This is a genomic window from Nonomuraea sp. NPDC047529 (genome assembly GCF_040642995.1).
Classification (GTDB): domain Bacteria; phylum Actinomycetota; class Actinomycetes; order Streptosporangiales; family Streptosporangiaceae; genus Nonomuraea.
In genome coordinates, this window is sequence record NZ_JBEYTJ010000022.1 from 57,672 (window position 1) to 169,274 (window position 111,603).

107 protein-coding genes, 1 tRNA gene and 1 pseudogene are annotated in these 111,603 nt (G+C 71.1%); 44 read left to right on the forward strand and 65 right to left on the reverse strand.

What is annotated here, in order from left to right:
- The first annotated feature begins 16 nt into the window (after nt 1–16).
- The 3 genes from ABZ815_RS30185 (at nt 17) to ABZ815_RS30195 (ending at nt 4,042) form a co-directional block, all read left to right on the forward strand.
- A complete protein-coding gene (locus tag ABZ815_RS30185) occupies nt 17–3,292 on the forward strand; it encodes an AAA family ATPase (protein WP_357703813.1) in 3,276 nt (1,091 codons plus the stop codon).
- Between the two features lie 271 nt (nt 3,293–3,563).
- Nucleotides 3,564–3,767 carry a hypothetical protein gene (locus ABZ815_RS30190; RefSeq protein WP_357703814.1) on the forward strand — a complete coding sequence of 68 codons (204 nt, stop codon included), beginning with the start codon at nt 3,564–3,566 and terminating at the stop codon, nt 3,765–3,767.
- Nucleotides 3,767–4,042, forward strand: coding sequence for a group II intron maturase-specific domain-containing protein (locus tag ABZ815_RS30195; RefSeq protein WP_357703816.1), 276 nt, complete (start codon nt 3,767–3,769; stop codon nt 4,040–4,042). The genes ABZ815_RS30190 and ABZ815_RS30195 overlap by 1 nt, the downstream gene beginning before the upstream one ends.
- A 203-nt stretch (nt 4,043–4,245) precedes the next feature.
- On the opposite strand, the gene ABZ815_RS30200 is transcribed toward ABZ815_RS30195, so the two are convergent.
- Entirely contained in the window at nt 4,246–5,022 is a 777-nt protein-coding gene (locus tag ABZ815_RS30200; protein WP_357703818.1) for a hypothetical protein, read from the reverse strand.
- A 464-nt stretch (nt 5,023–5,486) separates the two neighbouring features.
- On the opposite strand from ABZ815_RS30200, the gene ABZ815_RS30205 reads away from it, so the two are divergent.
- On the forward strand, nt 5,487–5,726 hold the full coding sequence (locus tag ABZ815_RS30205) for a hypothetical protein (RefSeq protein WP_357703820.1): 240 nt from the start codon (nt 5,487–5,489) through the stop codon (nt 5,724–5,726).
- Between the two features lie 626 nt (nt 5,727–6,352).
- On the opposite strand, the gene ABZ815_RS30210 is transcribed toward ABZ815_RS30205, so the two are convergent.
- The 4 genes from ABZ815_RS30210 to ABZ815_RS30225 all read right to left on the reverse strand — a co-directional run bounded on the left by ABZ815_RS30210 (nt 6,353) and on the right by ABZ815_RS30225 (nt 9,281).
- The gene (locus ABZ815_RS30210) at nt 6,353–7,198 is read right to left on the reverse strand and encodes a hypothetical protein (protein WP_357703822.1); all 846 of its coding nucleotides are present in this window, start codon (nt 7,196–7,198) and stop codon (nt 6,353–6,355) included.
- Nucleotides 7,199–7,265: 67 nt separating this feature from the next.
- Nucleotides 7,266–8,333 (reverse strand): CU044_5270 family protein, encoded by a 1,068-nt coding sequence (locus ABZ815_RS30215; RefSeq protein ID WP_357703824.1) that lies wholly within the window; start codon nt 8,331–8,333, stop codon nt 7,266–7,268.
- Nucleotides 8,326–8,892, reverse strand: a complete 567-nt coding sequence (locus ABZ815_RS30220; RefSeq protein WP_357703826.1) for an RNA polymerase sigma factor — start codon at nt 8,890–8,892, stop codon at nt 8,326–8,328. Before ABZ815_RS30220 ends, ABZ815_RS30215 begins: the two co-directional genes overlap by 8 nt.
- A complete protein-coding gene (locus ABZ815_RS30225; protein WP_357703828.1) occupies nt 8,850–9,281 on the reverse strand; it encodes an AAA family ATPase in 432 nt (143 codons plus the stop codon). The genes ABZ815_RS30220 and ABZ815_RS30225 overlap by 43 nt, the downstream gene beginning before the upstream one ends.
- A gap of 154 nt (nt 9,282–9,435) precedes the next feature.
- On the opposite strand from ABZ815_RS30225, the gene vanY-N (ABZ815_RS30230) reads away from it, so the two are divergent.
- A complete protein-coding gene (vanY-N, locus tag ABZ815_RS30230; protein WP_357703830.1) occupies nt 9,436–9,999 on the forward strand; it encodes a D,D-peptidase/D,D-carboxypeptidase VanY-N in 564 nt (187 codons plus the stop codon).
- A gap of 6 nt (nt 10,000–10,005) precedes the next feature.
- Nucleotides 10,006–11,862, forward strand: a complete 1,857-nt coding sequence (locus ABZ815_RS30235; RefSeq protein ID WP_357703832.1) for an ATP-binding protein — start codon at nt 10,006–10,008, stop codon at nt 11,860–11,862.
- A 1-nt stretch (nt 11,863) separates the two neighbouring features.
- Here ABZ815_RS30235 and ABZ815_RS30240 read toward each other — a convergent pair whose 3' ends face one another.
- The 6 genes from ABZ815_RS30240 to ABZ815_RS30265 form a co-directional block, all read right to left on the reverse strand.
- Complete coding sequence (locus ABZ815_RS30240; protein ID WP_357703834.1) at nt 11,864–12,556, reverse strand: aspartate/glutamate racemase family protein; 693 nt, start codon at nt 12,554–12,556, stop codon at nt 11,864–11,866.
- A gap of 73 nt (nt 12,557–12,629) precedes the next feature.
- Nucleotides 12,630–14,009 (reverse strand): UDP-N-acetylmuramoyl-tripeptide--D-alanyl-D-alanine ligase, encoded by a 1,380-nt coding sequence (murF, locus tag ABZ815_RS30245; protein WP_357703836.1) that lies wholly within the window; start codon nt 14,007–14,009, stop codon nt 12,630–12,632.
- Nucleotides 14,006–14,962, reverse strand: coding sequence for a D-alanine--D-alanine ligase family protein (locus ABZ815_RS30250; protein WP_357703837.1), 957 nt, complete (start codon nt 14,960–14,962; stop codon nt 14,006–14,008). Before ABZ815_RS30250 ends, murF begins: the two co-directional genes overlap by 4 nt.
- Nucleotides 14,963–14,977: 15 nt before the next feature.
- On the reverse strand, nt 14,978–15,814 hold the full coding sequence (locus tag ABZ815_RS30255) for an AAA family ATPase (protein WP_357703839.1): 837 nt from the start codon (nt 15,812–15,814) through the stop codon (nt 14,978–14,980).
- Between the two features lie 13 nt (nt 15,815–15,827).
- Nucleotides 15,828–17,312: a Mu transposase C-terminal domain-containing protein gene (locus ABZ815_RS30260; RefSeq protein WP_357703841.1), complete on the reverse strand. Its 1,485-nt coding sequence runs from the start codon at nt 17,310–17,312 to the stop codon at nt 15,828–15,830.
- A gap of 39 nt (nt 17,313–17,351) precedes the next feature.
- Nucleotides 17,352–17,996, reverse strand: a complete 645-nt coding sequence (locus ABZ815_RS30265) for a recombinase family protein (RefSeq protein ID WP_357703843.1) — start codon at nt 17,994–17,996, stop codon at nt 17,352–17,354.
- Nucleotides 17,997–18,357: 361 nt separating this feature from the next.
- Between ABZ815_RS30265 and ABZ815_RS30270 the strand changes: the two genes are divergently transcribed.
- On the forward strand, nt 18,358–18,921 hold the full coding sequence (locus tag ABZ815_RS30270; RefSeq protein ID WP_357703845.1) for an RNA polymerase sigma factor: 564 nt from the start codon (nt 18,358–18,360) through the stop codon (nt 18,919–18,921).
- On the forward strand, nt 18,914–20,083 hold the full coding sequence (locus ABZ815_RS30275; RefSeq protein ID WP_357703847.1) for a hypothetical protein: 1,170 nt from the start codon (nt 18,914–18,916) through the stop codon (nt 20,081–20,083). The genes ABZ815_RS30270 and ABZ815_RS30275 overlap by 8 nt, the downstream gene beginning before the upstream one ends.
- Nucleotides 20,084–20,718: 635 nt before the next feature.
- Here the strand turns inward: ABZ815_RS30275 and ABZ815_RS30280 are convergent.
- Nucleotides 20,719–21,474, reverse strand: coding sequence for a class I SAM-dependent methyltransferase (locus ABZ815_RS30280; protein ID WP_357703849.1), 756 nt, complete (start codon nt 21,472–21,474; stop codon nt 20,719–20,721).
- Nucleotides 21,475–21,585: 111 nt separating this feature from the next.
- Here ABZ815_RS30280 and ABZ815_RS30285 point away from each other — a divergent pair, with 111 nt between their 5' ends.
- A complete protein-coding gene (locus ABZ815_RS30285) occupies nt 21,586–21,963 on the forward strand; it encodes a hypothetical protein (RefSeq protein ID WP_357703851.1) in 378 nt (125 codons plus the stop codon).
- Here ABZ815_RS30285 and ABZ815_RS30290 read toward each other — a convergent pair.
- From ABZ815_RS30290 to ABZ815_RS30300, 3 genes are read right to left on the reverse strand one after another with little or no spacing between them, the layout of a single operon-like run.
- Nucleotides 21,926–25,996: a S8 family serine peptidase gene (locus ABZ815_RS30290; protein WP_357703853.1), complete on the reverse strand. Its 4,071-nt coding sequence runs from the start codon at nt 25,994–25,996 to the stop codon at nt 21,926–21,928. The two genes, ABZ815_RS30285 and ABZ815_RS30290, sit on opposite strands and share 38 nt — an antisense overlap.
- A gap of 33 nt (nt 25,997–26,029) precedes the next feature.
- Complete coding sequence (locus tag ABZ815_RS30295; protein WP_357703855.1) at nt 26,030–26,161, reverse strand: hypothetical protein; 132 nt, start codon at nt 26,159–26,161, stop codon at nt 26,030–26,032.
- Between the two features lie 33 nt (nt 26,162–26,194).
- Nucleotides 26,195–29,119 (reverse strand): AAA family ATPase, encoded by a 2,925-nt coding sequence (locus ABZ815_RS30300; RefSeq protein ID WP_357703857.1) that lies wholly within the window; start codon nt 29,117–29,119, stop codon nt 26,195–26,197.
- A 177-nt stretch (nt 29,120–29,296) separates the two neighbouring features.
- On the opposite strand from ABZ815_RS30300, the gene ABZ815_RS30305 reads away from it, so the two are divergent.
- Entirely contained in the window at nt 29,297–32,524 is a 3,228-nt protein-coding gene (locus tag ABZ815_RS30305; protein WP_357703858.1) for a S8 family serine peptidase, read from the forward strand.
- A gap of 78 nt (nt 32,525–32,602) precedes the next feature.
- Here ABZ815_RS30305 and ABZ815_RS30310 read toward each other — a convergent pair whose 3' ends face one another.
- Nucleotides 32,603–33,241 (reverse strand): CGNR zinc finger domain-containing protein, encoded by a 639-nt coding sequence (locus ABZ815_RS30310; RefSeq protein WP_357703860.1) that lies wholly within the window; start codon nt 33,239–33,241, stop codon nt 32,603–32,605.
- 72 nt (nt 33,242–33,313) lie between these two features.
- Between ABZ815_RS30310 and ABZ815_RS30315 the strand changes: the two genes are divergently transcribed.
- The 3 genes from ABZ815_RS30315 to ABZ815_RS30325 all read left to right on the forward strand — a co-directional run bounded on the left by ABZ815_RS30315 (nt 33,314) and on the right by ABZ815_RS30325 (nt 35,761).
- Entirely contained in the window at nt 33,314–34,063 is a 750-nt protein-coding gene (locus ABZ815_RS30315) for a metallophosphoesterase (protein WP_357703862.1), read from the forward strand.
- The gene (locus tag ABZ815_RS30320; RefSeq protein WP_357703864.1) at nt 34,060–34,677 is read left to right on the forward strand and encodes a LysE family translocator; all 618 of its coding nucleotides are present in this window, start codon (nt 34,060–34,062) and stop codon (nt 34,675–34,677) included. The genes ABZ815_RS30315 and ABZ815_RS30320 overlap by 4 nt, the downstream gene beginning before the upstream one ends.
- A gap of 100 nt (nt 34,678–34,777) precedes the next feature.
- Nucleotides 34,778–35,761: a sugar-binding domain-containing protein gene (locus tag ABZ815_RS30325; RefSeq protein WP_357703866.1), complete on the forward strand. Its 984-nt coding sequence runs from the start codon at nt 34,778–34,780 to the stop codon at nt 35,759–35,761.
- Here the strand turns inward: ABZ815_RS30325 and ABZ815_RS30330 are convergent.
- From ABZ815_RS30330 to ABZ815_RS30350, 5 genes and pseudogenes are all read right to left on the reverse strand, one after another.
- Nucleotides 35,698–37,056 (reverse strand): MFS transporter, encoded by a 1,359-nt coding sequence (locus ABZ815_RS30330; RefSeq protein WP_357703868.1) that lies wholly within the window; start codon nt 37,054–37,056, stop codon nt 35,698–35,700. The genes ABZ815_RS30325 and ABZ815_RS30330 overlap by 64 nt on opposite strands.
- Nucleotides 37,053–38,865: pseudogene (locus ABZ815_RS30335) on the reverse strand (FAD-dependent oxidoreductase). Before ABZ815_RS30335 ends, ABZ815_RS30330 begins: the two are co-directional and overlap by 4 nt.
- 275 nt (nt 38,866–39,140) lie before the next feature.
- A complete protein-coding gene (locus ABZ815_RS30340) occupies nt 39,141–39,503 on the reverse strand; it encodes a nuclear transport factor 2 family protein (protein WP_357703870.1) in 363 nt (120 codons plus the stop codon).
- Between the two features lie 105 nt (nt 39,504–39,608).
- Nucleotides 39,609–40,193, reverse strand: a complete 585-nt coding sequence (locus ABZ815_RS30345; protein ID WP_357703872.1) for an ATP-binding protein — start codon at nt 40,191–40,193, stop codon at nt 39,609–39,611.
- Nucleotides 40,190–40,387: a hypothetical protein gene (locus ABZ815_RS30350; protein ID WP_357703874.1), complete on the reverse strand. Its 198-nt coding sequence runs from the start codon at nt 40,385–40,387 to the stop codon at nt 40,190–40,192. The genes ABZ815_RS30345 and ABZ815_RS30350 overlap by 4 nt, the downstream gene beginning before the upstream one ends.
- A gap of 245 nt (nt 40,388–40,632) precedes the next feature.
- Between ABZ815_RS30350 and ABZ815_RS30355 the strand changes: the two genes are divergently transcribed.
- A complete protein-coding gene (locus ABZ815_RS30355) occupies nt 40,633–42,705 on the forward strand; it encodes an endo-1,3-alpha-glucanase family glycosylhydrolase (RefSeq protein WP_357703876.1) in 2,073 nt (690 codons plus the stop codon).
- A 658-nt stretch (nt 42,706–43,363) separates the two neighbouring features.
- On the opposite strand, the gene ABZ815_RS30360 is transcribed toward ABZ815_RS30355, so the two are convergent.
- Nucleotides 43,364–43,696 carry a hypothetical protein gene (locus ABZ815_RS30360; protein WP_357703878.1) on the reverse strand — a complete coding sequence of 111 codons (333 nt, stop codon included), beginning with the start codon at nt 43,694–43,696 and terminating at the stop codon, nt 43,364–43,366.
- 50 nt (nt 43,697–43,746) lie between these two features.
- On the opposite strand from ABZ815_RS30360, the gene ABZ815_RS30365 reads away from it, so the two are divergent.
- Nucleotides 43,747–44,034 carry a hypothetical protein gene (locus tag ABZ815_RS30365; protein ID WP_357704021.1) on the forward strand — a complete coding sequence of 96 codons (288 nt, stop codon included), beginning with the start codon at nt 43,747–43,749 and terminating at the stop codon, nt 44,032–44,034.
- A 272-nt stretch (nt 44,035–44,306) separates the two neighbouring features.
- Here ABZ815_RS30365 and ABZ815_RS30370 read toward each other — a convergent pair whose 3' ends face one another.
- Nucleotides 44,307–45,146: a LysR family transcriptional regulator gene (locus ABZ815_RS30370; protein ID WP_357703880.1), complete on the reverse strand. Its 840-nt coding sequence runs from the start codon at nt 45,144–45,146 to the stop codon at nt 44,307–44,309.
- Between the two features lie 92 nt (nt 45,147–45,238).
- On the opposite strand from ABZ815_RS30370, the gene ABZ815_RS30375 reads away from it, so the two are divergent.
- Entirely contained in the window at nt 45,239–45,976 is a 738-nt protein-coding gene (locus tag ABZ815_RS30375; protein ID WP_357703882.1) for an SDR family oxidoreductase, read from the forward strand.
- 651 nt (nt 45,977–46,627) lie between these two features.
- Here ABZ815_RS30375 and ABZ815_RS30380 read toward each other — a convergent pair.
- Both ABZ815_RS30380 and ABZ815_RS30385 read right to left on the reverse strand, forming a co-directional pair.
- Nucleotides 46,628–47,170, reverse strand: a complete 543-nt coding sequence (locus tag ABZ815_RS30380; RefSeq protein ID WP_357703884.1) for a hypothetical protein — start codon at nt 47,168–47,170, stop codon at nt 46,628–46,630.
- A gap of 106 nt (nt 47,171–47,276) precedes the next feature.
- On the reverse strand, nt 47,277–47,876 hold the full coding sequence (locus ABZ815_RS30385; RefSeq protein WP_357704023.1) for a helix-turn-helix domain-containing protein: 600 nt from the start codon (nt 47,874–47,876) through the stop codon (nt 47,277–47,279).
- Between the two features lie 84 nt (nt 47,877–47,960).
- Here ABZ815_RS30385 and ABZ815_RS30390 point away from each other — a divergent pair, with 84 nt between their 5' ends.
- Nucleotides 47,961–48,959: an SDR family NAD(P)-dependent oxidoreductase gene (locus ABZ815_RS30390; protein WP_357703886.1), complete on the forward strand. Its 999-nt coding sequence runs from the start codon at nt 47,961–47,963 to the stop codon at nt 48,957–48,959.
- 153 nt (nt 48,960–49,112) lie between these two features.
- Here the strand turns inward: ABZ815_RS30390 and ABZ815_RS30395 are convergent, their stop codons facing one another.
- From ABZ815_RS30395 to ABZ815_RS30410, 4 genes are all read right to left on the reverse strand, one after another.
- Nucleotides 49,113–50,051, reverse strand: a complete 939-nt coding sequence (locus ABZ815_RS30395; protein ID WP_357703888.1) for a hypothetical protein — start codon at nt 50,049–50,051, stop codon at nt 49,113–49,115.
- A 363-nt stretch (nt 50,052–50,414) separates the two neighbouring features.
- The gene (locus ABZ815_RS30400) at nt 50,415–52,145 is read right to left on the reverse strand and encodes an ABC transporter ATP-binding protein (protein ID WP_357703890.1); all 1,731 of its coding nucleotides are present in this window, start codon (nt 52,143–52,145) and stop codon (nt 50,415–50,417) included.
- A complete protein-coding gene (locus tag ABZ815_RS30405; protein ID WP_357703892.1) occupies nt 52,142–53,668 on the reverse strand; it encodes an ABC transporter ATP-binding protein in 1,527 nt (508 codons plus the stop codon). Before ABZ815_RS30405 ends, ABZ815_RS30400 begins: the two co-directional genes overlap by 4 nt.
- A gap of 76 nt (nt 53,669–53,744) precedes the next feature.
- Nucleotides 53,745–54,209, reverse strand: a complete 465-nt coding sequence (locus ABZ815_RS30410; protein WP_357703894.1) for a MarR family transcriptional regulator — start codon at nt 54,207–54,209, stop codon at nt 53,745–53,747.
- A gap of 131 nt (nt 54,210–54,340) precedes the next feature.
- Between ABZ815_RS30410 and ABZ815_RS30415 the strand changes: the two genes are divergently transcribed.
- Nucleotides 54,341–55,162: an NAD(P)H-binding protein gene (locus ABZ815_RS30415; protein WP_357703896.1), complete on the forward strand. Its 822-nt coding sequence runs from the start codon at nt 54,341–54,343 to the stop codon at nt 55,160–55,162.
- A gap of 311 nt (nt 55,163–55,473) precedes the next feature.
- Here ABZ815_RS30415 and ABZ815_RS30420 read toward each other — a convergent pair whose 3' ends face one another.
- Entirely contained in the window at nt 55,474–55,722 is a 249-nt protein-coding gene (locus ABZ815_RS30420) for a hypothetical protein (RefSeq protein WP_357703898.1), read from the reverse strand.
- Between the two features lie 36 nt (nt 55,723–55,758).
- On the opposite strand from ABZ815_RS30420, the gene ABZ815_RS30425 reads away from it, so the two are divergent.
- Nucleotides 55,759–56,607, forward strand: coding sequence for an SDR family oxidoreductase (locus ABZ815_RS30425; RefSeq protein ID WP_357703900.1), 849 nt, complete (start codon nt 55,759–55,761; stop codon nt 56,605–56,607).
- 164 nt (nt 56,608–56,771) lie between these two features.
- Nucleotides 56,772–58,205: a hypothetical protein gene (locus ABZ815_RS30430; RefSeq protein WP_357703902.1), complete on the forward strand. Its 1,434-nt coding sequence runs from the start codon at nt 56,772–56,774 to the stop codon at nt 58,203–58,205.
- Nucleotides 58,206–58,259: 54 nt separating this feature from the next.
- Here ABZ815_RS30430 and ABZ815_RS30435 read toward each other — a convergent pair whose 3' ends face one another.
- Nucleotides 58,260–59,342 (reverse strand): hypothetical protein, encoded by a 1,083-nt coding sequence (locus tag ABZ815_RS30435; protein ID WP_357704025.1) that lies wholly within the window; start codon nt 59,340–59,342, stop codon nt 58,260–58,262.
- Nucleotides 59,343–59,486: 144 nt separating this feature from the next.
- Between ABZ815_RS30435 and ABZ815_RS30440 the strand changes: the two genes are divergently transcribed.
- The gene (locus ABZ815_RS30440) at nt 59,487–60,671 is read left to right on the forward strand and encodes an alpha/beta hydrolase (protein WP_357703904.1); all 1,185 of its coding nucleotides are present in this window, start codon (nt 59,487–59,489) and stop codon (nt 60,669–60,671) included.
- A 23-nt stretch (nt 60,672–60,694) separates the two neighbouring features.
- Here the strand turns inward: ABZ815_RS30440 and ABZ815_RS30445 are convergent, their stop codons facing one another.
- The 3 genes from ABZ815_RS30445 to ABZ815_RS30455 all read right to left on the reverse strand — a co-directional run bounded on the left by ABZ815_RS30445 (nt 60,695) and on the right by ABZ815_RS30455 (nt 64,018).
- Nucleotides 60,695–62,152: an FAD-binding protein gene (locus tag ABZ815_RS30445; protein ID WP_357703906.1), complete on the reverse strand. Its 1,458-nt coding sequence runs from the start codon at nt 62,150–62,152 to the stop codon at nt 60,695–60,697.
- Between the two features lie 199 nt (nt 62,153–62,351).
- Nucleotides 62,352–63,371 carry a zinc-binding dehydrogenase gene (locus tag ABZ815_RS30450; RefSeq protein ID WP_357703908.1) on the reverse strand — a complete coding sequence of 340 codons (1,020 nt, stop codon included), beginning with the start codon at nt 63,369–63,371 and terminating at the stop codon, nt 62,352–62,354.
- Between the two features lie 23 nt (nt 63,372–63,394).
- Entirely contained in the window at nt 63,395–64,018 is a 624-nt protein-coding gene (locus ABZ815_RS30455) for a polysaccharide deacetylase family protein (RefSeq protein ID WP_357703910.1), read from the reverse strand.
- A 126-nt stretch (nt 64,019–64,144) separates the two neighbouring features.
- Here ABZ815_RS30455 and ABZ815_RS30460 point away from each other — a divergent pair, with 126 nt between their 5' ends.
- From ABZ815_RS30460 to ABZ815_RS30475, 4 genes are read left to right on the forward strand one after another with little or no spacing between them, the layout of a single operon-like run.
- Nucleotides 64,145–64,915 carry a GntR family transcriptional regulator gene (locus tag ABZ815_RS30460; protein WP_357703912.1) on the forward strand — a complete coding sequence of 257 codons (771 nt, stop codon included), beginning with the start codon at nt 64,145–64,147 and terminating at the stop codon, nt 64,913–64,915.
- The gene (locus tag ABZ815_RS30465; RefSeq protein ID WP_357703914.1) at nt 64,912–66,285 is read left to right on the forward strand and encodes an extracellular solute-binding protein; all 1,374 of its coding nucleotides are present in this window, start codon (nt 64,912–64,914) and stop codon (nt 66,283–66,285) included. The genes ABZ815_RS30460 and ABZ815_RS30465 overlap by 4 nt, the downstream gene beginning before the upstream one ends.
- A complete protein-coding gene (locus tag ABZ815_RS30470) occupies nt 66,270–67,196 on the forward strand; it encodes a sugar ABC transporter permease (protein ID WP_357703916.1) in 927 nt (308 codons plus the stop codon). Before ABZ815_RS30465 ends, ABZ815_RS30470 begins: the two co-directional genes overlap by 16 nt.
- Nucleotides 67,197–67,200: 4 nt before the next feature.
- A complete protein-coding gene (locus tag ABZ815_RS30475; RefSeq protein WP_357703917.1) occupies nt 67,201–68,232 on the forward strand; it encodes a carbohydrate ABC transporter permease in 1,032 nt (343 codons plus the stop codon).
- Nucleotides 68,233–68,251: 19 nt separating this feature from the next.
- Here the strand turns inward: ABZ815_RS30475 and ABZ815_RS30480 are convergent, their stop codons facing one another.
- The 7 genes from ABZ815_RS30480 to ABZ815_RS30510 form a co-directional block, all read right to left on the reverse strand.
- Nucleotides 68,252–69,136 (reverse strand): hypothetical protein, encoded by an 885-nt coding sequence (locus tag ABZ815_RS30480; RefSeq protein ID WP_357703919.1) that lies wholly within the window; start codon nt 69,134–69,136, stop codon nt 68,252–68,254.
- Nucleotides 69,137–69,263: 127 nt separating this feature from the next.
- Nucleotides 69,264–70,229: an ABC transporter permease subunit gene (locus ABZ815_RS30485; protein WP_357703921.1), complete on the reverse strand. Its 966-nt coding sequence runs from the start codon at nt 70,227–70,229 to the stop codon at nt 69,264–69,266.
- Between the two features lie 17 nt (nt 70,230–70,246).
- The gene (locus tag ABZ815_RS30490; RefSeq protein ID WP_357703923.1) at nt 70,247–71,209 is read right to left on the reverse strand and encodes an ABC transporter ATP-binding protein; all 963 of its coding nucleotides are present in this window, start codon (nt 71,207–71,209) and stop codon (nt 70,247–70,249) included.
- Complete coding sequence (locus ABZ815_RS30495; RefSeq protein WP_357703925.1) at nt 71,206–71,598, reverse strand: GntR family transcriptional regulator; 393 nt, start codon at nt 71,596–71,598, stop codon at nt 71,206–71,208. The genes ABZ815_RS30490 and ABZ815_RS30495 overlap by 4 nt, the downstream gene beginning before the upstream one ends.
- Nucleotides 71,599–71,697: 99 nt before the next feature.
- A complete protein-coding gene (locus ABZ815_RS30500; RefSeq protein ID WP_357703927.1) occupies nt 71,698–72,054 on the reverse strand; it encodes a metalloregulator ArsR/SmtB family transcription factor in 357 nt (118 codons plus the stop codon).
- Nucleotides 72,051–72,965 carry a 2-dehydropantoate 2-reductase N-terminal domain-containing protein gene (locus ABZ815_RS30505; RefSeq protein ID WP_357703929.1) on the reverse strand — a complete coding sequence of 305 codons (915 nt, stop codon included), beginning with the start codon at nt 72,963–72,965 and terminating at the stop codon, nt 72,051–72,053. The genes ABZ815_RS30500 and ABZ815_RS30505 overlap by 4 nt, the downstream gene beginning before the upstream one ends.
- Before the next feature lie 83 nt (nt 72,966–73,048).
- Nucleotides 73,049–75,907, reverse strand: coding sequence for an NACHT domain-containing protein (locus ABZ815_RS30510; protein WP_357703931.1), 2,859 nt, complete (start codon nt 75,905–75,907; stop codon nt 73,049–73,051).
- Nucleotides 75,908–76,194: 287 nt separating this feature from the next.
- Between ABZ815_RS30510 and ABZ815_RS30515 the strand changes: the two genes are divergently transcribed.
- Nucleotides 76,195–76,434 (forward strand): DUF6289 family protein, encoded by a 240-nt coding sequence (locus ABZ815_RS30515; protein ID WP_357703933.1) that lies wholly within the window; start codon nt 76,195–76,197, stop codon nt 76,432–76,434.
- Between the two features lie 22 nt (nt 76,435–76,456).
- Here ABZ815_RS30515 and ABZ815_RS30520 read toward each other — a convergent pair whose 3' ends face one another.
- The 5 genes from ABZ815_RS30520 to ABZ815_RS30540 form a co-directional block, all read right to left on the reverse strand.
- Entirely contained in the window at nt 76,457–78,820 is a 2,364-nt protein-coding gene (locus ABZ815_RS30520) for a glycoside hydrolase family 65 protein (RefSeq protein ID WP_357703935.1), read from the reverse strand.
- The gene (locus ABZ815_RS30525) at nt 78,817–79,581 is read right to left on the reverse strand and encodes a beta-phosphoglucomutase family hydrolase (RefSeq protein WP_357703937.1); all 765 of its coding nucleotides are present in this window, start codon (nt 79,579–79,581) and stop codon (nt 78,817–78,819) included. The genes ABZ815_RS30520 and ABZ815_RS30525 overlap by 4 nt, the downstream gene beginning before the upstream one ends.
- Nucleotides 79,582–79,714: 133 nt before the next feature.
- Nucleotides 79,715–80,197 carry a hypothetical protein gene (locus tag ABZ815_RS30530; protein ID WP_357703939.1) on the reverse strand — a complete coding sequence of 161 codons (483 nt, stop codon included), beginning with the start codon at nt 80,195–80,197 and terminating at the stop codon, nt 79,715–79,717.
- Nucleotides 80,194–81,684, reverse strand: a complete 1,491-nt coding sequence (locus tag ABZ815_RS30535; RefSeq protein ID WP_357703941.1) for a HAMP domain-containing sensor histidine kinase — start codon at nt 81,682–81,684, stop codon at nt 80,194–80,196. The genes ABZ815_RS30530 and ABZ815_RS30535 overlap by 4 nt, the downstream gene beginning before the upstream one ends.
- An 8-nt stretch (nt 81,685–81,692) precedes the next feature.
- On the reverse strand, nt 81,693–82,367 hold the full coding sequence (locus ABZ815_RS30540) for a response regulator transcription factor (RefSeq protein ID WP_357703943.1): 675 nt from the start codon (nt 82,365–82,367) through the stop codon (nt 81,693–81,695).
- 190 nt (nt 82,368–82,557) lie between these two features.
- Between ABZ815_RS30540 and vanY-N (ABZ815_RS30545) the strand changes: the two genes are divergently transcribed.
- On the forward strand, nt 82,558–83,115 hold the full coding sequence (vanY-N, locus tag ABZ815_RS30545; protein ID WP_357703945.1) for a D,D-peptidase/D,D-carboxypeptidase VanY-N: 558 nt from the start codon (nt 82,558–82,560) through the stop codon (nt 83,113–83,115).
- Between the two features lie 5 nt (nt 83,116–83,120).
- Here the strand turns inward: vanY-N (ABZ815_RS30545) and selB are convergent, their stop codons facing one another.
- From selB to selA, 4 genes are all read right to left on the reverse strand, one after another.
- Nucleotides 83,121–84,860 (reverse strand): selenocysteine-specific translation elongation factor, encoded by a 1,740-nt coding sequence (selB, locus tag ABZ815_RS30550; protein WP_357703947.1) that lies wholly within the window; start codon nt 84,858–84,860, stop codon nt 83,121–83,123.
- Nucleotides 84,851–85,309 (reverse strand): rhodanese-like domain-containing protein, encoded by a 459-nt coding sequence (locus ABZ815_RS30555; RefSeq protein ID WP_357703949.1) that lies wholly within the window; start codon nt 85,307–85,309, stop codon nt 84,851–84,853. The genes selB and ABZ815_RS30555 overlap by 10 nt, the downstream gene beginning before the upstream one ends.
- A gap of 20 nt (nt 85,310–85,329) precedes the next feature.
- A tRNA-Sec gene (locus ABZ815_RS30560) sits at nt 85,330–85,425 on the reverse strand.
- 59 nt (nt 85,426–85,484) lie between these two features.
- A complete protein-coding gene (gene selA / locus ABZ815_RS30565) occupies nt 85,485–86,783 on the reverse strand; it encodes an L-seryl-tRNA(Sec) selenium transferase (protein WP_357703951.1) in 1,299 nt (432 codons plus the stop codon).
- Between the two features lie 46 nt (nt 86,784–86,829).
- Here selA and selD point away from each other — a divergent pair, with 46 nt between their 5' ends.
- Both selD and ABZ815_RS30575 read left to right on the forward strand, forming a co-directional pair.
- Nucleotides 86,830–87,819 (forward strand): selenide, water dikinase SelD, encoded by a 990-nt coding sequence (gene selD / locus ABZ815_RS30570; RefSeq protein WP_357703953.1) that lies wholly within the window; start codon nt 86,830–86,832, stop codon nt 87,817–87,819.
- A gap of 39 nt (nt 87,820–87,858) precedes the next feature.
- On the forward strand, nt 87,859–88,443 hold the full coding sequence (locus ABZ815_RS30575; RefSeq protein WP_357703955.1) for a hypothetical protein: 585 nt from the start codon (nt 87,859–87,861) through the stop codon (nt 88,441–88,443).
- Between the two features lie 38 nt (nt 88,444–88,481).
- Here the strand turns inward: ABZ815_RS30575 and ABZ815_RS30580 are convergent, their stop codons facing one another.
- From ABZ815_RS30580 to ABZ815_RS30595, 4 genes are all read right to left on the reverse strand, one after another.
- Entirely contained in the window at nt 88,482–89,042 is a 561-nt protein-coding gene (locus ABZ815_RS30580; protein WP_357703957.1) for a hypothetical protein, read from the reverse strand.
- 206 nt (nt 89,043–89,248) lie between these two features.
- A complete protein-coding gene (locus ABZ815_RS30585) occupies nt 89,249–89,551 on the reverse strand; it encodes a hypothetical protein (protein ID WP_357703959.1) in 303 nt (100 codons plus the stop codon).
- 95 nt (nt 89,552–89,646) lie between these two features.
- The gene (locus tag ABZ815_RS30590; RefSeq protein ID WP_357703961.1) at nt 89,647–90,201 is read right to left on the reverse strand and encodes a hypothetical protein; all 555 of its coding nucleotides are present in this window, start codon (nt 90,199–90,201) and stop codon (nt 89,647–89,649) included.
- Nucleotides 90,198–90,764, reverse strand: a complete 567-nt coding sequence (locus ABZ815_RS30595) for a MauE/DoxX family redox-associated membrane protein (RefSeq protein ID WP_357703963.1) — start codon at nt 90,762–90,764, stop codon at nt 90,198–90,200. The genes ABZ815_RS30590 and ABZ815_RS30595 overlap by 4 nt, the downstream gene beginning before the upstream one ends.
- 272 nt (nt 90,765–91,036) lie before the next feature.
- Between ABZ815_RS30595 and ABZ815_RS30600 the strand changes: the two genes are divergently transcribed.
- On the forward strand, nt 91,037–91,678 hold the full coding sequence (locus tag ABZ815_RS30600; protein WP_357703965.1) for a DsbA family protein: 642 nt from the start codon (nt 91,037–91,039) through the stop codon (nt 91,676–91,678).
- Between the two features lie 176 nt (nt 91,679–91,854).
- Entirely contained in the window at nt 91,855–92,025 is a 171-nt protein-coding gene (locus tag ABZ815_RS30605) for a hypothetical protein (RefSeq protein WP_357703967.1), read from the forward strand.
- Nucleotides 92,026–92,040: 15 nt separating this feature from the next.
- Here the strand turns inward: ABZ815_RS30605 and ABZ815_RS30610 are convergent, their stop codons facing one another.
- Nucleotides 92,041–93,033: an FAD-dependent oxidoreductase gene (locus ABZ815_RS30610; RefSeq protein ID WP_357703969.1), complete on the reverse strand. Its 993-nt coding sequence runs from the start codon at nt 93,031–93,033 to the stop codon at nt 92,041–92,043.
- A 76-nt stretch (nt 93,034–93,109) separates the two neighbouring features.
- Here ABZ815_RS30610 and ABZ815_RS30615 point away from each other — a divergent pair, with 76 nt between their 5' ends.
- Nucleotides 93,110–93,694, forward strand: a complete 585-nt coding sequence (locus ABZ815_RS30615; protein ID WP_357703971.1) for a TetR family transcriptional regulator — start codon at nt 93,110–93,112, stop codon at nt 93,692–93,694.
- A gap of 62 nt (nt 93,695–93,756) precedes the next feature.
- On the opposite strand, the gene ABZ815_RS30620 is transcribed toward ABZ815_RS30615, so the two are convergent.
- Nucleotides 93,757–94,212 (reverse strand): hypothetical protein, encoded by a 456-nt coding sequence (locus ABZ815_RS30620; protein WP_357703973.1) that lies wholly within the window; start codon nt 94,210–94,212, stop codon nt 93,757–93,759.
- 128 nt (nt 94,213–94,340) lie between these two features.
- Nucleotides 94,341–95,345 (reverse strand): helix-turn-helix domain-containing protein, encoded by a 1,005-nt coding sequence (locus ABZ815_RS30625; protein ID WP_357703975.1) that lies wholly within the window; start codon nt 95,343–95,345, stop codon nt 94,341–94,343.
- A 239-nt stretch (nt 95,346–95,584) separates the two neighbouring features.
- On the opposite strand from ABZ815_RS30625, the gene ABZ815_RS30630 reads away from it, so the two are divergent.
- Together ABZ815_RS30630 and ABZ815_RS30635 are read left to right on the forward strand one after the other, a co-directional pair.
- Nucleotides 95,585–96,538 carry a hypothetical protein gene (locus ABZ815_RS30630; RefSeq protein ID WP_357703977.1) on the forward strand — a complete coding sequence of 318 codons (954 nt, stop codon included), beginning with the start codon at nt 95,585–95,587 and terminating at the stop codon, nt 96,536–96,538.
- A 44-nt stretch (nt 96,539–96,582) separates the two neighbouring features.
- Nucleotides 96,583–97,512, forward strand: coding sequence for a hypothetical protein (locus tag ABZ815_RS30635; RefSeq protein ID WP_357703979.1), 930 nt, complete (start codon nt 96,583–96,585; stop codon nt 97,510–97,512).
- A gap of 53 nt (nt 97,513–97,565) precedes the next feature.
- Here ABZ815_RS30635 and ABZ815_RS30640 read toward each other — a convergent pair whose 3' ends face one another.
- Nucleotides 97,566–98,339: an FAD-dependent monooxygenase gene (locus ABZ815_RS30640; protein ID WP_357703981.1), complete on the reverse strand. Its 774-nt coding sequence runs from the start codon at nt 98,337–98,339 to the stop codon at nt 97,566–97,568.
- 4 nt (nt 98,340–98,343) lie between these two features.
- Here ABZ815_RS30640 and ABZ815_RS30645 point away from each other — a divergent pair, with 4 nt between their 5' ends.
- Nucleotides 98,344–98,484: a hypothetical protein gene (locus ABZ815_RS30645; RefSeq protein WP_357703983.1), complete on the forward strand. Its 141-nt coding sequence runs from the start codon at nt 98,344–98,346 to the stop codon at nt 98,482–98,484.
- A gap of 71 nt (nt 98,485–98,555) precedes the next feature.
- On the opposite strand, the gene ABZ815_RS30650 is transcribed toward ABZ815_RS30645, so the two are convergent.
- Nucleotides 98,556–99,284: a TetR/AcrR family transcriptional regulator gene (locus ABZ815_RS30650; protein ID WP_357703985.1), complete on the reverse strand. Its 729-nt coding sequence runs from the start codon at nt 99,282–99,284 to the stop codon at nt 98,556–98,558.
- Between the two features lie 85 nt (nt 99,285–99,369).
- On the opposite strand from ABZ815_RS30650, the gene ABZ815_RS30655 reads away from it, so the two are divergent.
- The 5 genes from ABZ815_RS30655 (at nt 99,370) to ABZ815_RS30675 (ending at nt 102,194) form a co-directional block, all read left to right on the forward strand.
- Nucleotides 99,370–100,203: an alpha/beta hydrolase gene (locus ABZ815_RS30655; protein ID WP_357703987.1), complete on the forward strand. Its 834-nt coding sequence runs from the start codon at nt 99,370–99,372 to the stop codon at nt 100,201–100,203.
- A gap of 275 nt (nt 100,204–100,478) precedes the next feature.
- Nucleotides 100,479–100,955, forward strand: coding sequence for a hypothetical protein (locus ABZ815_RS30660; RefSeq protein ID WP_357703989.1), 477 nt, complete (start codon nt 100,479–100,481; stop codon nt 100,953–100,955).
- Nucleotides 100,956–101,085: 130 nt separating this feature from the next.
- Nucleotides 101,086–101,406, forward strand: a complete 321-nt coding sequence (locus ABZ815_RS30665; RefSeq protein WP_357703991.1) for a hypothetical protein — start codon at nt 101,086–101,088, stop codon at nt 101,404–101,406.
- 15 nt (nt 101,407–101,421) lie between these two features.
- A complete protein-coding gene (locus ABZ815_RS30670; protein ID WP_357703993.1) occupies nt 101,422–101,856 on the forward strand; it encodes a MarR family winged helix-turn-helix transcriptional regulator in 435 nt (144 codons plus the stop codon).
- Nucleotides 101,853–102,194, forward strand: coding sequence for a nuclear transport factor 2 family protein (locus ABZ815_RS30675; RefSeq protein ID WP_357703995.1), 342 nt, complete (start codon nt 101,853–101,855; stop codon nt 102,192–102,194). Before ABZ815_RS30670 ends, ABZ815_RS30675 begins: the two co-directional genes overlap by 4 nt.
- Before the next feature lie 124 nt (nt 102,195–102,318).
- Here the strand turns inward: ABZ815_RS30675 and ABZ815_RS30680 are convergent, their stop codons facing one another.
- Nucleotides 102,319–103,527, reverse strand: coding sequence for a DUF6596 domain-containing protein (locus ABZ815_RS30680; protein ID WP_357703997.1), 1,209 nt, complete (start codon nt 103,525–103,527; stop codon nt 102,319–102,321).
- Nucleotides 103,528–103,577: 50 nt separating this feature from the next.
- Nucleotides 103,578–103,949 carry a YciI family protein gene (locus tag ABZ815_RS30685; RefSeq protein WP_357703999.1) on the reverse strand — a complete coding sequence of 124 codons (372 nt, stop codon included), beginning with the start codon at nt 103,947–103,949 and terminating at the stop codon, nt 103,578–103,580.
- Between the two features lie 210 nt (nt 103,950–104,159).
- On the opposite strand from ABZ815_RS30685, the gene ABZ815_RS30690 reads away from it, so the two are divergent.
- The 3 genes from ABZ815_RS30690 to ABZ815_RS30700 all read left to right on the forward strand — a co-directional run bounded on the left by ABZ815_RS30690 (nt 104,160) and on the right by ABZ815_RS30700 (nt 105,997).
- Nucleotides 104,160–104,726: an RNA polymerase sigma factor gene (locus ABZ815_RS30690; protein ID WP_357704001.1), complete on the forward strand. Its 567-nt coding sequence runs from the start codon at nt 104,160–104,162 to the stop codon at nt 104,724–104,726.
- Nucleotides 104,723–105,667 carry a CU044_5270 family protein gene (locus ABZ815_RS30695; RefSeq protein ID WP_357704003.1) on the forward strand — a complete coding sequence of 315 codons (945 nt, stop codon included), beginning with the start codon at nt 104,723–104,725 and terminating at the stop codon, nt 105,665–105,667. Before ABZ815_RS30690 ends, ABZ815_RS30695 begins: the two co-directional genes overlap by 4 nt.
- 201 nt (nt 105,668–105,868) lie before the next feature.
- Entirely contained in the window at nt 105,869–105,997 is a 129-nt protein-coding gene (locus tag ABZ815_RS30700; protein ID WP_357704005.1) for a hypothetical protein, read from the forward strand.
- 152 nt (nt 105,998–106,149) lie between these two features.
- On the opposite strand, the gene ABZ815_RS30705 is transcribed toward ABZ815_RS30700, so the two are convergent.
- Entirely contained in the window at nt 106,150–107,067 is a 918-nt protein-coding gene (locus tag ABZ815_RS30705; RefSeq protein WP_357704007.1) for an NmrA/HSCARG family protein, read from the reverse strand.
- A gap of 84 nt (nt 107,068–107,151) precedes the next feature.
- Here ABZ815_RS30705 and ABZ815_RS30710 point away from each other — a divergent pair, with 84 nt between their 5' ends.
- Nucleotides 107,152–107,742 carry a helix-turn-helix domain-containing protein gene (locus ABZ815_RS30710; protein ID WP_357704009.1) on the forward strand — a complete coding sequence of 197 codons (591 nt, stop codon included), beginning with the start codon at nt 107,152–107,154 and terminating at the stop codon, nt 107,740–107,742.
- 88 nt (nt 107,743–107,830) lie between these two features.
- On the opposite strand, the gene ABZ815_RS30715 is transcribed toward ABZ815_RS30710, so the two are convergent.
- Genes ABZ815_RS30715 through ABZ815_RS30725 form a run of 3 tightly spaced genes read right to left on the reverse strand, consistent with a single transcriptional unit; the run spans nt 107,831 to nt 111,462 of the window.
- Complete coding sequence (locus ABZ815_RS30715; protein WP_357704011.1) at nt 107,831–108,508, reverse strand: DUF6461 domain-containing protein; 678 nt, start codon at nt 108,506–108,508, stop codon at nt 107,831–107,833.
- Nucleotides 108,509–108,549: 41 nt separating this feature from the next.
- Nucleotides 108,550–109,101 carry an EF-hand domain-containing protein gene (locus ABZ815_RS30720; RefSeq protein ID WP_357704013.1) on the reverse strand — a complete coding sequence of 184 codons (552 nt, stop codon included), beginning with the start codon at nt 109,099–109,101 and terminating at the stop codon, nt 108,550–108,552.
- Between the two features lie 48 nt (nt 109,102–109,149).
- Complete coding sequence (locus ABZ815_RS30725; protein WP_357704015.1) at nt 109,150–111,462, reverse strand: molybdopterin-dependent oxidoreductase; 2,313 nt, start codon at nt 111,460–111,462, stop codon at nt 109,150–109,152.
- Nucleotides 111,463–111,603 lie beyond the last annotated feature (141 nt).

Consider the following 111,603-nt stretch of genomic DNA (forward strand, 5'->3'; position numbering starts at 1 on the left):
GACCTAGGGGGAGCGCATGGGACGTCGTGAACAGGTCGTGGATCCGATGGACGGCCCGGTCGCCGCTTTCGCGGTCGAGCTGCGCAAGTTACGGGAGCAGGCGGGGTCCCCGTCCTACCGGGTGATGGCCGCGCGGGCCCGCTTCGCCGCCTCCACGCTGGCGCAGGCCGCCGCCGGGGAGAGGCTGCCGACTCTGCCGGTCACGTTGGCCTACGTCCGCGCCTGTGGCGGCGACGAGCGGGAATGGCGGGTCCGCTGGGAGGAGACCCTGGCCGCCGATCGGGAGTGGGCATCCGTGGCCGCCGCGTGCGAGCGGGCGCCGTACCGGGGGCTGGCCGGCTTCGAGGAGGCCGACCGGGCCTACTTCTTCGGCCGGTCCTCGCTGGTGGAGCGGCTGGCCGGCATGGTGAAGGCGCACCGGATGGTGATGGTGGTCGGCCCGTCGGGCTCCGGCAAATCCTCGCTGCTGCGCGCCGGGCTGGTGCCGGCGCTGCGGCCGCGCGCGGCGCGCGTCGTCACGCCGGGCGTCCATCCGGCCCTGCCCGCCGCCGCCGCGGGGGAGCTGGTCGTGGTCGACCAGTTCGAGGAGGTGTTCACGCTGTGCGAGGACCCCGGCGAGCGTGGGGCGTTCATCGACGCGCTGGTGGCCGCCGAGGGCGGGGTCGTGCTCTCCGTACGCGCGGACTTCTTCGGACGGTGCGCCGACCATCCCCGGCTGATCGAGGCCGTCGGGGACGCCACCGTCCTGGTGGGCCCGATGAGCCCGGCCGAGCTGCGCCAGTCGATCGTCAAGCCCGCGGCCACCGCCGGCCTGATCGTGCAGCGCGAACTGACGGCCCGGATCCTGGAGGAGGTCACCGGGCAGCCCGGCGGCCTGCCGCTGATGTCGCACGCCCTGCTGGAGACCTGGAAACGCCACCACGGCAAGGCACTGACGCTGGCGGCGTACGAAGCCGCGGGCGGCATCGCGGGCGCGGTCGCCCGCACCTCCGAGGAGCTTTACGCCGGCCTGACCCCGGCCCAGCAGGACAGGCTGCGCCACCTGCTGCTGCGGCTGGTCATGCCCGGCGAGGCGGGCGCGCAACCCACCCGCCGCCCGGTACGGCGCTCGGAGCTGCTGACCGGCGACCCCCGCGACCCGGGCCCCCTCCTGCTCGAGCGCCTGACCGCCGCCCGCCTCGTCACCCAGGACGGCGACACGGTCAACCTGGCCCACGAGGCCCTGCTGACCGCCTGGCCCCGGCTGCGCGCCTGGGCCGAGGAGGACCGCGAACGCCTGAGAGTGCACCGGCGGCTCACCGAGGCGGCCGACATGTGGGAGGAGCACGGCCGCGACCCCGGCGCCCTCTACCGGGGGCTGCGCCTTGAGCTGGCCCGCGAACACCTCACGGCCCGGACCCTCACCCCGGCCGAACGCGCCTTCCTGTCCGCCAGCGACGGCGAGCGCAGGAAGGGCAGGCGGCGCACCGCGGTCCTGGCCGTCCTGGCGGTGTTCCTGCTGGTCACGACGTCCCTCATCTGGCAGCGGAGCCTGGTGAACGGCCAGCAGAAGCGGGAGCTGCACGCCCGCGGCATCGCCGGGACGGCCGAGACCCTGCCCCTGTCGGAACCGTCCCTGGCCATGCGGCTCAGCCTGGCCGCCTGGAAGCTGGCCGACCTCCCCGAGACCCGCGCGGCCCTCCGCGCGGCGAGCCTCCAGCCGCAGCAGGACGTCTTCGCCGACCAGGACACCTCCCCGGACACCCGGCGGAGCCTGAGCGCCGACGGCCGCTGGCTGATCAGCGCCACCGCCACCCGGGTCACCCGCTGGGACCTGCGCACCCACCAGCCCCAGGTCACCGTCGCGCCGGTCCACTCCGACGCGGCGGCGCCGCCGCTCGTGTGCAGACCCGGCGAACCGCTGCGCCTGCCCGACCCCGCGACCGGCCGCCTCGCCGCCCCCGCCTGGGCTCCCACCCCGACCGCCGAGCAGTGCCGCGAGGGACGCCTGCGCCTCTCCCCGGACGGACGGACGCTGCTCATGGCCACCCCCGCCCTGGTCAGGGTGTGGGACGTGGCCTCGGGAACGGAGGCCGCCGCACTCAGCGCGCCGGGCGTGCGCGAGATCGGCTTCAGCGCCGACGGCGCCTTCGTCGCGACCGCCGGCGAGGACGAGCTCCAGGTGCGCGCCACGAACCACCTCCAAGGAGTGCTCCTGCGGCACCCGCTCCACGGCGACGTGGTCGACGACCTCTGGATCGGCCCCGACGCCGGGGAGATCCGCTACCTGACCGGCCCGACCGTGCAGACCCTGCGCGTCGGCTCGGCCTTCACCCGCGACTGGCGCGAGGAGAGGGCGACCTCCGCCGCCTTCAGCCCGGACGGCAGGAGCCTGCTCCTCACGTACCGGGACCGTGTCGAGCTGCGCGACGCGAGGACCGGACAAGAGCTGCCCGGTCCGCCCCGGCCCTCCTGCCCGACGCCGTGCTGGATGCAGGCCGCCTTCAGCCCCGACGGCCGGATCCTCGCCTACGGCGACGCCTACGCCGCCTCCTTCACCGCGACGCTGTGGGACCTGGCCGGCCGGCGGATCACCGGCCAGTCGCCGCCCTTCCGCCACGGCGGGCCGCTCGCCTTCGCCCAGAACGGCGAGCTGCTGCTCATCAGCGGCGCCTCGGTCGGGCAGGAGGCGCTCACGAGCTGGAACACGCGCACCGGGGCCGTCACCACGACCCCTGGCGTCACCGGCAGCCGGATCGCCGTCGCCCCGCGGGGCGAACGCCTGCTGACCGACCAGGGCGACGTCGCCTCGCTCCCGCCGCTGCGGCGGGCCGGCGGCGGCCCCGGCCCTGGCCCCGCGGAGGCGCTGGCCTTCAGCCCCGACGGCCGGATCCTCGCCACCGGCGACACCAGAGGACGAACCGCCCTCTGGGACGGCGACCTCCGCCGCAACCTGGGCACGCTGCCCCCCACCGCCCCCGGAGCCGTGACCGCGCTGGCCTTCTCTTCGGACGCCGGCTTGCTCGCCGTCGGCACGGAGGGAGGCGTCGTCCAACTGTGGGACACCGCTGGCCGCCGGCCTGTCGGCCCGCCCCTCGCCACGCCGGGCGGCGCGGTCCTCGCGCTGTCCCTCAGCGGCGACGCGCTGTCGGTGGCCGGCAAACACCTGCCCTTCCAGCGCTACGACCTCAGCGCCGCCGGGGCTGCGAGCACCGTATGCCGGCGGGTCGGCCGCGGGCTCGATCGGGAGGAATGGGCGAGGTACTTCCCGGACTTCCCCTACCAGCCGACCTGCGGGCCGCAGGATCGCTGACAGGCTTGGGAACGGCCCAGCCTCGGGTGCCGTTGAGGCCTGGTGCTAGCGCCAGGATCTCCGCGGCTCTGGCCGCCGTCTCGTAGAGCATCCGCCACAGCGCAGCTCCGTCGGGAGTGGGAGCCGGAGGAGCTGATCGCGGCGTGGACGCTGCTCGACGGCGACTGGGAGCTGGTGGGGAACAAGACGGGCGCGACGCGGGGCAGGTGAAGGTCGACCTGGTCTTGTTCGCGGAGTACCGGGAGTCGGCGGATGAGGATGTGCTGGCCGAGTGGCTGGCGGATTCGGCGCGGTTGCTCTGTGGGAGCTGGCCACGGGTGAGGACGGGTTCCTGCTCGAGCTGAAGTCCGACCCCGGACGGCTGGGGCTGGAGACGCTGCTGGAGGAGATCGTCAAGCTGCGGCGGGCCAAGGCGCTGGGGCTGAGTACAAGCGGGAAATGCGAGGGACGAACAAGCACTACGTCTACACCTTGATGTCCAAGAAGGCGATCCAATCGATCAAGGACAAGGTGAAGGCGAAGACCTACAGGTCAACCCGCCATATGAACCTGGCCGAGCTGATCATCAGCCTCAACCGGCTCTTGCGCGGGTGGGCGAACTACTTCCGCCATACGGTGGCGAAGAACATGTTCAATACGATCGACTCCTTTGCCTGGCGTCGTGTCGCGAACTGGATCTTCCGCAAACACTCGCTGCTCAGCCGTCAGGCGACGCGCCGCCGATTCTGCCGGCCGGGGCACCCACCGTGAGCAATCACGACAGGGCGCCCCGGTCCGACCCGGCAACGGCGTTGATCGTGCTGTGACTTGCCTGGTCGATGCTGGGCGGACATGACACACTCCCCGATGCACATCGACGAACTGGTCGACGGGTACAGCTCCTCGTCATACAGCGGGTTGCCGTACCTGGACAGGACCACGGTGGCGCGGCAGGCGTGCAGGCCATTACCGGCTCACGTGTGACAGACGACCTTGGTGAGCAGCGTGCCAGGAGGCAGGCCGCCGATCAGGTCGTCGACGAAGCGCCGCCACTCCAGCGCCCGTGCTTCCTCCACGTCGGCCCGCAGTCCGCGATCGCCGCGTTCGTGCCAGCGCCCGCCCTCGACGAGACAGGCCGGATGCCAGCCCGTCCGCAGCAGGTACTCCTCGCGGGTGAATCCGCCGATCTGGATCTCGTCGAGCGAGTCGCGGTGCTCGGCGGCCTGGTAGGCGTCCCAGGCGCGCCCCGCTGCTTCGGCCGACTCCCGCTCCATGGCGGCGAAGTCGATCTCCTCGACCACCGACTGCGCGCCGTATAGCACCTCACCGGGCCTGCCTCGACGCCAGAGCCGCGCGTGGTCGCGGATGTCGGGCCAGCCGGCGTAGGCGGCCTCGTCGAGGACGACCGCGCCACCCGGCCTGGTCCGTAGCGGCCACCACTCGCTGTTGACAAACCAGTAGTCCCAGCGCGCCAACGGGTTCTCGTGGGAGTAGAAGTACCAGCCGCGCTCGTCCTTGTCGATCTCGTCGCGCTCGCCGAGGAACTCGTCGAAGGTGCTGCGCACGTACGCGGCGATCGCGGCCTCGTCCGCGTCGGGCCCCAGGCGCCCGGCCCATATGCCCTGCACGAATCCGTCCTGGAGCTCGTCCTCGGTGATGTAGCGGCGGAAGGCGCCCACCCGGGTGCGTTTCGCATACGGCGCGAGCTGCCGCCCGACCTCGGGCCCGATGACGAGCACTTCGAACTTCACGTGATCATTATGGCGTCGAGAATTCGGGGCCGGAATTGCGATTCGGGCCCTTTGATGCAGGCCGTCCTGCGCGATCGCCTTCGACGAAGCTCTGCCGCGACCCAGCGGCCCCCAAAGCGGATCCATAGCGAGGCCGCGCATACTCGTGGTCGCGCACAGCCGAACAGGGGGCCGTCGACGCTCACCCCGACCCAGCCAAGGTGCCGGCGGGCGGGCTGCCGATTGTCCGAACGGCGAAAGGGGCTACCAGACAATCGGCGGGATGCTGAGACTGAGGGCCTGCCGGCGACCTGACGACGTGGGGGATGTCGATATGGGCGCCGACAGGCGAAGGCTGTGAACTGCCTGTTCCTGCTCAGGCTGGAACAGCAGGACAGGCGGCGGCCCAGCGTCATGCACTGGATCGCGTGCCCATCCCGGGCACGGGCGGAGATCACACATCGAGAGTGACGAAAGGTGACGGCATGACCAAGACGACGCTCAAACTGGCCGCGATCGGGCTGCTGACCGCGGCGGGGCTCGGCCTGGCCGCCGGCCCGGCAGCCGCCAAGGAGGAACCCTGGCCCAGCAGCGGCGGGATCGCCCCCATGGGCGAGGGAGCCTGGCCCGGCAAGGGCGGGATCGCCCCGAAGGAGGACTACTACCCCGGCGGCGGCACGGTCGCCCCGATGAAGGAGGACTTCTACCCCGGCACCGGCGGCTGAGGCCCGTGCTGGATTTCCGGCCCGGAGCGTGAGCAAGGCCAGGCTTCCACCTCTGCCAAGGTGTGAGCCTGGCCTGCATGGGCCTGAGCGGCCCCCTGTCTGAGACTTGTCCCGGGCAAGGTACATCCGCGGCGACCGGATGTACCTTGACATCGGCGTGGCGGGCGCCTGCCACGCTCGCGAGTTCGGCGGCTGGGTGATGTGTTCGTGGGGAACCACCAGGATGGCGGGCGCGGGCCCGCCTGGACGTACCGTCAGTTTGCAGGCCAATGCGGCCGCAGAGCTGCCGGGCCTTGTCGCTGGCGTTCATCAACAGCCTGGTCGCGGCGTAGCGTCAGCAGCCTTGGTCATGTGGTGATTCGTCCCAAGGTGTTCGTTCCTCGCTGGCACCGCCAACGACTCCTGCGAGTCCCTACGCGTCCGCGCGCGGACGCGTAGGCGCCAGATCGACGTCATGAGGGATCCCGGCCCGGCACATCGGGCACCAGGGCCGCCCCGATCGGGGGTTCAGGTCGGCGCCGCCGGCTCCGATGAAGGGGGCCGTTCGCCGAGCTGTGAACGGCCCCCTCCATCACCTCGAACGTCGCTCGCTTACCCCGAGTGACCAGGCCTCAGGCCCACCCCGGTCAGAGCGCGAAGTCCACGGCGAACCTCTGGTACACCTGCTCCTTGGCCGTCTTCGCCTTGGACGAGTAGGCGGCGTAGAAGGACTTGCCGCATTCCAGGTCCTTCAGCGCCGTCTTGATCTCCTTCTCCAGGTACGGCTTGGCCTGCTCCGGCTTCAGCGGCGGAATCAGGGCCAGGGTGCGGCCCTCGGGCGCCTTCGGCAGCGAGCCCTTGTACAGTTTCCTGGCGACCTGCGTGGCCTGCTTCACGAACGCCGACCGACCGCGTTCGGCCAGGACCGAAGGCCTGGTGTCGCTGATGCCCAGGCACGCGCCGAACCGCTTGCCGAGCCGCGCGAGCCGCTCGTCCTTGTCGAGAGCGGCCACGGACTTGTCCAGTGCCGCGTTGAGCTGGGTGAGGTAGTCGCCCCGCTGCGAGGTGACGGTGAGGCTCAGGTGCTTCTCGGCCGCCTCGGCGAAGCAGGCGTCGTCGGCCGCGCGCCACTTCTTGAGCTCGTCCGCCGGCATCGCCATCAGGTTCTTGTTGTTCACGCTTTCCCCGGACACCGGGTTGACCGCCGGGTCACCCGGATAGACCAGCCTGGACCAGACGCCGAACCCGTACTTGGCCCGGTACGCGCGCAGCGCCTCATGGTCGCCGGCCAGCCGCTCTAGCTCTCCCGGCTGCCACTTGCGCTTGACGATCGGCTCGGCCAGGTAGGTGAGCCCCTTCTCCTGCATGCAGGCCACCCTGGTCTGCTCCATGGCGGCCTTCTTCTCGTAGGCGGCCTGCGTCTCCGGTGAGGGGAGAGCGCTGAACGTACCGATGAGCAGGGTGGCTGCGACAGCCTTCGCTGCGATCAACATGGTTTGCTCCTTTATTGGGGCATGCGAAACAGAACTTCCGGCCGAAAGGCCGGATCGGGGGAAAATCTCAGCAGGGGATCTGCACGCGGGACGCGTTCGGCGACACCTCGGGCAGACCGGGGACGACATCGACGGCGAGCACCGCGGTGCCGTTCACCTTGCCTCTCCGCTCGATGACCTCGCCGAAGGGCATTTTCGCCTTTCTGTCCGCGGTGTTCACTGTGCGCTCGCCCAGGTAGCGATAGGTGCGCTTGTCGAAGATCAGGTCCGAGCGCCTGCCGTCGCCCTGGTCCATCCCGACGGCCAGGCCGGGCCGACCGGCGACGTCCACGGCGTCGGGGATGAGCACGATGCCGTCCAGCCCCGCGGCCACCTGGTAGAGCGCGGCGCTCAGACTGGGGCGAACCACTGACTCGGTGACCAGGCCCTGGAGGGAGGACCACATGCGCAGCGGATCCGGGCCCATGTCGGCCACGATCTTCGCGCGCACCTGCGCGGGGTCCGTGGGCCAGCTGCGCAGCCGGGCGTAGGCCGGTTGGCCGGGGCAGGCCGCGGGTTCGTACACGGTGTCCTCGACGCCGTGGTCCCAGCGGTTGCGGGGCGCCGGTCCCGTGGCCGACACGGACTGCTCGCGGCTCAGCCAGGGCTTGCCGACGTCAGCGGCCTCCCAGCGTTCCTCGTTGACCATCACCTTCGTGTACTGCCGCGTGCCGGCCTCGTCCGGCGCGAACAGGCTGCGCTGGGCCAGCATTCTGGTGTGCACGTACTGGCCGGAGGCCGGCACCGTGTCCGGCTGCTCGGCGGCGGCCCGCGCGGCCAGCTTGAGCAGCGTCTGAGCGTCGGCGGGCGGCGCGGCGAGCGGGTTGCCCGGGTCGGTGCCGCCCAGGCCCACCTGGGCGGCGAGGATGCCAACGGTGAGCGCCGCTGCCATGGCGCCGGCCAGGGCGACTCGCCTGGTACGCAGGAAGGCGCCGGGACGGGCGAGCACCCCACGGCCACGCGGTCGGGCGAGCACTCCCCGTCCGCCGGGACGGGCGATCGTGGACATCAGGGCAGCCCGGGCCGCCGCCAGGTCGTGCGCGCTCGGCTCGGGCTCATCGGCCCACAGGCGGCCGAGGTCCTCCATCTCATTCATGGTCCGTCCCTTCCAGAGCCTGCCGGATCTTCCTGCGCGCCCGGTTGAGCCGGGAGCGGACAGTCCCGACCGGGACGTCCAGCGCCTCGGCCACCGCCTCGTACGTCAGCCCCGCCCACGCCACCAGCAGCAGCGTGTCCCGGTCGCCGGCGCCTAACCCGGCCAGGGCGGCCACCAGCGGCTTGTTCACCGCGAGCGTGTTCACGCTGTCCTCCACCAGCCCGCCGCCGATCTCCGCCGGATGTACGCCACCACGCACGTACGCCCGGTAACGGGCCTCCTCACGCCTGCGCCTCTTGCCGATCACGTTCGAGGCGATGCCGTACAACCAGGGCCGGGCGTCGTCCTGGCAGGACCGGTAGCGGTGCCGGTGCTCGAACGCCGCCAGGAACGTCTCGGACACCACGTCCTCGGCCGCTCCCGGACCGAGCCTGCGCGCCGCGTAACGGTGCAGGGCGGGAGCATGCCGGTCGAACAGCGCGGCGAATGCCTGCGGCTCCCGCAGGGAGCGGTGGATCAGGTCGCTGTCGGCGGCCTCGGCTGTCGCCGGTTCGGCCATGAACGGGTCAGCTCCTTATCGCGGGTCCGGGCAGATTCACCTGTTCTTACCGCTGCTCCGCCGAAAGGTTCACACCGGCGCCCTGCGATTTCTGCCGAGGCAGCGGCTCTGCGTCTGTCCTCTACAACAAATTCCTCGCGGTAGTCGGGGGCCTGTGGGAAGGTCCTGACAGGCAGGCAGGCCTCGCGCTCATGCGGCGCCTGAAGTCCCCTTGTGTCTTGTGATTGGACTCGTGTCGCTCTCTGTTGAGGAGCACGAACCAAGCACCGCAGCTGGACCGGGTCGCCGATCAGCACCACCTTGGTGACGGTGCGTCTGGCCTCGCTCAGCAGGGCGGCCAGTTGCCGGTCATCGACGATCGCGCCTTCGTCGACCACTCGGACGTTCACGCCGTCCCCGGGGCCGCCGGTGATGCGCCGCAGCCAGGCCGCGGCTCTCCCACGCCGAACGCTCGACGGTGAGAGGCGCCCAGACTGGGGCCGTCGACAAACGGTGACATTCGGCGGACGACGCGCTCATATTTGGCGCCAATGGTGGTTCGTCATGGACGAACCACGCACCATCCCTCCCCGGCCCCGAGACAGGCTGTACGCCGCGGCCACGCTGGTGCTCGCCGTGCTGCTGCTGCCGCCAGCCTTCGTTCGCCATCCAGGCCGCGCCCGCGAACTGGCCTGCCGCTGGGCGTTGCGGATGCGATTCCCCGCCGAGAACCTCGCCGGGCTCACCGACGGCGCGATGGCCGCGTTCACCGCGGCACGCACCGAGGCGCTGTGGCGTCACGGCCAGCTCATCGGCGTCACCTCCGGATACCGCGACCCCGTCGTCCAGCAGCGGATGTTCGACGACGAGGTGCGCCGCTCCGGCTCTCCGTTCCTGGCCCGCATGCTCGTGCTGCCACCGGCCGAGTCCAGCCACGTCAAGGGCATCGCCCTGGACGTGCGCCCGCACGAAGGCGCTCGCTGGCTGGAGGAACACGGCGCCCGTTACGACCTCTACCGCCTGTACGACAACGAGTGGTGGCATTTCGAGCACCGCCCGGACAGGCGGGGCATACCGCCGCGACGGCTCCCCCACCCCGGCGTGCACCACCTCTTCGAGAAGGGGTAGCGATCCATGTCCGGTTCTCTGGGGCGGCGGCTGCGCGCGGCGCGCGAGATGGCGTTCGTGGGGCGGGAGGAGGAGCTCGCGGTTTTCACCACGGCGCTGTACAGCGGCGCCCGCAGCGTCCTGTACGTGCACGGTCCGGGCGGCATCGGGAAGTCGGCCCTGCTGCGGCGCTTCGCCGACGAGGCCGAGACGGCGGGGCGGCCCGTGTCCATGTTGGACGAGCGCCTGATGGACCCGGCGGCCTGCCAGGACGACGCAGTGCTGCTGTTCGACGGTTTCGACCGCGTGCAGAGCCTGGAGGGGTGGCTGCGCGAGCGGTTCCTGCCGCGGGTGCCCGCGGGGGCGCTGGTGGTGATCGCGGGACGGAACCCGCCGGATGTGCGCTGGCAGGCGGACCCGGCATGGGCGGGGTCGCTGGAGGTGCTGCCGCTGCGCGATCTGCGGGCCACGGACGCGCACACCCTGCTGGACGCCGCCGGCGTGCCGGCCGAGGTGCGCGAGCCGCTGCTCGCCTTCGCCGGCGGTCACCCGCTGGCGCTGCTCCTGGGGGCGGCCGTGGCGGCGAAGGACGGCGGGCGATGGAGGCCTGATCAGGACCTGGTGGCCGAGTTGCTGGATCAGCTGGTGGGCGAGCTGCCCTCGGCCGCGCACCGGCGTGCCCTGGAGCTCTGCGCGCACGCGTACACGACGACGGAGGACCTGCTGCGGGCGGCCTTCCCCGAGGACGCGGGGACGCTGTTCCGCTGGCTGCGGCGGTTGCCGTTCGTCGAATCGAGCGGTCTCGGGCTGTTCCCGCACGGCGTGGTCCGGCGGCTGCTGGAGGCGGACCTGCGCTGGCGGGACCCCGAGGCGTACACGGTGATGCACGAGCGCGTGCACGTGCGCGTGGCGGACAGGGTGCGTACGGCGAGCGACGCGGACGTGCCCGGCGCGGTGGCGGCACTGCTCCATCTCCACCACGGGCCGCCTACCGGCGACGGCGAGTTCCAGGAAGAGGCCTTGCCACAGGCGGAGGCCAGCATCCTGGTACAGGCAGCGGCATTCTGGGTGGAGCGTCAGCCGGAAGCGTTCCGCCTCTATCGAAGCGCCGAGACGGGCGAGCCGGTGGCTCTCTCCGCGTGGCTGCGGTTGACGGAGCTCGATGAGGAGGAGCTGGCGGCCGATCCCGTCGTGGCCGCGGCGTGGGCGCACGCGCGCGCCACCACCCCGCTGCGCGCCGGTGAGCACCTGGCGGTCAGCAGGCAGTGGGTGCTTCCGCCGTACCGCGGTAACTCGGTGTTGCTGGAACTGATCCAGTGGCGAGCGCTCGGCAACTGTCTGCGGGCCGAACGGCTGGCCTGGTCGTACATCGAAGCACGGACGGAGCGGTATCACGGGATGCGTGACATCTCCGGCGGCCTGTTCGTTCACGACTGGCGGGCGATGCCCGCGCAGGCGTGGCTGGAGCAGATGGTCAGGAGGCCCGCGAGCGGCCCTGGCGCGGCGACGGCGAGACTGGCGGTGCTGTCCAGGGAGGAGTTCGCCGACGCGGTCCGCGGAGCGTTGCGCAGGTTGCCGCGGCCGGACGAGCTGGCCACCTCCCCCCTGACACGCACCAGGCTGGTCGCCGATGAGCAGAATCCCGCCACGGCACTGGGTGACCTGCTGCGCCAGGCGATCGGCGACCTGAGCGAGGACCCGCGCTCGGTCAAGTTCCACCGGGCGCTGTCCGTCACGTTCCTCTGCGGTACGCCCACGCAGGAGCTGGCCGCGGAACGGCTCGGCATCCCCTTCACCACCTACCGCCGCCACCTGGCGGCCGGCATCGAACGGGTCTGCGCCGACCTGTGGCACCGCGAGCTGTACGGCACCAGCCGTACGTGAATCACTCGGCGAGGGCGAAACCGACCGCCGCCTCGGCGTGCAGCCGGGCGCTCGGCAGCACAGGGATCGGGCTGTGCTTCTCACTGATCAGCAGCTCGATCTCCGTGCAGCCCAGGACGACGCCCTCCGCGCCGTCGTCGGCGAGGTCCTGGATGATCCGCGCGTAGGCGTCCCTGGACGTTTCCCTGATCACCCCGCGCACCAGCTCGTCGAAGATCACGTCGTGGACCAGCTTCCGCTGTTCGCGACGCGGGACGACCACCTCGACGCCGTGGGCGGCCAGCCGATCCAGGTAGAAGGGCTCCTCCATGGTGAACCTGGTGCCGAGCAGGCCGACCTTGCGCATGCCCCTGGCGCGGATCTCGGCGCCCACGGTGTCGGCGATATGCAGCACCGGCACGCCCACGGCCCGCTCCACGTCGTCGCTCACCCGGCTGAAGGTGTTGCTGCAGACGAGCAGGACGTCGGCGCCGGAATCCTCCAGTCGCCTGCCCGCACCGGTCAGCAACGTGCTCACCTCGTCCCAGCGGTCGGCGAAGATGAGGTCCTCGACCGTCGTGTAGTCGACCGACCAGATGAGGCTGTTGGCGGAATGGCTGCCGCCGAGGTGCTCGCGGGTGCGCTGGTTGATGATCTGGTAGTAGATCACCGTCGATTCCCAGCTCAACCCGCCGATAAGACCGATGGTGCGCATGGAACTCCGTTTCGCCGGCTCGTCGCCGGAAGGCTTGACAGGGGGGCTGGTCATTCGGCAGATCAGAAGCTGTTCAGGCGTCGGCCAGCGCGCGGGCGCAGGCGCCGAGCCCGATCTCGCTTGAGGCCTTGACGAACACCACGTCGCCCGGTTCGAGCAGCGAGCCGGCCAGCTCGGTGGCGCCGGACACGTCCTCGACCGTGTGGACGGCCACGCCCCGGTTCGCGGACTCCGCCGCCCACGCCATCGCGAGCGGATCCCCCTCCCCTACCGCGATCAGCACGTCGAAGCGGAGGTCGGCGACGAGCCGGCCGATCTCGGCGTGCCGGGCGCGCGAGGTGTCCGCCTGCTGCCCCATCGCGCCGAGCACGGCGACGGTACGGCGGGCGCCCGCCACCGCCCGCACCGCCCGCAGCCCGGCCTTCATGGACTCGGGGCTGGCGTTGTAGGCGTCGTTGACGATGGTGATGCCGTCTCGTCGTTCGACGATCTCCAACCGGCCCGCGGAGCGCCGCCGGGCGGCGTTCAGTCCCTCGGCGATCTCGGCGGCGCCCAGGCCGAGCGCGGTGGCCACGGCGGCGGCGGCCAGCGCGTTGCCCACCTGATGCTCGCCTATGAGGTCGAGCGTGACCGGGGCGCTGCCGTCCGGCGTCACCAGCTCGAACGCGGGCCGCGCGCGGTCGTCCATCCGCACGCCTTCCGCCCGCACCTGTGCCCCCGCCGCCGCGCCGTACAGCAGGACCTTGGCCCTGGTACGGCCGGCCATCCCGACGACGTACGGGTCGTCGGCGTTGAGCAGCGCGAACCCGTCCGCCGGGAGCGCCTCGACCAGCTCGCCTTTGGCCTCGGCTATGTCGGCCGGCCCGGATCCCATGCGCTCCATGTGCGCGCTGCCGACATTGAGCACCAGCCCAAGCTGCGGTGGCGCGAGTCCGGTCAGGTACGTCAGGTCGCCCTTCCTGCTCGCCCCCATCTCCAGCACCAGGTACCGGGTGGCGGCATCGGCGCGCAGCACGGTGAGCGGCAGGCCGAGCTCGTTGTTGAACGACCTGTCCGTGGCGACCGTCTCGGCGTGCCGTTCGAGCACCTGCGCCAGCAGGTCCTTGGTGGTGGTCTTGCCCACAGAGCCGGTCAGACCGATCACGGTCGGGCTGATGCGTCCGAGCAGGTGCTTGGCCAGCACGCCGAGCGCGAGCTGTACGTCGTCGACCACGAGGGCGGGCACGCCGACGGGCCGCGAGGCCAGCACGGCGACGGCGCCGCCCGCGACGGCACGGGCCGCGTAGTCGTGGCCGTCGACGCGGGCGCCGACCGTCGCGGCGAACAGGCCGCCGGGCACCACCTCGCGCGAATCGACTGCCGCGGGCGCCGTCACCAGCGCCCGCGGATCGTGCACGTCGTGCAGGCTCGCGCCGACGACCTGCGCGATCCTCTCCAGCGTCGTGGCGATCACTTGCCGCTCCGGGCGAACGCGAGGTCGATGAGGCGGCGCAGCAGATCCGGGTACGGGACACCGCTCTCGGCCCAGGCCCTGGCGTAGACGGAACGGGCCGTGAAGCCGGGCATGGTGTTGATCTCCAGCACGTACAGGCGTCCCGACTCCTCCTCGTAGAGGAAGTCGACCCTGGCCAGGCCGTAACCGCCGATCGCCTGGAAGGCGCGCAGCGACATCTCGCGCACGTCCTCGGCCACGTGTTCAGGCAGGACGGCGGGGATCGTGGCGATCTCGGCATTGCTGAGGTACTTGGCCTCGTAGTCGAGCCAGTCGCCTGGCACGAGGAGCTCGCCGGGCAGCGACGCCTCCGGGAAGTCATGACCGCCGAGCACGCTGCAGATGAGCTCGCGCGCGGCTACCTCCTGCTCGACGATGACCAACCGGTCGTGGGTCAGCGCCAGCTCCACACCCGCGCGCAGCTCCTCCATCGTGGTGACACGCGAGATGCCGATGGAGGAGCCCAGACCGGATGGTTTCACGTACATCGGCCAGTCGAGCGACTTCACCAGCCCCCAGGAGTCGATGGTGGCGCGCCATTCGTGCTCGGTGAACCACACACCCGGGGTGACAGGGATGCCCTCCGCCAGGAACGCGCGCCGCATCGCGACCTTGTCCATCGCCACGGCGGAGGCCAGGACGCCGCAACCCACGTACGGGATGCCCAGCGTCTCCAGGTGCCCCTGGACGACGCCGTCCTCGCCGAACGGTCCGTGCAGCACCGGGAAGACCACGTCCACCTGATCGCGTCGCAGCTCCACCGGCCACCTGCCCTGGCGGTCGATGATGACGGGCACGGGCTCGTACAGCTCCTTCGGCAGGGCGTCGAGCACGGCGTGTGCCGACAGCAGCGACACCTCGTGCTCGGCGGACGGCCCGCCGGCCAGCACCGCCACGCGTACGCGTTCTGTCACTATCGATCAGCCTTCCTAGGTGGGACGGTCGCAGGACCTGCCCGCCGAGTGTCGGCATTTCACCTGACCAGTTTCCAGGCCATTCACTGTCCAATTTCCGGCTATGGGCGCATGAGTGGGCCGAAGATGTCCACGCCCATCTCCCAGGCTTGGCGCTGGGAGAGCAGCCGTCCTGCCGCCTGCGGGTGCGCCTGGCTCCACGGTCAGGACGGTGGCTAGTTCGTCGGCGGCCAGGGTGCGGTAGTGGTGGACGAAGCCGATGCGGCTGTAGAGCTGTGGATAGCGGGCCAGGCGCTTTTCGATGCCGGGCATGCCGATGAGGATCAGCCCGAGGCTGCTGCGGTCGTAGAAGTCGCGGACCTGCTCAAGGGCGCGGGTGGTGAGCCGTTCGGATTCATCGATGATGACGAGTTCGGTGTAGAGGCTGGCGCCGTGGAGGTTGGTCTCGCGCTTGGGGTCGTCGATGTTGCGGGCGCGGACCATGGCGTGGCGGTTGGTCAGGTCGGTCAGGTCCGTGAGGGCCCGCCGGGGCGGGGTGTTGATCAGCGGAGTGTAGAGCACGGTGTGCCAGTCGGGCCGGTTGGCTCCGGCGTGGAACCAGTCGGCCAGGGCGTGCGGCATCTCCAGCAGCGGGCGTTGTTCCGGCCAGCGCGCGTAGGAGTGGGCCGACAGGGTCTTGCCGACGCCGGCGGGGCCGTAGCACAGGCCGATGTAGCGGGAGACGCGTACGGTGTCGGCGAACTCGCAGAACCTGCGGTGCTCCTTGGTGGAGATCAGGTTCGGCATCGGCGGGGTGTGGCGTGGCCCACGCCGCACGGCTTTCCGGTTGGGGTTGGAGCGCGCGGTGGTCACGGGCCATGCTCCTCTACTCCTCGGTGTAGATCTTCAACCGGCGCTGCGCGGGGGCCGGTGGGTCGAGCTCGCGGGCGGTCGAGGGAAGGCCGGCGCGGTGGGCGAGCAGCTGGTCGACCAGGGTGCTGCGTTCGGCCAGGTCGCGGGTGAGCTGACGGCGACGGGCGCGCCGGGCCGCGATGATCTCCCGCATGCTGATGGTGGTGCCGGCCAGCTCGGCGCAGATCGCCCGGCAGATGAAGGCGCCACGGTGGAAGATCCGTAGTTCGGCCAGATCGCGGGGGTCGTATCGGATGACGACGCTTTCTCCGACGAACGCGGCCAGCGTGGGATCCAGGTAACGCAGGCCGAACGCGTGGATGCCGTCGGGATGGACCTTGCGGGGCTTGGCCACGGTGAGCAGCAGCAGGTCCAGCTGTTCCAGGGAGTCGGGCATCTGTGGCAGGAACCCGCCCTGCGCCCAGCGAGCGGCCGGTGGCTGGCGGGTCTCGGGGTGGATGCGCCGGTGGTACTCGCCGACGATCCAGGCGTTCAGGGCCTCATCGAGCTGGGTCAGGCTCAGCTGGGCTCGACCCGCGCGGTCGGGCAGGCCGGCGGGCGCGTAGCCGGGCAGCGCCGACAGGCACATCTGATGCACGGTGGCGAACAGCCGCTCGATCTTTCCACGGCCGCGCGGCTGGCCAGGCAGGGAGAACACCAGGCGGATCTTCAAGTCGGCGGCGACCTGTTCCAGGTGCTCTGAGGTGAAGTCGGAACCGTGGTCGGTGTAGAAGACCGCGGGGATCCCGCAAATCTGCCAGTGCGGGTCGCCCTTGCGCCAGATCGCCCGCCGCAGCGCCAGCGCGGTGCCGATGGCGCTGGGGGCCTCCAGGCTCAGCCGGTGGGCGGCGATCGCCCGGGAGTATTCGTCGATGATCAGCGTCAGCCATGGCCTGGCCGGGGTGCCGTCCTCGGTCAAGATGTAGAAGTCCAACTCGGTGTGGTCGGCCTGCCAGCTGGCGTTCGGCGCCTCCACCTCTTGACGGCCGATCAGCTCGAAGGCGTCGGCATAGCGCTTGCGGCCCTCGTGGGCCAAGCACTTGAGCGCCGGATCGAGGGCCTCGATCACGTTGACCACCGTGCGATAGCTGGGTACCGGCCAGCCGTGCTCGGGAGCCAGCTCCTGGATGCGGCGGTGCACCGCGGCCGCGCTGAGCCGCGGCGTGCGCAGGGCCAGGGCCTCAATCACCAGTTGCAGTTGCTCGGGCATGCGCCGCCGGCCGATGTCCTCGCGGGGACGGGGAGCCAGAGCGGCCAGGCCACCCCGGCGGTAGCGCGCCGCCCACCGCCGGGCCGTCCGTACCGAGATCTTGCCCGTGTGGGCGACCTCGGACAACGCGACGGCGGCTTCCAGGTGGGGCTGCAAGATCACAAACCGCCGCACGGCTTCCTCCCGCGCGGCCACAGTCAACTGCGCCAGCGGCGGCGATGGCTCCACCCCCGCGCCGGGCCCGGTCATGGCTTCACGGTAACCGGGACCGGGCCAGCCGGGGAGTGGTCATCCGGCCTCTGGTTGCGCTGCCTCATCGTCGGGCAGATCGCCGGCGAGCAGCGCCGCCTGGGCCTCCTCACGCTGCAGACTCAGCGCCCGGTACAGGGTGGATTTCGCGATGCCGAACCCGGCGGCGACGTCCTCCACCTTGATACCAGAGGCGATCATCGCAGCGGCTGCCGCGCGCTGCTGGGCGGTCGTCTTGGGAGGCCGCCCGTTGGGCAGGCCGCGGGCTTCCTTGGCCGCCCGGGCGCTGGCCGCCCGCTCCAGCATGTAGATCCGCTCCATCTGCGCGAACATCGCCAGCAGCGCGATCGCCATGTCCGCGGCCGGGCCGGGCACGCTGGTGTCCACCGGGATCTGGTCCCTGAGAGTGCGCAGGCCGATGCCGCGCTCGGTCAGCTCGTGGGCCAGGTTGAGGCACTCACGCATGTTGCGCCCGAGCCGATCCAAGGTCACGACGGTGATCCGGTGACCAGCGTGCGGCGGCACGCGGCGCAGCAGGTCCTCCAGGCCGTCACGAGCCATCGTGGCCCCGGTACGCCGATCGGACCAGATGAGTTCCTCGGGGATGCCGGTGGCCTTGAGGGTGTCGATCTGCCGGGTGAGATCTTGAGCGGTGGTGCTGACCCGGGCATAGCCGTAGTCCACGGACCTCACGGTATCGAAAGCTGACGCCGTGACAAGGGTTACGGGAACCGCTTTCGAGACCAACTTATGGGACTGGCCGACCTGCGGGGATGTCTCCGCGGCGACGTTGCCCGGGTCGCATCTCGAAAGCATGGATTCGAGACCGGCAGAGCCCTGTCATCCAGGGTGACGCACGGCCGGCGACCGGTGGACAGTTGATTCCGATACGAGAGCATCGCGGGCGATCAGGCGGTGACTGAACGGATCTGGATAGCCTCGGGCGGACATGGGCGACAGGCTCAGCGACGGTCCGTGAAAGCAGCAAGGCACTTCGGGCAAGAAAGGGCGACCATCGTTCACTTGACCCAGCGGAGACGCCTGCATGGCCCTTCCACCTGACCTGGCCGATCCACCCGATCTACGGGTGGACTTCGAGCAGATCTTCAACGCGCACTTCACCGAGATCCACCGCTACATCGTCAGGCGGTTGTCCGACGACGTCGCTGACGACCTGGCCGCCGAGGTGTTCCTGACGGCCTATCGGGGTGGCTACGACGCCTCGCGCGGCGGGGTGCGTCCGTGGCTGTACGGCATCGCCACCCACCTCATCGCACGGCACCGCCGTACCGAGATCCGAAGATGGAAGGCGCTCAGCCGGACGGCTGGGCGCGCCGGGCACAGTCCCGAGCACAGTCCCGAGGACGCAGCCCTGGCCCGCGTGGCCGCAGGCCGGCTGACCGGCAAGCTGGCGGGGGCGCTGGCCGGACTCAACCGCGGGGACCGCGACGTCGTGCTGCTGAGCGTGCTGGGCGACCTTAGCCACGCCGAGGTCGCCGCCGCCCTGCGGATCCCGGCGGGGACGGTCGCCTCCCGGCTCAACCGCGCCCGCAAGCAGCTCCGCAAGGCACTCGGCGACGTCAACCCTTTGGAGGAGACCCATGGATGAGCTGAGCCTCCTGGCGAGAGCGCTGCCTGACGCTTCGCCGCCCTCGGCGGAGGTGGTCGATAAGGCCCGCCTACGGCTTGCCGCCGCCCAGCGCAAGCCGGTACGGCCGGGCAGAGCGCATCGGCGTGGCGTCGCCTGGGGATGGACCCTGGGAGCGGCCGCAACAACGATCGCCGTCGTCATGGCCGTCGTCACGCTGGTGTCGAACATGACCGTTGTTCCCGCACCGGTGCTCGCGCCCGCAGGCGGCAACGATGCCCTGCTCCGGCTGGCGGACCAGATCGCGAAACTGCCGGACGAGCGCGGCGACTATTGGCGGAGGCCGCTGCTCACCAATGAGCTGATCAGGGTCCGGGCGGGCGGCGAAACGTTCAACGTCCTGTCCTCGTCACGAATCGACCTCTGGCAACCGCGCGACCCCGGCGACCCCGTTCATGCGGAGCAGTGGCAGCTATTCGTCCGTCCCGCCACCGAGGCCGACGAGCGTGCATGGCGGGCGGCGGGTTCTCCGGTCACGGTCCAGCGCCCGGTGTGCACCGGCGTGGGCGACTGCGCGAAGGTCCGGCTGCGGTCCAAGCCCTCTCAATGCGTGTACACGCGCGCGGCCGAGCCGGGCGGCGTGCTCGGTGATGCACGGCTGGGTGAACTCACGCTGGCCGACCTCTCGGCACTGCCCGGCGACGCCAAACAACTCCGGGAGAAGCTACGAACCTACTGGAAGATCCGAAACGACAGTCGCCAGCCCAAGGTCAGCTTCGAAGAATTCCTCGCCACCTCCGCCGCCCTTCTGGAGCTCCCGGTCAAGCCCTCGGTCAGGGCAGCCGCCCTCCGTCTCCTCGCCGGCCTGTCGACGACCAAGGTGCGCGGCTCGATCACCGACCCTCTGGGACGTGCGGGCATCGAGGTCACCTTCATCAAGAGCGAGGGCTTCACCGCCGAGTTCGGTACCGATGACGAGGTGGCGCAGCGGTACACCACCATCCTCGACCCACACACCGGCACCGTCTTGGCGACAAACGTCGCGATCGCGGCCGAGAGCACGGAGGGGCTCGCCAAGGGGACGTTCATGCAGTATCAGGCATGGGCACCTGAGGCCGGCTGGACCAGCGAACGCCCCGAGCGGCCACGCGGCTGCCGCCTCAGCGACCGTCCGCTCCCGTGACGAGCCTCCCCGGGCACGCACGCTCACCACCTTCTCTTCTGTCAGCGCCTGCGGGCGGGCGGAATCGCGTCCGGCTTGTCAGCGCGCAAGCGCTTCTCCGGAGGCACGCGCGGACAAGAGGCTCAGCGCACGACCCGGTTCCGATGTATCAGGTCCCAGCCCCGTCACTACGGGTGACATGCGGCCAAATAATGTTGCAGATTCCCGGTCAAGCTGCGTTGCAGATCACATCAAGACGTCCTGCTCCCGAAGGCGTCCCCAGCGCTGGTGATGATCAGGTCTGTGGTGGCGTCGTTGGCGGCCGAGAGGGTGGGGGTGTCGCCGGGGTGCGCCTTGGCGGCGATCTTGCCAACGCGTGGCGGTCCAGGGCGGGGATCTTGGAGGTGGTGGCGGGACTCCTCGGAAAGGGGCGTGGCGCCCCGTTCTGTCTGTCGGGAAAGCCTGTCGTCAGTCTTCGCTGGAAATCAGCCGCCCAGAGCGATATTTCATCCCGTGGTGTCCGGTTTTATGAGGCGTCGGGAGCCGGTCGGGAAACCACCTGATCCCGACACGCTTCGAGTGCGACTTAGCGCTTCAGTCGGCAGGAATCGCCCACTGAAGCGCGAAGCCATGAACAAATGATCGTTACGGAGCTTCTAGCTGGCTTCGAGAACGAAGAACAGGAAGCACAGAAACCTCGTGCCGGTGATCTCGCGGAGCTCCTCGGGGAACAGTTCGCGGGCTTCCGGCACAAACGGTGGTTCGCTGATGACACTGATGCGAAAGCCCGCCGCGGTGAAGGCTTCGGTCATCGCGTGCAACGGCCGGTCCCAGAACTTCATTTGGACGGTCTGCCCACCTCTGGTCCATTCGTCGGTCCGGCTGCAGGTCTCGAAGTACTTGAACTTTTCTCCAGCCATGTGCTGCATGAGCGTAATGCCGAAGGGGTGATGGACCGAGACGAGGAGTCGGCCACCTGGCTTCAGCACGCGCCGCAGCTCGGCCAGCGTCGGTCCCCAGTCTTCCAGGTAGTGCAGCACCAGGGACGCGATGACGTCGTCGAACGCCTCGTCAGGGAAGGGCAATGGGTCGGCCAGGTCAGCGACCTGCAGATCCGCGTCGGCGCCCAGCCGCTGCCGGGCCTGCTCCAGCATCCCGGCGCTCGCGTCGACGCCGGTGACGGTGGCGCCTCGATCGCGCAGCGCGGAGAACAGGGGGCCTGAGCCGCAGCCGGCGTCGAGGATGCGCCTTCCGGTTACGTTCCCGGCAAGCTCCAGCATCGCGGGACGCTCGTAGTACGCATTTGTGAGGCTGGTCTCGTTCTCGGTCGTGTACCCCTCGGCCATCCTGTCGTAGTCGTTGAATCGGGGCGAAGATGCGGTCTCAACGTACTTCTCGGGCGTGGCAGACATCAGGCCATTGTGGCCCATCAGTCACGGACGACACTCCGTCGTCGTACGCAGGTGTGATGGGCAGGGGTCTCGGAGGGGAACCCCTGGTGGGAGGAGTGGCTGGGGATCCGGGTGGACGCGTACCTGCGCGCGAGCACGTGGCTGGGCGGCGTGGAGACCCGCTTCGACCGGCTCATCGACCAGTCCTGGAAAACCCGCGACGCAGGCGGCGGGTTCGCCGGGATCGCCGTGGACCCGCCCCGCGCGGACGTCGAGGTCGGCAAGCCGGTCTCCTTCAAGGTGACGTTCTTCGGCCTGCCCACCGCGCCGGTCACCTGGAAGGTCACCGTCGGGCCCGGCGCCGTCGACGCGGCCGGCAGGTACGTCGTCGTCCGGCGGCTCCGTCACGCCGACGAACTGACCGTGAGGCGCGCGGCCGGCCCGGAGCCGGCCGTGCGCCCCCGGGAGATCGTCAACGCAGGTCGAAAGCCCGGACGGTGGTCTGCTTGACGGTGTTGCCCGCCTCGTCCCACGCCTCGACCTTGAGGGTCACGGCGCCCTTGGTGGCGCCGAGTTCCGGATAGCGGGTCCGCGCGGTGTAAGTGCCGTCCTTGCCGCGCTGCACGGCGACCGGCGTGTACGTGGCGCCGTCGTCGGTGCTGGCCCACAACTTCAGGCCGGCGATGCCGGCCATCTTCGACGCGGACGGCGAGTGGTAGGCGGACACCGTGAAGGAGTGCGTACGCCCGGCGCGCACGCTGTTGGCGGCGTCCAGCGTGTCGCCCAGGTCGTAGCCGACGAACACGACCGGAGCCGGCCGGCAGGGCTGGGCCGTCCCGTACAGCGCTTCCAGCAAGCAGAACGAGCCGGGCAGGCGCTCGGTCCCGACCGGGACGGTGAAGGTCCACTCGGTGTCGTGCCGATCGTTCCTGGCGGTCACCCGGTAGCTGCCCGACTGCTTCGGCAGGGTGAAGACCGGCAGGATGGTCGAGCCGCCGGCCTCGGCGCGCGGGATCTCCCGGCCGTCCCTGTAGAGACGGACGTCGAAGCCCGGTTTGGTCAGGTCGTTGACCGGCCAGTAGCCGCCGCTGTACTGCCTGGTGCCCGGGGAGCCGTAGCTGGGCTCGAACTCCGCCCACAGCTTGTCGCCCTGGACGCACATCATGCACCGGAAGAACGCACCCAGATTGGCGCCCGGCCGGGCCAGCCCGTAAACCTTGGCCGAGCCGGTCGCGGCGCCGGGAGTGAGCGGCGTGGCCATCCAGGACCGCCGGACGCGTACCGGCTGGTCGAACACCTCCAGCGCCCACTGCGGGACGCGGAAGTCCGCCGGTGCGCCGCGCATCTCCTCCATGCCGTGCGACCAGAGGAGTCCGCCGTCAAGTGGCCCGACCCAGTCGCGGCGTTCCTGCCGGGTGAGCCTGGGGCCACCCCACCCGGCGAGGCTCGCCGACAGCGGCAGGACGTCGTCGGGCCTGGCCGCGTACCGCCAGTCGTCGTAGCGGTGCGGGGACACGACGTGGGCGTCCAGATCGACCCTGGCCAGGTCGCGCTCCTTGAACGTGTAGTGCAGTGAGCGCGAAACCCGGCCCTCCTCGTAGGGGGCGAAGGTGTAGGTGTAGGGCGACTCCTCGGTGCCGGTCACCCGTACGCTCACCTGCCTGCCGCGGGTGAGCCGGTCACGCAGGGCGAGCCCTTCCCGGGAGGGCAGGGACACCGTCGGCACGCCGATGGGTCTGGCCTCCCCGGTGAACGGGATCTGCGTGAAGCCCAGCGGGATCGCGCAGCCGGTCCCGGCCTTCGGGAAGTGCGCGACCGCCGCCGCGCCGGCGTCACGGATCGGGCCGATGCGCTCGATCTGGACGCCGCAGGCGTCGCCGAACACGCCGCTCGACATCGGCGCCTCCAGCAGGACGAGCTTGCCGCGCAGGTCACGGCCCGCGAGGTCCTCGGGCCTGCCCTCGCCGACGTCGGCGACCTCCAGGTCCCGCGTCCCGGTGAACGGCCGGAAGTCGGGGAATCCGTCACTCTGCTCGTGCACCCCGGACGTGTTGAAACCGTGCAGCGCGGGGACCGGATGCAGAGTGAGCTTGTCGCGCCCGCGCACGCTCATGGCGACCTCGGCCTGTCCGAGGGTGAAGCGGGTGTGGAAGCGGAAGGCGCCCTTGGTGACCTTCTCGGTGGGCAGCGCCCACAGCCGGGCGAACCCTCCATAGGGCGCGCGCGGCCAGGTGAACCCCATGTAGGAGCCTCCGTTGACCACGGTCCGCTGATACGCCAGGTTGGGGAAGTTGCTCAGCGGCTCGGCGGGCTCCGGGGTGTCGAACCGCACCTCGCTCAGCTTCCGGCCGTCGAGCGTGATCTCGGTGTCCCCCGTGACGTTGAGCTCCGGCACGGAGAGCATCGCCAGGTTGAACCGGTCGTCGTCGCCGACCCACTCGACGAACTGCGCCACGCTGATGACGCCCTGCGGGACACGGACGACCGTGGTGCCCTCGGCGGTCACGGAGACGCCGCCGATGACGCCCTTGTCGCCGGAGACGTCGATGGTGTCCTGGGCCCAGGGCGTCAGCGGCTTGCCGTCGCGGCCCAGGGTGTGGATGGTGAGCGTGGCCTTGGGCGCCTCGCGGACGACGCCCACGGGGGTGCGCAGCCGGACGCCGTCGGCGGTCGCGGTGACGGCGCCGGTGTAGTTGTCCAGGCCGGTCAGGGTCTTGGGGTCGACGGTGACGGCGGCGGTGGCGGTGCCTCCGGCGGGCACGGTGAGCGTCGTCCCGCCGAGGCGCAGCCCGCCCTCGACCGCGCCGCCCGCCGACCCGCGCAGGTCCGCGGTGAGCGTCAGCGTGACGGGCGCGCCGCCCAGGTTGGTGTAGGTCACCTCCCGGGTGGTGGGCTCGGCGCCGCTCTCGACGGCGCCGAAGTCGATCCCGCCGGTGGTGGCGAAGACCTGCTGCGTGTACGCCCTGGCCAGGTCGACCCGGCCGGCGCCCTGCTTGTACACGCTGAGCGCGTCGTCCTTGGCGGTCGACATGAGCGCGGCCTTGAGCTGCGGTCCCGTCCACCCGGGGTGGCGCTGCGCCATGATCGCGGCGGCTCCGGCGACGTGCGGGGTGGCCATCGAGGTGCCGTTCGCGGTGGTGTAGTGCTCGTCGAGCGGGCTGCCCAGGCTCGTGCCGACGGCGCGCGCCGCGGTGATGGCCACGCCGGGAGCGGCGATGTCCGGCTTCAGTCCGCCGCCGACACGCGGTCCCTGGCTGGAGAAGGGGGCCCACGCGTCGTTCTTGTCCACGGCGGCCACGGTGAGCGCGGCGCCGGCGGTGCCGGGGGTGGCGACGGTCCCGGCCCCTCCCCCGCCCTCGTTGCCCGCGGCGATCACGAACAGTGCCCCGGCCGACGCGCTGAGGGCGTCGACCGCCTGGCTCATCGGGTCGCTCCCGTCACTGGGACCTCCGCCCAGGCTCATGCTGATCACCTTGGCTCCGGAGGCGGCGGCCCACTCCATGCCCTCGATGATCTGGGAGTCCTGGCCCTGTCCCTCGTCGGACAGCACCTTGCCGACGACCAGCCGGGCGCCGGGCGCGACGCCCTTGTGCCTGCCGCCTCCGCCCGCGCCGGAACCGGCGATGGTGGAGGCGACGTGGGTGCCGTGGCCGTGGCCGTCCCGCACCTCCTCGCCGGGGATGAAGGACTTGCTGTCGGCGATCCGGTCGGCCAGGTCGGGGTGCGTGGCGTCGATCCCGGTGTCGAGGACCGCGACCTTCACGCCGGTGCCGTCATGGCCGCCGGCCCACGCCTGCGGCGCGCCGATCATCGGGACGCTCTCGGCGAGGTCGGCCTCGACCTTGCCGTCCAGCCACACCTTGGCGATCCCGCCGCGCAGCGCCGACCGCCCGGCGAGCCCGTTCCCGTCGGGTACGGCCCGCACCGCGGTCCAGAAGGCGCCCGCCTCGGCCTTGGTGACCTGGAGCGCCGAGGCGTTGAGGCTTTCCAGCGTGAGCACGGGCTCGCTGGCGGGGATGGCCTCGGCCGCCGAGGCGACGGCCCTGTCGGTGTACTGCCCGGGATACTGCACGATGACGGGCAACTGCTTGGTCTGGTCGTCGGTGTAGCCGTTCTCGGCCAGGTAGGTGACGTTGAACAGCTCCGGGTCCAGGCGGCCCGCGTTGATGGCGGGCACGGCGTCGCTCGGGGTGACGTACACCCCCTTCGGGGTGGCGAGCGTGGAGAGCTGGGCGGTGGTGCCATCGGGGCGCCCGCTCGACTCGGGCCGGACGGAGTACGTGCCGCCACCCGCGTCGCTGAGGCGCACCCGGTCGCCGGTGATCAGGGTGACCATGCGGTCGCCCCTGCCGAGCCCGGTCAGCGCGATCGGGCCGGTGACCTGGCCGGTCGCCGGGGCGGCGGGCCCGGGTTCCTGGGCGGCCAGGGCGGGGACGCCGGGGACGGCGAGCGTGCCGAGGACGAGGGCCGAGGCCGCGAGGAGCGCGCCGGCGCGGCGGGGCCTGAGGGAGGGGGGATCATGCGGTGATCTGCGTGGTGACATGCGGAACTGCCCTTTCGGCTGCTGGGGGGTGATTCAGACGGGCTCGAACCCTTCGGGGGCGTCCTCAAGGGGTTCGACGGCCGGCTTCTCCGGCGGGGCCGCCGGTCCTTCCGGCGCTGGGTCGGCGCCGGCCGGTTCGCCATCGGGGGAATCGGTTTCGGACATGCCACAAGCCTCGTTCGCGCCCCCCGGCGGGGACTATGGGTAGGCCACCCCATTCGCGGTGCCCGTACCGGGTGGGTCACTACGGGGGTCCCCGAGACGCGCGCCGAGCGCGGTACGGGAGCGCAGGCCGAGCTTGCGCAGCGCGGCGCCGAGGTGCTTCTCCACCGTCCTGGGCGAGACGAACAGCCGTCGGCCGATCTCCCGGTTGGTCAGCCCGGCGGCGGCCATTTCGGCTATCTCCCGCTCCCGAGGCGACAGGTCGTCGCCGTAGCCCTGCGGACCGCCGGGGTAGCGGCCCTTGACCGTCACGCCGTGCCTGCGGGCGAGCTGCGCGGCGCGGTCGAGGTCCCATCGGGCGGCCAGGTCGCGGAACGCCGCCATCGCCTCCACCAGCAGCTCCTCCGCCTCGGCGGCCCCGGCCGCGAACAGCCGTCCGGCCGCCAGCTCGCGGGCCTGGGCCGCCTCGTACGGCGCCCCCAGCAGGTCGTAGCCGGTCGCCGCCGCGCGGAACTCCGCCGCCGCCTCCGTGTCGTCCCCGATGAGATGGCCGCGCGCGTGCCCCAGCGCCGCCGGAGCCATCGGCGCGTCGAGGCCGCCGAGCTTCACCGACAGGCGTTCCACCAGCGCGACCGCTTCGTCCCGCCGTCCTGCCGCCGCCATCGCCTCGGCCAGTGCGGGCAGCGCGCGCACCGCCAGCGGCCAGAGGCCCTTGGTCTCCCACACCTCGACGGCCGCCTCGGTCGCCGCGAGTGCGGTCCCGGCCTCGCCGCTTGCCGTGGACAGCCGCAGGAACGCCGCCGCCGACAGCGTGAGCAGCTCGTAGGCGCCATGGGCCAGAGCGTTCCCGGTGACCTCGGGCAGCTCGCGCCTGGCGGTGTCGACCTCGCCGCGCGCCAGCGCCAGGCAGGCCGCGACGATCTCGGCGCCCAGGCGGTCGTACGGCCGCCCGCCGTACTCGTCGAGCAGCAGCGCGGTCTCCTCCTCCAGGCCGTCCCAGCGGCCACGGCAGCAGGCCAGCAGCAGGGCGATCAGCCGGCAGCGTGACAGCGGCTCGCGCGACGACTCCTCGCCCGCGGCGCCCCGCATCGCCGCGTCCAGCAGCTCGGCGGCGACCTCGTAGCCGCCCGCGAGGCAGGCGTTCTCCGCGATGGACCGGTAGGCGCCCACCTCCTGCCGATGCCGTGGGCGGCCGCCGGTCCTGCGGCGCACCTCCTCGGTCAGCGCCAGCCAGCGCGGGTCGCCGTACCCGCTGAAGGAGGTCGCGACCTTGCCGAGGACGAACACCTCCTCGACCGGGTCGCCGATGCGCGGCGCGGTCTCCAGGGCCCGTTCCAGCCACACGACGTGCTCGGCCAGCGGCACGCCCGGGTCCATCGGCCTGCCGAGCGTCGCCATCGCCCACGCTGCGAGGTCGGGCCGGTCGGCGAGGTCGCCGACGGCGGCGGCGATCGTGCGGCGCTGCACGTCCGGGTCCACCCCGAGCCTCTCCTGAAGGGTGCCGACGAGGAAGTTCAGCTCTCCGCGCAGCGGGCCCGGCTGCTCCGTCTCCAGCGCCTGCGACAGCAGGTCGATGATCTGCGGAGGGCGCAGCACCTGGGCGGCGGCCCAGCCCAGGCGGGCGGCCAGGCGGCCCCGGCGGTCCGGGGCGTGCGGCGCGTGGCGCAGCACGTCCTCCAGTATCCGCACCGCCTCGGCGTCGTCGCCGAGCCGGGAGGCCAGCTCGGCCGCCCGCTCGGCGGCCCCGACCCAGTCGGCCAGCCGCCCGGCCTGGCGCAGATGGTGGGCCTCCTGGCCGAGCGGCACCGGGCTCAGCATCCGTACGGCCGCCGCCGCCCGCGCGTGCAGCTCCTGCCGCCGTCCGAGCGGGATCGCGCCGTAGATCGCCTGCGCGGCCAGGACGTGCCGGAACGCCACCGCGCCCGCCTGCTCGGCCAGCAGCCCGGACACCAGCAGCTCGTCCACCCCGGCCACGGTCTCGGCCCTGGGCAGCCCGGACACCCGGGCCAGGTCCGCCGGACGCGCCGGCGCCTGTAACACCGCCGCCGCCTCCGCCACGGCACGCGCCGCCTCCGGCAGCCGCGCGACCCGCTCGCGCACCGAGTCCCGCACGCCCGGCGGCACGTCCAGCTCCGCCACCGCCTTGCGCGCCCACCGTCCGCTGCGCAGCCTGATCAGTGCGCCCCGCGCGCGCAGCAGCGCCATCAGCTCCTGCACGGCCAGCGGCAACCCCGACGACAGCTCGTGCAGATGCGCGCCGAAGTCGTCGGTGACGCCCGGCTCCCCGAGGATCGCCGCCGCCAGGTCGCCGGTCTGCGCGACGTCCAGCGCCTTCAGCAGGATGTGATCGTGGAACACCGCGTCGGCGGGCCGCCCGGTCACCTCCCTGACCTCCGTGCCGGCCTCCTCACCCCGGTAGGTGAGCACGACCGACAACCCCGGAGGCGGCGCCGCCAGCGCGTAGGCGAGGAACTCGACGGTCTGCTCGTCGGCCCAGTGCAGGTCCTCCACGACCAGCACCACCGGGCCGAGCGCCCGCAGCACGTCGGCGAGCCCGCGGAACAGCCGGTGCCGTTCGGCGGCGCGATCGTCCAGCGGCTCCAGCGCGGGCGGTAGCACCGGCGCCAGCTCGGGCAGCAGGCCGCGCAGCGCGCCCGCCACCGGCGACAGCTCGGCCCGCGCCAGTGGCTCCTCGGCCCCGCGCAGCGCCTCCACCAGCGGGCCCAGGGGGAACGGCTCCCGGATACGCCGGGCGCCCCCGCACAGCAGCAGCCGATCGGCCGTCCCGGGCCGCGCCGCCAGCTCCGCCAGCAGCCTGCTCTTGCCGATCCCGGCCTCGCCTTCGAGGACCACCACGGCGGGCGGCCGGCTCACCGCCGCGGCCAGGCGGCGAAGCTCCTCCTCGCGGCCGACCAGGACCGGGGAGATCACCCGTCCCTCGACCGTGTCGCCGTTGGCCATCGAGATCGCCTCCGCTCACCTGCCCCTTGCTGCGATCATTCATACAGCAACCGGCCCGGCGGACATCCTGGCGGGCCGCGCCTTCCGCACGAGGCCGCGGGGCAAGGCGTGAAAGGAATCTCCCGATCGGCTGAGAAGTACTGATCCACTTCTCGTCGATCAGGAGCATCCATGCGCATGAGAAAGAGAGCCGGTGCGGCTGGGGCGTTACTGCTCACCGCCGCTCTGCTCGCCCCCGGCCCGGCCGTCGCCGTGTCCCCACCTGCCGGAACGCAGCCACCCGCCCCGGCCCCACGGACCGTCACGCTGATCAGCGGTGACCGTGTCACAGTCACCGGGCAGCGCGGCGCGGTGATCGAGGCCGGTGAGGGGAGGAAGGGGGTCACCTTCATCACCGACGAGAGCGGCGGGCGGTTGCGTGTCGTGCCGAGTGACGCGATGCCGCTGCTGAACGCCGGGCGGCTGGACGCGCGGCTGTTCGATGTGACCACCCTGCTGGAGTACGGCTACGACGATCGGCGAAGGGATCTCCCACTCGTCGTCACCGGGGCCGCTCAGCCCCGGACGCCGGCCGGAGCCTCGAACGGAACGGCGCTGGCCGCGGTCGGCGGGTTCGCGGTGCGGGAGGAGCGGGCGCACGCCTCCCGTTTCTGGAAGGACCTCACCGGAGGGCAGGAGAAGGCCGGGGCAGCGGGGCTCCTGTGGGACGCCGGCGGGAAGGCCAAGGTATGGCTCGACGGGCTACGAGAGGTGTCGCTGGACACCAGCGTCCCGCAGATCGGGGCCCCCGCGGCCTGGGCGAAGGGCTTCACCGGGGAAGGGGTCAAGGTCGCGGTACTGGACACCGGGATCGACGCCACCCATCCTGACCTGGCGGGCAAGGTCAGCGGCCGGCAGGACTTCACGGATGAGCCCGACGAGCGTGACCTTGTCGGGCACGGCACTCACGTGGCCTCCACCATCGCCGGGAGCGGTGCGGCGTCCGGTGGGCGCTACCGTGGCGTCGCCGCGGGCGTCACGCTGCTGGACGGCAGGGTGTGCGCGTCGCGCTTCTGCACCGACTCGGCGATCCTGGCCGGCATGCAGTGGGCGGCGGAGCAGGGCGCCCGGGTGGTGAACATGAGCCTCGGCATGCCGGGCACACCCGAGCAGGACCCCCTGGAGCAGGCGGTCGAAGCCCTCAGCGACCAGTACGGCACCCTCTTCGTGATCGCCGCGGGCAACGATGGGCTGGAGCGCGGGGTCAGCACCCCGGCCACGGCGGACGCCGCACTGGCCGTCGGCGCGGTCGACAAGTCCGACAGGCTTGCCGCTTTCTCCAACACGGGGCCCAGGCCGGGCGACGGCGGGCTCAAACCGGATGTCACCGCTCCCGGGGTGGACATCACGGCCGCGCGCGGGAAGGACAGCCCCGGGACCGGCTCCTACGTCGCCAAATCCGGTACCTCGATGGCGACGCCGCACGTGACGGGAGCGGCCGCTCTGCTGGCGGGGCAGCACCCCGATTGGAGGGGCGACCGGCTGAAGGCCGCGCTGATGGCCTCGGCCGAGCCGCGACCGGAGATCGGCGTCTTCGCACAGGGAGCGGGCCGGGTGAACGCGGACCGTGCCACGGCGCAGACGGTGACGGTGCAGCCGCCCGGGCTGGGGTTCGGCGTGCAGGCGTGGCCGCACGACGACGACCGGCCGGTCGTCAAGAAACTGGCCTACCACAACGATTCCACGACACCGGTCACGCTCACCTTGCGGGCTAGGGGCAGTGCGGTCTTCACCGTGAGCCCGAGCACGCTCACCGTGCCTGCCGGCGGCCAGGCCGAGGCGACGGTCACCGCCGACACCCGCGCCGACGTGGCCGACGGGCTGGTGAGTGGTTACGTCCTGGCCACAGGGCCTGGCGGTGTGAGCGTGAGCACGCCGGTCGGCGTGGAGAAGGAGGTCGAAAGTTACGACCTGACGGTGCGCCACACCAGCCGGGCCGGAGCCGCCACCGGTGACTTCGAGATGTCGATCAGGCGGCTGGACGTCTTGCAGCCGCCGATCGTGGTGTTCGGCGGGCAGAGCAGCTTCACCACGCGCCTGCCGAAGGGCACATGGCAAGTGGACACCGTCGTCCTGGACGAGGCGGGCCTCACCCTGCTCGTCCAGCCCGAGCTGGTCCTGGACCGGGCGCGGACGGTCGAGGCCGACGCCCGGCTCGGCAGACCGCTCGCCGTGAAGCCGCCGAGCACCGACGCGATGCCGGCGTCGGCCCAGGTCGTCTATCAATGGCAGGCAGCCGGTGGCCCGTCGGCCAGGGGGTGGGTCGGCTACGGGTTCGACCGGCGTTTCACCGCCCAGCTCGGGCCCGCGCGCGACTACGACGGCCTGCTGACCGAGGTGGCCGGAGAATGGACGGCCGGCACGGACACCTACCGGGCGGCCTGGTTTCAGCCAGGGCGGATGGTGACCGGCTTCGAACGGTCGGTGGACCTGAAGAGCTTGGCGACCGTACGCATGGATTACGCCAGTCACCTGCCCGACGCGGAGGCCAGGGCGGCCGGCCGGGCCTGGCCGCGCAACGCCGCCATCCCCTCCTACGTGGTCCCGACCTCGTTCACCACTCCCTCGGTGCGGACGGTACACCTCAACACTGACGGAGGCGTCCGCTGGCAGAACCTGCTGTGGGAACACGGCCCCGACGGGCGGGTCAATCAGTTCGAGTCCGGGTTCACGCGCTACCAGGCGGGCCAGGTCACCACCGAGCGGTGGAACCGGGGTGTGTTCGGCCCTTCCCTGCCGTCCGGGGACCAGGTCGGTGACAGTGTCAGCCGCACCGGCGACGTCGTCTCGGCTGATCTGTGGATGTTCGGCGACGGGCGCGGTTCGCTCGGCTACTCCTCCAGGGCCGGCGAACACATCGCTCTCTACCGCGACGGCGTGCTCGTCGGCGAGGCGCCGTCCCTGATCGCGGGCTTCTCCGTGCCCGCCGGGCGGGCGGCGTACCGGCTGGTCGCCGAGGCGGAGCGGGGAGCTCCGGCGACGCTGTCCACGCGCGTTTCCGCGTCTTGGACGTTCCGGTCCGACACCACAGACGCCCTCACCCGGTTGCCCGTGTCCGTGGTGCGCTTCGCTCCCGAGCTCGACGCGCGGAACACCGCACCGGCCGGTCGTGCCTTCACCGTCCCGGTCAGCGTGCATGCGTTGCCCGGCAGCGCGGCGGGCCACGCACGGGACCTGTCCGTGGAGGTCTCCTACGATGACGGGACCACCTGGGCGAAGGCGCAGGTCCGGCACTCGGAGGTGGTGCTGCGCCACCCGGATGGTGACGGGTTCGTGTCGTTGCGAGCCAAGTCGATCGACGTGTCCGGCAACGTCGTCGAGCAGACCGTGATCCGCGCGTACCGGATCGCCTCGGCGACCAGCTGACGGCTCGCCTGGCCGGCTCCCTCATGTTCTGGACGGCGGCGTCCGAGCTCAGCCGGCCGCCGCCGTCCACGGTGCCGGTCAGGACCCGGGCAGCTCTGGGGCGGTCGTGGTGTTGTGGCGCTGGTAGTGGCGTGCGGCTCGGGCGCGGTTGCCGCATGACGGCTTGCACCACTCCTGCCGCCCGTGGCTCTTGACGAAGTAGCGTACGCAGCGCGGCGCGTTGCAGGCCCGCAACTGCTCACGCTGCGGACCGCTCAGGAAATCGATGGCGGCCCGCGCCAGGGCCGCGATCAGCTGGACGCTCGCATCGCGCTCGGTCGACAACACCGCCGTACGGGGTGTTCCGCTCGCGGGCCAGTCGAGTTGCGGGACGATCGCCTCACGGGCGGCAGCCGCGTTGAGGTGCGCCAGCGCCTGCTCGACCGGCATCAGCCGGTGGGCGTCGGCCCGGCTCGGGGGCGCCGGGCTGACCGCTTGCGCGAACAGCGCCCGCACGGCCCGGCGGAGCCCGACGATCTCGCCCCTGAGCTCCTCCCCCGCCGTGAGCTCCGCGACGTCGACGCGGCCGGCCAGCAACTCGGCCTGCTGATGGATCCAGCGGGTCGTGCTCTGCGCCGTCGCCAGGTCGTCGGCGACACCGCCGTTGCCGTCGTGGCGGATCGTGCTCGCCAGTTCCAGTGCCGGCCAGCGCTCCACTCGAACCTCCCGGTTGCTCACGGCCTCTTCCGTACTCTATGGTCCCTAACGCTAAATCCCATTTAACCATTAGACAGCTTGGGGGATCGCACGATGACGTTGCTCTTGGCTCAGATCAGCGACCTGCACCTTGACGGCACCGACAGGGCGACCCGGCGCGCCACCCAGGTCATGGACCACCTGAGGGCGCTGCCCCGCCCGGTCGACGCCCTGCTGGTCACCGGTGACATCGCCGACCACGGCGAGGAGGCCGAGTACGAGCAGGCCGCCCAGATCCTGGCCGCCCCCTTCCCGGTGCTCACCTGCCCCGGCAACCACGACGTCCGCCCGGCCTATCGCAAGGCGCTGCTGCGACAGCCGTCCGCGCCCGGCCCCGTCAACCGGGTGCACCACGTCGCCGGCACCGCCATCCTGATGTGCGACTCCACCATTCCCGGGCGCGACGAGGGCCGGCTCGACCCCGAAACCCTCGCCTGGATGCACGCCACCCTCGACGGACTCGCCCCGGGCACGCCCGCGCTGATCGCCTTCCATCAGCCGCCCGTCGTACTCCACCACCCGCTGCCCGACTCAGGGCGGCTGGAGGCGCCCGGCGGCCTGGCCGCGCTGCTCGACGCCCATCCGCAGGTCGTCGCCGTGCTCACCGGCCACGCTCACACCGCGGCCGCCTCCATCTTCGCCGGCCGTCCTTTGATCGTCGCGCCGGCCGTCACCTGGACCCTGCGCCTGCCGTGGGAGGGCGACCAGCCCGCCGACCGCGACCAGCCGCCCGGCCTCGCCTTCCACATCCTGGACGACGACCACCGCCTCACCACCCACTTCCGCGTCGTGCTCCAGGCATGACCCACACGTACGCGGTCACTGCGTTCCTCCTGGCGATCCTGCCCGTCATCGCCACTCCGGGCGCCAGCCTGACCCTGCTCATCCAGCACGTCACGGCCGGTGGTCACCGGCAGGCCCTCCCGATCATCCTCGGTACGGTCAGCGGCCTGTACACCCACGCGACCCTGGCCATCGCCGGACTGTCGGCCCTGGTCATGCACTCCAGCCAGGCCTTCGCCATCGTCAAACTCCTCGGGGCCGCCTACCTCGTCGGCCTCGGCCTGTGGACCTGGCGCTCCACCACCCTGCCCCCGCCTCCCCTGCTGACGGAACGGCCGAGGCGTACCGGCTCCGTCTACACCCAGGCCCTGCTCGCGAACGTGCTCAACCCCAAGGCGGCCTCCATCTACCTGACCCTGGTCCCGCAGTTCATCGTGCCCGGCCGTCCCCTCAACGGGCAGATCCTCACCCTGGCCACCGCCCATGCCCTGCTGATGGCGGTGTGGCTGCTGACCTGGACGGCCCTGGTTCGCCAAGGGGCGTCCATGCTGCACAAGGCCCGCTTCAGGCGTGCGGTCGGCAAGGTGACGGCGGTGGTGCTGGTCGTCCTCGGTGTCCGGGCCGCCACGACGTAGGCGATGTCGCGGTTGGCGGCGCCTTCCGGCTGCGCCGCCGGGGCTCTCTCACCTGGGAGGACGCTTGCTGATCCGCGGCGCTCGGCTGTAGGAAGGCGATATGTCCGTCGAAGGCGAGCGCCCGGCCGCCGGCCACAGGGTGGAGGACGCCCTGTGGGCGGCCCGCAAGTACTACCTGCACGGTGTCACCATGGACACGATCGCCCGGGAGCTCGGCGCCTCCCGGTCGACGGTGTCCCGGCTGCTCGCGTACGCGCGGGACGTGGGCCTGGTCGAGATCCGCGTGATGCCGCCGCGCTCGCGCTCCACGCGCAGCGAGGCGGATCTCGCCGGCCGCTACGGCGTGCACGCGCACGTGGTGCCGGTGCCCGCCACGGCCTCGACGGTCGAGCGGCTGGAACGTTGTGCCGTCTACACGGCACGGCTGCTCACGTCGGTGTTCGACTCCGACATGATCATCGGCCTGTCGTGGGGCACGATGGTCAACGCGATCAGCCGCTGCCTGGTCCCCAAGCAGACCGCCAACTGCCAGATCGTGCAGCTCAACGGCCTCGGCAACGCCCGCACGACGGGCATGCACTACGCGGGCGCCGTGCTGACCGCGTTCGGGGCGGCGTTCGGCGCGTACGTCCAGCAGTTCCCGTTGCCGCTGTTCTTCGACTCGGCGCGTACCAAGGAACTGCTGCTGGCGGAGCGGAGCGTGCGGCGGGTCGTCGAGCTGCAGCAGAGCGCCGACGCCGTGCTGTTCAGCGTCGGCACCGTGACGGACGGCGTGCCCAGCAGCCCCTACCTGAGCGGCTACTTCCTCGACGAGGCCGACTTCGCCTCACTCAGGCGGGACGGCGCCGTGGGCGACATCGCCACCTCGTTCTACCGCCTGGACGGATCGCACGAGGGCGTCGGCTTCAACGCCCGGACGAGTGGACCCGACCTCGACCAGCTCCGGCAGGTGAAGCACCGGATCTGCGCGATGTCGGGCGACCACAAGGTCGACGCCCTGCACGCGGCCCTCACCGGCGGTTACGTCACCGACCTCGTCATCGACGAGATCACCGCGCACGTTCTGCTGGAGCGCCATCCGTGAGCGCGGACGACGCCTCGCCGCCCTCGGCGTCCCCGCCGCCGAGGGGTGACGTCGCGGCCGTCCTTGACGCCCAGCGCGCCGACGATCGCGATGGCGCACATCACCACCATCAGCGACGAGATCGCCCAGGTGCCCTGAGTGCGCGCGGTCAGGAAGGCCGCGATGAACGGCAGCGTGCCGCCCGCCGCCGCCGCGGCCAGTTCCCGGCTGGCCGCCACGCCCGTGAAGCGCATCCTGGTCGGGAACTGCTCCGGCAACATGGACGCCTGCGCCCCCAGCATCAGGTCGTTCGCGAACGTCAGCACGAGGACCATGGCCAGCCACACCAGCATCGGGTTCCCGGTGTCGAGCAGCCAGAAAAACGGGAACGCCGCGGCGGCGCACAGCGTGGCCCCGGCGACGAACACCGGTCTGCGGCCGAACCGGTCGGACAACGCGCTGGACAGGGGCAGCGTGACGAGCTTGACGGTGTTGGCCACGAGCAGGCCGCCGGTGGCGACCGCCGCCGCCAGCCCGACGTTCCCGGTCACGTAGGAGAGGGCGTAGACGCTCGGGATGTACGTCGCGACGTTCGGCCCGACGCTGACCAGGAAACCCTTCAGCAGCGACCCCGGAGCCTCCCGCAGGACCGCGACGACGGGCGCCGCGCTGCGCTCACCCGCCTCGACCGACTCGGTGAACGCCGGCGTCTCGTCGACCCGCGACCTGATGTAGAGGCCGATCGGCAGGATCAGGATGCTGAGCAGGAACGGCACCCGCCACCCCCAGCTCAGGAACGCGTCCTGCGCCAGCCAGGTGAACGGGGTGAACACCAGGGTGGCGAGGATGACGCCGAGCGCGTTGCCCGTGGGCGGGATGGCGGCGAACAGCCCGCGACGGCCCGGAGGGGCATGCTCGGCGGCCATCAGCGCGCCGCCCGCGTACTCGGCGCCGGCCCCGAGCCCCTGGGCCACGCGGAGCACGACCAGCAGCACCGGGGCGGCGACGCCGATCGACTGGTAACCGGGGATCAGGCCGATCGCCGTCGAGGAGATCGCCATCACGGTCAGCGTCACGACCAGCACGAACCTGCGGCCGTACCGGTCGCCGAGGTGGCCGAACAGCAGGCCGCCGACCGGGCGGGCGAAGAAGCCGACCGCGAACGTGCCGAGCGAGGCCAGCGTCGCCGCGAGCGGGTCGCCCTTGGGGAAGAACACGCCGCCGAAGACGAGCGCGGCCGCGGTGCCGTACAACATGAAGTCGTACCATTCCAGCGCGGTCCCGATCGTGCTCGCGGAGACCACGCGGCGGATCATTGGGCCGCTCCTGACCGGTCGCCCGCGACGGCGAGCCGCTCGGCCTGCGGGCCGAGGTAGGCGCCCTGCTCCAGCAGCCGCCGCTGGAGGCCGGGCACGTCCACGAGCCGCGGCGCGGTGCCGGCGGCGACGGCCATCGCCGCGCCGAGCCCGGCGGCCTCGCCCATCGCGAACGACGGCGGCATCACCCGTACGGCGGCCAGCGCCTCGTGCGTCGCCGAGACGCAGCGCCCGGCCACGAGCACGCCGTCGAGCTCCGCCGGGACCAGGCTGCGGAACGGGATCTCGTAGATGTTGGCGGTGGGCGGGATGCCGTCCTCGAACGGCCCGTCGCCGCCGACCGGGCTGTGGATGTCGACGGGGTAGCCGGCCACCGCGATGACGTCCTCGAAGTGTCTGCCGTCGATGAGATCCTCCAAGGTCAGGACGTACTCGCCGACGATACGCCGGCTCTCGCGCACCCCGACCGTGGCGGCGGTGTCGAGCAGCTTGGCCTCCTCAAGGCCCGGCAGGTTCTCGTGGAAGAAGGTCATGAGCCGGCTCACCTGCCGCCGGCCGAGCACCTCGGCGCGGGTCAGGTCGCCGGCGTCGGTGCCGTTCATGCCGAGCACGCGCGTCGTGTTGATCCGCCAGACGCCGGGCTCCAGCGTCCTGAACAGCTGGACGCCGCGGCGCGGGATCGGGAACCGGCCCTCCTGCCGGGCCCGCTCGACGATGCCCTGGTAGGGGAACAGCTCGTCGGGGTGGGCGTCCTGGTAGGCCCGTACCTTGGCGTCGTCGACGTTCGAGACCCGGAAGAACACCGTCATCGGCTGCACCTCGCCGTCGGCCGTACTCGAAGGCGGCGCCGCCGCGGGCGGCCACGTCGCCGTCGCCCGAGCAGTCGACGGTGACGGTGGCGGGCAGGAGCGCGAGGCCGCTCTTGTTCGCGACGACGACGCCGGTGACCCGGCCGTCGGCCACGACGGTGTCGGCGACGAAGCTGTGCAGCAGCAGCTCGACCCCCGCCTCCAGGCACATCTCCATCGCGGCCTGCTTGGCCGCCTCGGGATCGAACGGCGTGACCGCCTCGTGCCCGAACACCATGAACCCGGAGTACTCGCTCCCGGACTTCGTCCGCGAGGGGTGGACCGCGCCGCCGGCGTCCTCCATCCTGCGGACGAACTCGTCGAAGATCCCGCGGACCAGTTGTGTGCCGCCGTCCAGGGAGAACGACGTCATGCACGGGCCGACGAGCCCTGCTGTCAGGTTGCCGCCGAGGAAGCCGAACCGCTCGACGAGCCGTACGGAGGCGCCGGCGCGCGCGGCGGCGACGGCCGCGGCGATCCCGGCGGGGCCGCCGCCCACGACGAGCACGTCGGTGGCATCACTGATCGGGATGTCGCGCGTAAAGCGGAGGGTAGTCACAGGCACTCCTTCAGTCAGTGCTGGGGTGTCGCGCCACTGTGACGTGCCTGTGAACGGATGGTCAACAGACCTGCACGAACGTGCACGATGCACGTTTCGCACCTTTTGTCGGGGCCGAGGCGTCGGTCCAGATTCCGCGTGGCGACCACCGACATCGCGGGCGTGCGTGACGTGAGCGGGCGTGCGTGACGTGAGCGGGCGTGCGTGACGCCGAGGCTGTCGGAGTCGTCGCCGGCGAAGGTGCTTCATCTCGTGATCGGCGTCGACGGCTGTCTGTCGGGTCCTCGGATCCGATCCTCTGCCCGCGGACCTCCTGTCGGCCACGTCGACGCCGATGGCGCGCCCGTCGGGTTCCCGCCCGTGAAGGGCGTCGATGACGACCTCGGCCCGAACGGGCGGCATCACCCCAGGTCACGGCGTGTCCGTCAGGGGACGCCGACCTCGACTTCCAGGGTGTTCGCCCGCACATCTCCGTGGCCTCGACCTGGTTCGAGCCGCTCTGAGCTGAACCAGTGCACGTCCGGGGCGCCGTTCCCGCTTCGCAGGTCGAAGGTGAATGGTGATTCGCGCGTAGCGGCGGCGTGCGAGCCTGTACCCGCTACTGCGCGAGCTCCCTTCGGTCGAATCTCGCCGACGACCGGCCGGCCGGCCGGCCGTCGGACAACATGTCGGCTATGTCAATCGGTCGTGCCGGCGTGCACGGCGATGATTCGCCAGCCGTGCGTGTCGTCGTACAGCCAAGTACGGGTGTAGCGCATCCTGGCCGCGAACGGCGCCCCGGAAACGGTGCCTTCGATGGTGCCGAGAAACCACGTCACCCCGGTGCGCCCATCGACGAGCACGGTCAACTCCTCCTCGGCCACCCTCGTCACCACCTGCGTCCGAGTGCGGTGCAGCTCCAGATCGTCCGCCTTGGTGGCAACGTTCGCACCGAAGGTGAAGATCAGCCGATCATCCAGCAGCCGATCCAGCGCCTCGACATCTCCAGCGAGCTGCGCGGCCTGGAGCCGGCGCTCGGCGTCCCTCAAGTCCTCCATCATGAGGCCCACCCTCCCAGCCGGCACCGCATCCGCGCCAGGACGTTCACGCTCGGCTGATCTTCGCAGCAGTCCGCTCCGGGGACTCCGATCGCCGACGAGGGGGCGTCAGTTCAGAAGGCTTCCCGACAGCTCATTCACGCTCGGCCAGGACACCGCCTGGCCCAGCGCGGCGAGGACCGCGGCCAGTCGGCCATCCAGCGACCCGCTCAGCTCCAGCACCGGGATGGACTCCCAGGCGCTCAGCGGGTCGTCATAGACCAGGTCCAGCAGCGCGTCGTTCACCCGCGAGCGGAGCACGTGCATCTCCGCAGCCGGCAACACCCGCTCCGTCTCCGCTGTGACCGGCGTGACGATCAGCAGGTCAAGGCCCGCAAAGGCGGCCCGGAGCCCTGCGGTTCCGGTCTCCCCCGAGGGGTCGGCGCCGATCGCGGCCAGGTACGCGAGGTAGTCCAGTGGTGTCCGGTCAAAGACGACCCCGGCCGCCGACAGCGGCGAGGTCATACTCTGCACCGAGCGCGCGAGCATGGCCCGGTAGTCCTCCAAGGACGGGGGGAACCCGAACTCGTACCCCTCCTCCTCAAGCAGGTAGTACGGCTCGTCGACCACCACGTGGCCCGGCAGGTGCGCACACAGCGCCTCGGCCAGCGTCGTCTTCCCGGTCCCGTGCGCGCCGGAGATTCCGACTCTCATCCGCGGCTCCCCGCTTCCCGTGAAGGCTGCCGCGGCGATTCTACGGCCACCGAAGATCCGGCTTGGTTCAGCGTACGAGCGCTCGGGTCGAGTTCGCGCAGCAAGGTCATGCAGTAGATCTCGCCGAGGGAGTTGCCTCGGTCGCCGTACGGCGACAGCTGCCACCGGAACGGCGTCAGCCCATCGATCGTCATGTCGCGATCTTGGCAGGCCCGGCCGACATGGTCAGGGCCCACTTCACCCTTCCGCACTCCTGGTGGCGGCTCTGCCCGTGTGACGGGACGATCACATGTCGGAACATGGCCCGATCCAATCGGATTTACAGCGCAAACGGCTATTTATGGAGCTGACAAAAAGGTGGATTTTATCGCCGGAGGTTTGTAAGGCGCGGCTAAGGTGATCCACATTCACCCCAGGGAACCCCCCGACTGGAGGCCCTTTGTCAACCTATCGACGGGCGGTGCCCGCCGTCCTCGTCGCCGTGGCCTGCGCGCTGAGCGCGGGCGCGGCGGACGCGTCGGCTTCGGCTTCGGCGGCGCCGGTGAGCGTCGTGGTGCCCTCGACCAACGACGTGTTCATCAGTCAGGCCGCGCCGGAAACCGTTTACGGCAGCGCCGAGTGGATGTCGGTCTGCGTCAAGACCTGCAACGACGCCACCAACGCCGAGCGCCGAGCTCTCATGCAGTTCAAGGTCTCCGGCGTCCCGGCCGACGCCCGGAACGTCAAGCTGACGCTCCAGGTGCGTTCGACCCGCACCAGCGACACCACCGTCAGCGCGCACAAGGTCACCGGCACGTGGTCGCAGACCACCACGTCCTGGACCAGCAGACCGACGTTCGGCACAGCGCTGACCAGCCACACCGGCTTCACCGCCGACACGTCGGCGGAACTGGACGTCAGCGAGGCCTACACCGGCAACGGCAGCTACTCCTTCGGGCTGACCGCGTCCAAGGGCCCGGTGGCGGTGCTGTACTCCTCGCGCACGACCGGCAAGGGACCGAACCTCAAGGTCACCTACACGCCTGCCGCCACCCCGACGGCTACCCCGACCACCAGCCCCACCCCCACGGCGTCCCCGACCACATCTCCGACCACATCTCCGACCACATCTCCGACGGCCTCCCCGACGGCGACGGGCAGCGTGCCCTGCCTGCCGTTCGACAAGCCGGCCGCCTCGACGCTGCGCTCCTACGACAAGAAGGTGTTCGCCTTCTACTTCCCGCCCTATCCGCTGTCCATCGACAACAAGGACCCGGCCAAGGACCAGTACGCCTCCTGGCTGGACCCCGCCGGCTCCAACGGCATGTACGCCGGGCAGGGCGGCCACTCCCGCGACCGGCCGCTGACCCGTCCGGTGCGCTCCGGCGACTGGCGGCAGGCGGACTTCGAGGTCGAGGTGCGTCAGGCCATCGCCATGGGCCTGGACGGCTTCGTCTACGAGCACCACACCTCGACCAGCGACCAGCGCTTCAACCAGTTCCCCAAGATGCTGGCGGCCGCCAAGGCGGTGGACCCCGGCTTCCGGATCATGCTCAGCCCGGACTTCCCGACCACCAAGGGCGCCGCGCCCGACAAGGTGATCTCCGACGTCCTGATGGCCAAGGGGCACCCGTCGCTGTACAAGCTGCCCGACGGGACGATCCCGCTGGCGCCGTTCTACCCCGAGCGTCAGAGCCCGGCCTGGTGGGACACCGTGCGCGGGAAGCTGGCCGCCCAGGGCATGAAGACGGTGCTGGTGCCGATCTTCCTGGACTGGAGCGGCTCGGGCAAGACCGAGTGGAACGACTCCGTCGCCGGCTACTCCTCCTGGGGCGTCCGCTGGCAGAGCTCCACGGACGGCTACCGCAAGTCCGGCATCGAGGCGGCCAAGCGCGGCAAGTTCTACATGGCCCCGGCCGCCCTGGAGGACGTCCGCCCGCGTGACAAGCGCTACTGGGAACCGTCCAACAGCGGCACCCTGCGGCAGTCGTTCGTCAAGGCCATGGAGGGCGACGCCGACATCGTCAACCTGCTCACCTGGAACGACTACGCCGAGTCGTGGCTGGCGCCGTCTGTCGAGCGCGGCTACGCGCCCGCCGACGTCGTCGCCTACTACACGACCTGGTTCAAGACCGGCAAGGAGCCCAGCGTCAAGCGCGACGCCCTGTACTACTTCCACCGCAGCCACCGCACCGACGCGCCGTTCGACGCCTCCAGGCAGACCATCGGCGCCATCTCCATCCCCTACGGTGACGCGGCCACCAACAACGTCGAACTGCTCGCCTTCGTCAAGGAGGCCGGCACCCTGACCATCAAGCAGGGCACGGACGTCCAGACCAAGGAGGTGACCGGGCCGGGCATGGTGTCCTTCAAGGCGCCGATGGTGCCCGGGACGACCCCCGTCTTCGAGCTGAAGCGCAACGGCAAGGTCGTCCAGACGGTCAAGAGTGACACCCCGATCGTCAAGAGCGTCGTCTACCAGGATCTGATCAACCACGCAGGCGGCGGCGTCCCCTGCTCGCGCCCGCTGTAGCGCGCCGCCTCCCGGCCCGTCCCGGGGCCGGGAGGCGGCATGTCGCCGCTCGGGGAGCGGATTCACGGCGAGCGCGACCCGCAGCCGCGGGACGGGCCGGGAGGCGGCGCCTCGCAGACCGCGTCCTTGAGGCGCCCAAGTCGACCCTCGCCACCGACGGCGATCGAGAACTCATTCGACACGGTCGGTCATCCGGCCCCGGCGACGGCCCGCGCGATCACCTCTCCATGCCTGGACAGGAGCGCCGTCGACAAGTTCTTGGTTGAGCTGGACGACGCGATGGACCGGCTCTGAGCCGTGCGACAGCAGCCGGCCGCCGAGGTGAACGCGGCGGTGCAGCCGGTGACGTGGGCGACGTCCTTGAGCACGTCCAGCGGATCGATCGCCCCACCGACAGGAGATCTCCGCCTTCAGCGCCTTCAGGGCGGCCGACTCCTCCTGCTTGTCCAGCGGCGGCACGCTGATCCACGGCTCGCCCTTCTTCGCGTGATCGCCACCCTGCCGGTCCAGGGCGGCGTTGCAGGTCGGTAGCCGGTGGGGCGGGTGACGCCGAACTCGTCGGTGATCTGCTGAACGATGCAACGGCGTTCGCCGTCCTCGTACTTCGTGACCTCCGCAGTTGCGTCGCGATTGTCGCGCTCCTTCCGGAAATGCCCCGTCAGTGAGCGAACTCTTCGCGCAAGAACGTCAGTGCTTGTTCGCAATGTGCGACGACGGTGCTGCGCTGGCCGGACTGGATCCAGGCGACAACCGCCACGCGGATCGTCCCGGTGACGGCGTGGGTGATGACACGCGCGCGGAACTCGGCCTCGGGAGTCCGGGGCACTCCGGTCAGCAGGGCTTCGACGACGTGCTCCTGGTCGCGCCACACCAACTGGTGGATGCGAGCTTGAAGTGCCGGCTTGGCGTCGAACAGGTGATATGCGCCGCGTACGCGTTCGGGGCGGCGGGCGGCCAGTGCAGTGATCATCGACCGCGCCACGAGGTCCACGTCTGTTTCGTGAGGGCGGCGCTCGGCGCTTCGCCAAGGTCACCCCTGACATCCACGAGGAGGTGGTCAGGACCGTGGTCGAGGGCGAAACGGTCGCCTGCGAGTTCGTCGAGACCGGCACCCTCACTGTCCCGCCGGGGTTGGCCGACTCCCTTGCCACCGGCCCGACGCGTGGTCGTCCGTACAGGATGGACATCGCCGCGTTCTTCTCCTTCAACCGTGAAGGCCTGATCACGCGGGTGCGCTCATATTGGGACACCAGGGCATTCGCCGAGCAGATCGGCCTCGACGTCGCCGTCATTCGCTCCATGCAGTCTCGCGCTCGAACGCTTGCGTGAGTCTCCGGAGCGAACCGGAACACCGCCGCCGGGAATCATCCGTGGTCCCTTGCGCACACCTGGATGTCGCCGGTGGTGGCCACGGCTGAACCTCGTCAACCCGGCGTGAGCGGTCGGATCTTGTCGTCCGTCACCGACCGGACGACGGTATTGCTGTGACCAGCGGGAGAGGCGCACCCTTGCCCCGCGAGCTCCACGCCGTATTTCCGGATATATCCCGAATCATTGGTGATGCTCGGTACGGCCCGCGGCCCCCGAACAGCGGGTATCGGCTATACGCGGGTCGCGGTGCGGACGAGGTCGGCGACGGCTCTGGATCTGCTGTGCGGCGGCCAGGCGATGACGGTCGTGACGGCCGGGGCGTCCGGCACCGGCACGACGGCGTGGTCGTCGCGTAGCTGGTCGCGGAGCGACTCGGGCACGACGGCGCAGGCCAGCCCGAGGGCGATCAGATGGAACAGTTGGGTATGGTCGCGCACCTGCGGGCCGGGGCCGTCCGGATGACCGCCACCCGGTCCAGGCCAGCGCGGCAGGGGCAGGTCCGTCTGGGCCTTGACCTCGTCCAACGACAGATACGCCCGGTTGGCGAGGGGATGCCCCTTGGGCAGGACCACGACCTGCTGTTCGGTGTGCAGATCCTCGGTGTCGAATCCGGCTGTCGTGTCGTAGGGCCGGTGGAGCAGAGCAACGTCGGCACGCCCGGTGCGCAGCAGCGGTTCCGGCTCGCCCGGCCCGCACAGCATCACCTCGACGGCCACGGCGCCCGGTTCAGCGGCGTAGGCATGCAGCAGCTTCGACAACAGTTCCCTGGACGCTCCGGCCTTGGTCGCCAGGACCACACCGGGCCGGTCGGCCGCGGCGCGGCGGGTGCGGCGCTCGGCGGCTTCGACCGCGTCGAGCGCGAGCCGGGCCTCCCGGAGCAGCACCGACCCGGCCTCGGTCAAGGCGACGGCGCGAGCGGTGCGGTGCAGCAGAACGACTCCGAGCCGCCGTTCCAGCTGCTGGATCGCCCGCGACAGGGGCGGCTGCGCCATCGCGAGCCGTTGTGCCGCCCGCCCGAAGTGCAACTCCTCGGCTACCGCGACGAAGTATCGCAACTCCCGCGTCTCCACCGGCTCATCGTATCCGGCGCTGACCTTGACCAATACCCGTGCGGTATCGTCGCCCACCTGACCGGTCTTGGACGCCCACCCGAGTCCGCAACATGATCGACGGCATGAGTGAACGGACGATCGCGCTGGTGACCGGCGCGAACAAGGGGATCGGATACGAGATCGCCGCGGGCCTGGGCGCCCTTGGCTGGCGAGTCGGTGTGGGCGCGAGGGATCGACATCGCCGCGACACCGCGGTCGAGAAGCTGCGCGCGGCCGGAACCGATGCGTTCGGCGTGCCGCTCGACGTCACCGACGACGAAAGTGTCGCCGCCGCGGCCAAGCTCATCGCCGGCCATGCCGGAGGGCTCGACGTCCTGGTCAACAATGCCGCGATCACCGGCGGGATGCCACAGACGCCGACCACGGTCGAGCCCGCGACCGTGCGAGCTGTCGTGGAAACCAACGTGATCGGCGTCATCCGGGTCACCAACGCGATGCTGCCGATGCTGCGCGACTCGGCGTCACCGCGGATCGTCAACATGTCCAGCAGCGTCGGCTCGCTCGCCCTGCACACCACACCGGGCATCGACATGGGCCAGGTTCCCGCCGCCTACTTGGCCTCGAAGACCTTCCTCAACGCGCTCACCATCCAGTACGCCAAGGAACTGAGCGGCACCAACATCCTGATCAACTCCGGCTGCCCCGGCTTCACCGCCACCGACCTCAACGGCTTCCAAGGCGTCCGCACACCACAACAGGGCGCGGCCATCGCGATCCGCCTCGCCACCCTGCCTGACGACGGACCGACCGGCCAGTTCTTCGACGACGCCGGAACGGTGCCCTGGTGACAGCCACAGCAGCACGAACCATGCATCGCGCGCCGTGCCGGAGCCACGGTCGTCGGCCTTCGAGGAGCTGAGTGCCGGAATCAGCGGTAGCGACCTGGGGCTTCTTCGCCAGTTAGTGATCCGTGACGTGATGGCCCGGACTTCCTACAGCTCCAGCCAGCCGCCCGTCATGATCAGTGGGTACGGCGGCGGGGCGCCAGGACCTCGGTGACCTTGGCGATGGCCTCGGCGCCGGGTTTGACGTAGCGCATGGCGGTGCGAGGGTTCTTGTGCCGGGTCTCGCCCATGATGAGCTGCAGCGGGATCTCGGCGTCGCCGAGGTGGGTGGCTGCAGACTGGCGCAGCCGGTGCAGATTCGAGCCCGGCGTACTTCTCCAGCAGGACGCGAGCGCGGCCGGTGTGCGGGCAGATGTCGCCGGCCGCCGGCGGCGGGCCGGGACCGGGCGCCGTCCGGACAGCCCCGCAAGGCCGGCCCGTCATCCAGCCGCCTGCGCCCTGGATGACGGAAACGCCGCTGACGATGGGGTAACAGCGGCTCATCACAGCCCACAGCTCGTCACTGACCTCCCACGGCTTCGGCTCGGCAGCCCGTGCTCCTCTCGGCTACAGCGAGAGAGCAAAGCACGACAAAGATCATTCTGTTAGGACCTCTCAACCGCGAGCGGGGCGGCGGCGCAGGTGGTAGAAGCAGGCCAGGGCGAGCACTGTCGGGCCCCACAGCGCCGTCGGAATGATGGACACCATCGCCAGCGCCCGCCACCAGCCATTCTCGTACGCGATGCTGTCGGAGACGCCGACCCAGGAGAGCACCATCCAGACCGAGACCGCAGTCAAGAGCAGCACACCGGCCACGGCAGGGACGACCGCTGCCATGGGCGGCACACGTCTGCCGCCGATGACCGGGATCCAGCTCGGGACCACTTCTCCCCAGCCGCGCACCAGACCGATGCCGAGCAGCGCCGCCGACTCGGTGAGCACGCTGAGCCCGAAGACATAGGGGATGCTGATCCACAACGGTGCCACAGGCGCGTCGTTGAGCTGGCCCATGTCGAAGTGGAAGGCGAACGGCAACCTCCACAGGCACGTGGGGAGCAGCAGCCAGGGAAGCGCGTAGGCGGTGCGGAGCGCCCAGCGTGGGGCAGGTTGTGCGGTGTCGCTGGTGGCCGGGGCCGCATGCACGAGTTTCATCGCCATGCCTGCACCTTCTCCCGGCCTCCAGGACGATTGATCGCCTGTGCGGGTGGCTCGCCTCCCCCACGCGAGCCAGTTACGGCTTCCGCACATGGCCGGATGGACGGGGTCAGGTGACGGATTGCGCCACCAAAGCCATGGCCTGCCGCATGGCGTTCCGTACCTCGCCGGGTCCGTCGCCGCGCTGCAGCGCGGTCAGTGCGGCTGCGCTGATCGCGCCCACCATCGCGCCGACCAGGGCGGAGGCGGTGATCGTGTCGAGCCTGTCGGGGAATGCCCGCTGCAGAGCCTGCGCCAGTTCGGCCTGCGCAGTGAGGTATCGCTGAAGCAGCCGGGCCTGTAGCGCCGGCACCGAGGCCGCGAGCCGTGCCCGCAGTGCCGCGAGCCCGCTGGGGAGGTCGCTGTCCCAGGTATCGGCGATCATCTGGTCCATCGCCCGCACCAGCACCTCGGACAGCTGTTCCCCGGCGCGGCGCTCGGCGATCGCCTGCAGCGCCAGATCGACGCGCACGTCGGCATTGGCCAGAAGCACATCCTCCCTGTTCTGGAAGTGGAGGAAGAAGGTGCGGGGGGACACCTCCGCGGCGTCGGCGATCTCGGCCACCGTCACGTGGTCGTAGCCCTTGGCCTCGAACAGGCGCACCGCCGCCTCGATGAGTGCCTGCCGGGTGCGCTGCTTCTTGCGCTCTCGCAGTCCATGCTTCTCCATCACGCAGGGCAGTTTATTGCATCTTCTGAATTAATGCATACTGTGAATCACTACATAGACTGCAGTCAGTGAAGGAGATCGTTCATGGGAAGTCTGGACGGACGCGTCGTCCTCATCACCGGAGCAGGGCGCGGCATCGGGCGGGAAGAGGCGCTGTTCTTCGCCGCCGAAGGGGCCAAGGTCGTTGTCAACGACCCCGGCGTCGCCATCGACGGCACGGGCGGCGACGCCGGCGTAGCCGCGAAGGTCGTCGAAGAGATCACCGCCCACGGCGGACAGGCCGTGGCCAACACCGACAGCGTCACCGACTGGGACGGCGCCCGCCGCATGGTGGAGACGGCTCTGGAGTCCTTCGGCGACCTGCACGTCGTGGTCAACAACGCGACCATCGAACGGAACATGGGCCTGACCGACCTGTCGGCGGAGGACTTCGACGACGTCGTGGCCGTCAAGTTGAAGGGCACCTTCACGGTGACGCACTGGGCGGCCCGCCACTGGCGCGACCGGTATCAGGCAGGGGTCCACGCCGACCGCGCCGTGGTCAACACCTCCTCCGGCTCCGGGCTGCTCAACCCGCTGCCCGCGCAGGTCTCCTATGCGGCAGGCAACGCCGGGGTCGCGGCGCTGACCACCGTGGCCGCCCTCGAACTCGGCCGGTACGGCGTGCGGGTCAACTGCATCTCGCCCTCGATGGCCCGGACCCGCCTCACTCTCGCCGTTCCAGGTATGAGCGAGGAACCGCCGGCGGGCCGGTTCGACCCACTGCACCCGGCCGCCTGCGCACCTGTTGCCGCCTACCTGGCCGGCGCAGCCTGCCCGCTCACCGGCCAGGTGCTGTCGGTACGAGGCGGAACGGTCACGGTCAATCATGGCTGGTCCCTCGGCGGCCACATCCACAAAGACGGGCTGTGGGGCGTGGAGGAACTGGCCGAAAAGGTGAAGGAGCTGCCGATGGACGACCCGTTCGACAAGCTCGCCCAGGCCCTGTCCGGTGCACTCGGCACCGTCGGACGCGACCGACTCCAGGAGATGATCAACACCCTGCTTGACCAGGGAGTCCACTCCGACGCGGCCTCCGCATGACGCGATGAACCACGTCCCGGACTGCGTGCTCAGTCACGCGGTCCGGGGACGGATTGGGGTCTGTTTCATGCCGACGCAGTCGATCCGCCGGCGGACGGCGCGGGTACCGATCCCGACGCGAGCGCGGAGTGATGAGCTCCCCCACGCGCGTCGCTACGGCAGGGCGGGCACGGCCGGCGCGGTGTTGGTCCAGCCGGCCGCGAGCACGGTGTGGGTGCTGGTCTCGTCGAGGGACAGCTTGCCCCTGATCGCGGTCGTCTGGCTCTCGGACAGCAGAAGCATCGTGCCGGTGTCCACGATCAGGTTGGTCTTGTCCTTGATCGTCAGTCCGTTCCGCTGTACGACCTTCGGGTGGTCGATCGACAGGGCCGCGCCCGCTCTGCCCATGCTGTCCTTGGACTCTCCCCGCGAACGGACAGCGGGTATCGTCAGCAAGCTCTGATAGGCCGCGGCGCGGACGTTCTTGGGCGTCGGAAGCCGATAGAGCATCTCCAGCAGCGCCCCGGCGATGAACTCGTCCATGCTGTTCTGACTGACCCGTGAGACCCGCGCGGCCTTGGAGAGCCAGGACTTCAACGCGTTCGGGTCCGCGGGCAGTCGCTGGACCTCGTCGTACGTCAGCCGCTGACCGGCCAGAAAGAACGTGTCGTCCTTGCCCCGTACGGGCCCGACGCGGCCCTTGTCCGGCTCGGTCGACAGCTTCACGACTTGCCCGTCGGCCGTGCGGGTCCACCTGGCCGGCGAGCCGTCACGACGCCACGCCTTCCGGTCCGCCGCGCTCTTCGGGTACGCCCCCGCCGTCCGGTACCCGAACCAGGCCTTGCCGTCGGGCGCGGTCCATTCCTCGTTGAGCGTCTGCTCCACCACCCAGTAGCGATTCGCGCCGCTGCCCATCTGGCGGGGACCGGTGCGCCGGGTCAGCACCCTCGTATGCCAGTAGGCGCCTTCCGCCGGAGCCGACGCGGCGGCCGCGAGCCGTGTCTCCGGTGCCTTCACGACGCCTGGCAGGCCCAGCAGGGCGGCGGCGCCCACGGCGGCCAGGCCGGTGCCGACGGCGATCAGCGGCCGGACCGGGGCGGTCGCGAGCTTCATGGGTTTCCTCCAGAGATGCGAAGTGACGTCCCCCACCCATACGCCTGAGCGCCTCAGGAGGTTGCCTGCGCCCCTCGGGCAAGTTTCGCCCGCGGGAATGAGGCGTAGGCAGAGGATCTGAACCCACGACAGCCATCGGTCCCGGTGCGCGAGGGGCGGCCACTCAGGCTCCGGGGAGCGCGGGACCGGCCCGGCGTCGGCGTGTGGCCCCTCCTCCGCTCGCGTGACGGCGGCCCTGACCGCCGGCCGCCGTCCGCAGTTTCCTGTCCCGACGTACCGGCAGAAAGACGCGAGACGGACACACCGACTGCTCTCGTTCGCACACGCTCTGTGCCGTGCACGCGGATTCACCGATCTCGCAGGTCAGAGCGATGACTCAGGAGTGTGAGCCCTCCACAACGACTGATAGACTCCGCCGGCCGCGACCAGCTCGTCGTGCGCGCCGACCTCCACGACGCGTCCGGCCTCCATCACCACCACCCGGTCCGCGTCCCGCGCCGTGTGCAGCCGGTGCGCGATCGCGATCACCGTACGTCCGTCCAGCACCGCCGCCAGCGACCGTTCGGCGCGACGGGCCGTACGCGGGTCGAGCATGGCGGTGGCCTCGTCGAGGATGACGGTGTGCGGGTCGGCCAGGACGACCCGGGCCAGGGCGAGCTGCTGCACCCGGTCGGGGCCGAGTTCGGCGCCGGAGGACTGCGAACCGAGCTCGTCGTCCAGTGAGGTGACCCAGTCCGCGCCGACGACCGCCAGGGCCTTCTCCATCTGGTTGTCGTCGGCATTGGGGTCGGCCGGCTGCAGGTTGTCGCGGACGGTGCCGAGGAACAGGTGCTGCTCCTGGGTGACCAGCACGACGTGCTTGCGGAGCTGGGCGGGAGACAGGTCGGCGACGGGGACCGAGCCGACGGTGACCGTGCCGAGGCGGGGGCGGTCGATGCCGGCCAGCAGCTTGCCGAGCGTGGACTTGCCGGCTCCCGACGGGCCGACGACGGCCAGGCGCTCGCCGGGCCGCACGGTCAGGTCCACGCCGGTGACGACGTCGTCGGTGGATTCGTAGGCGAAGTGCACGCCGGTCGCCACGATGTGGTCGTCCTGGGGGTCAGGGGCGGTCACGTCGGCCCGCGCCGCCGGGGTCCGGAGTCCTTCGAGCCGGGCGAAGGAGGCGCCGCTGCTCTGCAGCTGTTCCATCCAGATGAGGATGGTCTCGACGGGCTGCTGGAGCTGGCGAAGGTAGAGCACGGAGGAGACCACGGCGCCGAGGGTGACCTGGCCGCTGTCCAGCAGGACTCCGCCGAGCAGCAGGACCAGGACCGGAGGGAGCAGAGCGGAGACCTCCACCGACGGCCAGAGGACGCCGCGCAGGAAGAGGGTTCTGAGCTGGGCGACCCGCCCGCGCTCGATCACCCGCTCGGCGGCGCTGGTCCGCCGGTCCTGGAGGCCGAGTGCTTCGATGGTGCGGGCGCCGGCGGCGTTGGCGGCCAGGTGTTCGGCCAGTTCCGAGCGGGCGGCGCCCTCCTCCAGGTAGGCGTCGCGGGCGCGGCGCAGGTACCAGCGGGAGGCGGCCGCGACGCCGGCGAGCGCGACCAGACCGCAGGCTCCCATCAGCGGGTCGACCAGGAAGACGGCCACGACGAGGAAGAGTGCCTGCAGGGAGGAGATCAGCACGGCCGGGGCGGCGTCGCGCAGGGTGCGCCCGACCACGCCGACGTCCGTGGTGCCACGGGCGGTCAGGTCTCCGGTGCGGATGTGCTCGACCGTGGCGGCGGGCAGGGCGAGCACCCGGTCGAGGAACTCCTGGCGGATGTGCTCCTGGGTGCGCTCGCTGAAGCGGGTGCCGACCTTCTCGGCATATCGGGACAGGATGAGCTGCAGCAGCGCCCCGCCCACGGCGACCGCGGCCAGGACGTCGATGGCGCCGCCGGCGGAGATGGTGTCGATGATGCGGCCCAGCAGCCACGGGCTGACCAGGGCCGCGGACGCCGCCAGGCCGTTGAGGAGGAGGGTGGCGGTGAACCCGGGGACGTCGCGGCGGATCAGTCGCAGGGCCGCCTGCCGCACGTGCTTGCGGTCGGCGACGGGGAGGTCGCGGATCATGACACCACCGTCCGGTACTCGTCGCTGGATTCCAGCAGGTCGCGGTGGGTGCCGGTCGCGGACACCCGGCCGTCCTCGATCAGGACGACCTGGTCGGTATGGGCGAGCAGCAGCGGCGACGTGGTGGCGACGACCGTCGTACGGCCGGCGCGCGCCGCACGAAGGCGCTGCGCGAGCAGGGATTCGGTGTGCGCGTCCAGCGCGGAGGTGGGCTCCACCGCCAGCAGCACCTCGGGATCGGCCACCAGTGCCCTGGCCAGGCGCACCCGCTGCCGCTGGCCGCCCGACAGGTTGCGCCCGGCCGGTTCGATCATGGAGTCCAGCCCGTGGCGCAGTCCGGCGACCACGTCCTGGGCGGCGGCGACGGTGACGGCGCGACGGATGGTCTCGTCGTCGGCCGCGCCCCGGCCCTGCAGCACCTCGCGCAGCGTGCCGGCGAACAGCGCGGCGTCGTGGTCGGCGATCAACGAGGTGCCGTCGAAGCCGCCGAGGCTCTCCAGCAGCGCCACGCTCTCCTCGGGGCGGGCGCTGACCAGCCCCACAAGGCTTCCCGGCGTGATCTCCAGCGTCCCGAGGGAGCGGGGGCGGTCGCCGGGCCGTAGCGCGAGGAAGCGGGTGACCTGCCGGGCGGCGACCAGGCCGTGGCTGATCTGGAAGCTGCCCTCGATGAAGAACGAAACGGGGACCACCAGCATGGCGATGTATCCGTAGACGCCGACCAGCTCGCCCACCGTGATCGCGCCGTCTGCGGCCAGCCTGGCGCCCAGCCACGTCACCGCTGCCAGGAACAGCGCGGGCAGCCCGACGCCCAGCGCGCCGATCCAGCTCGTCAGCGACGCCACTCGGTAACCCTGCTCGCGCAGGCGCGCCGAGTCGGCGAGGTAACGCTCGGCGTAGGCGTCCTTGCCGCCGAACGCGTTGAGCACCCGCAGCCCCTCGATCAGGTCCACCAGCCGGGTGGTCAGTCTGCCCTGGCTCTCGCGGTAGCCGTTCTGCACCTTCATCAGCCGCCCGAGCAGCGGCCCGAGCACGATCGCCAGCACCGGCACGCCGAGCAGCACCACCACGGCCAGCACCACGGAGACCTGGAGCAGCAGCGCCGCCACCACCCCGTAGCTGATCATCGCGCCCACCCCGGGACCCGTCACCGTCAGCGCGGCGGCGATCGTGATGACGTCGCCGATGCCGATCGTCACGACCTCGCCTGCCGAGGTGCGCTTGGTCAGGTCCGCGCCGAGAGTGTTGATCTGCTCCACCAGGGCGCGCACCGTGCGGAAGTTGGCGTCCATCCGGATCTTGGTCATCGTGCGGTGCCGCATCATCGCGAGCCAGGCGTTGGCGAGGCCGGAGCCGAGCAGCGCCAGGACCCAGCCGGGCGCCAGGTTGTCGTCGATCGCCCTGGACAGCAGGTACGGCGGGAGCGTGAGGCCGACCGTCCACAGGGTGCCCAGTGTCGCACCCAGCGCGACCCGGCCCTTCTGCGCCCACGCCAACCAGTACAGATACCGAGCTGCCGCCTTCATGGCGATCACGCTAGACCATGCTTTCACCGTCCTGCCGAACGGGGTCTCGGGGGCGGCCGGGTGGCCGAAGCAGACCCTAGGTGGAAGCCGTGAGGCGCTGCGCCTGCGCGCGGCCCACCGAAGCGGCCCGGTGGAGGTAGTCGGCGATCAGGGCCAGCGCGTCGTCGTCGTAGTGGTCGAGCATCTCGACGAACGCCTTGCCCGGGACGTCCCAGGCCGAACCGATCCGGGCGCGGGCCTCCGGGGACAGGGCGACCAGGGCGCGCCTGCGGTCGGCCGGGTCGGCGTGCCGTACGACGAGACCTGCTTTGTCCAGGCGGTCGACCAGGCGGGTGGCCGATCCCGGGGTGAGACCGGCCAGGCGGGCGATCTCACCGGTGCTGATCGGCCCGTCCTCCAGATCCAGCAGGGCCACGCATTGCAGGTCGGTGGGATGGAGGCCGAGCCGGTCGGCCATGGCCTGGTTGAACAGCGTGTAGGCCGCGTAGTGGCGCTGACTCTCGTCGCTGATGCGCTTGAGTGTCTCGGCTCGGTTTGACACGGGCGGCTCCATCCTCCTCATAATGTGCGTCACGCAATACTTGCGCGACACAACTTCTGTGTCACGCCTTCATTCTATCGACAGGCGCCTCGCTCAAGGTGGCGAGCGCCTGTGAGGGGATCTGTACTGACATGACCACTCTTGTCACGGGCGCTCGCGGCGCTGTCGCGACCGCGCTCATCGGCCTCCTGCGCGAGCAGGGCCTGCCCGTACGACCGGCCTCCAAGGCCCCCGCCGACCCGTCCGTCGTCAGGTGCGACCTGGGCGACCCGACCACCTTCGTTCCCGCGCTCGCAGGCGTGACCTCGGTCTTCCTCTACGCCGAACCGTCACACGCGCAGGAGTTCGCCGCGGCGGCCGAGGCCGCCGGGGTCGAGCACGTCGTGCTGCTGTCCTCTGCTGCCGTGCTCACGCCCGACCCCGACAGCAGCCCCTTGGCCGCCTCGCATCTCGTCTCCGAACGCGCCCTGGCCGCCTCACCCGTGCCGAGCACCGTTCTGCGGCCCGGCACCTTCTGCGGCAACGCGATGGCATGGTCGTGGGCGATCAAGTCGGGGAGGCCGATCACCCTGCCCTACCCGCACGCGCACGTCGACGCCATCCACGAGGCGGACATCGCGGCGGTGGCGGCTGCCGTCCTGGCCGACCCCGCCCTCGGCGGCAGGACGTACAGACTGACCGGACCGCAGTCGCTCACGTTCACCGACCAGGTCGAGACCCTCTCGCGCGTCACCGGACGGGACATCGCGATCACACCCGTCACCAGGCAGGAGTGGAAGGCCGAAATGGCGCAGTACATGGACGCGACCCTCGCGGACGCCCTGCTGGACTACTGGAAGGGCTGCGACGGCCGGCCGATCGAGCTCACCTCGCTCGTGGAGGAACTGACCGGGACGCCCGCGCGGACGTTCGCCTCCTGGGCCGAGGAGAACCGGACGGCGTTCCTCGGCTAGCCACCCGCGCACGCCGTTCCCTGGACGCCATCGGCCACCCCGCCGTCCAGGGCGGTCCGGCGGGTCTGCGGACGTTCACCGGCCGGTCCGAAGTTGCAGCGCCCCGGCCTGGAGTGTTAGCGTCGCCGCCGTCCGGTTGATCAACTCCGGACTTTCCGCATCCTGGCGATCAATCGGGAGCCTCGAGAACAGACGAACACATGAAGGACCTTGATCGACAAGCCCGCGAGCGGGTGGATCAGGGTTGAGAGGGCCGAGCAGGCCGGTTCGCGTCAGGTTCACGCCTGACCGATCCCATCTCCGTCGCCCGTTCAGGGCCGATGTTCTTCCGTTCGTTCGCAGGCTCCGCCGGAGTTTGCTTCTCTGATCGCCAGGATCTTCGTGACTTCCCGTTCTTCCGTACCTGCCGTGACCGCGCCCGCCGGCGCCACCATCCCCTCGCGAGCATGGTCCTGTTCGCGCTGATCGGGCTGCTGTGCGCGGTGATCGACGCCGGCCCGGTGCTCCATCGCGATCGCGTCGATCGGGCTGGCCCTGTCCCTGTTCCTCCCCGACGTCAAGCTCTCCCGTTCCTGAACTCCGAGAAAGGACCTCTCATGTTCCTCGTCACCGGCGCCACCGGCACGGTCGGCTCCGAACTCCTCGCCCTGCTCGCCGGCCGGAACGTCCCCGTCCGGGCCATGACCCGCGATCTCGCCAAGGCCACGTTCCCCGCCGGCGTCGAGGTCGCCACCGGTGACTTCGACCGGCCCGGCACCCTCGACGCCGCACTCGACGGCGTCGACAAGGTCTTCGTCCTGCCGCCCGGCTACGGCCCCGACGGCCCCGTCCAGGAACGCAACCTGGTCGCCGCGGCGGCCCGGGCCGGGGCGTCACATCTGGTCAAGCTGTCCACCAGCGGCGTCACCTTCGACGCCACCGACCCCATCAGCACCGGCCACCGGCTCGGCGAACAGGTCATCATGGACTCCGGCCTGCCGTGGACGATCCTGCGCCCCGGCACCTTCATGGTCTACCTGTACGGCTACGCCCCGGCCATCGCCGCCGAGCACACCATGTACGTCACCCAAGGCGACCCCGTCTCCGCGATGATCCATCCCCGCGACATCGCGGCCGTCGCCGCGCACGTCCTCACCACGCCCGGCCACGACGGCCAGGCGTACACCCTCACCGGCGGCCGGGCCCTCTCGCCCCGGGACCAGGCCGACATCGTCGGCCAGGTGCTCGGCCACCCGATCAAGCTCGTCGAACGCACGCCGTCCGAAACCCGGGCGGAATTCGAACGCCTCGGCTGGTCGGGGCCTCGGCTGGAGGCGCTGCTGGAGCTCAAGCGCCAGTCGACCGCCTGGGACCGGCAGGTCTTCGACACCGTCGAAAGGCTCACCGGCCAGCCGCCGCTGACCCTTCACGACTGGGTCCGGGAGAACATCCACATCTTCCGGTGAAGAAATCGCATGAGGGCCGGAACCCGTTCCGCTGAGGTTTCGCGTGGTCGGGCAGAGATCAGCCCACAGTCGCAGACGGGGCGCGAAGGGTCATACCGGGGTCGCAGGCGACTCTCGGTACTGGGCCCGATGTCCGGTCGGGGTCGGTCCGCCACGGTGATCACATGAACGTGACCGTGTTCGGGCTCTCCCCCGTAGAGCTCGTGGCCTTGGCATCCGCAGTCGCACTGGTGCCGGCCCGCTGGCTGCCGCCCAGGGCGCGCCACCTCTCGACACTGGCCGGCGCGGCGCTCCTCGCGGTGTCCGCGACCGTGCTGGCCGTGCTCGGGATCCGCTGGCAACTCCTCCCCGTCCTCGCGGGAGGGGCCATCGCGCTGGCGTTCGCTGCTCCTTCACTGCTGCGATGGCGTGCCGGACGGCCCGTACGGCGGGCTCGATGGTGGCTGGCCCTGCCGGGATCGGCGGCCTGCCTGGCCCTGATCCTCGCGGGCGCGGTGGCGGCGTGGGCGCTGCCCGTGCCCGTGTTCCCCGAGCCGTCGGGCGCCTACGCCGTCGGCACCACCGTCGTGCAATGGAGCGACCCTGATCGCGCGGAGAACGCCACGTCCCGGACCGATGACAAGCGGACGGTCGTCGTCCAGCTCTGGTATCCCGCGCAGGACGCTCCCCCGGCCGCCCAGCGGGCCCGGTACCTCGGCCGCACCATGCGAGAAGCACAGCTCGTCGCCCGTGGTGAGGCCGACTACCTGGGCCTTCCGGGCTTCATCCTCGACGAGCCGCCACGCGCCCGCACGAGCTCGGTGCCCGATGCGCCGGTGGCCGGCGGAGGCGGCCGGTTCCCCGTGGTGCTGTTCTCGCCCGGGCTCGGCGGCGTGCGCACCCAGAACACCGCCTGGGCCGAGGAACTGGCCGGCCGCGGGTACGTCGTGGCGGCCCTCGACCACCCGTACGACTCGGCCGTCGTCACCCTCACCGACGGCCGGACGATCCGCACCCGGGTCGCGGCCACCGGCGACCAGACGGAGGACGACAGGCGCGCGGCCGGGTGGACGGCGGTCCGGGCCGCCGATCTCAGCTTCGTGCTCACCCAGCTCGGCCGCCTGGACCGTGGAGAGATCCCCGGCCTCCTGACCGGGCGGCTCGACATCCGCCGCGCCGCGGCGACCGGCCACTCCCTCGGAGGCGCCGCCGCCCTGCAGGCCGCCCGCCAGGACCCCCGGTTCGCAGCCGTCATCGACCTGGACGGCTTCCCCCGCGACCCCGTGACGCGACCGTTCCACCAGCCCGTGCTCGCGCTCACCCACGACGTCGAACCGGGCGAGACGCCGGAATACATCCCGCGCCTCACGCGGGTGCTTCAGCTCAGCACGGCGACGAGCTACCGGCTCACCGTCCCCGGCACGGCGCACCTCACCTTCACCGACGCCCCGCTCTTCCTGCCGCCCCTGCCCGCGCTCGTCGGCTCGCTCGGCCGGACCGCCGGGCCGCGCATCACCGCGGAGGCCACCGTCGCCTTCCTGGACGCGGTCCTCCGTGGCGAATCCGGCGACCTGGCCACGGCCCTGTCCAGATACGGCCACCTGACCTCGGTGTCCTGATCAGATCCCCGGTCGTGACAGGGCGCCTCCCGTCCGTGGGAAGATCGTGCGGGTTCAGCCCGCCAAAGGCTGCTGATCCGGCGTCCTGTGCGGGGCGGCGATGCGGAGTCCGGCGAGTGCGACGAGCAGCATCGCGACCGAGGACCAGGCGGCCCAGTCGCCCAGGCTGGTGTAGACGGTCGAGGCGCCCTGCTGCGGCAGCGCCGCGAACACCGTCTCCACGCCGGATTCGCCGCTGCGGCCTTCGGCCAGCACCCGTCCCCGGGTGTCGCTCACCGTGAGGAAGCCCTGGCGGGCCACGCGGACCACCGACAACCCGCTCTCCACCCCGCGGACCATCGCCATGCGGCTGTGCAGCCAGGCGTCGTCGTCGAAGTCCCAGGCGGGGGCGAGCAGCGCCGTCGCGCCGGCCTGACGGTACTGGCGTACCAGCCAGGGGAAGTCGAGGTCCTTGCAGATGATCAGGCCCGTCGTCGGGCCGAGCATGGTCAGCGTGCTGCCGGACGTGAACTCCGACTCCAAGCCGGGAATCATGTGGTGCTTGTCGTAGCGGGCGCCTGATGGGTAGACCAGCGCGCTGTTGGTCCGCGTCGCGCCGGTGCCGAGCGCGACGCCGGCGACGACCGTCACTCCCGGCCTGGCCAGCGGCAGGTGGGCGGTGGCCGCGTCGAACGTCATCTCCGGCAGCACCGCGATCCCGGCACCGCAGGCGGCGGCCGCCTCGACGGCCCGGCCGTAGCGCCGGAGCAGGTCGCGCCCCTGCGGGGTGTCCGGTTCCGCGGTGCCGAGCGGGTTGTCGGTGGAGATCAGCGCGACTTCGCGGTGCTGCCCGCCGTCCTGGCCGGTGCCGAGCCGCACGAAGCCGTACGCCAGGGCCGGCGCCACCGGCGCGCCCGCGGTCACCGCGACAGGGAGCCGGCGGGTCGCGCCCGGTGCGAGAAGCGCGGCCGCGGCGGCGGGCACGAGCAGGAGCAGGAAGGTGATCCCCCAGACGCCGGCGACGGAGGCCGTCTGCACGACGGGCAGCACGTCGGCCTGCGTGTATGCCAGGCTCCACCAGGCGCCGTGCGGTCCGGCCAGCGCCATCAGGTATTCGACGCCGACCCACAGCGCCGGTACGGCGAGCACGGCCGACAGCGGCCGCCGCCGGCGCGACCCACGTTGATCATTCGCTCATTATCGGCCGCCACCCGACGGGCTCCACTCCCTGACGAAAGTAAGGGGCCGAAGTTGTCTTTCGGGCATGTGGGGGGTGGTGGCGTCGTTTCTACAGTTCCGTGCATGATCAGAACTCGCCGTAACCCCGCACCTTTCCTCCTCGCCCTGGCGCTGGCCCTCCCGGCGGCGGCCGCATCGCCCGCCGCCGCCTCCACCGCGGACACCTCCGACGTACGCGTCGCGATCCCGCGGCCCACCGGCCAGTACGAAGTGGGGCGCGACACCCTGCATCTCGTCGACGCCGGCCGCCGCGACCCGTGGATGCCCGCGGCCGCACGCGAGCTGATGGTGTCGGTGTACTTCCCGGCGCGCACCGGCGGGAGCGCCGCGCCGTACATGACCGTCGACGAGGCTCGGCTGCTTCTCAAGGGGCAGAGGCTCGACACCGTCTTCAAGGCCGAGCAGCTCGCCGACGTCAGCACGAACGCGCACCTGAACGCTCGTCCCGTCGGCGGCAGGCACCCCTTGGTGGTGCTCTCCCCGGGGTTCACCCTCAACCGGGCCACCCTGACCACCCTCGCCGAGGACCTCGCCTCCAAGGGCTACGTCGTCGCCCTTGTGGATCACGCCTACGAGTCGTTCGGCGCGACCTTCCCCGGCGGTCGTACCCTGACCTGCGTCGCATGCGAGACGGTGGAGAGCGCCCCCACCGACGAGGCGGAGAAGGAGCTGATGGCCAAGGCCTCGGTCAGCCGGGCAGCCGACCTGTCCTTCGTGATCGACCGGCTGACCCGCCCCGTACGGTCCGCGCCCGCCTGGAGGCACTGGCAGATGATCGACCCGCGCCGGATCGGCGCCGCGGGCCACTCGCTCGGCGGCAACGCCGCGGCGAGCGTCATGGCCGCCGACCAGCGGGTCCGCGCCGGGGCGAACTTGGACGGCTCGTTCTTCGCCCCGGTCCCGGTCTCCGGGCTCGACGGGCGGCCGTTCCTCATGCTCGGCACCAAGGTCCAGCACTCACCCGGCTCCGCCGACACCACCTGGGGACGGGACTGGCCACGCCTGGACGGCTGGAAGCGCTGGCTGACCGTGGCCGACTCCGGCCACTTCACCTTCATCGACCTGCCCATCCTGGGCGCCCAGGTCGGGATCGTGGACCCTTCCGCGCCCCTGTCGGGCAAGCGATCGGGCGAGATCACCACGGCGTACGTCGGCGCCTTCTTCGACCAGCACCTCCGCGGCAAGAACCAGCCCCTGCTGAACGGCCCGTCACCCGCCAACCCGGAAGTCGCCTTCCAGAACCCCTGAGGCCGGGTCGGCGGGCGGGGACGTCACGGTCCCGGAGGGAAGACGCCCTGGCCCGGGGTGAGGATTCCGTCGGGGTCGTAGCGTTCATGGGCCGCCTCGAAGGCGGCCCATGCGGGGCCGTAGTGGGTGCGCCACTCCTCGGGCGTGGTGGGTATGGAGCCGACCGGGTACTGGTAACCCCCGGCGGCTCGGGCGCGCAGGTAGAGGGAACGGTTGGCCTCCACCATGTCCTCCGGGCTCCCGGCTCCGTGCGAGGCGGTTCTGAGCAGGGTGAAGAGGAACACCGTCTCCTCGTCGGGCACGCGCAGCAGGGGCAGGCGCAGGCGGGCGCGGGGGAAGGGATAGAGCAGGACCACGCCGCTGGCGCCGACCTCGGTCTCGGTCAGGTCCTCGATGACGGCCTCCACGAAGGCGTCGGTGCGGCTCGCCGGCAGGAACATGTTCCACCAGGGGTGCGGGCGGTACCACTCGCCTGCGGACTTCAGATCGGCGACGCCCGCGGCGAGCCGGTTGAGGAAGTCGAAGTAGGACATGTCCTGGATCTGCCGGTCGCCGGGCTGGTCGCCCAGGCCGTCGAGCAGTTTGGCGTCGTCGGGCGGGGTCGAACCGTCGAAGAAGGCGACCGCTTCAAGCTGGTGACTCCAGCCGGCGGAGCCGGTGGGCAGCCCGAGCTCTCCCTCCACGTAGGCGAAGCGGCCGTCGTGGACCACGCGCCGCTGGTCGGCGGTCAGCGCGGCCACGCTCGGGTAGGAGAGCAGGTAGTGGCGGACCGTCGCGGGGGCGGGCCGCAGGCGCATGGTGACCCTGGTGATGATGCCGCACTGTCCTCTGCCGGCCAGCACCGCATGAAAGAGGTCGCGGCGCAGTTGCGCGGAACATCTCCTCAGGGCGGCGTCCCCCGTGACGACCTCCAGTTCCACGACGTTGTCCGCCTGGGATCCGTGGTGGTGGGTCTGGCCGCCGAGACCGCCCACCGAGAGCGTGCCGCCGACCGAGAGCTCCAGGTAGTCGGTGAAGACCGGAGGGGTCAGGCCATGGGCCAGGGTTGCCTGCGCCAAGCTGCTCCAGAGCGCGCCCGCCTCCACGACGGCCGTGTCCTCCCGCACCTCGACCGCGTTGAGCGGGGTCATGTCGACGATCAGACCGCCCTCTACCTGGCCCTGGCCGAAGGTGGCGTGTCCCTGACCGCGCGCGGCCACCTGGAGGCCGTGCGTCCGGCAGTACCTCATCATCAGCATGATGTCCGTGACGTCGCCGGGCTCCAGCACGGCCCTGGGGGTCCGATGGATCAGGTGCCCGAAGTCGTCGGCCGCCTGGCCGCGGGAGGCGGGATCGGTCATCACCTTGCCCTTCAGCAGCGGCAGGTCGACCATCCCCTGAGACTGTGCGGCGTCGGTGACCCACGTGCGCGTGGACGGGTCGAAGCCGACCACGGCCGCCCCCGTCGCGAGGAACGTCCGTCTCCACGGGTGCCACGTCATGTCCGACCCCTTCGCAGCGCGGTCACGTCGCGTCGATAATCGCCGACGGCAACCGGCGACGCTACCCGAACGAAACCGGATGACAGCCACAAAAGGCTTACTCCGGCGCCGCGGGCCTCGACGAGCAAGCCGGGCGGCAGGCGAGCACATCAAGGCAGGACGGACCGGGCGATCTCCGCGCTTGCGGGCCAGGGCCGGGTCACTGTTCCCCTTTCGCGTCGGTCCAGTCGAAGCAGAGTGCTCCGGCCGGTGCGCCGCCGTCCCGCAGGCGTGCGTAGGTGGCTGCCGCGTCCATGGGGGACACCCGCTCGGAGATCATCCCGGCGGTGCGGAACGTGCCGGAGGCGAGGCGGCGGAAGTACAACCCGGTCACCGCGTCGCGGTTGAGCGGGCCGGCTGACGGGTCGTCGGAGACGAGGTCGGCGTGCGCCCCGAGGATGGTCAGCGAGTTGCTGACCACGCCGGGGCCGAGCATCTGCCGGGACGGCGTGGGCGTGTCGCCGAGAAGGACGACCCGGCCCAGCGTCCGGGCCAGTCGTACGGCCTGGGAGAGCACGGCGGGGTTGCCGGTGACGTCGAAGACCACCTCGGCGAGCCGGCCGCCGGTCAGGTCGGCGACGGCGGCGCGGGCGTCGGCCGCGGTGGCCGTGAGCAGGTCGCTCGCGCCGCTCGCCCGCGCCAGGTCGAGCCGCCTGGCATCGGTGTCGACGGCGACGACGCGGGAGGCTCCGTGCGCGACCGCGTACTGGACGACCAGCTGACCCACCGGGCCGAGTCCGAGGACCACGACCGTCTCGCCCAGGGTGATCGCGGCTCTGGCGATGCCCGCCGCCGCGGTGACGACGAGGGGGACCCACACCGCTTCCTCGGCCGTCACGCCGCCGGGCAGCAGCCGGGCCTCGCGCTCGGTGAGTGTGACCAGTTCCTGGTGGGCCGCGTAGCCCTGCACGCGGTCGCCGGGACGTAACGCCGTGACGCCTTCGCCGACCGCCTCCACGATCCCGGCCATGCTGTACCCGGGCCGGAACGGGTAACGCACCCACTCCTCCCAGTTGGTGCCGGGGTCGAACTCGCCGCGCAGACAGGCCAGCTCGGTGCCGGGGCTGATCAGCGACAGCGTGGTGCGGCACAGCACTTCGCCGAAGCCCGGAGGAGCGACGTCCTCGTGCGCCACTCGCACCTGGCCCGGCTTCGGGAACTCCACGAACAACGACCTCATCGGCCCCTCCCACGGTGGGCGGTTCATGCGAGTTCGTCCATGCGGACAAACCGGGCACCGGCCGCGCGCAGACCGTCGATGACCAGCGGCAGGGCACGGCCGGTGGCCTTGGTCCATGGATGGAACAGCACCACGGCGCCGTCGCCGTGCGCGGTGGCCTCCTCGATGACCAGGCGGGCGACGCCCGGCCCGGTGGCCTTGCCGCGCCAGTCCAACGGGTCCACGTGCCAGCTCGTCTCCCGGTAGCCGAGCCGGTCCAGTGCGGACCGGATCGCCGGGTCCTCGCTGCCGTCGCCGAACGGGCAGCGGAACCAGGGACGCGGGTCGTGGCCGGTGGCGCGGCGGATGGCGCGTTCGGCGCGCTGTACGTCCAGCTTGAAGGCCTTGGGCGACAACCAGCTCATCGGCGCGTGGTGATGGGAGTGGTTGCCGATCAGGTGACCGCGGGCGGCCAGCTCTTCGGCCAGCGAGGGGTTGGCCTGGGCCCAGCGCCCTTGGATGAACATGGTCCCCACGGTCTTGCGCTCGGTGAGCGTTTCGAGCACGTGCCGGGTGCCGTCCGGGTGAGCGGGCTGGTCGCCGTGCTCGACGTCGAAGGTCAGCGCCACTCGCCAGGGCGCCGGTCGGGTTAGGGGTGACTGCGTCACGCCTTGCACCTGCCTCTGAGTCGGGGCCGCCTTGACAGAGGTAGCGGCTGTGATCAGTGTCGGTGTTGCTGACAACATTGTCATCAAACAACCGCTTGGCAGATTCCGGAAGGAAGCGAACGCCCGATGGCCCGCTATCGGCTCGAAGCCGGTCCGATCCCCCTCCACCACCAGGTCTACCTGGACCTGAGCACCGCGCTCGACGAGGGGGAATGGCAGGCCGGAGACCGCCTGCCACCGGAAAGAGAGCTGGCCCGCCGCTACGGATGCAGCCTCATCCCGGTCCGGCGGGCCCTGGCCGAGCTGGCCCGCGAGGGCCGCTTGGAGCGCACCCGCGGACGCGGCACGTTCGTCCTGCACTCCCGGCTGGAAGTCGACATGGGCACCAGCCAGAGCTTCGCCGACCTCATGCACATGCACGGCATGGACCCGGACACCAGGCTGATCGAGTCCGGGATCGAGAGGCCGGGAGAGATGGTCGCCGCCGCACTGGCCCTGACCGCCGGCGCGCAGGTCGTCTACCTTGAGCGCCTGCGCATCGCCAACGGCGAGCCGCTGATCCTGGAGCAGGTCTACCTGCCGGCCGACCGCTTCGCCGGGCTGCTCGACCACGACCTCGAACGCAACTCCCTCTACAGCCTGCTGGGCGAGCACTACGGGGCCAGGATCGTGCGCGCCCGCGAGGTCATCGAGCCGGTACGGCTGCGCGCCCACGAGGCCCGCCTGCTCGACCAGCCGGTGGAACGCCCCGCCATGCTCGTCGAGGGGATCGCCTTCGGCCCCGGCGACGAGCCCGTCGAGTTCACCCGCAGTTACGTGAGAGGCGACCGCGCCCGCCTCTCCTTCGAGCTCTCCATCGCCCGCCCCCCGAACCCCAGCCTCGGGAGAGACACGTGAATCGGTTATCGAACGCCCTGGTCGCGATCGCATCAGCCGTGGCACTGGCCGCCTGCGGCTCCGCCTCCCCGCCGAGCGGTGACGCCGCGACGGTGGAGCTGCGCTGGTACTGCTGCCTGGGCACCGGCGAGCAGGCCGAGCAGGTCAAGGTGCAGCAGAAGGTGATCGAGAAGTTCCACGCCGCCCAGCGCAGGATCAGGGTGAAGCTCGAGGTCGTCACCTACGACTCCGCCCGCGACACGCTCGCCACCCAGATCGCCTCCGGCAACGGGCCCGACCTCGCCGGTCCCGTCGGTGTCGGTGGCGCCGCCGCCTTCCACGGCCAGTGGCTCGATCTGGCTCCCCTCATCAAGTCCAGCGGCTTCGACCTCAGCCCGTACGCCAAGGGCAGCGCCGACCTCTACCGGATCGGCTCCGTGCAGGAGGGAATCCCCTTCGCGATCTACCCGTCGACCCTGTACTACAAGGCCGACATGTTCGAGGAGGCCGGTCTGGCCGAGCCGCCGCACAAGTACGGCGAGAAGTACACCTGGCCCGACGGCCGCCAGAGCGAGTGGAACTACGACACGCTCAGGGAACTGGCCCTCAGGCTCACCGTCGACAAGAACGGCAAGGACGCCACCCAGGCGGGATTCGACCCCGGCGAGATCGTGCAGTACGGCTTCGAACCGGCCCGCGACGACCTGCGCTACCAGGGCGCCGCCTTCGCCTCCGGATCGCTGGACACGGGCGACGGCAAGACCGTGAAGATCCCCGACGCCTGGGCCGACGCCTGGCGCTTCTTCTACGACGGCATGTGGAAGGACCGGTTCATCATGACCGGCCCCGTCTTCGAGAGCGAGCAGTTCAACGGGGACGGCGCCTCCTTCTTCTCCGGGCACGTCGCGATGAGCGTCAACTTCCTGTGGTCCACCTACGGCGTGGCCGGCGCCGGCGACGACTGGGACCTGGCCGCGATGCCCTCGTACAAGGGCAGGACCACCTCGCCCACCAGCGCGGACACCTTCCGGATCCTGTCCGGCAGCAAACACCCCGCCGAGGCCTTCGAGTTCCTGGCCTACCTGGTCGGCCCGGCCTCCCAGGAACTGCTCTCGGCGTACGGCGCGATGCCCGCCCGTACCGCCGACCAGGAGGCCTTCTTCGCCAAGCTGGCCGGGCAGTTCACCCACAAGGTCGACTGGCAGGTCGCCAAGGACAGCGTGGCGTTCGCCGACAACCCGCACTCGGAGTCGTACACGCCCAAGTACAACCAGACGCTCACCATCCTCGGCACCTACCGCAGCCGCTGGATGACCAAGGGCGGGCTCGACATGAACGCCCAGCTCAAGGAGATGCGCGAGGAGATCCAGGCGGCGTGGAACCGCTCATGAGGGGCGAGACGATGTCCCGGCCGGCCCGCCGGGAGGCCCGGTACGGATTCCTGTTCGTCCTTCCGTGGATCATCGGGTTCCTCGCGTTCACGGCGCTGCCGATGGCGGCCACGTTCGTCTTCACCTTCCTCAACATCTCGCTGGCCGAGCAGGAGCCGCTCATGTTCGTCGGCCTGGCGAACTACCGGCGGCTCTTCGCCGACCAGCAGGCGTGGGCCTCGCTGTGGGTGACCGCCCGCTTCGCCCTGCTCTGGCTGCCGCTGGTCGTCGCCCTGCCGTTCCTGCTCGCGGTCGCGGTCAACAGCAGGTACCTGCGCGGCGCCGGGCTGGTGCGGGTGCTGCTGTTCATGCCGTACGTGGTGCCGTTCGTGGCCGGCGCGCTGATCTGGCAGAACATGCTGGTCGACGACGGCTGGATCAACACCGCGCTGCACTGGCTGGGCGTGGGCGGTGCGCCGAGCTGGCTGAGCGACCCCGCCTGGGTGATCCCCGGGCTCGCCATGATCGGCCTGTGGGGGCTCGGCTCGGGCATCATCATCAACCTGGCGGGGCTGCGCGGCATCCCCACCGAGTTGTACGACGCCGCCCGGCTCGACGGCGCCGGATGGTGGCGCCGGCTGTGGCACGTGACGATCCCGATGATGTCGCCGGTGATCTTCTACACGCTGGTCCTCGCGGTCGTCGAGGTCATGCAGTACTTCCTCATCCCGCTGGTGCTCTTCAACGGCACCGGCGACCCCGGCGGCGCGACCCGCTTCTTCAACCTCTACCTGTACCAGACCTTCTTCACCTATCAGGAGATGTCCTACGGCTCGACGCTGGCGTGGTTGTTGTTCGTCATCACCCTCGTCGTGACCCTGGTGCTGTTCCGGCTGTCCAGGCGGTGGGTCCACTACACGAGCGAGAGGTGACCCGGTGACCCCGACCCCGGCCCGCCGCATCCGGACGGCGCTGATGACGATCGTGATGTTCGGCGTCGTCGTGGCGTTCCTGTCGCCGCTCGTCCAGATGACGTTGTCGTCGCTGAAGAGCGAGCGGCAGGTCAGCCAGGCGCACGCGCCGCTGCTGCCGTCCGACCCGCGTACCTTCACCCATGAGGGCCGGCGGTACGACGTGTACCGGGTGCCGGTCGACGGCGCGGTCCGCGAACTCGCCCTGGTGAAGAAGGGGCGCGCCGAGAGCGAGTTCGTCGACCCGGCGGCGCCGGAGAAGGGGACCGTCACCTGGCGGGGTTCCTGGCGCACCCTCGAACCCAGCTGGACCCTGGCGCCGCATTGGTCGAACTACGCCGCGGTCTGGAAACTCATCGACTTCCCCCGGCTGCTGCTCAACACCATCGCCCTCGCGGTGATCAGCACGATCGGGACCGTTCTGTCGTGCACGCTGGTCGCCTACGGCTTCGCCCGCTTCCGCTTCCCCGGCCGCGGACCGCTGTTCACCCTGCTCATCGCCACGATCTTCCTGCCGACCGCGGTGACACTGATCCCGACCTATGCGATCTTCGCCCACATCGGATGGGTGGGCACCTGGCTGCCGCTGCTCGTGCCGGCCTTCTTCGGCAACGCCTACAGCGTCTTCCTGCTACGGCAGTACTTCCTGACCATCCCCCGCGAGATGGACGAAGCGGCCTCGATCGACGGCGCCGGACCGCTGCGCACGTTGCGTTCGGTGATCGTGCCGCAGGCGTGGCCGGCGATCGCCGCCGTCACCCTGTTCAACTTCGTCTACACCTGGAACGACTACTTCACCCCGCTCATCTACCTCTCCGGCCGGCCCGAGCTCCAGCCGCTGCAGGTGGGCCTGGCCGCCTTCAACGGCCTGTACTCGACGAAACCCGCCTACATCCAGGCCGGCGCCATGATGACGATCGCCGTCCCAGTGATCCTCTTCATCTGTTTCCAGCGCACGTTCGTGCGCGGCATCATGAGCACCGGGGTGGAGAAATAGGCGGCCGTCGGCGTGCGGGTCAGCACCCGTCCATCCGCGCTCCGGGCACGGCGGTGGCGGGGGCCGCGGGCAGGCCCGGTTGGGCCCAGAGCAGGTAGGAGACGGCACCGGCGTCCTCGGCGGGGCCGATCCAGAAGGCTTCGGTCTGCTTCGGGACGGCGAGGCCGTAGTGCCCGGCGTTGGTCCTGACGCACCAGGAGCGGTCCGGGGTTCCCGGCTGCCAGTCCTGGAACTCGCTCGTCCAGGCCGTCGCGGGTATGGACATGCAGGCGTGCAGCGTCGGCCGGCCGGTCCCGGCGAACCGCGCGGCCGTCGCCCCGTTGACCAGTTTCGGACCCACGTCGAACCCGAACGTCTCGATCTGGATGTCCGCCGCGCGAGCCTCGGGCGAGTCGTCCGGCGAGGTGCGGCCGGTGTCGAGGTCGAGGGAGCCGTCCAGGTCGCCGGGGACGGTGCCGCGCACCGCGACCTCGTCGCCGTTCCCGGCGTCGGTGACGGTGACCTCCGCCGCGGTGCCACGCGGGATGACCACCTTGATCTGCCGCTCCTTGACGTAGAGGTCCACGTGCCTGAGCTGCGCGCCGTTCACGCCGACCTTGAGCTCGTGATCGGTGCCGAGCTCGAACACGCTCGTCCGCTGCTGCCCGTGGAGGGTCTGCTCGATCAGCAGCCACGTCCTGTCCTTCGGGACCGCGTGCTCGATGAGGTAGCGCGCCAGGGCGTCCGCCGCGAACAGGCCGAGACTGACCGCGATCCCCGGGATCGCCTTGGGCACCACCTCGGGCAGGACGGCGAGGACGATGGGCGAATAGGACTCGTAGACGCCGGCGATCGCCTTCGCGGCGCAGTCGCTCTGGTCGCAGCCCGAGATCAGGCCGCCGATCAGGACGCAGGTGACGGCCATGGATGCTGTGTGTCGAGACATGGTTCGTCCCCCGCCGGTCGCGTCGCCCGGCTCCAGGATCGGCCTGCGTCCGCGCCCTGGCAAGGGCAGGGCTCGCCATGGGCGCCGGCCCTGGCCTCGTCCGGGTTCAGATGCGGGGCCGAAGGGTGCGCCGGACGGCGACGCCGCCCAACGCGAGAGCGGGGATGAGCAGGATTCCCGCCTCGGTCAACTGGAACCGCCAGAACCGGCCCGCCGGGTGAAACTCGGCCACCTGCCGAAAGCCGTGACGGAATGAGCATTTAGCGTACTTCTTCGTCGTCTCGTCCGTCCCACAGAGGCCGGCGAGCGCGAGCGTCCTGTCCTGAGAGGTGTACTGCCTGCCGCTCCGGTCGATCCAGTAGTCGTCCACGGACAGGGAGCCCTCCGGCGTGAGTGCGTCGATGACCTCGGCCTGCACGGCTCGTACCGGCGCCGCGTACGAGGACGGCGCCCTGAGGAGCCCGAAGAAGGCCAGCGCGCACACCGCCAGGGTCACCGCCATCGCCGGCAGGGTCCGCCGGAACAGCGCGCCGGCGGCCATGCCGAGCAGGAACGCGGACAACCACCAGGCCGCCGGCACGATGCCGACCAGGCGGAACCAGCGCGGGTCGAAGCGGTCGACGTTGAAGGGTGCGACATCGAAGGCCGCCAGCCACGGACTCACGGCGCAGGCCAGCACCAGCCCGCCGAGCGTGACCGCCGCACCGAGCCCGACGATCTTGGCCGCCAGCCAGCGCCGCCGTGTCACCGACTGCGTCCAGGCCAGCTGGTGCGTGCCCTGCTCGAACTCCCGGGCCAGCAGCGGAGCACCCCAGAAGGCGCCGATCATGGCCGGGGCCAGCAGCGGAAGCCAGCTGAGGAGTTCGCCCACCGGCCGGATGCGCTCGTTCATCTCCACGAGGTAGGCGCTGCACTCGGGCGTGTCGGCCACGCAGTCGGCTGCCGGGGCGTGCTGGGCGGCGAAGCCGGCCGCGCCCAGACCATTGATGAGCAGAACCGCGCCGAGGACGGCCAGCGCCGCCATGGTGACCAGCAGCTGCGTGCGGTGCTGCCGCCAGGTGAGCCACAACACTTCCAGTTCTCCTCAGGTCAGGAAACGGTCAAAGCCGGACGGGGTAGCGAGGTGGCGTCGGGGCGGCGCAGGTAGGCCAGCACCAGCTCCTCCAGGCTCACACCGGACGATCTCCATCGCGGGTCGAGCAACGGCGATTCCGGGCCGGTGCGGGCCAGCAGGTCGGCCTGCCGTTCGCTGCGGCTGTCGCTGATCACCGGCATCCGGGCCGCCACCCCGTCGGCGAGCTCGGCCGGGCCGGACAACATCCGGTGGGTGGCGAGCAGTTCGTCGACCTCGCCGCTGATCTGGACCTGGCCGCGGTTGAGCACCACCAGCCAGTCGCAGGCGTTGGTGAGGTCGGAGACCACGTGAGAGGACAGCACGACCGTCATCCGGGTCTCGGCGACCGCCGTCATCAGGGAGCGCATCACGTCGTGCCGGGCCACGGGGTCGAGGTTGGCGAGCGGCTCGTCCATGACCAGCAGATCCGGCCGTTTGGCCACGGCGATGGTCAGCGCGACCTGCGCCTGCTGGCCGCCGGAGAGCTTGCCCACCTTGCGGTTCAGCGGGAGGTCCAGTTCCGCCAGCCGTTGCCGGGCGAAGGCGTCGTCCCATCCCGGATTGAGATGGTGTCCGAACCGGAGCATCTCGGCGACGGTGAAGCCGCCGTAGAGGGGCTTGTCCTGGGCCAGGAACGCCACCCGCGCCAAAGCCGCCGCCCGCTGCCCGACCGGTTCGCCGAAGACGCGCACGCTGCCCCGGGTGGGGGTGATCAGCCCGGCGACCAGATGCAGGAACGTGGACTTGCCCGCGCCGTTCGGTCCGACGAGCGCGATGACCCGGCCGGCGGGGACGGACAGCGTGCAGTCGCGTAACGCCCATGTGCCCCGATACCGCTTGGCGAGCCCCATGGCCTCCAGAGCGGTCGGGCCCTGCGCGAGGGCGGTGAACTCACCGGAGCCGCCGCCGAACATCCTGACTGTCCGATCCGCTGTCATGCGATCCCCTCCTGGGCGGGGTCGGCGAGCGCCGAGGCGAACAGCGCCTCCATGTCTCCTTGGTCGAGCCCGGCTTCGCGGCAGTCGTGCACCCACCGGGCGAGGTCGTGGAAGAGCCGGGTGTGATCGGCCGTGGATCCGCTGCCCAGGGACCGCCGGACGAACGTGCCCAGCCCGGGCCGGCCGACGACGAGGCCCTCGTGTTCGAGTTCGCGGTAGGCCTTGGCCACGGTGTTCGGGTTGATCGCGAGGTCGCCGACGACCTCCTTGATCGTCGGCAGCCGATCACCCGGCTTGAGCACACCGAGCCGCAGGGCGTGTTTGACCTGATGCACCAGTTGGAGATAGGTCGCCACACCAGAGCTCGGGTCGAGGCGAAACTTGATCACCGCAATACCCTTTTCCTATTAGATTAGTAAAAGGGTATTGACGTCCGCGATCTTCGTCAACCGGGAGCAGGCGCCTTCGGGCCGCCCGCTCCCGGCGCTCTACTGGCTGTTCGGCTGGTCCCCCAGGTCGGACGCGCAGGAGATGATCGTCGTGATGAGGTCGCGCATCGGGGTCAGGAGGTCCGGGTAGGCCGTGGCGTTGAGGTCGTACAGGCGCAGGGTGCCCTTGCGCCGCACCGTCAGCAGATCCGCGTCGCGCAGGATCTTGAGATGGTGGGAGGTGGCGGGTTGGGACAGCTCCAGGTGCGCGGCGATGTCGCCGACGCTGCGCGGGGCCGCCGACTCCAGCAGGAAGACGACGATCTCCTGCCTGCGCTCGTCCCCCAGGGCGGTGAACAGCGGCCGGGTCCGCGCGAACAGCGCGAGGACGTCCCGGGCGTCGATGGAGCCGCTCATGCGGGCAGCGAGTCGCGCAGGGCGGACAGCCGGCCGACCGGCAGCGACCTGGCGGCGCCTTCGGCGATCCAGCCGTCCAGCATCAGCCGCGTCTGCGCGCTCACCTTCGTGAAATGCGTCTCCAGGTAGCGTCGCAGGTCGAGGGGGAGCAGCCAGGGCAGCACGCGCAACGCCAGCCCCACCGCCCAGGACGGGACGGAGAGGGGAGCGCGCAGTCCGTGCTGGGCGGAGACGACGCCGGCGGCCTCCCGGACGGCCGCGGCGGCGCGCCGCAACCCGGTGCTCGACGCGGGCAACCGCCAGCCGGAGGACTCCAGCTCGGCGATGTAGGGGATCATCCGGGCGGCGGTGAGCTCCCCCGTGCCGGCCCGCGTCACCTGCCTGGCCCGTACGCCGCCGGCCCGGAGCGCGGCGACGACCTGCGGGGCACGCGCTCCGGTGACGCCCGTCGCCGAACCCGGCGGCACCCAGTACGCGACCCCCGGCCCCGGGACCTCCCGCTCCAGCGGCGCCTGGTAGGCGAGCAGCATCGGGGTCACCTGGACGATCTGCTCCTGTGGCCAGACTCGGGCGAGGGTGTGCAGATCGCCCGGATCCTGGCCGATGGTGACCACCGTGGCCGTGCCGGTCACCTCGCGCAGCGCACTCGTCCACTCGCCGCGCAGCGCGGGCGAGTCCACGCAGAGCCACACCATGTCCCACCGTTCGCGGGGCGGTTCGCTGCTCACCTCGTACGGCACGATCCGCTCGCCCACCGGGGCCCGCCCCCACCTGAGCCGGTACAGCGAAGCCCCTTCCCAGCCCTCCCGGCCCGGCCTCACGAGATAGCTGACCCGGGCCCCGGCCGCGGCCAGCCACGCCCCGAACACCTGCCCCAACGCCCCGGCCCCGACGATCAGCACCTTCGACATCTACACTCCATAGATCTAAATATTTGGATGTATAGAGCATTATCATCGCAGAAGCTGCGGGTGTCCGCGTACGGCCCCTTCGGTCAGGCTTCCGCCCGCTCGGCCAGCAGCCTGACGGCGACGGCGTCGCCCAGGTGGGCGTGGGCGCGGAGCACGGTGACGGCCTCCTCCTCCCGCCCTGCCATCGTCAGAAGACGGCTGAGCAACGGCAGGACGGCATGCGTCTCGACCGATCGCTCCGCCGGGACGGCGTATGGCAGGAGCAGGGCGACCGCGTCCTCCGGCCGTCCCTGCCGGGCGAGCAGCCGGGCGAGGCGGTGGGCCGCGTGCGGATCGCCCGCCGTGGCGCGCGCCCGCAGCTCCTCCACGCGCCCCTGTTCGGCCAGCAGCCGGGCCAGCCGGTCCCCGGCGGCGCGGTCGCCCCGGTCGGCTCGGTCGCGCAGTTCCTCGGTCCGGCCCTGCCGGGCCAGCAGCTCGGCCAGTGTGCCGGCCCAGTGGGGGTCCTGGTCGGGGTGGGCGTGGAGGAGGTCGATGGCCTCCTGGGCACCGTCCTGGCGGGCGAGGAGCCGAGCCAGTTGCGGCGCCGCGCCCCGCGCCGCGTGCGGACGCAGCACGGTGACGGCCTCCTCGATCCGGCCCTGCCGTTCCAGCAGGTAGGCCAGGATCGCCCAGGCGTGCCCGTCGCCCGCGTCGGCCCGGGCGCGCAGCTCCTCGACGCGGCCGTGCTCGGCCAGCAAGCGGGCCAGTTTGAGGCCGGCCGACGCGGCGGTGCCCGAGGCGCCGTGGTCGGCCCACGCGCCGAGCATGACGACGGCCTCCTCAAGCCTGCCCTCTTCGACCAGCCGGTCGGCGACGAGTGCGAGGGCGCCCGCGTCGCCCTGGCGGGCGCAGGCGTACAGATGCTCGGTATACGGGGTGGCGGTGAGGTGGTGTTGCAGCAGGGCGTGGCGGAACTGCCAGGCGGTCCCCGACTGACGCAGGGTTTGGCGCTGGTGCTGGTCTTCCAGGAACGCCCACAATCTCCAGGGGAGCCGCCCCTTCACGGCGAGACGAACATGGGTGATCTTGTAGTCGATCCAGGTCGACAGTCCCGCGCCGCAGGCCGCGAACCACCCGTAGACGGCTGCGGCGGTGACGGCGGTCCAGGGAGTCGCCGCCGGGGCCAGCGCCGCGGCGGAGGCGGCGAAGACCAGTGCGGCGGTGCCGCCGTGCTGGGCGGCGGCGACGGCGGTGGCGCGGTGGTTGGCGTTCAGCGTGGCGCGTGGCGTGGTGCTCCGCGGCCCGGTCCGCGACGGCAGGAACGGCACGACCAGGGTGAGCAGCCCGACGACCAGGGCGCCGGCCGCTCCCGCCTCCGGCTCGCCGGTCATGATCCCGGTCAGCAGCCCGGGCACGACGCCGAATCCGGCTCGCGACGTCATGACCCGGGAGCGGCGAACCGGTGTGTAGGAGGTGGGCGCGTACGGCGGGTAGGCGTGCGGCCAGAGTGGCCGCAGCAGGCCCGCCCCGGCGGCGGCCAGGGCGGCTGCCACGGTGAGCGCCGCCACACCCCCCGGTATCGCGCCGGCCGCCGCCGTGACGCCGGCGCCCACGACGGCGGCGATGACCGTCACGACCCGTACCCTGATCGTCTCCGCGTCGAAGGTGTACAGGTCGGGGGACAACTGCCACCAGACCAGTTCCGTCCTGCCCGCCAGCCGCAGGTGCAGGGCCAGCGACCCGAGCCAGCGCCTGGCCGCGGCGGAGGTGTGCCGTCGTGGCGGCCGCCCGTCGGGCGGCACCGGCCGGTCGGGGTCGTGGACACTCGTCACGAACGTGTCCATGAGCGCCGCGGTGACGGCTTCCCGGCCGCCGAGGCGAGTCAGGGCCGTGGGGTCGGCTTCCGCGGAGGTGTAGGCGGCACGGGCCAGCGACACCGTCAAGGCCGTGGACAGCACCCGTGCCAGCGGCCCGTCGGGGGCGTCACGCAGGTGGGTGAAGACCGGTTCCCAGCGATGCCGGAACGGCTCGGGGTGGGACAGGAACGCGATCACCTGTTCCACGTCGACCGGCATGATCTCCACGACCGCGGCCCGGGAGACGATCCGGCGGCCGGCGTCCACGGCTCGCTGGAATTCGCGGGGGCGGCAGGTGACCACCAGCGGTCGTCCCGTCGCGGCGAACTCGTCCAGTTTGCGCAGCGCCCGCTCCTGGGACTCGGCCGGAAGCTCGTCCAGGCCGTCCAGCACCGGCAGCAGCCGCCCCTCGCTCATCAGCAGGTCCATCAGGTGGCGGCCCTCCGGCAGGCCGGGCGGCATGGGGTAGTCCTCGGCCAGCCGCCGGGCCGTGAACCGGCGTACCGACTCCTCCCGCGGATCCCAGGACGTGGCCGGCAGCAGCACCGGGACCGGATCGTCCGCCGCCGACTGCTCGATCAGTCCGAGCGTGAGCAGCATCGCCAGGACGCTCTTGCCCGCGCCCGCCTCTCCGAGCACCACCAACTGCCGATGGGGCAGCCCGCGGAACTTCTCGACGATCTGCGTGATGTCGCCTTCCAGCGGCAGGTCCTGCCACGTGCTCTGCGGTTCGTCCAGCACCACCGGGCGCGCCTCCGCGACCGGTCGGCCGGTCGAGGACCACCGCACCCGCAACGGCACCGGCTGACGGACGCCCCGCAACACCGCCTCGTGCTCCCACTGCTCCCGCACCCGCCGCCGCAACTCCCCCACGGCGCCGCGCATCGCCGCCTCCTGGCTCGGCGGCACGGCGCGCGACCGCACGACCTGCGCCGCGACGGCGACCACGACCAGCACACCGGTCAACAGCCAGGTGGCCGGGGCCCACCACCAGGCCTTCAGCTCGACGGTGCCGGTCGCCAGGTTCCCCACCAGCCCGATCCCGACCGGCACCACCGCGAGCGCGACCGGCGACACCACCCAGCGGCCCCGACCTCCACTGCTCATGCACATCAGCATCCCGACCGAACGTCACCGGGACAACACTCTCCGGAACATCCGCGCGGCCCCCAAGGGTGCCGATCAAATCCCGGCCGCGGCGGAAGGTCCGATATGCGCTCCCCTTGCGTTTTCTCCCTTTGGGACGGATCATTTCGATCACCGGCTGAGCCGCTCATGAAGCCGAGGGACCGTTACTCCTTCTAGGAATGGGGCGTGCGCACCGTACGCCAGGACTGGCCCGAAATTCCGTAGCTGATTCCCCCCGTTTCCATGCGAATCAGGAAGGACGATCCATGATCCGTCGCGTACTGGCCGTCGCGGTCCTGGCCGCCGCCACGCTCGCCGTCATCCCGGCCGCCGCGCAGGCCGTCCCTGCCTGCCCGGTCGGCTACCTGTGCAACACCCAGTACTTCTCCGACTCCGCGCGCACCAACCTGGTGGGCGTCAGGACGGAGTTCTGCGATCGTTCGGTCTCGACCTGGGGCAGGCTCAGCGGCTACATCACCTGGTCGTCGAGCCGCTGCAACGACTGAAAGCCTCCGGGGGCGGCTTCGGTCACTGGGAGACCCGTCCCGTGCGCGGGCCCGGTTCGCGGCCGGGCGGCTGGTGGATCTGCTGCTCCGGCGCCGGCCGCGACGGGTTGGGCCGGGTGACCTCCGTCCGGTCCAGGAGGATGTCCTCGCCGTGGTGGGTCACCGTGATCGACGGCCCCCGCAGCAGCCGGTAGACCGTCGCCTCCGGCGCGATGCCGACGCTGAGCAGGCTGCCGCGGTAGCGCAGCCGGAAGGCGAGCCGGGTGATGCCGGGCGGGAGCGACGGGGCGAAGCAGATCCGTCCCTGACCCGCGCGCATCCCGCCGAAGCCCGAGACGAGCGCGATCCACGCTCCGGCCAGCGAGGCCATGTGCACGCCGTCCATGGTGTTCTTCTCCAGATCCGCCAGGTCCATCAGCGCCGCCTCGCCGAGATAGCGATAGGCCAGCTCCAGATGGCCCACCTCGGCGGCGATCACCGCCTGGGTGCAGGCCGACAGGGACGAGTCCCGCACGGTCAGAGGCTCGTAGTAGGCGAAGTTGCGGGACTTCTGCTCCGGCGTGAAGGCGTCTCCGCGCAGATGCATGGCGAGCACCAGGTCGGCCTGCTTGACCACCTGCTTGCGGTAGAGATCGAAGTACGGGAAGTGCAGCAGCAACGGGTACTGGTCGGGCCCGGTGGCCGCGAAGTCCCAGGGCGCGTGCCGGGTGAAGCCCTCGCACTGCGGATGGACCCCCAGCCGCTCGTCGTAGGGCACGGACATCGCCTCCGCCGCATCCCGCCAGCGGCGGATCTCCTCGGCGGTGACCTGGAGCCGCTGCGCCGGGCCCGGATGGCGGGACGCGGCCTCGGCCGCGGCGCGAAGGTTCTGCTGGGCCATCAGGTTCGTGTACACGTTGTCGTCGACCACGGCGGTGTACTCGTCGGGGCCGGTCACACCGTCGATGCGGTAGCGCCCGGCCGCGTCGTGGTGGCCGAGGGCACACCACAGCCGGGCCGTCTCGACCAGCAGCGGCAGGCCGGTCTGCTGTTCGAACGACATGTCCTGGCTCGCGTCCACGTACTGGGCCGCCGCGTGCGCGATGTCGGCGTTGACGTGGAAGGCCGCGGCTCCGGCGGGCCAGTAGCCGGAGCACTCCTCGCCGTGGATGGTCCGCCAGGGGAAGGCGGAGCCGTGCAGGCCGAGCTGTCTGGCGCGCTCGCGGGCCGGCGGGATCGTGGTGCGCCGCCACGACAGCGCGTCCGCGACGGCTGCCGGATGGGTGTAGGTGAGCACCGGCAGCACGAAGATCTCGGTGTCCCAGAAGGCGTGCCCGTCGTAGCCGGAGCCGGTCAGGCCCTTGGCCGGGATGGCGCGCTCCTCCAGGCGGGCGGCCGACTGCAGCAGATGGAACAGCCCGAAACGCACCGCCTGCTGCACCTCGGCGTCGCCCTCCACCTCGACGTCGGCGCCTTCCCAGAAGTCGTCGAGGTAGCGGCGCTGGTCGGCGTGCAGGCCGTCCCATCCGTCCAGACGGGCGGAGGCCAGCGCCGCGGCCACCTGGTCGTGCAGCGCGGCCCGGGAGCGCTGCGCCGACCATCCGTAGGAGAAGAACTTGACCAGCCGCAGCGTCCGGCCGGGCGACAGGCGGGTGGCCACGGTCATCCGGCTGACGTCGTCGCTGAGCTGCGCCTCGCTCCGGGTGCCGTCCGGCCCGTCGATCTCGTGGCACATCCCGGCGGCCACGCGCAGGCCGCTGGCCCGGGTGCGGTGAACCATGATGGCCGTTCCGTCGCTGCAGGGGACGTTCTCCTCCACCACCAGCGGCGCGTGCAACGGGGCGGCGGCGCGCGGGTCGCCGCCCGCGTACGTCTGGGTCTCGTTGGCGACGAGCTCCGACTGGACGACGACCCGCAACGGCCGGTCGACGGCCTCGACCTCGTACAGGATCGCGGCGACCGCGCGGTGGGTGAAGGACACCAGCCGGGTGGACCTGATCCGGACCGGGTTCCCGGTCGGGGAGCTCCAGTGCACCGTGCGCGTCAGGGTGCCGGCGCGCAGATCGAGGACCCGCTCGTGGCTGTGCAGCGTCCCGTACCGCAGGTCGAACGGCTCGTCGCCGACCAGCAACCGGATCACCTTGCCGTTGGTGACGTTCACTACCGTCTGTCCCGATTCGGGGTATCCGTAGCCCGCCTCCGCGTACGGCAGCGGCCGCACCTCGTAGAACCCGTTGAGGTACGTGCCCGGCGCCCCGTGCGGCTCGCCCTCGTCCAGGTTGCCGCGCAGCCCGATGTGGCCGTTGGACAGCGCGAACACCGACTCGGTCTGCGCCAGCACCCGCAGGTCGAGATGCTGCTCCCGGATCGTCCACGGCTCGACGGCGAACGCCGGATGCCGGATCATCCGGTCTCCCGGGACGGCGTGCCCCGCTCCAGCAGGTCGGCCAGGTCGGTGACCACGACGTCGGCGCCGTGGGCGCGCAGCGCGTCCGCCTGCCCGGCCCGGTCGACGCCGACGACGAAGCCGAACCCTCCCGCCCGGCCTGCGGCGACTCCGGCCAGGGCGTCCTCGAACACCGCCGCCTCGGACGCCGTCAGCCCCACGGCCTCGGCGCCCGCCAGGTACATGTCCGGAGCCGGCTTGCCCGCGAGCCGCCGCTCCCTGGCCACGACGCCGTCGATCCGGGCCTCGAACTGCGCGGCGAGCCCGGCGGCGGCCAGGACCTGCTCGGTGTTGGCGCTGGAGGACACCACCGCGCGGCGCAGCCCGGCGTCCCGGACCGCGGCCAGGTAGCGGACGGAGCCGGGGAACACGTCCACGCCGTCCCGGTCGATGATGGCCTGTACCAGGTCGTTCTTGCGGTTGCTCAGGCCGTACACGGTCATCGTGCCGGGTGGGTCGTCCGGCGTCCCCTCGGGCAGGGCGATGCCTCGGGCGTCCAGGAAGCTGCGGGCGCCGTCCACCCGTTTCTTGCCGTCCACGTAACGGTCGTAGTCGGCGCCCTCGTCGAAGGGCACGAACGCGGTCCCGGTCCTGTCGCTCCAGGCTCGCAGGAAGTCGTCGAACATCGACTTCCACGCCCTGGCGTGCACGGTGGCGGTGCGCGTCAGCACGCCGTCCATGTCGAACAGGCACCCCCGAATCCCCTCAGGCAGCCCCAGCATGGATCCCCCGTTCGCCATCACACCGGCCCCCACCTGCGCATACCCCTCCGTCTTCACTCCTCACGCGCACGGGCCCTCGCCCTTGCCGACCTTCGTCAGGTTCGGCTGGAGCGACCCGCACCTCCGCCATCGGTCACCGCGGGCAGTCGCGGGGGTCGGCGCTCGCCCGTGCCCCTGCGAGGGCGATCCGGGCGGGGCTCTCCGGCAACGCGGCGGCCGTGCACACCACCTGCCGGACGGCCAGGGTGGACAGGGCACCGCCCGGAACGGACGCCGTCAGCACCATGCGCCCGCCCGCCCTGACCGTCACCGAGAACGGGCCGGCTTCCGGCGGGACCTCGGTGGTGAGCCCGAGCGTCCGTTCCTCCGGGGTGGGCCCGGCCGCCAGCAGCGCGAGCCTCTCGGTCCGGAACACCGGACGGGCGCTCGGCCGCGTCACCGCGCTGAGCCGGCCGTCCTTCACCAGGTAGAGGACGATCGTCGTGGTCGGCGCGACGGTTCCCTTCGGCGGCTCGCCGGCGGAGATGACGTCGCTGGGACGAACGCCGCAGCCGGCCACGGCGGCGAGCGTCACCAGGCCCGCGGCGAGCATGCGGCGGGCGGGCCCGGCCCTCACGCGGAGGCTCCGTCCGGATCGGCGGCCCAGCGCGGCAGGCGCAGCGTGAACAGGGCGCCGCCGTCCGGGGCGTTGGCGACGGTGAGGTCGCCTCGGTGCAGGCGCGCGTTCTCCAGCGCGATGGCCAGGCCCAAGCCGCTGCCCTCCGATCTGGCCCTGGCCGCGCTGGCCTTGTAGAACCGGTCGAACGCGTGCGGCAGCACCGATGCGTCCAGCCCCGGCCCGTGGTCGCGGACCTCGAAGGTGATCCAGTGGGGGTCGGCGGTGAGCCGCACCGACACCGGGGGCTCGCCGTGCCGCAGGGCGTTGCCGACCAGGTTGGCGAGGACGACGTCCACGCGGCGCGGGTCCAGCCTCGCCGTCGCCGAGGCGGGAAGCTCGGTGCGCACCGCGTCCGACCAGCCCCGCACGCGCAGGGTCGCGGGCACCAGCTCGGTCACGTCGACCTCGTTCAGCGACAGGGCGGCGACGCCGGAGTCGAACCTGCTGATCTCGATGAGGTCGTTCACCAGCGTGGTGAGGTTGAGCGTCTCCTGGGTGACCAGCCTGGCGGCCTTGCCTGCGGGCTCGGGCAGCCGGACCGCCTCGTCGTCGAGGACCTCGGCGACGGCGGCGAGCGCGGCCAGCGGGGTGCGCAGCTCGTGGGACACGTCCGCCACGAACCGGCGGGCGTCGGCCTCCATCTCGCGCAGCTGCGTGACGTGCCGTTCCAGCTCCGCGGCGGTGTCGTTGAAGGTACGCGCCACGTCGGCCAGCTCGTCGGAGCCGCGGACCGCGATCCGGGTCCGCAGCTCCCCCTCGCCCAGCAGGCGGGCCGCCCGGCCGAGCTCGCGCACCGGGCGCAGCACGCTGCGGGTCGCCAGCAGCGCCACGACGACCGCGAACGCCATGGCCGCCCCGCCGATCAGCCAGGCGCGCGTGGCGAGCCAGTCGATGCTGCGCTGTTCGGGATACAGGCTGCGCGCGGTGTAGACCTCGATGCCGGACACCCGCGACCGGTCCTGTTCGACGGTCACCAGCGGCGCGCCGATGATCAGGAAGGGAGTGCCCTCCCGCACCACCCGTTGCCAGGCGATCTCGCCCGCCGCCACTGTCCGCCGCAGGTCCGCCGAGACGGTCTCGGAGCTCAGGAGCGGCCCGTTCCGGTCCGGCCGCCCGCCGCCCGGCGCGGTCGGCGGCGGGCCCGGCGGCGGGCCGGCCTCCACGTACTCCTCGCGGTAGACGGCCAGCGCGTAGCTGTTGCCCTCGGCCATGGTGGCGGCGATGGCGCCGAGCTCGATCCGGTCCGGAGCGGGGGTCCGCAAGGGGAAGAGCGTCTCCAGGCGTTCTTTCGTCGCCTTCAGCGCGGCGTCCTGGGTCCGTTCCAGGATGTCGTTGCGGGCCTGGACGTAGAGCCCGCCGGCCACCGCCGCCGCGGTGACCGCGCACAGCAGCGCGAACGCGAACAACAGCCGGGCGCGCAGCCCCAGGCTCGGCCCGGACGTCACCGGGCGGCTCACACCGGCCCGAACCGGTAACCGAACCCCCGCACCGTCTGCACGTAGACGGGGGACGCCGAGTCGTCCTCGATCTTGGCGCGCAGCCGTTGCACGCACGCGTCGACCAGCCGGGAGTCGCCGAAGTACCCGTGCTCCCACACCGAGTCCAGCAGTTGCTGGCGGCTGTGCACCCGGCCCGGCGTGCCGGAGAGCTCCAGCAGCAGGCGCAGCTCGGCCGGGGTGAGCTTGACCGGCGCGCCGCGCTTGGTGACCACCAGCCCGGCCCGGTCGACGGTCAGGTCACCGTGCCGTTCCAGCTCCGCCTGGTCGCGGCCGATCCGCCGGAGCACGGCGCGGATGCGCGCCTCCAGCACTCTGGGCTGCACCGGTTTGACGACGTAGTCGTCGGCGCCCGCCTCCAGTCCGGCCACCACGTCGATGTCGTCGCCGAGCGCGGTCAGCATGATGATCGGGACCTCGCCGATGGCCCGGATGCGGCGGCAGACCTCGAACCCGTTCATGCCGGGCAGCATGAGGTCGAGCACGACGACGTCGGGAAGGTCGGCCCGCAGCCGCTCCAGCCCCTCCTCGCCGGACTCCACGGCGCCCACCCGATGCCCGTGCCGGGTCAGGGCCAGCTCAAGGCCCTCCCGCACGGCCGGGTCGTCCTCGATCAGCAACACTCGCGACACGCCGCCGAGTACCACAGCACGCTCCGTAACCTTGCTCGCGGTCAACTCCGTCCACTCTGGGACAGCCATGTCCTCGCTTCGTCTGTGCCATGTCATCGTTGTGTCACGGCCGGACCGGGGTGGTCGCCGTCGATGAACGGTGACATTCGGCAGACGACCCACACATATTCGGCGCCAATCGTAGTTCGTCATGAACGAACCACGCACTGTTCCGGCTCGTCCCCGCGATCGGCTGTTCGCCGTGGTGACGCTGGTGCTCGCCGTGCTCCTGCTGCCCGCGGCGCTCGTCCGCCGTCCCGGCCGGGCCCGCGAGCTGGCCTGCCGGTGGGCGTTACGGATGCGGTTCCCCGCCGAGGACCTCACCGGGCTCACCGACGGCGCCCTGGCGGCGTTCACCGCCGCGCGCACCGAGGCGCTCTGGCGGCACGGCCAGCTTCTCGGGCTCACGTCGGGATACCGCGACCCGCTCGTCCAGCTGCGGATGTTCGACGAGGAGGTGCGCCGCACCGGCTCCCCGGACCTGGCGCGCATGCTCGTCCTGCCGCCGTCGGAATCGAACCATGTCAAGGGCATCGCCCTGGACGTGCGTCCCCACGAGGGCGCCCGCTGGCTGGAGGAGCACGGCGCCCGCTACGACCTGTTCCGCATGTTCGACAACGAGTGGTGGCATTTCGAGCACCACCCCGAGTACGGGGGCACCCCGCCCCGGCGACGCCCTCACCCGGGCGTGGGCCACGCGACCGCTTGACGTGATCATGCACGCCCGGCGGCGGACGGAACGCAGATCCGGGACTCGTTGTCGACCCGCCGCGTGTGGCCCTGGGCGTCGAGGTACTCCAGGAGCGGTACGGCGACGCGGCGGCTCGTGCCCAGGGCCGTGCGGGCCTGGCTGACGGTGAAGGGCGCGGGCAGCGTGCTCAGCACGGCGACCGCCAGCTCCGGCGCGTCCGGCAGGAGAACGACGTTCCTCCCGATGGGCAGCAACGCCGCCGCCCGCACGGCCGCGGTGAGGGCGGCGCCGGTCAGCTTGAGCTCGGCCAGGCGCTCGGCGGTGGGGGCGTCGAAGGGACGGCCGACCAGGTCGATCCGCAGCCGGTCGACGGCCTTCTCGACCTGCGGCGGCATCGGCGCCCGGTCGCCGCTGACGATCACCCCTGCTCTGGTCGTCAGGGGCTCGACGACGAGCGCCCGGGCCAGCCGCCGGTCGGGCAGGCCGAGCAGCCGGGCGGCGGCCTCCACGGTGATCCCCTGGTCGCGCCGCGACACCTGCTCCGTCAGGCTGCGGCGCAGCTCGGACCAGTGGCCGGGGTCGGCGAACCAGTCGCCCGCCACCGGCGGCATGTCGGGGGCGGCGCCCATCGCGGTCAGCTCGGCCCGGCTCAGCAGTCCGTGCCAGCGCAGCAGGTCCGCGGCGGTGGGCACGGTCACCCCGGCGAGCGCGGCCCCCCTGACCGACGCGGCTCCCCGTCGCCGCAGCGGTGCCGGCCGCACGTCCAGGACGCGCACCCCGGCCACGATCGTCCGGCGGCCGGGATCTCGGAGCAGGCCGTGGTCACCGGCCCTGAGCGGCATGGGCCGGGCGAGGGTGAGGCGGGCCGTGTCCGATCCCAGCGGGCGCACCCGCACCGGAACGGCGGCCGAGCCCAGGTGGAAGACGAGTTCCCGGCCGACGTCCGCGCCGGGCTCCAGTCGCACGTCCGCGGACCGGGTGGTGATCCAGGCGTCCGGGGTGAGCAGCGGGGTGCCCCGGGGCAGCGTGTCGCGATCGGCGCCCCTGACGTTGACGGCGACGCGTGCGGTCGCCGTCACCGCGTCCCGCCGCTGGTTGAGCGTCTGAAGGCCGCGGACCTGGAGCCGGTCGGACCCGGCGAGCAGTTCGTCGCCCACCCGCAGCGTGCCGTGCGTGAGCGTGCCGGTGACGACGGTTCCGGCGCCGGTGACGGTGAACGTCCGGTCGATCCACAACCGCACGGGGCCGTCCCGGCGTGGTTCGGGGAGCCCGGACGCGAGCCGGTCGAGCGCGGCCGTCAGCTCGGGCAGGCCCTGCCCGGTCCGGGCGCTGACGGGGACGGCGTCGATCCCCGACAGGCTCGTCCCTTCCAGGTGGAGGCGGGCCTCCTGCAGTGCCGGTCCGGGGTCGGCGAGGTCGGTGCGGGTGACCACCAGCAGGCCGTGCCGTACGTCCAGGGCGTGCAGGGCGGCCAGGTGCTCGGCGGACTGGGCCCGCCATCCCTCGTCGGCCGCCACCACGAACATGACCGCGGGGCACGGGCCGACGCCGGCGAGCATGTTGGTGACGAACCGCTCGTGCCCGGGGACGTCGACGAAGGCCAGCTGCCGTCCGGAGCCGAGGGTGGTCCAGGCGAAGCCGAGGTCGATGGTCATGCCCCGGCGTCGTTCCTCGGCCCAGCGGTCAGGTTCCATCCCGGTGAGCGCGCGGACCAGGGCCGACTTGCCGTGATCGACGTGCCCGGCGGTGGCGATCACCCACATGCGCGCTCGGCGGCCGTCAGCCTCGTGTCCGTGCCGGGTTCGCCCGGGCCGCGCGGCCGGGTGAGGGCGGCGGGGCGGCTCACCCGCAGCCCGGCCGCGGTCCACGCCTGGAAGCCGCCGATCACGTCGGTGGCGTTCGCCAGGCCGAGCTGCCTGAGGGAGGAGGCGGCGAGGCTGGAGGAGTATCCCTCGTCGCACAGGATGATCCAGCGGATGTGCGCCGAGGTGGCCTCGGGGATCCGCGCCTCGCAGCGGGGGTCGAGCCGCCACTCCAGGTGGTTGCGTTCGATGACGATGGCGCCGGGCACCTCGCCGCCGCTGCGGCGCTGGAACTCCGGGCGGGTGTCGACGATGAAGGCGTCTTCACCTCCGGCCGCGGCGAGGGCCTCGGCGGGCGGCAGGCGGCGCAGCCCGGTACGTGCCCGGGCCAGTAACGCGTCGATGCTCAAAGGGCTCCAGGGGTGAGGTCTGGCGGAGGCGGACGGGAATCGAACCCGCCGCGCCGAGTTGCTCGGCGCCATCGGTTTTGAAGACCGAGAGGGCCACCAGGCACCCGGACGCCTCCGTTGGTGATCTTAGCCCTCTCCGGCGCTCCAATTGAAGATCCTTCTTGGGTGGAGCCGTTCACTTGCAGGCGGTGACCACGGCGTTGTACAGGTCCTCGTCGTCCTCGGCGGCCACGGCCCGCAGGTCCAGGAGGCAGCGGCCGCGCTCCACCCGGGCGAGCACGGGCGGCTCCGCCAGGCGCAGCGGCTCGGCGAGCGTGACGTCGACCGCGACGGCCGCGCTGGGCAGCGTGACCCCGGGCGCGCCCCCGCCGCCGACCGTGGCGGCGCTCGCGACGGCCTGCGCCGCCACCCCCGCCCGCGTGAGCCGGTCGGCGAGCGTCTCGGCACGAAGGCGCAGCCCGGCGGGGTCGGCGTGCAGGGCGGCGGATGTCGGCGTTCCGGTGGTGCCGAGTGTCGCCTCCAGCGCCGCGAGGGTGAGCTTGTCCACCCGCAGCGCCCGGGCCAGGGGGTGCCGGCGCAGCCGCTCCACCAGGTCGGCCCGGCCCAGCAGCAGCCCGCACTGGGGCCCGCCCAGGAGCTTGTCGCCGCTCGCGGTCACCAGGTCAGCGCCGCGCGCGAGCCAGGTCGCCGCGTCGGGCTCGTCCGGCAGCAGCGGCTCGGGACGCAGCAGGCCCGAGCCCGCGTCGGCCACCAGGGGCACGTCCTGGCGAGCGCACAGCGCGGCCAGCTCGCCGACGCCGGGGGTCCGGGTGAAGCCCTCGATCCGGTAGTTGGAGGGATGGACCTTCAGCACGAAGCCGGTGTCCGGGCCGATCGCGGCGGCGTAGTCGTCCGCTGTCGTGCGGTTGGTCGTGCCGACCTCGCGCAACCGCGCTCCGGTGGAGGTGAGCAGCTCCGGGAGGCGGAAGCCGTCGCCGATCTCGACCAGTTCGCCCCGGCTGATGATGATCTCTCTGCCCGCGGCCAGCGCGGTGGCGGCCAGGACGAGCGCCGCCGCGTTGTTGTTGACGACGTGGACGGCCTGGGCGGCCGGCACCGCGGCGGCCAGGGCCGCCATCGCTGCGCGTCCCCGGCGGCCGCGGCGGCCGGTGGCCAGGTCGAGTTCGATGTCGGTGTTGCCCGCGGCGGTGGCCACCGCCTCCACCGCGGCCCGCGACAGGCGGGCGCGGCCCAGGTTGGTGTGCAGGATCACGCCGGTGGCGTTGAGGACCCGGCGCGGGCCGTCCGCGGGCAGGGACGCCAGTGCCGCCTCCGCGACCTCGCCGGGGGCGATCGTGCCCTCCCTGGCCAGGCGCTGGGCCTCGTTGACGACGGCCTTGACCCGGTCGTGCCCGAGCCGGAGCAGCGCCTGGGAGAACCTCGGGTCGGCGAGTACGGTGTCGGTGCGTGGGATGAGGCGCCGCGGATCGGTCATGACATCCGGACTTACACCATGATCGACATATCTGTACATTACGATCATGCAGCGATTGACGCACTACGCGCAGGGTGGCGGCTGTGCCTGCAAGATCCCGGCGGGCGAACTGGAGAGCGTGCTCGCCGGTTTCGGGAAGGAGCAGCCCGCCGATCCGCTGGGCGAACTGCTGGTCGGCACCGAGACCGGTGACGACGCGGCGGTCGTCCGGATCGAGGGCGGCACCGCGATCGTGAGCACCGCGGACTTCTTCACGCCCGTCGTCGACGACCCCTACGACTGGGGCCGGATCGCCGCCGCCAACGCGCTCTCGGACGTCTACGCCATGGGCGGCCGGCCGCTCGTCGCCCTCAACGTGCTGTGCTGGCCCCGGGACGGCCTGCCGTACGAGATCGCCCGGGAGGTGCTGCGGGGCGGCGCGGACGTCGCGCGGCAGGCCGGGTGCCACGTGGCGGGCGGGCACAGCGTGAACGGGCCGGAGCCCATGTACGGCATGGCGGTCACCGGGCTGGCCGACCCCGCCCACCTGACGCGCAACGACGCGGGCCGCCCCGGGCTGCCGCTCTCGCTGACCAAGCCCATCGGCTCCGGCACGCTGAACAACCGGCACAAGGCCACGGGCGAGGTGTTCCCGCAGGCGATCGAGGTCATGACCCGGCTCAACGCCGACGCCGCCCAGGCCGCGCTGGAGGCCGGCATCCGCTGCGTCACCGACGTCACCGGCTTCGGCCTGCTGGGCCACCTGTACAAGCTCGCCCGGGCCTCCGGCGTCACCGCGGTGATCGACGCGGCGGCCGTCCCGCTCATCGAGGGCGCCCGGCAGGCCGTGCGCGACGGCTACGTGCCGGGCGGCTCGCGCCGCAACCTGGACTGGGTGGCCCCGCACACCGACACCGGGACGGTGGCCGAGGAGACGCTCCTGCTGCTCGCCGACGCGCAGACCTCCGGCGGACTGCTGGTCGCCGGGGAGGTCCCGGGGGCCCCGGTGATCGGTGAGCTGGTCCCCCGCGGGCACCACGCCGTCGTGATCCACTGACCTCTGGCCACCTCCGGCGACGCGGTGTACAACTGGATAATGATCTTCAAAGGTGTACGCAGGGGATCGATCTGGGCGGCGGTGGTGGCGCTGCTGCCGTCCTTGACCGCTTGTGCCGCCGGGGAGGCCGACGCGCGAACGGCGGCGCAGACCGCCGGCCGGCCGGGGAGCCTGGAGAACCCGCGGGTGCTGAACTGCGCGAACCGCAACGGGGAGTTCGAGGGAGAGAAGACGACGAGCCGCGCCGCCGCGCCGGACGACCTCGTGGTGGGGCCGCTGCTCATCCCCGGCCTGCTCGCGTGGGGCGAGGCCCGGGCCGAGCAGTACGGGAGCGACCACAGGTTCAAAGTCGGCGCGCTGGTCAGGAAGGGCAAGACGATCACGGTGTCCATCCCGGCGAAGTTCCACGACAGCGCGGGCCTGCTCTACTCCGAGCCGTCCAGGAACGCCCGGACCCCGGCCGAGGCCGACCACTCGGTGTCCTTCACCGCCTGCTCCGACCACGACACGATGTTCGTGGGCGGTTTCTACGTGAAGGAGCCCAGGTGCGTCGCGCTGGAGTTCCGGGTGCCGGGCCAGCCCGTCGTCCGGCGTGAGATCTCCTTCTTCAACGGCGCCTGCTGACCCGTGACGCGCCGCCCGCACGTGCGGCGGGCAGCGCGTCAGCCCAGGAACGACGAGGCGACGACGCCGACGAACGTGACCGTGAGAAGGCCCAGCGCCAGCCGCCTGACCGGCTTCTCCTTCTCCATCAGCCAGTCGATCAGCCACATCGGCTCAGGGATCTCCACCAGGTCCTTCGACGGTGGCACGATCGCGACCAGCGCGAAACCCGGCCAGGTGAAGCCGATCGCGTAGGCCAGTCCCGCCCACCACGGCACCAGCCCGAGCAGGGTGACGCCGAGCGCCGCCCAGGTGAGCGAGGTGACCCTGAACGTGGTCAGGACCAGACCGGTGTCCAGCCCCCACAGGAGCGCTCCCCTGGCCGGGCCGAACCGGTAGAAATGCTGCTGCGGAGTCTGGCGCCGCCACATGGGCGTGCGCAGCCCGAACAGCCCGGAGTCGATGACCAGGCAGGCGAGCATCACCGTGGCCGCGGCGAGCTTGGCGCCCGTCCCCGGCACCGAGCCGAACAGGCCGGAACCGAGCAGGTGCACGAGCCCGTACGCGAGCAGCGCGGAGATGCTGAAACCGAGCATGAGCATGAGGATCGGCCGGTACATGGGCTTCTCCCCGGGAACTCTCCCCTGAACCAGGGGGCGGAGATATCCGACGAAGGAAAGGCCTCAAAAGCTGAACAACTGCGCGAAGCCCGCGCTCGCGATGAGCAGGACCAGCGCGAAGGTCAGCCAGGTGTCAAAGGACACGACATCCTCCATCCGGAGTGACCGGCCGAGGCCATGACGCCCGGCCGGCCACCCGGTCGCTGTCAGCAGCCGTTGGCGTTGACGGTCCAGCCGGCCGAGCAGATGAACGGACCCGAACCGCAGTCCGCGCCCTTGGTGCACTCACCACAGGCGTACTTGCGCTGGTACGGCGCCGAGCCGCTGCAGCACTGCCACACCTTCATGCTGTAACCGGACGGGCAGACGTACTGCCCGCTGCTGTTGGTCTTGCAGAACGTGTTGGGGAGGGCGAGGTTGCAGCAGCGCCAGTTCGCCGCAGCCGCCGGCTTGGTCATCACGGTGGCGCCTGCGACCGCGCCGATCGCCGCGACACCGACCCTGCCCATCCAGCCGAGGAATCCGCGCCGGTTTCCATCGGGTCCGTCCGACATTTTGTGGAGGTGATCCATGTTGGCCTCTCTGGCCGTGGGGTGAAATCGGATCAGTGCCGTACGGAGGGCTTGCCGGCCAGGTTGTGCTTGTAGGGGACAGGGGCGGCGGCGTACATCTGCCTGACCGTCGGCACCGTGTGGGCCCGTGTCAGCTTCCCTTCGGTGACGTGGAGTGCGGCGGGTGTGATGTCGAGCCCGATGCTGCCGACGATGCTCTCGTCCTCGTCGAGGATGACGCGCTCGCCGTACAGCCCGAACTCGGCGATGAACTCGTTGCCGTCGCCGGACACCGGGACGACCACGACCCACATCGAAGGCGGCACCGCTCCCCCACGCAGCGCTGATGCCAGGTTGTGGCAGGTCTCGCACTTGTTGGACAGGAACAGCACCATGGCCCGCTCGGCCTCGTCGAGGGCCGCCGGCAGGCCGAAGCGGCTCGGCGGGGCACCCTCCAGGGTTCCCAGCTCCACCGGGGTGGGCTTGTCCTCCATGTCGAGGTAGGCCCGGATCTGCTTGACCTGTTGGAAGAGTTCCACCTGCGCGCCGATCTGGACGAACAGCACCACGGCCAGCAGGCAGATCACGATGAGCAGCACCGTCGTCATGCGGCGTGCACCTCCGCTTCGGGTTCGGTGGGGTCGGGAAGCACCATCCGGTCCTCCCGCAGCGGGCGCAACAGGCGTAGTTCGGCCCTCAGTTTCCAGGCGACCATGGCCAGCAGCGCCACGGCCAGGCCGAGCAGTCCCTCCTGCGCGGTCCAGGTCGGCGGGTTCACCTCGGCCAGCACGGCAAGCGCCGACCACAGCGGCAGGTACAGCACCTGGCGCCAGCCGAGCACCGCGCCGCCGTTCCCGAAACAACCGCATTTGATCTTCTCGCCGCGGCTCAGCGCGCGGATCCCGGCGCCGGCGAACGCCAGCGCCAGCAGCACGATGAGCGCCCGGGGCCACAAAGCGGACGGCGCCACCGCCAGGCCGATCACGGCCAGCATCTCGGCGGCGATCACCGCGGTCGCGGCCTGCCGTCCCAGAGCCGCCGGACCGAGTTGTGCGATGGTCCGGCCGAGTTCGCGGTGGGTTATGGTCTTTGACAGTGTCGCTATCAGGAAAACCACGATAAGTACGACCTGAGCAGCGGCTCCTGTCGCAACTGCCGCATTCAGATTCATCCGTCGCTCCCGTCAGGGTCGGATGAACGAAAAGTATGGTACTGCCCCAAAATGATCAACTCTTGACAAGATCGATTTCGCGGGATAGCCGAGGACGGCGCCCGATCGGTCGCGCTGCGGGCGAACACCGAACCGGAGTGTGCTTCGCCGGTAAAGGTGTCGGAAATGGGGAGTGGCGTTTTTCTGTGAGTTGTGCTGCCTCTCGCCGGTTCGTGCGATTCCCTTTACTCTCTGCTGGTGTCGATCCCGGCGACCAGAGGAAGGAACGCATCATGACGATCACGCAAGAGTCGGAGCTCGTCGAGGTCCCGTTCTGGTTCGACCCGCTGTGCCCCTGGGCGTGGGTCACCTCACGCTGGCTGCTGGAGGTCGAGCGGGTCCGGCCGGTGCGCGCCGACTGGCGGCTCATGTCGCTGGCCCACCTGAACCTCGTCCAGCGCAAGGGCGAGGGGCTGAGCGAGGATTACCGGAACCAGATGGAGAAGGCCTGGGGGCCGGTACGGGTCTGCGCGGCCGCCGCCGAGCACGCCGGCCGCGGAGTCCTCGGCCCGTTGTACACCGCCATCGGCACCCGCTTCCACAACCAAAGACGTCGCGACGACCCCACGGTCATCACCGAGGCCCTCACGGAGGTCGGCCTGCCCGACGAGCTGGTCAAGGCCGCCACCGGCGAGGAGTTCGACCAGCTCATCAGGGACTCCCACGACGAGGCCTTCAACGAGGTGGGGCTCGACGTCGGGACCCCCGTTCTCCGCATCAGCGGCACGGCCCTGTTCGGCCCCGTGCTCAGGCAGGCGCCCCGCGGCGAGGCAGCCGGCCGGCTCTGGGACGGCCTGGTCCTGGTCGCCGGAACCGAAGGCTTCTTCGAGCTCAAGCGAAGCCGCGACCGGAGCGTCAGACCGTCCTTCGACTGAGCGGACACCGCCTGGGCCGGGACGGCGAACGAGGCCACACCTTCCACGCCGTCGAGAAGCCCTGCCGGATGGGCGACCTCGTCCTGCTCAGCAGGAAAGCGGCTGAAGAAGGGCAAGACCTGGTGGAGGGACTCCCACCAGCTTCACCTCTGGCACACCGAGCTGCTCGGCACAGGGTGCGGAGCACGTTCACCTTCCCCGACGTCCTCGATGAACTGGCGGGCAGGACGCTCTCCGTCGACACCCGCCACCACGGGTGGGGCGAGAAGGTGTCGATCAAGGCCCCGGACGCCCGCAGGACGACCACCGAGCTGTGTATCGAGGGCCTGTGGCGCCTACCGGGCTGACGGTCCCGGCTCGCGTCAGGTGTCGTGGAAGCTGAGGTGGCGGCCGAGCAGGCCGGTCTGCCACGCGCGCAGGGCCGCGGGGACGTCGTCCGGGCGGCGTTCGAGTTCGGCGCCGAGCAGGACGACGCGGCCGCGGCTCCACCGGTCCATGACGATCTGGCTGACGCTGTCGAAGTAGACGTCCTCCTCGCGCAGGTCCGCGAGCAGGTCGGGGACGGTCCACCCGAAGCCCGGGTACGCCTGCCGGAGCGCCCGGCGCGGCCCCTTGGCCAGTTCGGCGCCGGGGTCGGCGGTGCCGTAGGTGAAGAAGGCGGCGTGCCGGCCGGGTCCGAGGTCGGCGACGGTGAACGTGCGGCCGACGGCGGTGATCGTGCTGAAGGCCCGTTCCGGCAGGCCGTCGGGCAGCCTGTCCAGGGTGAAGGCGGCCACCACGTGGCTCAGGTCGCGGCGGAAGTGCTCCTCGGGGCCGAAGACCAGGTCGCGTACGGACGAATGCAGCCCGTCGGCCCCGACGAGCAGGTCCGCCCGCTCCGACGAACCGTCGCCGAACGTGACGTCCACTCCCCCGGCGTCCTGCCTCACGCCCGTGACCGTGGCGCCGAACCGGATCTCGGCCTGGTCGCGCACCGCCTCGTACAGGACGGCCTCGATGTCCCCGCGCAGCAGCGCCAGGCCGCCGTCCCCGAGCAGCCGTCCTACGGTCGGGCGCGGGACGGTGAAGCGGGGCCGCCCGTCGGCCCTGAGATAGGCGAGGTCGAACCCGCCGACGTGGCGCGCCTGGAGCGCGGGCAGGACGCCCATGCGTCCGGCGGCGGCGGCGCCGACGCCGGAGAAGACGACCGCGTAGCCGCCCTTCCTGCGTGCCGGGGCGCGTTCGACGACCAGGGGTCGCCAGCCCGCCTGACGCAGCCGCAACGCCGCGGCGAGCCCCGCGATGCCCGCACCGACGACGATCACCCGTCTCGCGGTCCTGCCGCCGCGCGCTCCTGCGAACTCTTCCTTCGTCATGCTCCTGCCAGGATGAACACTCGCTCATACAGTATGAGCGAGTGTTCATCCTGGCAGGGCGGTAAGGTTCGGAATCATGTCCCCACGCGGCGTGACCACCCCCCAGGTACGGCAGCAGCTCTTCGACGCCGCCGAACAGGTCCTGCTGCGCGAGGGGCCGTCAGGGCTCACGGGCAGGGCGATCACCCGCGAGGCCGGCGTGGCCACCGGCCTGCTCCACAACCACTTCGGCGACCTCGACGCCTTCCTGGCCGCGCTCTTCGTCGACCGGGCGCGGGCGGCGACGGACAGCATGGGCGACCTGCCCGCACGGGCGGGCACCGCGACCGTCGTGGACAACCTGATGGCGGCGATCGAGACGCTGCTCACCGGCAACCTCATGGCGCTCGCGGGCCTGGTGCTGGCCAGGCCGTCGCTGGTGACCCGGCTGGGCGAGGCGCTCGACGACGGCACCCTGGAACTGGACGCGGCCGAACGCCTGTTCACCGCCTACCTGGACGCCGAACGACGACTCGGCCGCCTCACCTCCGACGCCGACACCGCCTCACTGGCCCTGGCCCTGGTCGGCGCGGTGCACCAGCTCCTCCTGACGCGCGGTCCGCACGCCCCCGACCTGCGCGAACGCCTGCGCCGCCTGGCCACCACACTGATCGACCACTGACGCCGGGCGGCGCCGGGAGCTCCCCGGGAGCCGGGCGTGGTGGCCAGGCCGGTCCCGGCTTCCTAGCACCACCAGGCGGTCAGGTAGGAGACGGCGCCTGCCTTGGGGCGAGCGCCGGCCCGCATGCAGACGCTGGAGCTGGAGCTGGTCAGCAGCCCGTAGCCGTAGTTCACGCCGCCGCTGAGCGTCCGCAGGTCGCACTGCCGCCAGTTGGCCCCGCCGTCGATCGAGTAGTCGACCCAGACGACGTCGCCGTCCTTGGAGTTCAGAATGCGCCCCCACGCGTACTCTTGGCCGCTGATGGTGCCCGATCGCAGCTCCAGGGTCTGGCTGTTCGGCATGGTCTTCTGCTTGCGGGTCACGGTGTTCGTGGCGTTGACCGGGTTGCGCATGGCCGGGCACGAGGCCGGCGGGGCCGCCGCCGTGGCCAGAGCGGTGCCGGTGGTGGCCGTGGCGGCCATCACCACCATGGCCGCCGAGAGTAGGGCCGTCTTGAGAGCGGTTCCTGCGACGTTCATCGAGCGTGTCCCTTCGGTCGGGAATTTCTGCTACGACGATGGTCGGGCCGCCGCCCGTGCGGCCGGTAAGGGTTTCGACCGTGGTCGAAAGCCCGCGGTGGCGGCGATGCCGCTCGGTTCGGCTTCGCTCAGTTCGGCCCGGAGAGGGTGCCGTTCAGCAGGGCCAGGCCGAGCGGCGTCGGCAGGTGCAGCACCGACCCGCCTTGCCGGCGGGAGATGACCAGACCGCTGTCCCGCAGGATCGCCACATGATGGCTGGCGGTCGCGGCCGAGATGGCCAGCTTCCTGGCCAGGTGCGTGGTCGTGCAGCCCTGGCCGACCTCCTCCAGGACGGCCGCGCGCGTCACGCCCAGCAGCGCGCCCAGCGTGCCTGCCCGCTGCGGGGCGCCCGCGGCCCGCCGTCCCCACAGCGCCAAGGCGTGGGCGGGATCCCGCAGGGCGGGATAGAACAGCACCGGCGCGTCGTCGGGGCGGAAGCTGTCGTAGCTGAACAGGGGCAGCCGGCAGAACACCGAGGGGATCAGCACCAGCCCCCGCCCGTTCAGGTGCACGTCGAGCGTGCGTGAGGTGAACCGGGTGGTCACGTCCAGGGTCATGTCCCGCCAGAGCAGGTCGGGGTGGAGCGTCGACAGCAGCCGCTCGGCGCCGCCCCGCGCCATGACGCCCGCGCGGGCGGTGACCTCCGCCTCCAGGTGCGCGCGCAGCGGATCACGGTAGGGCCCGAGCAGGGCGGTGTGCGTCTCCCGTACGGCCGCCGCGAAGTGCCCGCGCGTCTCGGAGTCGTCAGGCAGGAGCCGGGACCAGGACGGCAGGTCGCCGTACTGCCCCCAGCTGTCGAGCTCCGCGCGTACCGGGGCGGCGCCCACGCCGAGGAGGCGGTCCAGGCCCTCCTCCACGTGCGCCCCCGCCCCCGCGAGGGTGTACACGTCGAGCGGATGAACGCCTTGGGCCAGCCCGCCCAGCAGGCGTAGGGAGTCGCGGACCACCACGCTCCGCCGCCACGGCTCGAACAGCGCCCCGGGCCGCCGCCTGGCCATGACGTTGAGCGCGAACCAGGACTCCATGACGGGGCCGGGCGACGCCTCGAACCGTAAGCGGGCCAGATCCTCACCCGTGAAGTGAAAACGCCACATACTCCACCTGCCGTCCAGAGCAAACGTCCACGAGCAGTATCGGCGTGCCCGACCGCCCCGACCACCCCGGGCGGGCCTCGATCGGGCTTGCCCGCCGATGGCGCACGCCGCGGCGACTCGATGCCGAAGACGCACCGGACAGGGTGTGTTATCGGATCGCAATCAACCTTGCGCGGCGATGAGTGGTCCAACCCCGCGTGAAGATCCTTTGTGGGGCGCTCGCCGTCCTTTCGGCACTCGTGACCGTCCCGGGTACCGCCCGCGCGGCCGTTCCGGCGGGCGCGGCGTCCGCCCCCATCCAGTACGCCGCCGCCTCCGACTGCGACAAGGGCCGGCTTGACGCCGCCTGGTGTGGTCCCTGGTGGTACCGGACGACCGACGGCAGGCGCCACCCGCTCAAGGAGGCGGGCCGGTGGGAGGACGCGGTCGCCGTCAGCGGTGACGGCCGCCGCCTGGCCTACATCAGGGCCAAGGACGCCCGGCTCGTCGTCCGCGACCTCGACGGCCGGACGCGCGTGTCCAAGGCCAGGGCGTGGCCGTCGAAGTCGGAACTCGAACTCACCCGGGTGACGATGTCGTACGACGGCTCCCTGGTGGCGGTGGACTGCTGCTGGTCCGGCTACACCATCCATCCCGCCCGGGTGTACGACGCCGCCACCGCCGCCCTGCTGGCCAAGGTGCCGGGGATGTCGGTGCATGACGACGCCTTGAGCTTCAGCGGCGACGGCGACCAGATCCTCGTCCGGACGGACGACGGCAGGGCCGGCAGGCTCAGCGTCCACGACCTGAAGGGCAGGCGGACCGCCAGTGTGGTGCCGCCTCGGCTCGTCGGGGTCAACGCCGCCACCGCCGCGCTGCACGCCGACGGGCGCACGGTGGCCGTCTACATCGCCGGCCGCAAACCCCGCATCGCCCTGTACGACCTGGCGACCGGGCTGGTCACTGCCACGTTCCCGGTGCCGGCGTCGGGTCAGAAGGTGGAGCGGGTCCCGGCGGAGGACAGGGTCACGGAGGCCGACACGGACGTCAGGCTCGACTGGACCGGCGACTCCACGCTGCGGATGGTCAGGAAGGTCGGGTTCAAACGGGTGCGGGTGAAGGTCTACGGCATCGACGCCGGCACCGGATCGGTCGTCCTCGAACGCTCCTACGCCATCGCCGGCACGACCTCTGAGGCCCTCAGCGGCCTGTGACACCGACGAGGCGCTCGTCCCCGACAACTTTCCGGAGGAGAACCGTGTCCTTTCCCGAACTTCCCCAGCCGGAGCCCGGTCAGGTGTTGTTGCTCTGCACGCGCGCCGAGGGCGGCAGGCAAGGGCGGGGCGGGCCGCTCGACGAGATCGGCGGTCGCCGGGAAGGCGACGTGCTCGTCGTCGGCGACGGGGTGCGGCTGCGACCGGTCGAGGACGGCAGGTGGCACTGCCTGCGCGGCGGAGACGTCCCGGCACTTGTCCACCCCGGCGGCGGCCCGGTCGCCGTCCTGGCGGACATTCCGGCCGCGTACGGGGGCGGGCTGTTGCTGGTGGATCTGGCGGCGACACCCGGGCGCGGCGTCCGGGTTCCGCCGGCCCGGCTCGGCGAGATCCTGGCAGCCCTGCTGGACGGCACACTCGCCTTCGACCACCTGGTGCGCGACATGGACGTGTACGGCACGTACCAGGGAGACGGCGGCCGGCCGGCCTTCCCCACGCCGACCGCGCCACCGCACCGGCCCTTGCCCGCACTGCCGTCCGGGCAGCTGCTGGTCCGCACCTGTTTCGACGACGAGGAAGGCTGGCGCGCCCTGCTCGACGAACTGGGCGGGGCCGACGAGGACGGCTGGGTCGGCGCGGACCTGGACCCGGACGACATCGACGTGGACCACTACCCGCTGACGGCGTCGGTCGTCGACGACCGGGCCTTCGAGGGACTCCTGCCCGGTCAGGTCCCGGCGCTGGTCCCGCCGGGCGAGGAGAACCCCAGGCTGGCCGTCCTCGCCGACGCCCGGACCTTCGCCGAGCCCGGCCGGCCGCTGACCGTCGTCGACCTGTACGACTGCCCGGGGCGGATCGCCGTCCTTCCCTGCCGCATGGTCGGGTCGATGGCGTGCAACCTGGAGATCGCCAACATGGACTTCCACGAGTTCGTCGCCGTGGAGGGCACGCAGCCGTGGTGGCAGGGCCGCTGAAGGGGCGCCACGATCACCTCCCGTCAGACGTCGCCACCGGAGAGCCGCACGCGTCAACTGGAGGGCAGGGGGTCCTGGCCGAGAAAGCGGGCGCCGTTGGCGGCGGAGACGCGGACCGCGGCGAACCCGGAGGCGATCATGTCCCGCTCGTAGGAGCGCAGCGCCGGCATGAGCGGGCCGCCGTGGGCGAGTGCCGCGCTGAGCGCCGCCGCGTCGCGCAGGGCGAGGTTGGCCCCGGCCCCGGCCGCCGGGCTCATGGCATGGACGGCGTCGCCGAGCAGCGTGACGCGGCTGGTCCGCCACGGTGGGATCGGGACGCTGGTGCGCAACTCCAGGGGGAAGACCTCGTGCCACTGGGCGATCATCCGCCGGACGAGCGGGTGCCAGCCGTCCGTCATGTCCATGACCAGGGACCTGAGCTGCTCCTGCGTCATCAGGTGCAGGCCGGACGGGAGATCTTCGGCGCGGGCGCCGAAGGAGCAGGTGACGTAGTCGCGGGTGGACGCGACGCCCACCGTGCGATGGCCCGGACCGCTGATCGCGGTGAACACGTTGTCCATGCCCGCGCCCGGCCCGGCCGGGATCTTGCCGTAGAGCTGGACGAGACCGGTGCCGACGACGCGGGCCTTCGGCAGGTACCGGCGGCGGACCACGGAGTTGATGCCGTCCGCGCCGACCAGGACGTCGCCCGCGACGGCGGCGCCGTCGTCGAAGCACGCCGTCACCCGGTCGGCCGCGACCCGGAAGCCGGTCAGCCGCTTGCCGTACGTGACCGTCTCCGCCACGTCGGCCAGCAGGGCGTCGCGCAGCGTCCGACGGTCGATCAACCTCATGGCCAGGGTGACCTGCCGTGACACGCAGGACCTCTACCGCTACCTCACCGAGCGGGTGGCGCCGCTCCACGGCGTGCGCGAGCTGGAGACCGCGCCGGTGATCCGCACGCTCAAGCGAGTGGGCACCCTCCTGCCCTGACTCGCCTCACTTGAGGAAAGTCTGCGTTCCGTCGTCCGACCACTCCTCCAGTTGCCCCCGAGTGGCACGCGCTATGACGGGGACGAGGCCGCGCACCGGTTGGCGAGCCCGTCCAGGAGGCAGTCGAGGCCGAAGGCGAAGCGCCGCTCGCTCTCGCGTTCGACGTCGATCTCCCCCGTGGCGGCCATCCGGCCGGCCAGCGTCGGGTGGCGTTCGGCGACCTGGCGCAGGTACTCGGCCGCCTGCTCCGCCCAGCCGGCCCCGGTCCCGCCCATGCGGGCCAGCGTGTCACGCCAGGCGACCTCCGCGATGACCGCGCCGACCACGTGGTCGTTGACGGCGGCCATGGCGGCGTCGAGGTCGGGGCCGGCGAACCCCGCGCGCTCCAGCAGGCGCAGCCCGGCCTCGGCCAGGGTGAGCGCGTTGGGGCCGAGGTTGGGCCTGAGGGTCAGCTCGGACAGGGCCCACCGGTGGCGCAGCAGCATGGCCCGGTTGCTGCGGGCCAGCGCCGCCAGGCCGTCACGCCAGCCGGACGTGCCGGGGCCGGCGCGCACCTCGGCCAGCACGCGGTCGAGGGCCAGCTCCAGCAGGTCGTCCTTGGTGTGGACGTACCAGTACAACGACCCGGCGGTCACCCCCAGCTCGGTGGCGACGCGGCGCATCGACAGGCCGCGATGCCCCTCGGCGTCGAGGACGGCGACCGCCACGTCGACGATCCGCTCGCGGGTGAGCTGGCGGTCGCGCGGCGGCCGCTCGGGACGCAGCCACACGGACCCGCCGGAGGACTCTGACGACGGCACGTGATCACCCTACCCGCCTTGACGTCGCCTTCCGATCCCTTATACAACGTTCAAGAGCCTTAAACAATGTTCAAGGAGGAGTCGGATGTCCGTCCCCACCCCGCTGTTCCGCGCGAACGGCCCGCTGCCGGGCGACGTGCACGTGACCACGCTCGGCCCCGAGTCCGTGCCGCCGGTGGTCTTCGTGCACGGCTCCACCAGCTGGGGCGACGACCCGGTGTACGGGTTCGCGGCGCAACGCCCGCTGGCCGGCCGCTTCCGCCTGCTCCTGATGGACCGCCGGGGCTGCGGCGGCAGCCCGGACGCCGGGCACAGGTTCCCCGGCGACTACCTGGCCGACGCCGACGACGTCGCCGAACTCCTCGGCGCCGGCGCGCACCTGGTCGGCCACTCCTACGGCGCCGTCGGAGCCATGATCGCGGCGGCACGCAGGCCGGAGGCGGTGCGCTCGCTCACCCTCATCGAGCCGGGCTCCTACCAGGCCGCCGCCGACCACCCCGCCGTGGCCGAGGCGCTGCGCGCCAACCGCGCCGCCTACGCCGCCCTTCCCGACCTGACGCCCGAGGAATGGCTGCACGCCGCCGCCGAATCGGCCGGCATGCCGGAACCGGCGACAGGCGATCGGCGGTTGCGCGCGGCCGCCACGGCGCTGCGCGAACGCGTCTGCTGGGAGGCGGGCCTCCCGCTGCCGGCGCTGCGGGCGGCGACCTTCCCCAAACTGGTCGTCTCGGGCACCTGGGAGGACGCCCCCGAACCGTACCGGGAGCGCGGCGGCGTCCCCCTCATGGCCTGCGCACGGGTCACGGCCGAGCGGATCGGCGCCCGGCACGAACAGGTGCCGGGCAGCGCCCACTACCCGCACGTCGAAGCGCCGGAACGGCTGAACACGCTGCTCACCGCCCTCTGGTCCGACGCCTGAACGGACCCGGCAGCCCACGGCCACCCACGGTGAACCGCCCGGCAGGCGATCGCGCGATCAAGAACACTCGCGCGACACAATGGGCCATGGGACGAAAGCCCCCGCGGCGCTCACCACTCTCGCGAACGGCACCCCGCCCGTCCGCCCGCATCACCAGAGCCCTGGCAGCTCGACCGCGGCGAGGACGCCGCACCCGTCTCACCTCCGTCCAGCTCTGGGCAGGCATCGCCGGCATCGTCGGCAGCCTCACGTCGATCCCCGCGCTCATCATCTCCATGAACGCGTTGTCCCTCGGCGAGCAGCAACGCGCCGACGCACTGTCGCAACGGACAGAAGATCAACGGGTGCGGGCGAACGAGAAGTCCGAAGCCGAGAGTTCCGCCAAGACCGCCTTCGTCAGGCGTATCGCGTTATGGACCACCCCCAAGCAGCAACAGCCCGACGGGTGGAACTACATCGTCCGGAACTCCAACACGGCGCCCGCGACGATCTACGCTCGATGGAACCCCGCCGACGAGAACCAGAAGACACTCACCTACGAGTTGCCTGTCGGACCCTGCACCGAAGTGGCCTTCACCATCGGCGGCAAAGGCGGTGGGAGTATCCAGATCGCGGCACAGAATCCCGCCGGCCCGGAATTGTGGCAACTCGCCGGCGCACCTCTCAAGATCGATGACATCACCTCGGACAACGTCTCCGGCCGCATGCTGGACGGGGACAGCGTCAGAAGAGACGTCAACGCCTGCGTATGACCGCCCGCCTCACTCGGGCGGAGGCTCGCAACCGCGCAGGACGGACGCGATCGTGTCGTCCAGTCCATGCTGGGCGGGGTCGGGCGGGGTCGGGCGGGAGGAAGCCGCTCACGGTCAGGCCGGCGTAGCCGTGCAGGGCGGCGAAGACCGGCAGGGCGACCCGTTCGCGTCGGCCCTGCCGTACCTCACCCTGCTGAAGCTGACATCACGAGCGTTCATCTTCCGGCCCGCGCTCATCGTCCCCCTGCCCGGCGCCAAGGCGAAGACCACGACCTACGCGCTGCTGCACCGGATCGTGCCCCCCTCTACCCGTCGCTGCGACGCCTCGCCGACATCAACGACCAGTGCCGTCAGCCCGGATGAGGCGTTCGTGGAGATCATGACGCCGACCCGAGTCGGCCCGCCCCGACACGAGAGGCCAGCACCATCTGTTGATCGAATCAAGAGTTGACGATATAAAGAGAACGTGTTTGAAGAGACGTCCCAAGACACGTTCTTCCGGGAGTTCGGAGGCGCATGCACCGAGCTGCGGCAGGCGTTCGCCCGGCACATCGGCGTGAGCCCCCACCGAGTGCAACTACTCGTTCGGCTACGACGTGACGGCGAAACCAGCCACAGCGACCTGCGCCACACACTGGGCATCGACGGCGCGAGCGTTACTCGGCTGGTCAAGGAATTCGAGACCGAAGGGCTGGTCACCCGCCGCTTGGCCCCGGCCGACAACCGCTACACCCTGGCCGCGCTGACCGCCGCGGGCGAGCGGGTCGCGGCTGACCTGGAGCGATCGCACCAGGTGTATCAGGAACGGTTGCTCGACGGCATCACCCCAGAACAGCAGCACATCATGCTGGACGTCCTCCACCGCATCCGAGCGAACATGATCGATCAGGAGAGCCAATGACAGACGATGTACGGGCCGCCGCCCAACGCATGTACGCCGCATTCAACGCCAACGACCATGCCGCCGCGGCAGAGATCTTCACCCCGGACTTCCACAGCCACCCCCTGGGCACCACCGGGCCGGAGAGCGTCACCCTGGCATGGCAACGCCTCCATGAGGCGTTCCCCGAAGCCCAGGTCGTCGTCGAGGACATGATCGTCGAAGGTGACACCGCCGCCGTCCGCACCAGCGTGCACGGCATACCCGGCCAGGAGTCACCGACCATGCTGGAAATCTTCAGGGTGCACGACGGGCGCATCGCAGAACTGTGGGGCCTGTCCTCCCTGCAGCGCACCTGACGTCCCGGCCGGAGATGCGCGAGAGGGGCGCTCACCTCCCCGCCCTGGGAACGCGGATGATCGTGCCCTGCTCGGCGTGGTGCAGGTCGCGGCGCAGCGCGTGCAGGCTCCCACCTTCCAGAAGTCAGGCCAGCAAGGACGCCTTGCGCAGCAACACCGCGCGTTCGCGCTGATTGGCGCACAACCCCGCCGCCAACTCCAGCTCAGCACGCGCCTCCACCCGCCGCCCGAGCCGAGCCAGCAACTCACCGCGGACGGTCGGGACCAGATGCGAACCCGGGAGCCGGTCGGCGGCTACCAACTCGTCCACGATGGCCAAGGCTTCAGCCGGCCCCGAGGCCATCGCCACGGCCACGGCCCGGTTCAGCTCCACCACCGCAGAAGGCGCGACCCGGCCGAGTGCCTCATAAAGCACCACGATCCGCTCCCAATCGGTCGCCCCGACAGACGCCGCCGACGCATGCACCGCAGCGATCGCAGCCTGCAGACCATACGGACCCAAACCGCGAGGCGACGCCTTCGCCAGCGCCGCCAACCCACGGCGAACCGCCGAAAAATCCCACAACCGCCGATCCTGATCCTCAAGCAGAACCGGCCCACCATCAGGGCCGGTCCGGGCAGGAAAACGCGCCGCCGTCAACTCGAACAACGCCAGCAGACCATGCACCTCAGGCTCGTCCGGCTGCAACACCGCCAGCGTCCGGGCCAACCGGATCGCCTCGTAAGCCAGATCCGGGCGCAACAACCGATCACCCGACGTGGCCGTCGACCCCTCAGTGAAAATCACGTACAGGACACTGAGCACACCACCCAGCCGCTCCCGACGCTCAACGGCCGACGGCAACTCGAACGGCACCCCCGCCGCCGCGATCGTCTTCTTACCCCGCGTGATACGAGCCTGCACAGTCGGCACAGGCACCAGGAACGCACGAGCGATCTCCTCACTGGACAAACCGCCCACCACACGCAAGGTCAGCGCCACCCGAGCCTCACGAGAAAGCACCGGATGGCAACTGATGAACATCAACGCCAGCACATCATCATCGATCCCCTCAGGATCGACCTCCTCATCGACCACCCCATCGATCGACTCGGCCGCCAGCAACACCAACCGGTCCTGCAACGCGGCCCGACGGCGGATCGCGTCGATCGCCCGCCGCCGGGCCGTGGCCATCAACCAGCCCGCCGGACTCGCCGGAAAGGCGAGCGGCCACGACACCAACGCCTCGGCCACCGCCTCCTGAGCCGCATCCTCGGCCAACCCGAAATCACCGGTGAACCGAGCCAGCGCGGCAACGATCCGCGCCGACTCGATCCGCCAGACAGCCTCCACCTCAGCCGCACCCGGCAACCCGCCCCGACGCGCGCCCCCGTCCCCGTCGATCAAGCGCCGACCTGCGGGACCTCGTCACTCCCAGGCACCCGCCGAACCTCGACCTTGGCCCCCCGAGCCGCCGGCACCCGCCTGGCCCACTCCACCGCCTCCTGCTTCGAAGCCACATCGAGCAGGAAGAACCCCCCGAACAGCTCCTTGGTCTCGCCGTACGGCCCATCCGTGACCACCGGCGCCTCACCACCGAAGTCGACCACGACCCCCTGAGCCGGATCGTCCAGCCCCTCCGCCCCCAGGAGAACACCGGCCTTGGCCATCTCCTCGATGAACTGGCGGGTCGCGACCATCATCTCGTCGATGTCGGCCATCATGGCCGCGTTCGACTCATCGGTCCCCCGCATGATCAGCAGATACTTCGCCATGGCACACTCCTCGTCCGGCGGGACCGCCTCTCGGCCCTCACACCCACTGGTCGAACGAGCAGCCCCCAGATCAACACGGCCCGCAGAAAACTTTCCCATCATCGCACCGCCCAGGACGCTGTGATGTCCGTCACTCTTCCCCCCAAGGCGAGAACCCTGCCACGAACTCCGGGAGACAGCAGGGTGACCGACCGACCCTAAGGAGGGCCGTTGACCATTGAGACGGCCGAGATCGACGACGCCGAACTGATCAGACGATCCGTCGGCGAACCCGAACAGTTCGCCACACTGTTCGACCGATACGCCCGCCAGATCCACCTGTACGCCGCACGGCGCATCGGCACCCAAGCCGCCGACGACATCGTGGCCGAGACCTTCCTGGCCGCGTTCCGGCGACGCGACTCGTACGACACCTCGCACCCCCTGGCACGCCCCTGGCTGTACGGCATCGCCACCACCCTCGTCGCCAGACACCGGCGACAAGAAGAGCGAATGCTGCGCGCACTCGCACGCACCGGCGTCGACCCCCTGCCCGAACCCATCGCCGACGCCGTCGTACGCCGAGTCGCCGCACGGGACAAAGAACGCGAACTCGCGGGAGCCCTGGCATCGCTGTCACGCGGCGACCGCGACGTGCTGCTCCTGGTGGCATGGGAGGGCCTCACCTACGAGGAAGTGGCCCGCGCACTCGACATCCCACCAGGAACCGTGCGGTCACGACTGCACCGAGCCAGAAAAAAGGCACGCACCGCACTGGGAGACGAGGACCAGCAATGAGCACGATCAAAGACTTCCGACGAAACACCCCGCCGATGACGGCACAGACAGAACGCACCGCCCGAGCCCGACTACTGGCCGCGACCCGTGCACCCCAACCTCACCACGAACCCCGACGCACCCCACGACTCGGCCGACGACTGGTCCTCGCAGGCACACTGGCCGTCGCAATCGGCGCCGGCGTGATGGTGACCAACGACCACCCCCGCGTGACACCAGTGGCGAGCGTACGCGAACTGGGCGAACGAGCCGCTCAAGCCGCCTATGACGACCGCGGACAAACGCCCGACCCCGGCCAATGGCTGTACATCAAAGAACTCCAGGCCCCGCAATCCGCGAACGGCGGCTACGGCGTCGACCTGTCCAGACGCGAAGTACGGGAAGAATGGAACAGCGTGGACGGCCTGCAGACCGCATCCCTGTTCCCCAACGGCAAGCTGCTGATACAAGGCAACCACCCAGGACTGAGCGCCGACGAACTGGCCCGCCAACCAGTCATCCCCGAAGGGCTACTCGCAAAAATCCGCCAGAAACTAGCGGACATGCACATGACATGGACGGGACCCGACTCACCACCATCAATGGACGAACGGCTCTTCCAGGCCATCTACCAGATCATGGGCACCCAGGCACTACCACCGGAAGTACGCGCGGCGCTGTTTCGCGGGCTCACCACCATCCCCGGAGTGACCGTCAACCAGGACGCCGTCGACGCCGACGGCAGGCACGGGGTCGCCTTCAGCTACACCGGCGGATGGACCCGCTACGACCTCATCCTGGATCCCGTCGACTTCCGCTTTCTCGGCACCTACGGAGTAACCGTGCAGGACCGGATGACGGACTACACCGACGGCCCCAACTACGAGGTCAAGGCCGGCACGCCGCTCACCCTGACAGCCCTCTTGGAGACCAAGGTGGTGAACGGCCCCGGCCAGAAATGAGCCCACACCGCAGCCTCTTGCACTGCCGATTGTCGAGGGGTGCGGGCGTAGCCCGTTTGCTGTTGGGGGAAGGTGAAAAATCGACCGCCCACCGCCTTTACAATGTAGATTTTTAACGGGGCGGGTCAACCTCCGGGGTGCTGTCGCCAGAAGGACGTCTACTCGGCGGCCCAGACAGCGCAGAGCACCCCCAAGACCGCCATGGTCACGGACGGCGGCGTGCTCGTCTACACCCTCGGCGAGCTCAGCCTGTCCTTCGGCATCCCCGGCGTGTACGCCGAATGGGTCGTCCCGTCCATCCTCCGCTGGCCTCCGGGCATCTACCCCTGACCGGCACCCCGGAGGGGCCTCAGGACGTTCCCGAGGCCCCTCCCCCACGCAACACGCCCAGGACGGCGCACCGCCCGGATCAGGTGCGGGGGGATGTTCACGAGTTCCGGGCGCAGCGAGCCGCCGCACCGGTTCCTGGCGGATCGGACGGGTCAGCCTTCGAGGAGTGTGGCGATGGCTTCGGCGCCGCCTTGGTCCAGCCAGCTCGGGAAGTCCAGCAGGTCCGGGTGGCGGTGGCGCAGGGCGGGGATGTCGGCGCGCCATAGTCCGCGTTGGGCGGTGAAGGCCCGAGTGGCGTCCTTGCTCAGGTTCAGCTCCTCGCCGTCGACCTGCTGGTAGGTGATCTGGCGCCCGAGATGCCGGCTGATCAGGCGCACGGTGGCCTCGGGGGTCACTTCGTCGCCCGCCAGCTCCAGGGCCTGGCCGAGATAGGCAGTGGGGTCGGCGAAGGCGAGGGCGGCAAAGGCGCCGATGTCGCTCACGGCGACGAGTTGCACGGGCACATCGGGGGCGAACAGGTGGCGCAGGACTCCGTCGGCGGAGATGCCGCCCAGCGCAAGCCCGGGGATGGTGTGGTTCTCCATGAAGCGCACCGGTCGCAGGATGGTGGCCGGCAGTCCGAGGGCGGCGATGTGCTGCTCGATGGCCCACTTGCTCTCCCAGTAGGAGATGCCGGTGCCTCGCTCGGCACCGCCGACGGAGGCAAAGACCAGGTGGGCGACGCCGGCCGCAGCCGCACTCTCCGCCAGGTGACGGCCGCGCCGGACCTCGCGTTCGCTGTCCGGGTCGTCGGGGGTGACGGCGAAGACGCCGTAGGCGTCGGCCATGGCCGCCTTGAGACTGCCGGGATCGTCCAGGTCGCCCATCAGCAGCTCGGCGCCCGCTGCGGCCAGTTCGCGGGCGGCCGTGGCGCCGGGATCCCGGACCAGAACGCGGACCGGCCAGCCGTCGGCCAGCAGGCGTGCGGCGGTGGCTCCGCCCTGCCGGCCTGTGGCGCCGGTGACCAGGACAGGCTTGCCGGCCCTGCTCGCGGCGGTGGTGGAGAGCGGATGCTCCACGGGTGTGGTCATGTGAGGGACCTCCGGAAACGGTAAAGTTGAGACTGTCCCGAGAAAATATCGAGACAGTCTCAACTTTGCAAGCGAGGGTTACTCATGAACGCCGACACACCGCCACCCCGCCGTCGCATGCGGGCCGACGCACACCGCAACTACGAGCGGCTGCTGACCGAGGCGGCGGCCGCGTTCGCCGAGCACGGCGCGGACTTCTCCCTGGAGGCGATCGCGCGCCGGGCCGGGGTGGCCAACGGCACGCTCTACGGCCACTTCCCCACCCGCCGGGCCCTACTGGAGGCGCTGATGGGTGATCGGATGCGGGCCCTGGCCACGACCGGCGCCGAACTGCTCACCGCGCGCTCCCCCTTCGACGGCCTGGCCACCTGGGCCCGGGCGGCAATGGTGCACACGACGATCTACCGAGGGCTCGGCGCCACGCTCATGCAGGCCGTCGAGGATGAAACCTCCGAACTGCACGCGGCGTGCACAGCGGTGCTCGCCGCCGGAGAGGAGTTGCTGGCCCGGGCGCGGACGGCCGGTGAAGTACGGCCGGATGTCACCGCCCCGGACCTGTACGCGCTGGTCAACGCGGCGGCATGGGCGGGCGAGCAGAGCTCCCCACCCCAGGGAGAGCGGCTGCTGACCTTCGGACTGGAGGGATTCCGGGCCTCGGCCACCGATCGCGAGTGATCGCGATCGGCGGCCGACAGGCCCCAGGGGACGACGACGCGCGACAGCTGAACAGGCGAGAGACCAGTCTGCCGAAGGGGATGCCGTGTCAGGGTGTCTCGCGCTCCAGGTCTTCCTGCGGCAGGTCGGCGATCGTGCCCACCAGGAGCGGTCCGTTCAGCAGGTCGGCGGTGAACGTCACACCGGTGAGCCGGGCCGCCATCGCGAACATGCGCCCGAGGCCGTGTTCGGACAGGTCGTCGTACCGCTGCTCCCACTCCTCGTCCGAGCACTCTTCCAGGGGCAGGCCGAACTCGCGCATGAGGCCGGCGAGCCGGTTCGGGTCGGAACCGGAGCGATGCTCGGGAGCAATCGGGTCGAAAGCGGTGATGACGATGCCGTCAGCGGCGTAGCGGAAGTCGTCGCAGGCGTAGTCATGTCGCAGAACGGACACCACCTCGGTACCGGCCGACAGTCGCGACAGCGTACGGTCGTCCGTCCCCGACCAGCCGTACGGCTCCACCACCGCGCACCCGTCGCCGCTCGCGACCACTCCGACGTAACCACCTCCCTCACCGCCACCGGTCACCATCGTGAAGTCGGAGACCGCGTCATCCAGCTCGGCGAAGCTCATCTCCGTGCTGGTGCGGGCGCCGAACCGGCGTAGCACCTCGGCCGGGTCGAGCCCGCGCAGCAAGGTCACGCAGCAGATCTCGCCGAGCAGGTCGCCCTCATCGCCGTACGGCGGCTGCAGCCACCGGAACGGCGTCAGCTCATCGATCGTCATGTCGCGATCTTGGCAGGCCCCACCGACATGGTCGGGCCCGCTCAGCCGGTGACCCTGCCGAACAGGTGGTTGGCGGGAGCGTCCGGGTCGTCGCCGTAGAAGAACTCCGTGACCGCCTGATGGAACTCGGCGCGGTCCAGCACACCCGAGCCGTCCTGGTCCAGAGCGGCGAAGACCGCGGCGCAGTCCTCACCGGGAACGCCGCCGACCGAGTCGAACATCTCCTGGAACTCCGCCTGGTCGATCTTGCCGTCTCCGTTGAGGTCGGCGAGGTCGAAGAAGCAGTCGGTCACCGGCTCGATCTGTGCCGGGTACAGGGCGGGGTCGGTCAGGACCCGGCTGAACCCTTCGGTCATCTCCCCCAGATCGACCTTCCCGTCACCGTCGTGATCCATCGGGGCGATCACGTTCGCCCAGAAGCCGTCCATCCTCTCGGTGAGCAGGCGGGCGGTCTCGGAGTCCGACGCGGCGCCGCGGGCGGCGATGTATCGCTCGCTCATCAGTCGGACGTCCCGCTGGGTGATGAACCCGTCGCCGTCGACGTCGGCGCCCCTGAACCACTGGCCGTACTTGAGGTTTTGAAGTGCAGTCACGATTACGCAAAGTATTCCCTTGGTTACGCGAACGCAAGGGGAAGATGTCTACCCATCGAAGTGTGGCGGGGTGAAGGCGAGCACATCGGGATGAGGGCCGTCGTAGAGCTCGACGTCGACCAGCGCGCTGAGAGCGCTCGGTCCTTGGGACAGGCTTGAGCACGGCCGATCCGCCGTGAGCACATTGGGGTTGCCGTGGCGGTCCAATGTGCCGCTCAGGCCCGGCTGCACCGGATCCCACCACGCTCCGGTGGACAGTTGCACGACGCCTGGCATGACGTCGTCCGACAGTATCGCGCCCGCCAGACAGCTACCTCGGTCGTTGTGGACGCGTACGATCATGCCGGTCTCGATGCCGCGCGCCGCGGCATCCGACGGATTGATCGTCACGGGCTCACGGCCATGGATCTTTGAACTGAGGCTGTGGCCACCGTTGTCGTACTGGCTGTGCAGGCGCGAGGCGGGCTGATTCGAGATCAGATGCAGCGGGAATCGGCCCGACAGATCGGCGCCGAGCCACTCCACCGGTTCGAACCACATCGGATGCCCGGCACAGTCGTCGTAGCCGAATGAGTCGATCTCCTCGGAGAAGATCTCGATCCGGCCCGACGGCGTCGGCAGGGGGAAACGCTGCGGATCTGCGCGGAGCGCCTCGAAGCTGCCGGGAAACGGTCCGGTCAACGCCGGCAGCTCGGCGGTGGAGCTGCGCCAGAAGTCGTCGAAGCCCGGCAAGGCGGCATCGTCGCCGAGTTCGGCCCTCGTCTGCTCGTACAGGTGCCGGACCCATTCGATCTCGGAGCGCGACTGCGTGAACTCCTGCTCGTATCCGAGACGGGAGGCCAAGGCGGTGAAGATGTGATGGTCGGTGCGTGACTCCCCCGCCGGCTCGCGGACCTTCGGCATCGCGACGAGGTGGGGGTCGGAGAATCCGGCGGCGAAGTCGTCGCGCTCCAAGCTGGTGGCGACAGGCAGGACGATGTCCGCGAACTTGGCCGTGGTGTTCCACCAGGCTTCGTGAACCACCACCGTGTCAGGGGTCTGCCAGGCCCGGGCCAGCCGATGGAGATCCTGGTGGTGGTGGAACGGGTTACCCCCGCACCAGTAGATCAGGCGAAGCTCCGGCAACGTGAGACGCCGGCCGTCGTAGCCGATGGTCCTACCCGGATGCAGCAGCGTGTCGGCGATCCTCGCGACAGGGATGAAGTCCGGGACAGGATTGGAAACTCCAGGTAACTTCGCCACGGAGGGGCGGTCTCTGGCGACACCTGTCGCGTCCATCGTCGCGTAACCCGCTCCCCAGCCACAGCCAGGCCGACCCATCGACCCGGTCATGGCGGCCAGCACGACAGACATCCACATCGGCTGTTCGCCGTGGTCCGCCCGCTGCACCGCGTAGTTGACCATGATGAGGGAACGTCGCTCGGTCAGGCGGCGAGCGAGGTCGACGATCGCCTCGGGACTGATGCCCGTGATCCTCGCTGCCCAGGCGGCATCCTTGGGGACGCCATCGAGATCACCGGCCACGTAGGAGGCGAAGCGGTCGAACCCGACGCAGCATCGGCGCAGGAAGTCCTCATCGTGCCACCCGTTGACCAGCATCGTGTGGGCGATGCCGAGCATCGCGGCGGTGTCGGTGTTGGGGACGACGGGCAGCCACTCGGCGTCGAGGAAGCCGGCGACGTCGCTGCGGATGGGGCTGACGTTCACGAACCGCACCCCGGCCGCACGGCACCGTCGCTGCAGGTTCAGCGTCTGGTGCCTGGCCAGCCCACCGGGGTTGATCTGGCTGTTCTTGAGGGCCAGCCCGCCGAACGCCACCACGAGCTCACAGTTGTCGGCTATCTCGTCCCACATCGGCATCCGCGACTGGTAGCTCCACGGATGCCCGCCGATCACATGGGGAAGGATCACCTCCAACGCCGCAGTGCTGTAGGTGTTGCGGGAGTCGGTGAACCCCCCGCCCAGCGCCAGGAACCGCTGGAGCTGACTCTGCGCGTTGTGGAACACGCCCGCGCTCGCCCAGCCGTAGGACCCGCCGAACACCGCGCTGTCCCCGTGTCGTGAACGCACTCGACGGAGTTCGTCGCTCACCAGCGTGATCGCGTCGTCCCAGCTCACCTCCACGAAGGCGTCCGTGCCTCTGGCCGCGTCGTGGATGCGCTGCTCGCCGTCGAGCCAGCCCTTGCGCACCGCGGGGCGCAGCACGCGAGCGCCGTCGTCGGCGGCCGTCACCATTCCGGGCCCGATGGGTGACGGCACGGGGTCGTCGCCCCTCGGCTCAATGCGTACCAACCGCCCGGAGTCGACCACCGCGATGAAACTACCCCAGTGCGTCGCAACCGACATGCGTCGTTCCACCATGCATCAACTCCATCCCTGAAGTTCACCCTGCTTATGACCAGCGGTTGCTTACGTCGCAGGGGCCTCCACTCCAGTCGACGGCCCGCAGGACGGAGATTTCCCCTATGCTCCGCCGCTCAATCCCGTCAGTGCGCACCGGCT

What these genes read in the sequence shown, in the direction of transcription:
- ABZ815_RS30375 (WP_357703882.1), top strand. Translation starts at nt 45,239, where the DNA reads ATGATCGACGGCATGAGTGAACGGACGATCGCGCTGGTGACCGGCGCG.
- selB (WP_357703947.1), bottom strand. Translation starts at nt 84,860, where the DNA reads ATGTGGGTGATCGCCACCGCCGGGCACGTCGATCACGGCAAGTCGGCC.
- ABZ815_RS30595 (WP_357703963.1), bottom strand. Translation starts at nt 90,764, where the DNA reads ATGAATCTGAATGCGGCAGTTGCGACAGGAGCCGCTGCTCAGGTCGTA.
- ABZ815_RS30340 (WP_357703870.1), bottom strand. Translation starts at nt 39,503, where the DNA reads ATGATGGAGGACTTGAGGGACGCCGAGCGCCGGCTCCAGGCCGCGCAG.
- ABZ815_RS30295 (WP_357703855.1), bottom strand. Translation starts at nt 26,161, where the DNA reads ATGTCCGAAACCGATTCCCCCGATGGCGAACCGGCCGGCGCCGACCCA.
- ABZ815_RS30385 (WP_357704023.1), bottom strand. Translation starts at nt 47,876, where the DNA reads ATGGAGAAGCATGGACTGCGAGAGCGCAAGAAGCAGCGCACCCGGCAG.
- ABZ815_RS30185 (WP_357703813.1), top strand. Translation starts at nt 17, where the DNA reads ATGGGACGTCGTGAACAGGTCGTGGATCCGATGGACGGCCCGGTCGCC.
- ABZ815_RS30660 (WP_357703989.1), top strand. Translation starts at nt 100,479, where the DNA reads ATGAACGCGTTGTCCCTCGGCGAGCAGCAACGCGCCGACGCACTGTCG.
- ABZ815_RS30270 (WP_357703845.1), top strand. Translation starts at nt 18,358, where the DNA reads ATGGCCCTTCCACCTGACCTGGCCGATCCACCCGATCTACGGGTGGAC.
- ABZ815_RS30415 (WP_357703896.1), top strand. Translation starts at nt 54,341, where the DNA reads ATGACCACTCTTGTCACGGGCGCTCGCGGCGCTGTCGCGACCGCGCTC.
- ABZ815_RS30725 (WP_357704015.1), bottom strand. Translation starts at nt 111,462, where the DNA reads ATGGTGGAACGACGCATGTCGGTTGCGACGCACTGGGGTAGTTTCATC.
- ABZ815_RS30695 (WP_357704003.1), top strand. Translation starts at nt 104,723, where the DNA reads ATGAGCACGATCAAAGACTTCCGACGAAACACCCCGCCGATGACGGCA.
- selD (WP_357703953.1), top strand. Translation starts at nt 86,830, where the DNA reads ATGCAGCGATTGACGCACTACGCGCAGGGTGGCGGCTGTGCCTGCAAG.
- ABZ815_RS30480 (WP_357703919.1), bottom strand. Translation starts at nt 69,136, where the DNA reads ATGGCCGTCACCTGCGTCCTGATCGGCGGCCTGATCTCGGGCTGCGAC.
- ABZ815_RS30585 (WP_357703959.1), bottom strand. Translation starts at nt 89,551, where the DNA reads ATGGGCAGGGTCGGTGTCGCGGCGATCGGCGCGGTCGCAGGCGCCACC.
- ABZ815_RS30380 (WP_357703884.1), bottom strand. Translation starts at nt 47,170, where the DNA reads ATGGCGATGAAACTCGTGCATGCGGCCCCGGCCACCAGCGACACCGCA.
- ABZ815_RS30620 (WP_357703973.1), bottom strand. Translation starts at nt 94,212, where the DNA reads ATGAACGTCGCAGGAACCGCTCTCAAGACGGCCCTACTCTCGGCGGCC.
- ABZ815_RS30220 (WP_357703826.1), bottom strand. Translation starts at nt 8,892, where the DNA reads ATGGCCGAACCGGCGACAGCCGAGGCCGCCGACAGCGACCTGATCCAC.
- ABZ815_RS30430 (WP_357703902.1), top strand. Translation starts at nt 56,772, where the DNA reads ATGAACGTGACCGTGTTCGGGCTCTCCCCCGTAGAGCTCGTGGCCTTG.
- ABZ815_RS30275 (WP_357703847.1), top strand. Translation starts at nt 18,914, where the DNA reads ATGGATGAGCTGAGCCTCCTGGCGAGAGCGCTGCCTGACGCTTCGCCG.
- ABZ815_RS30240 (WP_357703834.1), bottom strand. Translation starts at nt 12,556, where the DNA reads ATGCGCACCATCGGTCTTATCGGCGGGTTGAGCTGGGAATCGACGGTG.
- ABZ815_RS30300 (WP_357703857.1), bottom strand. Translation starts at nt 29,119, where the DNA reads ATGGCCAACGGCGACACGGTCGAGGGACGGGTGATCTCCCCGGTCCTG.
- ABZ815_RS30330 (WP_357703868.1), bottom strand. Translation starts at nt 37,056, where the DNA reads ATGATCCGCCGCGTGGTCTCCGCGAGCACGATCGGGACCGCGCTGGAA.
- ABZ815_RS30215 (WP_357703824.1), bottom strand. Translation starts at nt 8,333, where the DNA reads ATGAATGAGATGGAGGACCTCGGCCGCCTGTGGGCCGATGAGCCCGAG.
- ABZ815_RS30210 (WP_357703822.1), bottom strand. Translation starts at nt 7,198, where the DNA reads ATGTTGATCGCAGCGAAGGCTGTCGCAGCCACCCTGCTCATCGGTACG.
- ABZ815_RS30325 (WP_357703866.1), top strand. Translation starts at nt 34,778, where the DNA reads ATGTCCGTCGAAGGCGAGCGCCCGGCCGCCGGCCACAGGGTGGAGGAC.
- ABZ815_RS30625 (WP_357703975.1), bottom strand. Translation starts at nt 95,345, where the DNA reads ATGTGGCGTTTTCACTTCACGGGTGAGGATCTGGCCCGCTTACGGTTC.
- ABZ815_RS30610 (WP_357703969.1), bottom strand. Translation starts at nt 93,033, where the DNA reads ATGACGAAGGAAGAGTTCGCAGGAGCGCGCGGCGGCAGGACCGCGAGA.
- ABZ815_RS30320 (WP_357703864.1), top strand. Translation starts at nt 34,060, where the DNA reads ATGACCCACACGTACGCGGTCACTGCGTTCCTCCTGGCGATCCTGCCC.
- ABZ815_RS30685 (WP_357703999.1), bottom strand. Translation starts at nt 103,949, where the DNA reads ATGGCGAAGTATCTGCTGATCATGCGGGGGACCGATGAGTCGAACGCG.
- ABZ815_RS30260 (WP_357703841.1), bottom strand. Translation starts at nt 17,312, where the DNA reads ATGACCGGGCCCGGCGCGGGGGTGGAGCCATCGCCGCCGCTGGCGCAG.
- ABZ815_RS30700 (WP_357704005.1), top strand. Translation starts at nt 105,869, where the DNA reads ATGGTCACGGACGGCGGCGTGCTCGTCTACACCCTCGGCGAGCTCAGC.
- ABZ815_RS30705 (WP_357704007.1), bottom strand. Translation starts at nt 107,067, where the DNA reads ATGACCACACCCGTGGAGCATCCGCTCTCCACCACCGCCGCGAGCAGG.
- ABZ815_RS30425 (WP_357703900.1), top strand. Translation starts at nt 55,759, where the DNA reads ATGTTCCTCGTCACCGGCGCCACCGGCACGGTCGGCTCCGAACTCCTC.
- ABZ815_RS30520 (WP_357703935.1), bottom strand. Translation starts at nt 78,820, where the DNA reads ATGATCCGGCATCCGGCGTTCGCCGTCGAGCCGTGGACGATCCGGGAG.
- vanY-N (WP_357703945.1), top strand. Translation starts at nt 82,558, where the DNA reads ATGAACGAACCACGCACTGTTCCGGCTCGTCCCCGCGATCGGCTGTTC.
- ABZ815_RS30445 (WP_357703906.1), bottom strand. Translation starts at nt 62,152, where the DNA reads ATGACGTGGCACCCGTGGAGACGGACGTTCCTCGCGACGGGGGCGGCC.
- ABZ815_RS30600 (WP_357703965.1), top strand. Translation starts at nt 91,037, where the DNA reads ATGACGATCACGCAAGAGTCGGAGCTCGTCGAGGTCCCGTTCTGGTTC.
- ABZ815_RS30235 (WP_357703832.1), top strand. Translation starts at nt 10,006, where the DNA reads ATGTCCGGTTCTCTGGGGCGGCGGCTGCGCGCGGCGCGCGAGATGGCG.
- ABZ815_RS30510 (WP_357703931.1), bottom strand. Translation starts at nt 75,907, where the DNA reads ATGAGCAGTGGAGGTCGGGGCCGCTGGGTGGTGTCGCCGGTCGCGCTC.
- ABZ815_RS30440 (WP_357703904.1), top strand. Translation starts at nt 59,487, where the DNA reads ATGATCAGAACTCGCCGTAACCCCGCACCTTTCCTCCTCGCCCTGGCG.
- ABZ815_RS30460 (WP_357703912.1), top strand. Translation starts at nt 64,145, where the DNA reads ATGGCCCGCTATCGGCTCGAAGCCGGTCCGATCCCCCTCCACCACCAG.
- ABZ815_RS30710 (WP_357704009.1), top strand. Translation starts at nt 107,152, where the DNA reads ATGAACGCCGACACACCGCCACCCCGCCGTCGCATGCGGGCCGACGCA.
- vanY-N (WP_357703830.1), top strand. Translation starts at nt 9,436, where the DNA reads ATGGACGAACCACGCACCATCCCTCCCCGGCCCCGAGACAGGCTGTAC.
- ABZ815_RS30490 (WP_357703923.1), bottom strand. Translation starts at nt 71,209, where the DNA reads ATGACAGCGGATCGGACAGTCAGGATGTTCGGCGGCGGCTCCGGTGAG.
- ABZ815_RS30590 (WP_357703961.1), bottom strand. Translation starts at nt 90,201, where the DNA reads ATGACGACGGTGCTGCTCATCGTGATCTGCCTGCTGGCCGTGGTGCTG.
- ABZ815_RS30205 (WP_357703820.1), top strand. Translation starts at nt 5,487, where the DNA reads ATGACCAAGACGACGCTCAAACTGGCCGCGATCGGGCTGCTGACCGCG.
- ABZ815_RS30350 (WP_357703874.1), bottom strand. Translation starts at nt 40,387, where the DNA reads ATGACGATCGATGGGCTGACGCCGTTCCGGTGGCAGCTGTCGCCGTAC.
- ABZ815_RS30715 (WP_357704011.1), bottom strand. Translation starts at nt 108,508, where the DNA reads ATGACGATCGATGAGCTGACGCCGTTCCGGTGGCTGCAGCCGCCGTAC.
- ABZ815_RS30580 (WP_357703957.1), bottom strand. Translation starts at nt 89,042, where the DNA reads ATGTACCGGCCGATCCTCATGCTCATGCTCGGTTTCAGCATCTCCGCG.
- ABZ815_RS30305 (WP_357703858.1), top strand. Translation starts at nt 29,297, where the DNA reads ATGAGAAAGAGAGCCGGTGCGGCTGGGGCGTTACTGCTCACCGCCGCT.
- ABZ815_RS30515 (WP_357703933.1), top strand. Translation starts at nt 76,195, where the DNA reads ATGATCCGTCGCGTACTGGCCGTCGCGGTCCTGGCCGCCGCCACGCTC.
- ABZ815_RS30290 (WP_357703853.1), bottom strand. Translation starts at nt 25,996, where the DNA reads ATGTCACCACGCAGATCACCGCATGATCCCCCCTCCCTCAGGCCCCGC.
- ABZ815_RS30195 (WP_357703816.1), top strand. Translation starts at nt 3,767, where the DNA reads ATGTCCAAGAAGGCGATCCAATCGATCAAGGACAAGGTGAAGGCGAAG.
- ABZ815_RS30575 (WP_357703955.1), top strand. Translation starts at nt 87,859, where the DNA reads ATGATCTTCAAAGGTGTACGCAGGGGATCGATCTGGGCGGCGGTGGTG.
- ABZ815_RS30280 (WP_357703849.1), bottom strand. Translation starts at nt 21,474, where the DNA reads ATGTCTGCCACGCCCGAGAAGTACGTTGAGACCGCATCTTCGCCCCGA.
- ABZ815_RS30400 (WP_357703890.1), bottom strand. Translation starts at nt 52,145, where the DNA reads ATGATCCGCGACCTCCCCGTCGCCGACCGCAAGCACGTGCGGCAGGCG.
- ABZ815_RS30315 (WP_357703862.1), top strand. Translation starts at nt 33,314, where the DNA reads ATGACGTTGCTCTTGGCTCAGATCAGCGACCTGCACCTTGACGGCACC.
- ABZ815_RS30500 (WP_357703927.1), bottom strand. Translation starts at nt 72,054, where the DNA reads ATGAGCGGCTCCATCGACGCCCGGGACGTCCTCGCGCTGTTCGCGCGG.
- selA (WP_357703951.1), bottom strand. Translation starts at nt 86,783, where the DNA reads ATGACCGATCCGCGGCGCCTCATCCCACGCACCGACACCGTACTCGCC.
- ABZ815_RS30390 (WP_357703886.1), top strand. Translation starts at nt 47,961, where the DNA reads ATGGGAAGTCTGGACGGACGCGTCGTCCTCATCACCGGAGCAGGGCGC.
- ABZ815_RS30525 (WP_357703937.1), bottom strand. Translation starts at nt 79,581, where the DNA reads ATGCTGGGGCTGCCTGAGGGGATTCGGGGGTGCCTGTTCGACATGGAC.
- ABZ815_RS30655 (WP_357703987.1), top strand. Translation starts at nt 99,370, where the DNA reads ATGTCCGTCCCCACCCCGCTGTTCCGCGCGAACGGCCCGCTGCCGGGC.
- ABZ815_RS30450 (WP_357703908.1), bottom strand. Translation starts at nt 63,371, where the DNA reads ATGAGGTCGTTGTTCGTGGAGTTCCCGAAGCCGGGCCAGGTGCGAGTG.
- ABZ815_RS30645 (WP_357703983.1), top strand. Translation starts at nt 98,344, where the DNA reads ATGGCCAGGGTGACCTGCCGTGACACGCAGGACCTCTACCGCTACCTC.
- ABZ815_RS30615 (WP_357703971.1), top strand. Translation starts at nt 93,110, where the DNA reads ATGTCCCCACGCGGCGTGACCACCCCCCAGGTACGGCAGCAGCTCTTC.
- ABZ815_RS30345 (WP_357703872.1), bottom strand. Translation starts at nt 40,193, where the DNA reads ATGAGAGTCGGAATCTCCGGCGCGCACGGGACCGGGAAGACGACGCTG.
- ABZ815_RS30395 (WP_357703888.1), bottom strand. Translation starts at nt 50,051, where the DNA reads ATGAAGCTCGCGACCGCCCCGGTCCGGCCGCTGATCGCCGTCGGCACC.
- ABZ815_RS30675 (WP_357703995.1), top strand. Translation starts at nt 101,853, where the DNA reads ATGACAGACGATGTACGGGCCGCCGCCCAACGCATGTACGCCGCATTC.
- ABZ815_RS30505 (WP_357703929.1), bottom strand. Translation starts at nt 72,965, where the DNA reads ATGTCGAAGGTGCTGATCGTCGGGGCCGGGGCGTTGGGGCAGGTGTTC.
- ABZ815_RS30405 (WP_357703892.1), bottom strand. Translation starts at nt 53,668, where the DNA reads ATGAAGGCGGCAGCTCGGTATCTGTACTGGTTGGCGTGGGCGCAGAAG.